Origin of the sequence: Halomonas salinarum, assembly GCF_012062845.1 — a bacterium.
Classification (GTDB): domain Bacteria; phylum Pseudomonadota; class Gammaproteobacteria; order Pseudomonadales; family Halomonadaceae; genus Onishia; species Onishia salinarum.
This window is the reverse complement of record NZ_WWNB01000012.1, coordinates 1-112,080: the sequence shown is the minus strand read 5'-3', so window position 1 is coordinate 112,080 and position 112,080 is coordinate 1. Positions and strand designations below refer to the sequence as shown.

Genomic DNA, 112,080 nt, shown 5'->3' with positions numbered 1-112,080 from the left:
CGGTCCTCCCCTGGGTCTCGCCGGGGCGTGTGCCCGGTGTGATTCAGTCGATGCTGGAGATGGCGCCTGCCTTCGTCCTGCCTGAGCGACGCGAGCGATCTTACCCCCGATCAGTCAGGCGCCGACCACAGAAGTACCCGACCAAGAGAAATGCCAGTCAGCGTTAACTGACTGGCATTAGCCCAAAGGGGCCGGCTCTTGTTTACGCATCACGGGTCGCGATGATCAGGCCTCGCGGGTGCGCGGCTGATCAATCAGCCCCTGCTCGCGCGCCATCGCGTAGGCGGCCTTGGGGCCGGTCCACAGCGAGGGCAGCAGTACCAGCGACACCGGAATGGCGGTGATGACGATGAACTGCTGCAGGGCGCTGATCTGGCCGGCGCCCATGTACAAAAGGATCGCCGCCATGATCGCCATGGCAACGCCCCAGAAGGCGCGGATCAGCGGATTCGGCGCATCATGGCCGGCACCCACCACGGAAATGGCGTAGCTCATCGAGTCACCGGTGGTGGCGACGAAGATGGTGGTCAGCAGAAGGATCGCCAGCGCCATCAGGGTGCCGCCCGGTAGCGCCTGCGCCACAGTCAGGGTCGCCACGTCGAACTGGAAGCTGTTGAGCGCTTCGGTCAGGTCGATCACTCCGGTCAGCTGGTAGAAGATGCCCGAGCCACCCAACAGCGTGAACCAGACAGTAGTCGCCAACGGCGCCATCACCGCCACGGCCAGGATCATCTGGCGAATGGTGCGGCCCCGCGAGATACGCGCGACGAAGATCGCCATCAGCGGGCCATAGCCGATGAACCAGGCGAAGAAGAACACCGTCCACCACTTCATCCACCAGTCAGGTGCGGTCTCGGCGGTCATGGTGGCCATCGAGAAGAAGGAGGTCAGGTAGGTACCAAAGCCCTGTGTAAACGCATCGGTCAGGAACAGGGTCGGGCCGAAGACGAAGATCACCGCGGCAATTCCCAGCGCCAGGAAGACGTTGAAGCGGCTGAGCAACTGAATGCCGCGATGAATCCCCGTCACCGCCGAGGTAACGTAGATGGCACCAAGTACGGCCAGCACCGCTAGCTGGGTGCCGTAGCCTCGCGCCATGCCGAACAGCTCATGCAGACCGAAGCTGACCTGGGTGGCCAGGAAGCCGATCGGTCCCACGGTACCAGCGACCACGGCGATCACGCAGAGGGCATCGACCAGACCACCCAGCGGGCCGCTCATCAGGCGCTCGCCGAGTACCGGCATGAGCAGGGTGCGTGGCTGCATCGGCTGGCCCTTCACGTAGTGGGCATGCGCCAGCACCACCGCGGTCAGGGTGCCAAGCACCGCCCAGGCCAGAAAGCCCCAGTGCATGAAGGACTGCGCCAGGGCGCCGGCAACCGCCTCGGCGGTGCCCGCTTCTGTGTCGAAGGCCGGCGGTGTGACCACGAAGTGATAGACCGGCTCGCCGGCGGCGAAGAATACGCCACCACCCGCCAGCAGGGTGCACATGATCATCGACAGCCACTTGAAGGTGCTGATCTCCGGGGTATTGAGGTTACCCACCTTGGCGGCACCGGCCGGCGACATGGCCACACCGATACCGATGAAGAAGGTCAGCAGCAGCAAGAGCTGGAAGTAGGAGCCCAGCGTACGAGCGGTCCAGGCGAAGCCGGCGCTGATGCCGTTGGCGACCATGTCGATGTCATACAGCGAGAGGGCAATGAAGGCGACGATAAAGCCGATGCTCAGGACGAGCACCACCGGATCGCCGAGACGCGAGCCATTCGTCTCGGGTTCTGATGGTTTGGAACTAGCGGATTGGGTCATGAAAAACCTTTGATTGGGATGTCATTACATCAACGCCTGCAAGCGGTGAGCCGCCAGCATGGCATTCGGGATGAGCGAGTATGGCGACGCCCTGGGCGTCAGAAGTGCGATCACTGAAGGCGGTCTGGGATGACGAGCGCCGGGATCAGTGGCGAGCGTTCGCAAGCGCGTTCCAAAAGAGAGGGGCCATGCGCTCACGGCGCTTCCTGACGTTGGCGAGAGAGCAGATGCAGTGGCCTGAACGAGGCCAGCGGGAATCGGCAAGCCGATGGAAAGCCGCGCAGTATAACGACGCCTTGGTTGGCCTTCAAACGTCCTTGAACGCCCGCTCAATGTCGAAGCGACGCCGAATCGGCTAGAATCCCCTGCCTCGCTCTCCCTTCCCCCACCGACGGAGCCAAGGCCGCCATGACCGCCGATCTCGACCCGGATGCCTTGCAGGCACTGCTCGACCGCCTCAGCCAGGATGCCCCCCGCTTTTTCAACGAGGGCAAGGTCGCCGACTATATTCCCGCCCTCGGTGAGGTCGATCCGGATCGCTTTGGTATCGCCGTCTGCCATGTCGACGGTCGGGTGCAGTATGCCGGCGACGCTCAGACACGCTTCTCGATCCAGTCCATCGCCAAGGTGCATTCGCTGGTGCTGGCCATGCAGCGCCTGGACTCGGATGAGATCTGGTCGCGGGTCGGCCGCGAGCCCTCGGGCCAGGCCTTCAATTCCATGGTGCAGCTCGAGGTCGAGCACGGCGTGCCGCGCAACCCTTTCATCAATGCCGGCGCCCTCCTGGTGACGGACCTGCTGGTCTCGCGCATCGTGTCCACCCAGTACACCCTGCGCGAGCATCTGCGGCGGCTGTCGGGCAGTGACGATGTCGGCTTCGATGAGCGGGTGGCCCGCTCGGAGATGGACCACAAGGCCCGCAATGCGGCGCTGGCCTACCTGATGCAGGCCTACGGCAACCTGCACGCCGACGTCGAGACGGTGCTCGATACCTACTTTCATGGCTGCTCGACGGCGATGAACTGCGTGGAGCTGGCCCGCAGCATGTCCTTCCTGGCCAACCGCGGCGTCAACCCGCTGAATGGCAGCCAGGTGACAAGCCCGGTCCAGACGCGCCAGCTCAATGCCCTGCTGCTGACCTGCGGCCTCTATGATGCCGCCGGCGACTTCGCCTGGCGGGTCGGCCTGCCCGGCAAGAGCGGCGTCGGCGGCGGCATCATCGCCATCCTGCCGGGGCGCATGAGCATCTGCGTGTGGTCACCACGCCTGGACGGCTACGGCAACTCGGTGGCCGGTTGTCATGCACTTGAAGGCCTGGTCGAAGGTATCGGCTTCTCGCCGCTAGGCTGAGGACCGGCGTTTCCAGGGCCAGGCCGAGTGGCATCGCTTCCCGCCACCACACGATAAAGCGCGACAATGAGAAAGGCCCGCTCCAAAGAGCGGGCCTTTCTCGTCTCGGCCCTTGAGCCTTGGTGTGTCGTTGCGATCAAGCCTCAAGCGTGCTGTCTCGCCTCAGCTAACCTTGTGCCACTTAAAGGCCTTGAACGGCTCATCGATGGGCGTCTCGGCCAGGTGGTTGGCGTAGTTGCTCATCACCTTCTGGGCGATGCCCAGCACCACTTCCAGCACCTGGCGCTGGGTATAACCGGCGGCCAGGAAGTCGTTGACCGCGGAGGTATCGACGTTACCGCGATTTCTCACCATGGCGAGGGTGAAGGTGCGCAGCGCTTCAAGCTTGTCGCTGGGCAGCGGCGTCTCATTGCGCAGCGCCTCGGTAATCGCATCGTCGACCTTCATCGACTTGGCAATGGCGGTATGCGCCGGCACGCAGTAATGGCACTCGTGCTCGACGTTGATGGTCTGCCAGACCACGGTCAGCTCGTCGGCATCGAAGCTCGAGTCGATGAATAGCTGGTGCAGCTGCTGATAGCCTTCGAGCAGGCCCGGTGCCTCGGCGATCACCGCGTGCAGATTGGGGATCATGCCGAAGGCGTTGACGGAGTTTTCGAGCAGCGGCTGGCTCTTTTCCGGGGCCGTGGACGTATCGTGCAGGGTATAGGCGCTCATGCAATCACCTCGTCGGTTCGGGTCACAAATCATGTGAGTCACGGGGAATGCTGCACCTTTCTTGAAAGCACATTTTGAGTGATTGCTCAAAAAAGGGCGCATTATTTCCCGCAGCTGATAGGTTCAGGCTAACTGGATTTGAGTGATCACTCAAGATAAAATTTGAGCGCTCACTCAAGATTCATCCGGTCGCCCGTGACCGACAGGACGCCCCATGCCACGCCAGACTCGCCACGACCGCCAGCAATCACTGGACCAGGCCCTCGCCCTGTTCTGGCGCAAGGGCTACCACGCCACCTCGCTCAAGGACATCGAAGGCGCGCTCGATATGCGCCCGGGCAGCATCTACGCGAGTTTCGGCAGCAAGGAACGGCTGTTTGGCGAGGTGCTCACGCGCTACGGCCGCCAGGGGCTGGTCGAGCTAGAACGCACGCTGGCCGCCAACCCCTCACCGCTGGGTGGGCTTGCCGACTACCTGCGCGCCCTCGGTGGTCTCAGCGATACACCGCGGCCCTGCCATGCCTGCCTGCTGGTGAAGACCCTGCTGGAGCTCGGTGCGGAAGATACCAATGCGCGCCAGGCTCAGGCGCTGCTGGACGGTATGCAAGCGCGATTCACAAAGGCCTTCGAAGCCGCCCGTGATGCCGGCGAACTGGCCGATGACATGGAGGGCGACGTGCCATCCCAGAAGCCCGCCCGGCTGGCGAGGCGCTACCAGACGATGGTCATGGGCCTGCGCGCCCATGCCGAGCAAGCCATCAGCGCCACCGAGCTCCATGAACTGGCCGATGATCTTGCCAATGACCTGCTGGCTCTAAGTGCCCGCCGTCACTGAGGTCGGCGGTACTCGCGCCAAACAACCAACCGACCAGACACGGCCCGCGATGCCAGGCATCGCGGGCCGTGTCAGATCAACCGCTACAACGGATCAGTATTCCTTGAGCAGCACCTCGAGCTCGAAGGCCTCGCTGGACAGCTCGCCGACGCTCACCGCCGGGGTGTCGGGCACTGCAGCACTCGGCCACGCCACCAGCATGTCGTCATACGCGTCGACGACCTCCTGGTAGGCCGGGCCCTCTGCACCACTCAGGGTCGCTTCCTGGGCAGAAAGCAGATCGCGACCGACCTGCATGAAGCCGCGACCGTCCTGATACTCAGGTCCGTTGACGAACTGCCCATCATCGATGGACTCGATGTATTCGTCCAACGCGGTATTGGTCAGCGCCAGCAGTACTCGGCTCTGGAAGGTGGCATCCTGCTTGAGAGGTGGCTCGATCTCTGCCTGCGCCGCGTGGATCGCCGCGCGAGCTGCTTCGTAGTCATCCTCCAGGTCAGCCCAGTCGCCACCCTGCTCGGCTTTCTTGGCGACATCCAGAAGAACCGGCTTGAGGCCCTCGACACCGCGGGCGTCCAGCCCCGCCTCAAGCGCGGTGTAGTATTCGGCGACGGGGTGATGGAAGTGAGCCACGGCGTTTTCCTTGGCACCCTCGCGATAGAGTTCGCTGGCCACACGCAGGTGGCCTTCCATCAGTGCCAGGGTGGTGGCATAAACGCCGGGGTTGGTGGACGAATAGCTGCTGCCGCCTTCGCCACCTTCACCGCCTTCACCGCCTTCACCGCCTTCACCGCCTTCACCGCCTTCACCGCCTTCACCGCCAGCATCGGCGCTCAGGTAATCGAAGACCGCAAAGGCTGCGTTACCGCCACCTTCACCGCCGTGATGGCCTTCGCCACCTTCACCGGCCTCACCGCCGTGATGACCTTCGCCGGCCTCACCGCCATGGTGACCTTCACCTGCTTCGCCGCCGTGGTGGCCTTCACCACCCTCGCCGCCATGGTGACCTTCACCGCCTTCACCGCCGTGATGACCTTCGCCACCCTCGCCACCGTGATAGCCTTCGCCACCCTCACCGGCACTGGCCGTCTGCTCGGTGCCGCTGGCAGACGATGCGTTCACCATCTCGTCGTCACTGCTGGCCCAAGAGGCGCTGCTGGCGCCCAAGAAGACACTGGCTCCGATCCCCACCCAAATCTTCGTACGCGTGCTAGACATGCTCGTCTCCGTATTGTTGCGCTATCGTCTTGTGCAGAGAGTAACAGCCGCCCTCAGAACAGACTGACGTGCGAAGGCGCTACCGTTGCTGGTAGGATGCCGGGATTAGCATCGAAATACAAACGATTAACATTTAACGCTTCGTGCCGACCCTCAGGAGCCGCCTGTGATTCTTTGCATCGCCGACATCATTCCCCCGGAACTGCTCCAGCGAGCCCGCGCCACCCTGGCCAAGGTGCCGTTCAAGGACGGTCGCGAGACGGCAGGCTGGCATGCCCGCACCGTCAAGAACAACCAGCAGGCCGATGGGCGGGACCCCGAGGTCTCGGCGTTGCGCGAAGAGCTGACCCAAGCACTGAATCGCCACCCCCTGTTTCAGATGGCGGTGCGCCCGGCACGCATGAAGCCGCTGATGTTCAGCCGCTATGACGTGGGCATGTCCTACGGCAACCACGTCGATGACGCCGTGATGGGAAGCCCCGGTGGCGCTCTGCGCACCGATGTTTCCTACACTTTGTTCCTCGGTGACCCCGAAAGTTATGACGGCGGTGAACTGCTGATCGAGTCCACCGCTGGCGAGCAGACCTTCAAGTTGCCGGCGGGTTCGCTGGTGCTCTACCCGTCCTCGACCCTGCACCGGGTCGAGGAAGTGACCCGCGGCGAGCGACTCGCCGCGGTGGGCTGGGCGCAGAGTCAGGTGCGCAACCCCGGCCAGCGCGAGGTGCTGTTCGACCTGGACACCACACGCCGCCAGCTCTTCGAAGCAAACGGCAACACCGACGCCTTCAAGACGCTCTCCAAGAGCTATGCCAACCTGTTGAGGATGTGGGTGGAGGTATAAGGCCAGGATGACGTTTCGGCCCCCAATGCCGTAGGGTCGCAGGCAAACGTCTTTCGCCAACACACTCCACGCTAAAGAGGACACCCCATGACCGAGCAAAGCACCCTTCAGCGTCCGCGCAATGTGCTGGGTGAGCCCCTGGCCCCCTGCTGCCACGGTAATTCCACCGGCTTTTACCGTGACGGCTTCTGTCGAGTCGGGCCGGAGGACATCGGCGTACACGCTGTCTGCGCCGAAGTCACCGAGGATTTTCTGGCCTTTAGCCGCGCACGGGGCAATGACCTGGCGACGCCTCGCCCCAACTTCGGCTTCCCGGGGCTTGCGCCCGGCGATCGCTGGTGTCTCTGTGCCGGTCGCTGGAAAGAAGCACTTGCGGTCGGCATGGCACCCCCGGTCGTTCTCGAATCGACCCATCTAGGAGCGCTGGACGTGGTGACGATAGAGGAGTTGCGTCTTCACACGCGGGGTGGCGGCCAGTAACGCCAAGGAGACGCCCAAACTCACCTGAATGACACGCAAAAAAAGATCCCGCGATTGCTCGCGGGCTCTTTTTCAATGTCTTTGGCGCGCCCAGAAGGATTCGAACCTTCGACCCCTGCCTTCGGAGGGCAGTACTCTATCCAGCTGAGCTATAGGCGCGCAACTGCCATGGCGGCAGTGCCCGATCGGGCGGCCACAATCCTACCCGCCCACTGCACGGCTGTCCAGCCTCGGGCATGGAGCTAACTCATCAGTAGCATTTCCCGCTCAAGCGCTTACCGTTATACTGATTCCACATGCGCCGATGCGGGCGTTCAGCAGAGTCCCGATGACGAGACCTTGAAGAGGTGGTGAGAGTGAAAGTCAGCAATCTGATCCTGGGTGGCTTGACCGCCCTGAGTCTGGCGGCGACCAGCGCCGCGTCGGCCCAGAACGATATGACCCACGATGCCATCGCCGAGCGTCTCGAGCCGGTGGGCGAATTATGCATGGTGGGCGACGACTGTGGCACCGCGGCGGTCGCCGCCTCGAGCGGCGGCGACCAGGCCGCCTCGGGTGGTGACATCGACGGCGAGGCCATCTACGGCCAGGTCTGCATGGCCTGCCATGATACCGGCGCTGCCGGTGCGCCGATGAAGGCCGATACCGATGCCTGGGCGAGTCGTCTGGAGAAGGGCACCGAGACCCTTTATGACCACGCCATCAACGGCTTCAATGCGATGCCGGCCAAAGGCGGCAACCCGTCGCTGTCCGACGATGAAGTCAAAGCGGCAGTCGACCATCTGCTCGCCACCGTGCAGTAACAAACTGTTCAGTAATAACGAGTGCCGGCCTGATGTCTGTGCGACGATGAACCCCGCGTTTCTCGTCTCACTGAATCGCACGAGCTTGTACGACCCAAAAGGGGCGCCGATGGCGCCCCTTTTGCATTACCGCTTTACGCATGACGAACCCGTAAGAAGCCCTCAGCCTAGTAATGAGCGCAATCCGGCGATGGCGTCCTTGCCGCGTGCCTGTTTCTTCTCGGGGTCTTCCTTGTCGGCACGCCCTTCCCAATCGAGATCGTCCGGCGGCAGCTCATCGAGGAAACGGCTCGGCGTGCAGTCGAGCAGCTCGCCATAGGCCTTGCGCTGGCGGGCCAGCGTAAGCGTCAGGGTCCGCCGCGCGCGGGTGATGCCCACATAGGCAAGCCGGCGTTCCTCCTCGACGGTGCCGGCCTCGACGGCGTTGCGATGGGGCAGCAGGTCTTCCTCCAGCCCCATCAGGTAGACGTGGGGAAACTCCAGGCCCTTGGAAGCGTGCATGGTCAAGAGCTGCACCCGATCGGAGTCGTCTTCCTCGGCCTGCTGCTCGAGGATATCGCGCAGCACCAGCCGCGAGATGGCGGCCTCGACACCATCAGTCTCGGTCTCGAGGCTATCGGTATTGTCGTCGGCCCGCTCGTCCGGGGCATGCTCCATCGACTTCTCGAGCTGGTCGATCAGCGTCCAGACGTTGGCCATGCGCCGCTCGGCGACAGTCGGTGCGCTGGCGTTCTGGTGCAACCAGGCCTCGTAATCCATCTCGCGCATCATCTCGCGAATCGCGGCGATGGCATCACCGGAATCCATGCGCCGGCGCACGCCGTCGATGAAGTGGGTGAAGCGCCCCAGGCGATCGACGGCCCGAGCCGGCAGCACTTGCTCGAGGCCCATTTCATGGCAGGCGGCGAACAGCGAGATGCCCCGCCCGGTGGCCTGGTCGTTGGCGTAGTTGGCGAGTTTCTCGAGAGTTCCGGGACCGATCTCACGGCGCGGCACGTTGACGATGCGCAGGAAGGCGTTGTCGTCGGCGGGATTGATCAGCAGTCGCAGGTAGGCCATGGCGTCCTTGATCTCATTGCGCGAGAAGAAGGAGGTGCCACCGGAGAGCTTGTAGGGAATCTGGTAGTGCTGCAGCTTGAGCTCCAGCAGCCGCGCCTGGAAGTTGCCGCGGTAGAGCACCGCGAAGTCGCGCCATTCGGCGCGTTCCTTGATGCGCCGGGTCAGGATCTCGCTGGCCACCCGATCCGCCTCGGCCTCCTCGTGGCGGTTGACCACCACCCGAATCGCATCACCCGGGCCGAGCTCCGACCACAGCGCCTTCTCGTAGACGTGAGGGTTATTGGCGATCAGGGTGTTGGCGGCGCGCAGGATGGTGCCGGTGGAGCGATAGTTCTGCTCGAGCTTGATGACATTGAGGCGCGGGAAGTCCTCACCCAGGGTCACCAGGTTCTCCGGGCGGGCACCGCGCCAGGCGTAGATCGACTGATCATCGTCGCCGACCACGGTGAAGGTGGCCCGCTCGGCCATCAGCAGCTTGACCAGCAGGTACTGGGAGACGTTGGTGTCCTGGTACTCATCGACCAGCATGTAGTGAATCTTGCGCCGCCAGCGCGCCAATACCGCCGGATCGTCGCGCAAGAGCACCACCGGCAGCAGGATCAGGTCGTCGAAGTCGACCGCGTTATAGGCCTTGAGGTGGCGGTTGTAGGCCTCGTAGACCCGGGCGGCGAACTGCTCGTCATCATCGGCGGCATGCGACAGGGCATCCCCCGGCAGTATCAGGTCGTTCTTCCAGGTCGATATCTGCCCCTGCACCCGGTTGATCTGATCGGCGTCGATCTGGGCATCCTTCTGCATCAGGTCGCGCAGCAGCGCCTTGGCATCTTCCGGGTCGAACAGCGAAAAGCCCGGCTTGTAACCCAGGGTCTTGAGTTCGCCGCGAATGATATTGAGGCCCAGGGTGTGGAAGGTCGAGACGGTCAGGCCGTGGCCCTCGCGCCCCTTGAGTAGCTGCCCGACCCGCTCCTTCATCTCGCGAGCGGCCTTGTTGGTGAAGGTCACCGCGGCGATCTTGCGCGCGCTCATGCCGCATTCCTGGACCAGATAGGCAATCTTGGAGGTGATCACGCTGGTCTTGCCCGAGCCGGCACCGGCAAGCACCAGACAGGGGCCGTCGATGAAGCGCACCGCTTCCTGCTGGCGTGGGTTCAATTTGGCGAGGCGTTGCTGGATCGACATGGCTTACTCCTGATCGGCGGACGGCGCGGCGAAGGCATCACTGCCGGGCTGGCCTGCGTCTGGCAGGCTAGCACCAACAAAATCAAGCTGGCGCCAGGCCTCGAAGACCAGCACGGCGCCGGCATTCGACAGATTCAGGCTTCGGCTCTCGGGCAGCATGGGAATACGCAGGCGCTGTTCGGGGGGCAAGTCATCGAGCAGCGCCTGGGGCAGACCGCGGGTCTCGGGGCCGAACACCAAGGCGTCGCCTTCACGGTAGGCGGGCTCGTGATAGCCGGTGCGTCCGCGGGTCGAGACGGCGAACACCCGGGCCGGGCAGCAGGCCTTGAGATAGGCCTCAAAGCTTTGGTGCACACGGACGCGCGCCCACTCATGGTAGTCGAGCCCGGCGCGGCGCAGGCGCTTGTCATCGAGCACGAAGCCCAGCGGCTCGACCAGGTGCAACCGGAAGCCGGTGTTGGCGCACAGCCGGATCAGGTTGCCGGTATTGGGCGGGATCTCGGGTTCGAAAAGCACCACGTCGAGCATGCGGACATCCTGATCGAATAAGGGGCATAACGCAGTCGGGCCCCAAGCGGGGCCCGACGACGCAAACGGTTCGGGGCCGTTTTAGAAGCTCAGCTGAACACCGACATTGGCGCCGCTATCCAGGGTGCGTGCACCGCCAGTGCCCTCGAAGTCACCGCGCAGGCGGCGATAGCCGACATAGCCGTCGACATTCGGCGCGAAGGCATAGCGTGCGCGTACGCCATACTCGGCGCTGTCTTCAAGATCGCCGGCAGTGACCACATCCGGGGTATAGAAGGCGTAGCCGCCCACTGACATGGCAGGCAGGCTCGGGACATAGACATAGCCGTAGCCCCCAAGACCCAAGCCGCCACCATCACCAAAATCGGTGTCGAGCTGGGTCCAGCGGGCGCCGACGCCCATGTCATAGCGATTATTGCGATCCACACCCAGTACCTGAAGATGGCCTTCGGTGGTGTCTCCACGGTCATCGCTGTCCAGAATACCGCCACCCAAGGCAATGCCTGGGGCGAGTTCGCCGGAGGCGTCGAACTGCACGGCCTCATCGCTCAGGTTGAGATCAAGGCTACCGGCCTGGCAGGTCAGGGTAGCCGTCAGCAGTGCAGCGGTGCTTAAGAGCAGGGAGGTCAGTTTCATGGCAAATTCCCGTTATTTAAATCGTATGTCCAGCTCGTATAACAAAGGCAAGGCGTCATTCAGAGATGGCATTGCCTGTGCTCACACCGTATCGCGCGCGGTAGTCGCGGATGGCCTGAGCATGGCCCTGCATGGCGTCAGAGGCGTACTCTTCCAGGTAAGCCAGCACCAGGTCCAGAGTAACGATGCTGACCACCGGCATGCCATAGCGGGCCTCGACTTCCTGGATGGCGCTGCGCCGTTCAGCGCCCTCTTCGACGCTGCCGCACTCCTGGCGATCCAATGCGATGACCACGCCAGCGGCCTTTGCACCTGCGTCATCAATCAGGGTCATTACCTCGCGGATCGCGGTGCCGGCGGTGATCACGTCGTCGATGATCAGCACCTGGCCTTCCAGCGGGGCGCCGACGATATTGCCGCCCTCGCCATGCGCCTTGGCTTCCTTGCGATTGAAGGAAAACGGCAGATCGCGCTGGTGATGATCGGCAAGTGCCACGGCAGTGCTTGCCGCAAGCGGGATACCCTTGTAGGCCGGGCCGAACAGCACATCGATTTCAAGACCGCTGTCGGCAATCGCCTGAGCGTAGAAACGCCCCAAACGGGCCAATGCAGAGCCGCTCTTGAAGAGACCGGCATTGAAGAAGTAAGGACTGACGCGGCCGGACTTGAGGGTAAATTCGCCGAACTTGAGCACTCCCTGATCGATGGCGAATTCGATAAACTCGCGTTGATAGTCCTGCATGGTTACCGTGCCGCTCGTTGCCATCCTCGAATCTCCTGACTGCTCTGGCCGCAAGGCCATTTACCCAAACGTCGAAACGTCGGGTATCATACACGCGCGACGGAAAAGGGACCACGTAATGAAAATCGCCAGCATCAATGTCAACGGTATACGCGAAGCGGTCGAGCGAGGTTTCCTCGACTGGCTGGCCGGCCAGGATGCCGATGTCGTCTGCGTCCAGAACCTGAAAGCCAAGAGCTTCGAGTTGGACGACAGCATTCTTTATCCAGAAGGCTACGAGGGCTATTTCCTCGACGCCGAGGAAGAGGGTTTTTCCGGCGTGGGGCTTTATTGCCGCAAGATTCCCAAGGCCATCATGTACGGGCTGGGCTTTGCCCAGTGCGACAATGAAGGGCGCTTCCTGCAGGCCGACTACGACCGCTTCAGCATCGCCAGCTTCCTGATGCCGGACGGTAGCGACCCGGCCGCCAAGCAGGACTTCATGACCCAGTACCAGGATTATCTCGGCAAGATGGCGCGTAAGCGCCGCGAGTACATCATCTGCGGCACCTGGCACGTGGCACACAAGACCATCGACCTCGCCAACTGGGCCGATAACCAGACCACGCCGGGCTTCAAGCCAGAGGAGCGGGCCTGGATGGATCAGGTGTTCGGGCCGATCGGCTTCATCGACACCTTCCGCGAGATCAATCGCGACACCGGTGAGTACACCTGGTGGCCAGCACTTGACCAGCATCAGCCGCGGACTCGCCAGGAAGGCTGGCGAGTCGACTACCAGATGGTGGGCCCGAACCTGCGCCGCCATGTGGTGGATGCCTGGATCGATTACGACGCGACCTTCTCGGAGTTTGCGCCGCTGATCGTCGAGTACGACCTAGAGGTCTGAGCCCCTTTTCCGTCGCACGCCCGTCGCCCGTGCTTTTGCAAGTGCTCGTCCCCCACATGACGCCGGCCCAGTGCCGGCGTCATGCGTTATGAGAGCGCCTTGGTCGACGTCGCGTTACTGACGAAAGCCCAGCGCCTGGCGCTGATGGTCGAACAGCTTCGCTCCAGCCCCTTCTGCCAGATCGAGCATGGCGTTGAGTTCGGCGCGGGAGAAGGCGCCTGCCTCGGCGGTGCCCTGCACCTCGATCAGCCCACCCTGCTCTGTCATCACCACGTTCATGTCCGTATCGGCGCGACTGTCTTCCGGGTAGTCGAGATCGACCACCGGCGTTCCCTTGTAGAGCCCTACCGACACCGAGCTGACCAATTGCTTGAGCGGGTCTTTCTTGAGTTTCTTCTCACGCTGCAGATAGCGGATGGCATCGACCAGCGCCACGCAGCCGCCGGTAATCGAGGCGGTACGGGTGCCGCCGTCGGCCTGGATGACATCGCAGTCGACGGTGATGGTGAACTCACCGAGCTGCTTGAGATCCACCGCCGCGCGAAGCGAGCGGCCGATCAGGCGCTGAATCTCCAGGGTCCGACCACCCTGCTTGCCGCGGGTCGCCTCACGACCGCTGCGGGAATGGGTAGCCCGCGGCAGCATGCCGTACTCGGCGGTCACCCAGCCCTGGTTCTTGCCGCGCAGCCAGCGCGGCACACCGGCCTCGACGCTTGCGTTGCACAGCACCTTGGTGTCACCGAATTCGACCAGCACCGACCCTTCGGCGTGGCGAGTGTAATCGCGAGTCAGGCGAATATCGCGGGACTGGTCGGGCTGGCGACCGCTGGGGCGCAGGGGTGTGGTGGACATGACATCTCTCGTTGCGGGAATTCAAAAACAAAGGCCGGCGAGTGCCGGCATGTGGCGCCATTCTACACGCTCATTCAAGGGAATCGGTTACACTGTCGTCGCCTTCTTTTCCCTCCGGTTCTTCCACCGGAGCATCGCCAGGAGCCGACATGGTGCACAGCATGACCGCCTTCGCGCGGGCCAGCCAGGAAGCCGACTGGGGCAGCCTCGAGCTCGAGTTACGTTCGGTCAACCAGCGCTATCTCGATCTGCATTTTCGCCTGCCCGACGCCCTGCGCGGCCTGGAACCCGGCTACCGCGACGCCCTGCGCCAGCGACTGAACCGTGGCAAGGTGGAATGCACCCTGCGTTTCACACCGGCGAGCGCCGAGACCCTGAGCGTCAATGCCGAACGCTTGGCAGGGCTGAGCGACGCCTTGAACGAGGTGCGCCGCACGCTGCCCGAGGCCGCCATGCCGGACGCCCTTACGCTGCTCGACCATCCCGGTGTGCTCGCAGCGACCGGCCCGGATCTTGAGGTCGTGACGGCGAGCGCCCAGGCGCTTTTCAGTGAAGCCCTGGACGCCCTGCTCGAGGCCCGTGCGCGTGAGGGCGCCGAGCTCGCCGCCCTGATCCGAAGCCGCCTGACCGCCGTGCGCGAACAGGTCGATAAGGTGCAGGTGCAGTTGCCTGAGATCCTCAAGCGCCAACGCAGCCAGCTACTCGATCGCCTGGAGGCGGTGCGTGCCGAGCTCGACCCGCAGCGCCTGGAGGCCGAGCTGACCTTGATGGCACAGAAAGCCGACGTCGATGAAGAGCTCGACCGCCTGACGACTCACGTCGGCGAAGTCGAGCGCCAGTTGACGGAAAAGGGGCCTGTAGGCCGGCGCCTGGATTTTTTGATGCAGGAGCTTAATCGCGAGGCCAACACCTTATCGTCCAAGTCGGTGGTCGCCGAGACGACCCGCAGCGCCGTGGAGCTCAAGGTGCTGATTGAGCAGATGAGAGAGCAGATCCAGAACATCGAGTGAGGCTTGGCTACCCGCCGGCCAACGGCCGGCGGTAAATGAAACAAGCCACTGTGAATGCGCAGGCATCAAGATCACAAGTTGTCGATCGCCCTGAATCCGTCCCTCGTTATACCCAAGCGCTAACTCAGCTTCCCCTTGAGCGCTGCTGCTTCGCAACGGGCTAGACAAGTGCGTATAGTGTTGTGAGTGAGAACCGCTTTCATCATCAATATCGAGTATGATGCTGTTTATACAGAGTTAGATGATGTCCTTTTTCTCTTCAATAGAGTTCACCGGCACTCATCATGATATGTCGCTTACTAATAAATCGCACGCTATTTAAGTTGAGCTATAGACATGACGGATCACGCCGACGACAGCCTACTGACACTCGATAACCAGCTTTGCTTTGCGCTGTATTCCACTCAGCTAGCCATGAACAAGCTCTACCGTCGCCTGCTCAGTGAGCTTGACCTGACCTACCCGCAGTACCTGGTCATGCTGGTGCTTTGGCAGCATGGTCAATCGTCGGTGTCAAAGATTGGCGAGCACCTGGGGCTCGACTCCGCCACATTGACGCCGTTGCTCAAGCGCCTCGAAAGCCACGGCTTGGTCAAACGTCAGCGTTCAAGTGAAGATGAGCGTCGCGTCGACGTGAGCCTTACTGAGGCCGGTGTAAAACTCAAGGAACGTGCCCGAGACGTCCCCAAGGCCGCGATCTGTGCCACTCACTGCGAACCGCAGGAGCTTGGACAGCTACGTGATGACCTCAATGCTCTCCGCCAGAAGCTAAACACTGTGGAATGAGTTTTTTTCTTCATTAAAGTAGTGTGCTATCAAATAGCGAATTAATATTTTCGCTCGCCATCGAGGTCGCTCTCCATGTTTCACTGCCAGGCAGGGACAAGGAAGATGCAGCGGCACTGGTCGATTCGGCAGCCCCTACTCCAACACCACGCAACGAGAAACGCCGGGCTTTTAGCCCGGCGCTTTCGTTCAGGAAGACAGCTCTCTCAGGCCTTTGCCGTGCGCTGCCTTAGCCATAAAAGACTCAGAAGTGAGCTTCCCGCCAGCAACGCGACGCCACCGGCGAAGGCCATGCCGGCAGGTGCCAGGCCGAAGGCGCGAATCGTAAGCCCGATTCCCACGACCGGAATCGACAGGGCGATGTAGGCGACAATGAAGAAGGTTGCGGCGACCCCGCCGCGCTGGTCGACGGGGCTTGCCTGAACGACAGCACCCAGGCCGGCGCGAAAGGCCATGCCCTGACCGGTACCCGCGACCAGGGCGCCGAGCAGGAAACATGCCAGTGAACCAAGCCCGATGCCGACGCCCACCAGCGAGGCACCCAGGATCACGCCGGCACAGCCCAGCGGCAGCCGCCAGGGCGCCGGGAAGCGTTCCTGCACGAGTTGGCCAAGGGTCGAGGCGAAGAACACCGACCCTGCCGCCAACCCAGACAAGGCCAGGTTGTCATGGCCGAGAACACCGATCATGAAGGCCGGCGCCGTAGCGGTGAAGAACCCCAGCAGCGCGAAGCCGGCGAAACCGGCAATCGCCGCGGGCAGGAAGATGTCGCGGACCTCCTCCGGTACCTTAAGCCGCTGAAGAGTAAGCCTTGGCCGCGCCGGGCGTGTAACGGTCTCCGGCGCCTTGAGGATCGCAAGCGCCGCCAGCACCGCCAGCCCCAGGTGGATGCCATAGGCCAGGCGCAGCGGCCAGGGCAGATACTCGACCAGCAGGCCGGCCACGATCGGCCCCAGTCCCAGGCCGCCCATGTTGACCGCGGTGGCCAGGAAGGCCGCCCGCCGTGACCAGGCCGCAGGTGCCAGCTCCATCACCGCCACCGTGGCGGTTGCCGTGAAGATGCCGGCAGAAATCCCGGAGACGAAGCGGCCGACCAGCAGGCTTGAAAGGCCATCGCTCGACAGGAAGATCACATCGCTGATCGCCGCCGCCGCCAATCCCGCCCCTAGCATCGGTCGCCGTCCAAGCTGATCCGACCAGCGTCCGGTGGCCACCAGGGCGCCCATCACCCCCAACGCATAGACGGCGAAGATCACCGTGATGGTCAGCTGCGAGAAATCGAAGCGGGCCTGATAGACCGGGTACAGAGGCGTAGGCAGGGTGGTGCCCAGCATGGTGATCAGAAACGCCAGCGCCACCCCCAGGAAGGGCAGCGCCGAAGCTGGGCTATCGCGATCGCCAGGGGTCGTCATGGTCTCTCCTGTTATGAACAAGACCGGCGCGGCATCCGGTCCTGCTTGGATCAGGCGCTGGCTTGGACCTGGGTCGCGCGCTCCCGCGCCAGTGCGACCAGGAAGATCGAAAGGCCGCCAAGCGCCATGGCCATGCCCACCAGGCCCGTGGCCGACCAGCCCATCCCCACCGTCACCGCCATGCCACCCAGCCAGGCGCCGAGGCCATTGGCGATGTTGAAGGCGGCGTGATTGAGGGTCGCGGCCATGGTCTGGGCCTCGCCGGCGACATCCATCAGCCGGGTCTGCAGCGGCGGCACCAGGGCGCCGCAGGTGCCCACCAGGCCGACGAACAGCAGACCACTCCATATCTGGTCGGCGGCCAGGAAGAAGCCCAGTTGGCAGAGCGCGGCCCATATCAGGGCCCCGCCGATGGCACGACTCTGGTCAATGTCGGCCAGCCGCCCGCCGACCAGGTTGCCGATCACCGAGCCCACCCCGAAGGTCGCCAGCACCAGCGGGCCCAGCGCCTCGGGCATGCCGGCCTGGTGGGTCAGGGTCGGCATCGCATAGCTGAACACGCTGAACATGCCGGCGAAGCCGATGCAGGCGACGGCCAGAGTATAGAGCACCCTGGGCTTGGTGATCGCCGACAGCTCTGAACGCAGGGACCCCCCTTGATTGGCCGGCTGCACCGGTACCCACAAGCGCACCAGCAGCGCAGTGAAAAGCCCCAGCGCGCCTACCATCACGAAGGCCGCCTTCCAGCCCGCGAGGCCGCCGACCCAGGTGGCCAGCGGCGCCCCGGCGAGAATCGCCAGGGTCAGGCCCACCAGCACCCGGCCTACGGCACGGCCCCGCTCGTGGGGTTCGGCGACATTGGCAGCCACCAAGGCCGCCACCCCCAGGTAGACCCCGTGAGGCAGGCCAGCAAAGAAGCGCAGAGCGACGAACCCATAGAAGGAAGGCGCCAGCAGGGTCAGCAGATTACTGGCGGCGAACAGCACCATCAGGCCGATCAGCAGCCCTCGACGGGGAATACGCGCGCTGATAGCCGAGATCAGCGGCGCCCCGACCACTACTCCCAGTGCATAGGCACTGATTGCAAGGCCCACCTCCTGAACCGCGATGCCGTAATCGGTCGCGATGCGCTGCATCAGGCCCATGATCACGAATTCGGTGGTGCCGATGGCGAAACCGCCCAGTGCCAGGGCCTTCTCGGCCAGGCGGGGGTTCGGGGACGGGTGAATCGTGTCCGTTGGCATGTCACGCTCCTTGCGACAGTGGCGACGCCACTGCCAGGTGGCGCGAAATTAGCGGGCTATTATCCCAGAGGCCGACACTGTATGCGATAATCGTGTCTTTATTGCGACGGGTTGCGGGCGCTCCCCCGTCCGTCATTGGCGCGGCAAAGGTTTCTCATGTCCCAAGGCACCCTCTATATCATTTCCGCCCCCTCCGGGGCCGGCAAGACCAGCTTGGTCAAGGCTTTGCTCGAGCACCTCGATGGTATCGGCGTCTCGGTCTCGCATACCACCCGTGAACAGCGTCCGGGCGAGGTGAACGACGTCAACTACCACTTCATCGATCATGAACGATTCAAGGAGATGATCGAGCGTGGCGAGTTCTTCGAATACGCACGGGTCTTCGACAATTACTACGGCACCTCGCGTCCGGCGGTGGAAGCCCGCCTGGCAGCCGGCGAGGATGTGATACTCGAGATTGACTGGCAGGGCGCCCGCCAGGTGCGTGCTCAGATGCCCGAGGCCGAGTCGGTCTTTATTCTGCCGCCGTCCCGGGCTGCATTGCGCCAGCGCCTGGCCGGCCGCGGCACCGACGATGAGGCCATCATCGAGCGGCGCATGCGCGATGCCATCAGCGAGATGTCACATTACGACGAGTACGCCCATGTGATCGTCAATGATGACTTCGCAACCGCCCTGGCCGAACTCGTGGCACTGGTCCGCGGCCAGCGCACTCGGCTTGCCCGGGTACGCGAGCGCCAGGGTCCGCTGCTAGCATCGCTCTTGTCACAACAGGAAGGGCTACAGTAGACTGGCCGGTCCCCAAGCGTGCCCCTCGACAGGGCTTTCGAACGCAGCATCTTTCTCATCCCTCGAACTCAGGTACCTGATCATGGCGCGAGTCACCGTCGAAGATTGTCTGGAACACGTTGAAAACCGCTTCACGTTGGTGATGATTTCCACCCAACGCGCACGTCAACTGGCCCGCGGTTCCCGCGATGCCCTGCTGCCCTGGGAGAACGACAAGCCCACCGTCATGGCGCTGCGAGAAATCGCCGCCCAGAAGATCGACGAAAACGTGCTCAACGAACCGATCGAGGCGCCGGTGCGTCCCCGCCGCGAACCTGAGATGGGCGAGGAATGAGGCAACCTCACTGAATTCTGGTATCGTCAATCATTCCTTTAAGTTTCGGGTATAGGCGTGCTGCATGTTCACCATCGATGACCTGGCCGACCGCCTGGGCGGTTATCTTCCCTCGGAGGAAATCCGCCAGGTCAAGCGCGCCTTCTACTATGCCGAACAGGCCCATGACGGCCAGCGTCGCCGCTCCGGCGAGCCCTATGTGACCCACCCGTTGGCGGTGGCCAACATCCTCGCCAACATGCACATGGATCATCAGGCCCTGATGGCCGCGATGCTACATGATGTGATCGAGGATACCGGCGTCTCCAAGAAGTCACTCGCCGAGCAGTTCGGCGAACCCGTGGCGGAGTTGGTCGATGGCGTCTCGAAGCTGACCCAGATCACCTTCGAAGACAAGGCTGTCGCCCAGGCCGAGAACTTCCAGAAGATGGTACTGGCGATGTCCCGGGATATCCGGGTGATCATCGTCAAACTCGCCGACCGCCTGCATAACATGCGCACGCTGGGCGCCCTGCGCCCGGACAAGAAGCGTCGCATCGCCCGCGAGACCCTTGAGATCTATGCCCGCATCGCCGGGCGGCTGGGCATCAACACCATTCGGGTCGAGCTCGAGGACCTGTCCTTCCAGGCGCTGCACCCGATGCGCTCCGAGCGCATCAAGCGCGCGGTCGGCAAGGCCCGCGGTCATCGCCGCACCACCATTCGCCAGGTCCAGTCGAGCCTGCAGAAATGCCTCGACGATGATGGCCTGCCGGGCACCGTGGTCGGCCGCCAGAAGCACCTGCTGTCGATCTATCGCAAGATGCGCGACCAGCGCAAGCCATTCGCCGAGATCATGGATGTGTTCGGTTTCCGCATCATCACCGACGACGTCGATAGCTGCTATCGCATTCTGGGCGCGGTGCACAATCTCTATAAGCCGGTACCGGGGCGCTTCAAGGACTACATCGCCATCCCCAAGGCCAACGGCTACCAGAGCCTGCATACCACCCTGTTCGGCACCGGTGGCATGCCCATCGAGGTGCAGATTCGCACCCGCGAGATGGAGGCCATGGCCAACAACGGCATCGCCGCTCATTGGCTCTACAAGGCCGGCCAGACCGAGCGACCGATCGCCGCTGGCAGCCATGCCCGGGCGCGGGAATGGGTACGGGGTCTGCTCGAGATGCAGCGCCAGGCGGGCAATTCGCTGGAGTTCATCGAGCACGTCAAGAATGACCTCTTCCCCGATGATATCTATGTGTTCACGCCCAAGGGCGACATCATGGAGCTGCCCCAGGGCGCCACGGTGATCGACTTCGCCTACAGCGTGCACACCGACATCGGCAACAGCTGCATCGCCTGTCGCATCGATCGTCACCTGGCGCCGCTCTCAAGCCGCCTGGAAAGCGGCCAGACACTCGAGATCATCACGGCGCCGGGGGCCAGGCCCAACACCGCCTGGCTATCGTTCGTGATAACCGCCAAGGCTCGCTCGGCGATCCGCCATGCGCTCAAGCATCAGCAGCACACCGAGTCCGTACAGCTGGGTCATCGCCTGCTCAACAAGGCACTGGCCGATTACGAGCTAAGCCTTGAGGAACTGCCGCAGAGTGCCCTGCCGGCGCTTCTCAAAGAGCTATCGCTCAAGCGCAGCGATGAGCTGCTGGAATCGATTGGCCTTGGCAACCGTATGGCACATGCCATTGCTCACCGGCTCGCCAGCAGCGTACCAAGCGATCAACCGACAGCGGATAGCACGACCTCGGATAATGCCGAGCGCTCGATTCTCATCAGTGGCGCCGATGGCATGGTGATCAACTTCGCGCGCTGTTGCCATCCGCTACCCGGCGATCCGGTGGTAGGCCACCTGTCAGTCGGCAAGGGTATCGTCGTTCACCGCACCGAGTGCCGAAACCTGGCCGAACTGAAGAACGACCCGGACAAGCTCTTCGCCCTGGACTGGTCTGAGAACATTCAGGAAGATTTCCCGGTGGCGCTGCGCATCCATATGGAAAGCCGCCGCGGCCTGGTAGCCGAGCTGGCAAGCCTGGTCACCGATGCTGATGCGAATATTGAACGCATCGGCATAGAGGAATGCGACGCCCGGTTGTCGATCGTCAATCTGACCCTTTCGGTTCACGATCGCGTTCATCTGGCACGCATCATGAAACGGATCCGCAACCTTCCCCGCGTCGACAAGATCACTCGCGTTCGCAACTAGCGTCTCGTTTTCTGCCCGCTCGATTCGCTCGGACGGGAATATTCTTCGTATTATTTCCCCACCACAATCACAACAGGAGCATCACCATGAGCAATAAAGCCGTCATCAACACCGACAAGGCACCGGCCGCCATCGGCCCCTATTCCCAGGCCATCAAGGCCGGTAATACTCTCTACATTTCCGGCCAGATCCCCCTGGACCCGGCCACCATGGAGATCGTCTCCGACGATTTCGAAGCCCAGGCGCGTCAGGTCTTCAAGAACCTGTCCGCGGTTTGCGAAGAAGCCGACGGTTCCCTGCAGGACATCGTCAAGATCAACCTCTACCTGGTCGATCTGGACAACTTCGCGATCGTGAACCGCGTGATGGAAGAGGTCTTCACTACCCCCTACCCGGCACGCGCCGCCGTCGGCATCAAGGCATTGCCCAAGGGTAGCCTGTTCGAAGCCGAGGCGGTCATGGTCATCGGCGACTAAGCCGATGGCGAACCAGCGCCGGCTGTTCCTCGCGCTATGGCCGGACCCGGCCCTGCGCGAGGAGCTGTCTCGAACGACAGACCAGGCCCACCGCGCTTGTGGTGGGCACCCGGTAGCGCCCGAAAACCTTCACCTGACCCTGGCCTTCCTGGGGCAGGTACCTGACGAGCGCCTTCCCACCCTGCTGGCTTTGACTGACGCTTTTTCCTGTCCTTCCGGTACCATCACTCTCGATCGCGTCGGCTATTTTCAGCGCACCGCTATGCTGTGGCTGGGTAGCCAGGCCCCGACGCCTGACCTTCTTGGCCTCTATCAACGCCTGTGGCGAGCTCTTGCCGATGAAGGCCTATCAGCGCCTGAGCGAGACTTCCTGCCCCACGTCACCCTGTTGCGACATGCAGCGCCCCCTTCTCCCGGCATGCTGCCAAGTGTCTCCCTCAACTGGCACTATAATACGCTACAGCTCATCGAGTCCGTGACCACCGCCGAAGGCCCACGCTACACCAGCCTGGCGAGCTCATCTGGCGAATAGCCAGCGGCAGTCTCACCTGGAGAGGTGCATGCCACCCGGTAGCACAGGAACATGCGGCCATGAGGAGGAGTGAACATCGCACACATAAGCTCAGCGCTTTGGCAGAAAACCACCGGCCTTAAGCACCTGGGCATAGCCCTCGCGATAGCTCGGGTAGCGGAAGACATAGCCGGAGGCGAGCAGGCGGGCATTGTTGCAGCGCTTGCTGGCCCGGCGGCGCAGCGGTGACTGGATGACCTCGGTGGACTCGACCTTGAGCTTGGCGGCGAGCCAGGTCATCACCTCGTGCAGCGGTGCGGGTTCGCAGTCGCTTGCGAGATAAAGTGGCTCCACCGGCGTCTTGTCCAGCGCGAGATGGATCAGGTGCTCGAGCACACCGGCACAGTCATCGCGATGAATGCGGTTGGAATACATGGGGGGATTGGCGGCGGCAATGCGCCCCTCGTGGGCCTGGCGAATCAAGCGGTCGCGGCCCGGGCCGTAGATACCCGAGAAGCGCACCACCGTTCCCGGCAACTCATGCGCAATCAACGCCTCTTCGGCCTCTTGCATCAATTGCCCGGAGAAGCCACTGGGCGCGATGGGGCTGTCCTCGTCGACCTCCTCTCCCTCGCGTTGAGCATAAACGCTGGTGGACGACACGAAAAACACATGACGCGGCGGGGCCTTGCGGCCGGCAAACTCGGCGAGCACCGCCTTGAGGCCAGCCGGGTAAGCAGCGCGATAGGCATCTTCCTCGAAGCGGTCGGCGCTCAGCACATAGACCAGAACGTCGGCATCGGGCAGCTCGGCCACGGCGCCCTCGGCGTTGATGTCGAGGGACAGCGGCTCGATGCCGCTTGACTCGATCCTTGTGGCTTGACGGCGAACGCCCACCACCCGTTGGCCGGCCTCCAGGAGACGCTCGCCAAGGGCTGTGCCGATATCGCCACAGCCAATAATCAGTGTCGTTTTCTTCACCTTTTCCCCGCTCCTTGATAAAAAGTATCTATCAGAACCATCCTGTTCATTAACCGCGAGAGCGCCACCAGGCATCACCATGACTCTAACAGAACTCCGCTATATCGTAACCTTGGCGCAGGAGCGCCATTTCGGGCGCGCCGCCGAGCACTGCTTCGTGTCCCAGCCGACACTATCGGTGGCGGTCAAGAAGCTTGAGGAAGAGCTTGGGGTGGCCCTGTTCGAGCGCTCCAAGTCGACGGTGCAGGTCACACCTCTGGGCGAGCAGATCGTCGAGCAGGCCCAGCGCGTGCTCGAGCAGTCGAGCGTCATTCGCGAGCTGGCCAACGCCGGCAAGGACCAGCTGGCAAGCCCGCTGCGCATTGGCGCCATCTACACCATTGGCCCTTATCTGTTTCCCTACCTGATCCCGGAGCTGACCCGCAGCGCACCACAGATGTCGCTGTACATCGAAGAAGGCTTCACCGCGGACCTGCGACGCAAGCTGAGAAGCGGCGAACTCGACGCCATCATCGTCGCACTGCCCTTCACCGATACCGACGTACTGACCAAGCCGGTGTACGACGAGGAATTCGAGGTGCTGATGCCCGCCGATCACCCCTGGACCTCACGGGACAGCATCGCCAAGGAAGACCTGCTCCAGGAGCGGCTGCTGCTGCTTGGCGAAGGGCACTGCTTCCGCGACCAGATTCTCGAGGCCTGCCCGGCCATCAGCGCCAAGCTCAACAGCCCCAGCAATACCCTGACCGCCGAGGGCGGATCACTCGAGACCATCCGCCACATGGTGGCCTCGAAGCTTGGCATCACGGTGCTGCCTTCTTCGGCCATCGGCACCGGACACTATGAGGCCGGGGTACTCACCTCTCGCCCCTTTGCCAATGATGTGCCCTCGCGCACGGTGGCGATTGCCTGGCGCGCGAGCTTCCCGCGTCCCAAGGCCATCGATACCCTCACCGAGGCTATCCGGCGCTGCCGGACCCGTCAGCCCGCGACGATATGAGTGAGCTGACCCAGAACGTCAGTGCGCTCAAGGGCGTTGGCGAGGCCCTCGCGGGTAAGCTTGAGCGGCTAGGGATAGCGAGCATCGCCGACCTGCTCTTCCATCTGCCCCTGCGCTATCAGGACCGTACCCGGGTAACGCCGATCGGCACGCTGCGCGCCGGCCACGAGGCAGTGGTCCAGGGCGAGGTCGCGGCCTGTGACGTGGTCAAGGGCCGGCGACGCAGCCTGCTGGTGCGCCTCACTGACGGCTCCGGCATCTTGAGTCTGCGTTTTTTCCACTTCTCGCCGGCACAGCAGCAGCAATTCCAGCCCGGCACACGGGTGCACGCCTTCGGCGAGGCGCGCGCCGGTGCCACGGGCCTTGAGATCTATCACCCGGAATATCGCCTGATCAAGGCCGGCGAGGCGGTCGTCGACGAGCACCTGACGCCTCTATATCCCGCCACCGAGGGCCTCAACCAGGCGCGCCTGCGTGGCCTGATTGACCAGGCCATGAACCTGCTCAACGAGGCCCCCGAGGCACTACCCGACTGGATTCCTGCCAGTCTGCGAGAGCGCTTTCAGTTACCCGAGCTGCATCATGCCCTCCATTATCTGCACCATCCGCCTGCCGAGGCCGATCTGGATCAGCTGCGGGAGGGCACTCACCCCACCCAACGCCGCCTGGCGATGGAGGAGTTACTGGCCCATCAGCTCAGCCTGCGGGTAGTGCGCCAACGCATTCAGGCGGACAGTGCCCCCTCACTGCCCTCTGGCCGCAGCCTGCAGGCCCGCTTCGTCTCGAAGCTGCCGTTCTCGCTGACCGGCGCCCAGCGCCGAGTGCTTGATGAAATCGGCGCAGATCTCGAGCGCGCGGTGCCGATGCTGCGCCTGGTGCAGGGCGACGTGGGCTCCGGCAAGACGGTGGTGGCGGCGATGGCGGCACTCACCGCCATCGCCGGCGGCTGCCAGGTGGCCATGATGGCGCCCACCGAGCTGCTCGCCGAACAGCACTACCGCACCTTCCGTGACTGGCTGGAGCCGCTTGGCATCGAGGTGGCCTGGCTTGCCGGCAAGCTCAAGGGCAAGGCGCGGCTTGATACCAAGGCGGCACTGGCCGATGGGCGCGTGCAGCTGGTGGTCGGCACGCATGCACTCTTCCAGGCCGATGTGCACTTCAAGTGCCTGGGGCTTGCGATCATCGACGAGCAGCACCGCTTCGGGGTTCACCAGCGCCTGGCGCTGCGCGAGAAAGGCGAAGCCGCCGGCCTGACGCCCCATCAGCTGGTGATGACGGCGACCCCGATTCCCCGCACCCTGGCGATGAGTGCCTATGCCGATCTGGATGTCTCGGTGATCGACGAGCTACCGCCGGGACGTACGCCGGTGCAGACCGTCGCCGTCCCCGACGAGCGGCGCCCGGAAGTGGTCACACGCATCGAGCGCGCCTGTGCCGAGGGCCGCCAGGCCTATTGGGTCTGTACCCTGATCGAGGAATCCGAGGCACTGCAGTGCCAGGCCGCCGAAGCCACTCACGAGAGCCTGACCGAGGCATTGCCGGGTCTCGCCATCGGGCTGGTGCATGGGCGCATGAAGGCCGGCGAGAAGGCCGAGGTCATGGCGGCCTTCAAGTCCGGTGAGCTGGATCTCTTGATCGCCACCACGGTGATCGAGGTCGGGGTCGATGTGCCCAACGCCAGCCTGATGATCATCGAGAACCCGGAACGGCTCGGGCTCTCGCAGTTGCACCAGTTGCGCGGTCGGGTCGGGCGTGGCGCCACCGAAAGCTTCTGTGTGCTGCTGTATCACCCGCCCTTGTCGGCGCACTCACGGGAACGGCTGGGGGTGATGCGCGAGACCACCGACGGTTTTCGGATCGCCGAGAAGGATCTGGAACTGCGTGGTCCGGGCGAAGTGCTGGGCACCCGCCAGACGGGGCTTGCGGCAATGAAGATTGCCGATCTGGAACGCGACCGCGACCTGCTCGAACGGGTCGGGCCACTGGCGCGGGCGCTACTCGAGGAGTCTCCCGCCTCAAGCGCGCCCTTGATCCGGCGCTGGCTGGGGGAGGAAGCCGGGCGCTACGGCCAGGTCTAGGCGACAGCTGTCATCGCGTTGGGCTGATGGCCCAGCCAAGCGTTGACCGCTCAGATCTGGGGGCAAGGGTACGCAGGGTCGCCTGATTCCTACAGCCGAGAAAGTAAGCGCTGCAGCTTGGCCAGATCGCCACTGTCGCCGACCAGGCGCAGCTTGCCGTCTATCAGGCCCTCGCGGAAGGCACGAGACGTGGGCTTACGCAGTACCTTGACGGCAGTGGCTTTATCTTCGAAGCGAAGCTCGAGATCGAGATCCACCGGCAAGCCAGGCCCTGAGGTGATACGGGCAGGCGTCATCCGATAATGGCGGGCAATCGAGAGATCTTCGGTGCCGATCCCCCAATCCAGATGGCCAAGCTCGGCCAGGGCCTCGCGGAACGGCGCCTTGCGACGCCGGGCGCGCTTGAGCATCACGCTCAGAAGCCAGAGCATCAATCGAAGCGTCATGGGCATATCCCGGAAAGGAAATCATTCCACCGACCTTGGCACGGCCGGTGGAGCGCGTTATTCATCACGCGCCATTCGCGGTCACGCTGTTACTTGGTGACGGCGTCTTTCAGCGCCTTGCCGGGCTTGAAGGCCACGGTCTTGCTGGCGGGAATGGTCAGCGGCTGACCGGTCTGTGGGTTCTTGCCGGTGCGGGCGGCACGCTCACGAACGGTGAAGGAGCCAAAGCCGATCAAGGACACATCCTGTCCCTTGGCGACACTGCCGGTGATCTCGTCGAGAATCACGTTAAGCACCTGGCTTGCCTTGTCCTTGGACAGGTCGGCACGATCGGCGATCGCCGAGGCGAGTTCTGGTTTGCGCATGTATCCCTCCTGGTAGTGCGGTTCAAGGCGGCATCTGCCGCCTCTGACAATATGAGGCCGTCTCCTGGTGGAGTCGGTAATGGTCGAGCCCAAGCCGTTGGCTGGCAAGATGCCGAGGTGACATGAATCGCCATGGCGGCAACAACGACCTTAGATTAGCAATGCAGGGGCGGCTCGTGCCAGTTCGACTTTCCGACGCACGCAGGCGCCTGTCAACGCAAATCCAATCATACGTCCGTTTTCATCCTCCGCCAGGGCGCTCCAGTCGCGCCCCTCACCTTCGATACGCCAACGAGAGGGGCTCTGTCCAGGCGGCAGCGCGACCACCGGCAGCAACGGCGTCTTGACCAGGATCGGCCAGGGGCCATAGGTGACCGGCGTCGGGGTACCGGTAAGTGTGGCCGCCAGCGCCTTGGCACCGACCTGCAGGGGCTGCACGTACATGGCATTGACGCCATCGACGCAGGCCACATCGCCCAGCGCATGGATGCTCGGGGACGAGGTGGCCAGATAGCGGTCGGTAAGCACGCCCTCGGGCCCCACGGCCAGGCCGGCGGCCTCGGCGAGGCCCGTGCGCGGTATCAAGCCCGTCGCCACCAGCACCAGGTCGGCCTCGAGCGTCCGCTCATCGTCGAGGGTCAGCATCACCTGATCACCGGCGTCGCCAAGCGCCGCCAGCGTGTGGCCGGTCTCGAGCACGATGCCGGCCTCATGAAAGGCATCGCTCAAGGCATCGCCCAGAGTGTCGGGCAACAGCCGCGCAAGCGGGGTGGGCTCCGGGGCGATCAAGGTCACGCCATGGCCGCCGGCGACCAGATCATTGGCGTACTCACAGCCCACCAGGCCGCTGCCGATGATCCCTACACGCGCCGGACGGGCGAGCCGCTCGAGGGCAGCATGAAAGGCGCGGTAGTCATCGAGGTCATTGATCGAAAAGACGCGCCTGTCGAGTCCCGGCGGGATTGTGAAGGGCGCCACCGGGGCCGCTCCGGTGGCCAGCACCAGCTCGCTATAGGGCAGTGTCTCGGGACCCAGCGCCAGACGGCGCGCGATCGGGTCAATCGCCGTGACCCGCGTATGGGTGCGCACCACGGCATCGAGGCTATCGGCCAGCGCCAGCGCATCGCGGCTGGCCAGCCGCGCCGGCGGCAGCCCCTTGGCGAAGCCGGTGGACAGCATCGGCTTGGAATAGTCGTCGCCGCTGTCGGCGGTGATCAGCGTGATCGGCCGCGCGGCATCTCGGGCACGCACCTGACGAGCCAGCTGAATGCCAGCCATGCCGGTACCGAGAATGGTCAAGGGTGCAGTCATGGCGCTCCCGACAAGCAATAACGTGGACGCTGCATGATACACTATGCGCCCCGATATTGGCCTGGAGGCGCCCGGTGCGCGATCACCCGACATCTCCCCCTATGAGCACTAAATGGCGCCGTTGGCAGCCTGCTGCCGTGGCCAGGCCGGCCATGAGCCCCGGCTGGTGGCGCTGGGTCGCCAGCCGTGATTCGCTGACAACGCGGCTGATCGGTGCCGCCGATGGCCGTCCCTTTCGCGTGCAGTTGCTTGGCCAGCGCATCGGCTACCCCACACATGATGAAGCGCAGGCATTGGGGCTCAGGCCCCGACAGCTTGCCTGGCTGCGTGAGGTGGCACTGTGTATCGATGAGCGCCCCTGGGTGGTGGCGCGCTCGGTGGTGCCGCTTGCGAGTCTACCCGGCCAGCGCCTGGACCGGCTCGGCGAGCGCTCGCTTGGCCACTGGCTGTTCCGCCAGCCGAATCTCGAACGCGGCCCCATTGACGTCACCCGAGCCGCACCCGGCTTCCATGACGGCCGGAGCCCCTGGGGCCGGCGCTCGGTATTTCGCCACGGTCGCTTCACGATACTGGTACAGGAATTCTTCCTCGACACCATGGCCGATGACCTGGGCTTGGCACCGCGCTAGGATAAGACCCTCTCGCTCTGGAGGCTTTGATGGATCACGCAACCCGTCCCCGCGGCCTGGCCCGCCTGCCCGACTTCCTGGCACTGATGCGCCTCGATCGCCCGATCGGCACCTGGCTGCTGATGTGGCCGACCCTGTGGGCACTGTGGCTCGCCGCCGAGGGGGTGCCTTCGCGCCCCCTGCTGCTGATCTTCGTTACCGGGGTCTACCTGATGCGCGCCGCGGGCTGCGTGGTCAATGATTTCGCCGATCGTCATCTGGATGGTTACGTCAAACGCACCAAGACCCGTCCGCTGGCCACCGGGCGCATTGATGAACGCGAGGCCAAGGTACTGTTCGCACTTCTGGTCGCTGCCTCCTTCGTGCTGGTGTGCTTAACCAATGGCCTGACCGTGCTGCTGTCGGTGGCGGCGGTGGCCCTGGCCGCGGTCTATCCCTTCATGAAGCGCTATACGCACCTGCCTCAGGTCGTGCTGGGGGCGGCCTTCTCGATGGCCATTCCCATGGCCTTCTCGGCGGTGACCGGTGAGGTACCCCTGGAGGCCTGGCTGCTGTTTGCGGCCAACCTCTGCTGGACGGTGGCCTACGATACCGAATACGCCATGGTCGACCGGGATGACGACCTTGAGATCGGCATCAAGTCGACGGCCGTGCTCTTCGGCCGAGCCGACATCCTGATGATCGTGCTGCTACAGCTGGCGACACTCACGCTATTGGGCCTGGTCGGTGCCCGTCTCGCGTTGGGTGGCTTCTTCTGGCTGGGGCTTGTCGCCATGGCAGCGATCTTCGTCTATCAGTTCACCTTGATTCGTGACCGCGAACGCGAGCGCTGCTTCAAGGCCTTTCTCAACAACCACTGGGCGGGTCTTGTGATGTTTGCTGGCCTGGCGCTGTCACTGTGGCCGTCGCACTGACGCACTGGCGGAGCGCAGGTGTGGCTCGTCATGCCGGGCGCTCTGTCATGGCAATGTCATGTTAGCGTGGTGGAATCGTCATCATCTTGTCATTGTCATTGTTCCTGTGAGGCCAGCCAGATGAGCACCAAGACCGTTCTGATTGTCGATGACGAAGCGTCTATCCGTGAGATGATCGCCATTGCCCTGGAAATGGCCAACTATCAGGTCCTCGAGGCCGACAACGCCCAGACCGCCCATGCCATGGTGGTCGACCACAAGCCCGACCTGCTAGTGCTGGACTGGATGATGCCCGGCACCAGCGGCATCGAGCTGGCCCGGCGCCTGAAGCGCGAGGAGGCCACCGCCGAGCTGCCGATCATCCTGCTCACCGCCAAGGGCGAGGAAGACAACAAGATCCAGGGACTCGAGGCCGGGGCGGATGACTACATCACCAAGCCCTTCTCGCCCCGTGAGCTGGTGGCTCGCCTCAAGGCGGTGTTGCGCCGCGCTACCCCCCAGGGGGTCGAGCAGGCGATCGAGGTCGAGGGGTTGCTACTCGACCCGACCAGCCATCGCGTCAGCACCCACGGCGATCCGTTGGAGATTGGCCCCACCGAGTATCGTCTGCTGCAATTCTTCATGACGCATCAGGAGCGCGCCTACACCCGCAGCCAACTGCTCGATCAGGTATGGGGCGGCAACGTCTACGTCGAGGAACGCACCGTCGATGTGCACATCCGGCGCCTGCGCAAGGTCCTCGGCGAGGCGCACCAGCACCTCATCCAGACCGTGCGCGGCACGGGCTATCGCTTCTCTGCCAAGGGCTGAGCCAATGCAACTCTGGTCACTGGAACTCTGGCGCCTGAGCTGGCTGGCCGGCGTTCTGAGCCTCGCGGGCCTGGTTTTCGGTGCCCCCGGCGTGGGCCTGGCAGCAGGCCTCGGGGTCTACCTGGCGTTCCACCTTCGACAGCTGCACGCCCTGCATCGTTGGCTCGCCCAGTCGCGACAGAGCGAGCCGCCCGAGGCCAGCGGTATCTGGGGCGACATATTCGACCGCCTGCATAACCATCAGAAGGCTCAGGCCAAGACCCAGCAGCGCCTGCGCAACACCATCCAGCGCATCAAGGACTCCTCGGAGGCGATGAGCGACAGTGTGGTGATGCTGGATCGCCGCGGCGACCTGGAATGGTGGAACAGCGCCGCCGAATCCATGCTGGGCCTGAGAACCCGGCAAGACCGCGGCCAGCACATCACCAACCTGATCCGTGACCCACTGTTCGTTGAGTACTTCGACAAACGGGATTACCGGGAGCCGCTGACGCTTAACTCCCCGATCAATGATCGCCGCATGCTGCAATGTCAGTTGACACTCTATGGCGACGACGAACGCCTGCTAATGGTGCGTGATATCACCCGCCTGCACCGCCTGGAGCAGATGCGTCGCGACTTCGTGGCAAACGTCTCCCACGAGCTTCGTACGCCGCTGACGGTACTCAACGGCTACCTGGAGACCTATGCCGACCATGTCGAGTTGATGCCGCCTCGCCTGGCCAGAAGCCTTGGCCAGATGCAGGATCAGACCACCCGCATGCAGAATCTGGTCGATGACCTGCTGATGCTCTCGCGCCTGGAGATCGACCAGCCAAGCGCGCACAACGAGCCGGTGTCGTTGCCGCCAATGCTTGATGACATCCTGCGCGACACCGAGTCACTGTCCGCTGGCCGTCACCAGGTCCGTGTGGAGATCGAATCCAGCCAGTCGCTGCGCGGTGACCCCAAGGAGCTACGCAGCGCCATCTCCAACCTGGCCTTCAATGCCGTACGCTACAGTGGCGAGGGCTGTCATATCGTGCTGCGCTGGCGCGACCACCCTGCCGGTGCGGCCCTTGAAATCGAGGACGACGGTGAAGGCATCGACCCGGTACATATTCCGCGTCTCACCGAGCGCTTCTACCGGGTCGACAAGGGCCGCAGCACGGCCACCGGCGGCACCGGCCTGGGACTTGCCATCGTCAAGCATGTGCTACTGCGCCACGATGCTCGCCTGGAAATCTCGTCTTACCCCGAAAAAGGGGCGGTGTTTCGCTGCGTCTTTCCAAGCAAGCGCTTGATCAAGGATGACGGACTTTCGACATGACGCCGACACGCCGATCGGCGTGACCTAGGTGCGCCAGAAAGGGCCATTGCACTCCGGGACTAAACACCTAGGGGTAGGCAGGCTAATGGAGACTCAGCGGCGGGTCGCGACGGCCTCACCTGGCGCGCCCAGCTCGCGATAGTGGCGGTCCCACATCAATACCGAGCCTGCTACCGCACCGGGCAGCAGAAAGAGGTTGGCCAGCGGAATCCAGGTCAGTAGCGTGACCCAGCCGCCGAAGGTCAGGGTCGGCCACCAGCGTCGGCGTAGCCGACGGCGCATGTCGGCGAAGCTGACGGCGTTGTTGTCCATCGGGTAATCCAGATAGGTGATGGCCATCACCCAAGCCGAGAACGCCAGCCATAGCGGCGGCGCCAAAAGATTCACCACCGGCACCCAGCCCAGCACGAACAACAGCGCCATGCGCGGCAGGATATACCCCAGCTTGACAAGCTCGCGCCCCAACGCATCGATACCTGTACGCAAGAGACCGCGCTCGTCCTGCGGAGGCCGGCCTGTCTCGTGCGCCTCGACCTTGGCCGCCAGAAAGCCATAGAAGGGAGCGGCAATCAGGTGCGTGACCAGGGTGAAACTGAAGAATACCACCAGCACCAGTGTCACCACGAAGAGCGGCCATATCAGCCATTCGAGCCAAGCAAGCCAGCTCGGAACCATCGCCATCCAGCCATCAAGCCATCCACCGAAATGGCCGAGCACGAACCAAAGTCCGGCGACATAGACCACCAGATTGACCAGCATCGGCAGGAACACATAGCGTCTCAACCCCGGGCTAAATACTAGCCGGGTGCCTCGGGTCAGCGCCGTCAGGGCGTTGAGCATCCTCTCGCGACTCCTTTACTGAATGTTTCTCAACACAAATGACACCGCCGCACGAAGCGGCGGCGATGCGATGGCCTGAAACCGCCTTGGCGCCCTTATCAGCGAGGTGCCTTCAGCGCCTCTTCGTCCAGATCGTCCGGATTGACATGGCGGATATCCAGCCCCTTGACCAGATAAATGACGTACTCGGCCAGGTTGTTGGCATGGTCACCGATGCGCTCCAGGGCACGCAGCACCCACATCACGCTCAACACCGAGGTGATGGAGCGAGGATCTTCCATCATGAAGGTCATCAGTGAGCGCATCGCAGTGGTGTATTCGCTGTCGACGGCTGCGTCCTCGTGGACCACCTTGAGGGCCAGCTCGACGTCGAAGCGCGCGAAACTGGTCAGCGAATCACGCACCATATGACGCACTCGCTCACTGATATGGCGCACCTCGACGAATCCTTTCTTGCCATTACCGGATTCACTGAGCGACATTGCATTGCGAGCGATCTTGGTGGCCTCGTCGCCAATCCGCTCAAGATCGGACACCGCCCGCGTCACCGCCAGTACCAGGCGCAGGTCGGAGGCCGCCGGCTGGCGATGCGCCAGCACTCGCGTGCACTCCTCATCGATCTTGATCTGCATGTCGTTGACGGTACGATCCTGCTCGTTGACCTTCTGAGCCAGGGCCGAGTCGCCTTCGAGCAGGGCGTTGACGGCGTCCTGAACCTGCTTCTCGACCAGACCACCCATGGCCATCAAGTGATTCTTGAGGTCCTCCAGCTCATGATTGAACTGGCGGGAAATATGCTGGCTGTGGGTATCGCTGGTGATATCCATGAAGACACTCCTCTAGGGCGCGCGACATACCCTGCGCCCGGTTCATATGCTTGGGTCCGCGCGAACCGCGGTGGTGCTGTGTGCCCTGCCACTGGCGAATACGTCAGGGTCAAAGCGTGCCTTGGGATGGTGCAGCAAGCAGGTTGCAATCCGATGACGGCAGACACCTTCTCCGCGGCTGGTGAGGTCCAGGACCGACGGTTATGATGAGAGCATTAACCGCGCCCCGCGTGGACCACCTCTTGGCTTTATATTACTACACCTTCGACAACAACAAGCCCACTGGAAACGCCGCCATGACCGATCTCGATGACGTTCCCACGCCCCAGGGGCAGCTGACGCTGAAACTGCTCGCCACCCGCCAGGACACCAACCTCTATGGCGACATCCCCGGCGGCTGGCTGGTCGGCCACATGGACCAGGCCGCCGAACTGGCGGCGGGTCGCATCGCTCACGGACGCACCGCCACGGTGGCCATCGAGGCCATGGATTTCCTGTGTCCGGTGCGCGAGGGCTCGACGGTCAATATCTTCACCGGGCTCCGCGAGATCGGCCGCAGTTCAATCAAGATAGATGTCGAGGTCTGGATCCGTCCCCCTCACGAACGCAACCCCGATGAGCTGCAGAAGGTCACCGAAGCGCGCTTCGTGATGGTGGCGATGGACGATAACGGCCGCATCCGCGCCGTACCCGACGGCCACTGATCAGCCGCTCACCAGCTCGCGTGTCTTCAGGTAGGCGAACTCGCCGACGTCAGTGAACTGACGCACCAGCGCCTGGAAGGCACGATAGGACTCCAGGATCTGCCGGGAGTCTTCATCGGCCTCGGTCTGTTTCGCCAACACCTCCTGCGAGGAGTCATAGAGCGCCTGGATCACCTCGTCGGGGAACTGACGCAGCTTGACCCCATGTTCTTCGACCAGCGTCTTCAGGGCCTCGGCATTGCGCAGCGTGAACTCGTTGGTCATCGCCAGGTTGGCGGAGCGCGCCGCTTCCTCGACCACGACCTTGAGATCATCCGGCAGCGCCTGCCAGGCATCCAGGTTGACGGTGCCTTCAAGGATAGCGCTAGGCTCGTTCCAGGCCGAGGTGTAGTAGTAATCGGCGACCTGATGCAGGCCGAAGGCCAGGTCGTTGTAAGGCCCCACCCAGTCCGCGGCGTCCAGCACCCCGGTCTGCATCGAGGTGAAGATCTCGCTGCCCGGCATGTTGAGCGTGGTCACGCCGATGCCGTTCATGGCTTCACCGGCGAGCCCCGGCAGCCGCAGTTTCAGCCCCTGCATGTCCTCGAGCGAGTTGATCTCGCGCTTGAACCAGCCCGCCATCTGGGTGCCGGTGTTGCCCACCGCGAAGGGCTTGAGGTTGTGCTTGGCGTAAAGCGCATCCCACAGCGCCTGTCCATCGCCCTGGTACAACCAGGCATTGGTCTCTTGCGTGGTCATGCCGAAGGGCACGGCGGTGAACATCTGCGCCGCCGGCACCTTGCCACGCCAGTAGTAGGACGCCGAATGCCCCATCTGGGCGGTGCCCGACGAGACCGCATCGAAGACTTCCAGTGCCGGGACCAGTTCGCCAGCGCCATAGACCTCCACCCGCATGCGCCCGCCGGACAACTGCTCGATGCGTTTGGCAAAGTCGTTGGCACCGGTCCCCAGGGCAGGGAAATTCTTCGGCCATGAGGTGACCATCTTCCAGGTGATGGTTTCTTCGGCACGGGCGGTGGAAACGAAGGGCGCCGCGGCAATGCCGGCGGCGCCGGCGCCCAGGGCAGTAAGGAAATGACGGCGGTGAAGGGGGCGTGACATGAGGGGTCGGCTCCGGTTGGCGGATTATCGGTATCGTCGTGCTAGTGTCCGACCCAAAGTATGCTTGAGGCTTGATTTGGCGGGCAAGCTCGACGCTCGTCTACCCGGCATGGCAAGAACCAGGCACCATCACGGCGCCCTCGCTGTCAGTCCTGAATGACCACGCTGGCTCGAGAACCTATTTGCCCCATCAACGCATCACGATCGTCTTTAGCCAACAGACCGGTATAAAGCGTGGCCCGCTTAGACGTTCCCTCTTGATCATGATGGATAACGACCTTGCTTTCCCCTTTCTTCTTCACACTCTGAATCGACGAGTAAGAAATTTTCGTAGTCGGGGAAATGGGCGTTTTCCTTGCCTCCAGATACTCCTCGAAGACCCTGAATGGATGATGAAAATGGCTGAGCAAACCGAAACCAATGCCTGCCAATCCTAATACAGCGAAAAGAATACGTATCTCGTGAGAGAGACCCGACATCACCATTGAAAATACGATGAGTACACAGCCTCCGAAAAGCTGTGCATATCTCTCGACGGGCTTTGCTTTAAAAGCACATATCAGTGACATAGTATTGCTATCCTTAGCCATTTTCAGCATTAAAAGTACTTGGACGGCATCGACAACATCGAGTCGAAACAATCAAGCGAAGCTAGTACTTACTTTTTGCGCCATCACAGATAGAGCGCGTTGATCTTGCCCTGCTGGGCTTCGACATAACGCTCATAGGTGGCGTCGTCCATATCACGCCAGAAGCGCGGATCGCGACCGCTGTGTTCGTCATGCTCGCGGGTGGTGGGGTCGGCCGGCCGGTCCTGCTCCAGCATGGGGAAGTCCGGCAGCGGCTGGGAAACGTCCATATAGCGCTGCAGCATGTCCCAGTTGGCACGCTGCTCGAGATGGCTCTGGGTAGCACCGAACATCCCCACCAGGCGCACCTGCACTTCGTCGAGATGGTGCACCAGGCTCAGAGAGTACTGGGGCGAGCCCTGAGGGTCCGGGGTACTCAGCAGGTAGCAATCGAACTCGTAAAAGGGCCGCACATCCGCGACCTGCCAAGCAGTGCGCTTCTTGCTGGGATCGGTGAAGACGGTCACTAGGCCAGTTCGGCGATTTAGCTCCCACATGGGGCCTGGCTGCATACCGGCGGCGAAGTTGGGGGCAAGGCGCTGAACTAGCGAAGCCCCCCCACAAAACAAAAAAAACTAAAAAAAACAGGATGGGGAAAAACAAATCAAAAAATTTGAAAAAATTACTTACCCAACTCCCATATCTAGCATTGTTAGCATCGATGGAAGCGAAAACAATAGAACCAACAAAGAACAATGGCACAACCCAAAAAATCCCCACTATCCCAAAGGCTCTGGCCATACCAAAGATAAAAGCCCGCTTGGTATGACTGGTAAAGCGGATGCATTCCTCGTCCCAGCGCAGTGGCTGATCAACCCGATATTCAGGATCCTTGAGTTTGGCTACGGTCGGATCAGCCTCGTATTCACGCAGCTTTTGCGGGCTATTGTGCTGCCACTCGTGCATCGGGCTGATATCGATGCTGGGATTGCGATGCGCTAGGCGCTCGCCGCCGGCGGCGAAGGTGCGAAACTTGCGGGAGTGCTGGCACTCGCCTTCGAGGCGCCGCCGAAGGCGATCCGGGATATAGGCGTCTTCGGCATAGGCCTCCTCTGGCACCGCTATCGCTTCCTTAAGCACCATCACAGATAGAGGGCATTGATCTTGCCCTGCTGGGCCTCGACGTAACGCTCATAGGTGGCGTCGTCCATGTCACGCCAGAAGCGCGGGTCGCGACCAGCTTCACGGTCATGCTCGCGGGTGGTGGGGTCGGCCGGCCGGTCCTGCTCCAACATGGGGAAATCCGGCAGCGGCTGGGATACGTCCATATAGCGCTGAAGCATGTCCCAGTTGGCACGCTGCTCGAGGTGGCTCTGGGTGGCACCGAACATCCCCACCAAGCGCACCTGCACCTCGTCGAGATGGTGCACCAGACTCAGAGAGTACTGGGGCGAGCCCTGCGGGTCCGGGGTGCTAAGCAGGTGGCAATCGAACTCGTAAAAGGGCCGCACATCCGCGACCTGCCAGGCAGTGCGCTTCTTGCTCGGATCGGTGAAAACGGTCACCAGGCCGGTGCGGCGATTCAGTTCCCACATGGGACCAGGCTGCATACCAGCGGCAAAGTTGGGAAAAAAGCGCTGCATACCTTCCCCCGCCCCCCAAATGCAAGCACTAACTGATAACAAAACAAAAGGAACTATCCAGCCGGGAAAATCCAAGAAATTCGAGAAAAAACTTCCATACCTAGCTTCATTTGCATACATGACCGACATGGCGATAGTGGCAATGAACGCAACTAATGTACACGCGCCTCCCCCCACCAACCCTAAAACTCTCATCATCCCAAATATAAAGGCTCGCTTGTTATGACTAGTAAAGCGAATACACTCATCGTCCCAACGCAACGGCTGATCGACCCGGTATTCAGGATCCTTGAGTTTGGCTACGGTCGGGTCGGCCTCGTATTCACGCAGCTTTTGCGGGCTATTGTGCTGCCACTCGTGCATCGGACTGATATCGATGCTGGGGTCGCGATGCGCCAGGCGCTCGCCTCCAGCAGCGAAAGCGCGAAACTTGCGCGAGTGTCGGCATTCGCCTTCGGGACGCCGCCGAAGCCGATCCGGGGTATAGGCGTCTTCGGCATAGTACTGGGGCGTTTCAGCCATCTTCAGCTTGGTCCTTGTCGTTCGTCTCATCAGCCCAGTAAGGCAGGCCGACCTCGGTAAAGTCAGGCATGTTACGTGCTCCGGCCGGGATATCGCTTGGGTCAGTCAACGGCGACGGCGCCGGCAATACCCTTGGCAGATAAGGCACGCCACGCGACCACTGCACTCTGACTGCCCAAGCATGGCGGGTTCGCGTCTTGTCTCGTCCGGTGCCGCGGACCTCGTCGGCCGGGGTGTGCACGTAATACTCGACGCCATGGGCGGTGTCCCGCTGAAACAGGGGCTCGCTACCCCGGGCGGCGGGCCGCATGTCGCCCGACAACCAGCCAAGCTGCACCCCCTTCGAAATCAGAGGCTCATCAACCGCCTGTTGTGTGCGGAGGTGCGCCTGGATCTCCCAGCCGGCCGCGAGGCCTGGCAGGTTACTCTCGATCTTGATACGGGTATTGGCCGAGGGAGATCGCGCGTCACTCAAAGTGGCAAGGCCGGAAGGACCTTCGCCGAGAAGACGATCAATGGTCGAAGCTGGCCCCGGCGTCGCTTCGGGCACCAGGCCGATACCTGGCGGAGTGCGCTCGACCAGGGGCTCGACGGACATGGGCGCAATCCGCTCAATGCGTATACGGATACCGGCGAACAGGCTGACCAGCCGATCGTAGGCCTCGACTGGCTCCTGCAGCCAGGGAGCACGATGCCCATGGGTACCGAAGGGCCCCATGCGCAGCCACTCCTCAATCTCGGCGTCCGATAGCCACATGGCGACCAATGCCCCGGCGATCGACAGGCCGAGGGCGATCCAGCCTACCGGCCCAAGACCTAGCCATAGTGCGCTGGTACTGACCAGGCCGGACCCTGCCACCACGAGGGTACCAGCGGCCGCCACTCCCAAAGCGGCGCCCGCCCCCCAGTTACCGTTACGTATGCTGGTTATGGCATCCCATGCAAACAGCGCGGCGGTCAAGGCACCGGCCGCCGCACCGAAGATTGTGATCGCGGTGGCATAGGCTGGCAGACGTGCCGCCAGACTGGGGAACACCTTCCCGATCACTTCTCCCCAAGGGACTTTGCGACTAATGGCCTTGGCGCGAAGCCGAGTCAACTGACGATGACGCTCTCCAAAGAACTCCAAAGCCTTTGTGGAAGCAACAGCTAGGTCAATAGAAGCGCTGACCACTCCTGCTCCAGCTCTTGCTGACCAGTTGCCTTGTACTCCTGCCCACTCCTGTCTGAGATTAAAGAACTCAATCACAGTAATGATATAGGGCAGGCGCACCGCATCCGCGCTGCGCGACAGGCTATATTGGCGTCGAGCACGCCTGCTTACCGCTGCGGCCTTGGAGTCGGGATCCACCACCAGCACCTCGAGAGCCTGATCGCCTGCGGCATGGGTCAGGTTGTCGGCGACCTCATGGGTGAGTTTTCGGCCCGTTGCATCGCGCACCGCGCTCCTCATACGGTCCGAGGCTCGGCTCAAGTCGCTCTGCAGGTTCTGACGGTCAGCTGGCGTCAGACCATTGACCAGCCCGTCTGTGGGGTCGGCCACGCCAAGCACGACTTTGCCGATCGCCTGGCTGGGCGGCATGCTCTGCAGGCCACTCAGCATATCCGGCAAGCCGGCCCGCGCGAGTCTCGCCACGGAGGGGAAAATCGTGGCGACCGTTACCTCCGAGGCGGCATCCTTTAGCATCAGCATGGCGTGCTCGGCCATCTTGCCGAGCACGTGGCTGACCGCATTCGACCAGCGTTTCAGCTCGGGCACCAGGGACACCCCGCCCCCCTCGACCAGGCCGGCCAGAAGCGCCGTATCCAGGAGTTGGATATCGTCTTCTTCCGGTGGCTGCAGGTCACCCAGGGCCGCCAACGCCCTGAGACGCACACTCCCATCGCCAGGGTTGATCTCTTCCTCGGGCAGCTCGAGCGGGCCATCCAGCGGTGAGTCCTCATCGCTCGGAAACAGCATGGCATGCAGGGTATAGCCGCTGCCGTCCTCGAGCACATTGACGAGATAGCGCTGCGGTCGGTTCAACGACTGTGGTGGCTCGTCGTAAAGGCCATCGGCGTGCGCCGACGACTCGCGCAGCCCTTGGAGTAAGTCTACCGCCAGGGCATAGGCCCCCAGATAGTCATGGCCTTCCAGGCTCAGCAGGTCGGCCAGAACCGCATGGCCCTCCTGACTGAGCAGGTGGCCATAGAGGGCGCTTTGGTAGGTGTCAAACTGGTGGCGAGCGAGTTCGCGCTGTGCGTTACGCAGGATTCGGCTGAGCTCGCCGGTGTCGCTCAGATCGGCTTCATCAACGAAGCGACGCAGCTCGTTCTCCTTCCCCTCGGCATCGTGGCGGCGCAGGATCGTGCGATTGACCAAGGCGGCGCATTCATAGAACTTGTCTTTCGCGGCCAGCGTGGGCAACTGCTGCAGGTAGGCCAGGCTGGCCTGGCAGCCATTCGAGACATGGCGCATGGCGAATAGCGTATCCTCGACGGCCAGGCCCGGTATATGGCGCTGGCGGGCATCAGCCAGGCAATCGTCGGCCTGCCCCAGGTCTTGCTGCCAAAGCGTGTCGGGCGGCTCAGCAGAGTCTTCCGCACCGGATGCCATGCGCTCCGTCAGCACCTGGAGCCGTGGGATAGCCTGAAGATAGGCCGGCGAGCGCGTCTCGCCTTGTTTCTTACCACCCTGTTGGCCCGCCTCGGCGGCTTCTCTTGCCTGAACACCACCGGCATCGAAGGCTTCCAGCTCTTGGGTGAACGTGTCATGCAAGCCGCTAAGTGCATCACCTGCCAGGTCCTGCGTTACCGCCTTCGGCTCGGCCAACTGGAGCTCGACCAGCGGGTCGCGCAAACGCTGAGGTGGGGCTTCCTCGAGCTCATAGAGCCGCCCCGACAGGGCATAGTCCTCGGCATTGCCAAGTTTGATCGAATGAGCGCGACGCCCCTGCTCCATGGAATCTGCTTCTAGGAAACCAAGCCGCGCGGCTGACCACTGCACCTCCGAAAAAGCGATCCTCAGCTCGCTATCGACATAGCGGTCATCCTGCTTCCAAGGCAGCCAGATCTCCTCGAGCATGACGCCAACGGCAGAGCGACGGCCAGCCCGGTAGCTACCCTCCTCGTCTCGATGAGCGGCAAGATCGATATCCCGAAACTCCAGTCGCCCCGACTCCTGATTAGCCGTCACTTCGATCTCGCGCCAGAGCGTGTCCCTATAAAAGACATACAGGTAACCGGCACGCAGTGGCAGTGCTTCGCGCTCGCGCGAATCGAGAGACTCCCACAGCGCCATCGGCAGCACAGGCTGAATGATATTGTGCTGGAGACGCTCCTGTCGCGGCGTCTTATACAACCATTCGAGGAGTGGCAAGCGAATCGGCTCGCCACTCTCGCTGGCTATATGTAGCTGGGTGTCGACCCGAGCATATCCCTGCCAGTTCCACTGGTGCAGTACGCTCACGGGATCCTGGAGCTTTTCGGTATCGGCGCTACCGAAGGCCTCAAGCGGCTCGCCATCGTGCTGATCCACGATCACGATCTCGTGCCCATCCGGGTGATCCTTGCCCATCACCTGTATGAACAGCTTTTCGTCCTCGCAGGCCGGATTACCAAGCTTGCCTTTGCTCATGCCAACACCTTCCCTGTGTTAGTGTCATGCGCTGCGTGATAGATGTGATGGCGAAGCGCAGAAAGCCGCTCCTCCACCGGAAGCGTCATCATGTTGTCGGGCAAGCCAATGCGATGGTGGACGAAGCGCAGCGCCAGAAAACTCGGCCACTCTGATGCGGGAATCGATAGCTGCTCGGCTTCCTCAAACGCCGCGATGAAACGCGCGGCGTGTTCCGCCGACCTGGCATCGAGCCCTGCTTTAGCTTCCAGCTCCGCCCAAAGCGGGTAGCCGGCTACGAAGGTTTCCAGCGCGTTCTCTTCCTCACGCGTCAACGTGAGGGGCTCTTGGGCGACGGCATTCGCAGTATCTTCATCGGGCTGCAAGCAGGCATGCCACACCGCACCCGTCTCAGCTCGCTGCGCGAAGGTGCCTCCATGCCAGCAGATTCCCCTCAAGGGACCGAGCCAGCGCGACGAATAGGCTCCGGCATTCATCAAAACGGCCATGATCCAGGGATCATAGAATCTCAGCAGTGCCCGCCTCTTCCCGTAGAAGGTGACCTCCAGCAGCTTGCGCAGATGCGCCATCACTGCCTCTAGCGGGGATTCAGTCACGGCCAGAATCCCTCGTAACGGCGGCTCACCTTGTCCATCGACAAAGGCTTGCCAGAGGGGACCCGACGGCGAGACGCGAACTACCAGCGGACTTTTTTCCTGCCACTCGGCATAGCGAGTACCGTGAAAGAGATAGTGAAAGTCAGGAGCTTCCTCGCGCTCGTAGAGCCGACGCAGGGTTCGCGCCTCCTGCTCGATGATCAACCAAGTGGTCACCCGCTCCTCGCTAGGCAGCAGATCCACGAGACTGTCGGCATTGCCAAGTTCGATCATCCGACCTTGCCCCTCGCTTCGCAGGGACACTCGTCACCCAGAGGGCAAGGACCTCCGCTAGCCGGCTTCTGACATGGCTCCACCAGCGGCGCGTGGGCCACCATGGCCTGATCGAGCCGATGTCCAAAGATGGGCCCCAGCGTCACATCCTCACTCACTTCAGGCTCGGCATGCCCCGGCCGCAGCGGTGCCTGGGCGGTCTGCCCGGTGCCGCTGCCTGGGCTGCCGCCGGCGTTCACCTTGACGCTGGGGCCGCTGATGGTGATGCCGCTGCCGTCGACCTTGAGGAAGCTGCCGCCGGCCTTGAGGGTCAGCTCGCTGCCGGCTTCCATGACTACCTTCTGGCCGGCCTTGATATGCAACTCGCGGCCGCTCTCGGTGAGCCAGGCCTGGCCGGCGCTCAAGTGCAGGCTGCCATCGATGGTCAGGTGCTGGGCGCCGTCGCTCTTCTCGCGGCGCTCGCCGTGGATGCTGTGATGGTCGTCGCGGTCGATCTCGGCGATGCGGTCGCGCTTGATCTTGAGGTCGCTGTCGCGGCGGATCTCCTCGGTGCGGTCGTTCTCGGTGAGCAGTTCCAGGTCCTTCTGGGCATGCAGCCAGATCTGCTCCTGGTCGTGCTGGTCCTCGAAGCGCAGCTCGTTGAAGCCCTCGCCCTGGTGGGTCTGGGTGCGCAGCACGGTGCGGGTCTTGTGCTCCGGTAGCGGGTACGGCGGGGTGTTCACCGCGTGGTAGGTGCGCCCGGTAATCAGCGGCTGGTCGGGGTCACCTTCCAGGAAGGAGACGATCACCTCGTGGCCGATCCTCGGGATCGCCATCATGCCGTAGCCGCCGCCGGCCCAGTCCTGGCTGACCCGTAGCCAGGCGCTGGCGGTTTCATTAGGTTCGGCGTAGCGGTCCCAGGGAAACTGGCAGCGCACGCGGCCATGCTCGTCGCAGTGGATCTCTTCGCCCTCGGGGCCGACCACGAAGGCCACCTGGGGGCCGTCGACCCGCTGCTTGGGCTGGGGCGGGGGGCGCCAGGCGGCGTCGTCCGGGGTCAGCGTCAGGGTGTTGTGATAGCGGGTCATGGCTTCCGAGCCTGCCCGATCCCGCAGGCCATCACGATCACTGGCCGTAATGCCCACCGCATCTTCTTCCAGCGCCTGGGGCTGCTCGCCCTGGTGGATCACCTTGATGACCTGCCAGCCGCGATTGAACTCGCCGACATCGTGGTCGGCCAGGGTAAAGCGCGCGCCCGGGGAAAGTTCCGGCAGGTCGCTCTCGCCCTCGAGGGTCAGGGCGTCGTGGCGCAGGTGCTCGAGGCGGTGGCGGGTGAAGGCCTGGCCCGAGGCGTCAGCCTTGTAGCGGCCCGGGTAATCGTAGTGCTCGTAGTCCGCTCGTTGCGAGTGGGCTTCCAGCCCCGGTGCCTCTCGCTCGTGTAACTGACCGTAGGCAGGCTGTTTAAAGCTGTAGTCCTTGAGCTGGGCGCGGGCCGGGCGTACCCGGGCGGTCTGGGTCAGCCGTCGCAGATGGCGCCTAGGCGCGCTGCCACCGGCGCGGTGATGATAGCTGCGCTCGCCGAGCCCGGTGAGCACCTGAGGATCGTCGGCAAACACCAGGCGGTGGGCGCCGAGGTCGTCATCCTCGCCACTCGGTTCCAGATGCTGATGGAAATAGAAGAGCCCTTCCTCGGCGGCCAGGCGCTCGATGAACTCGAGATCGGTCTCGCGGTACTGCACGCAGTACTCGCGCTCTTCGGGCTCGCGGGTCACCGCGAAGGCCACATCGGTGAGGCCGCGTTCCTCGCACAGGGTGTTGATGATGGTCAGCGGCGAGACGCGCTGAAAGATGCGCGAATTCTGGCGCAAAGAGAGCCGCCACAGCGAGGGGCGGATGATCACCTCGTAGTGGCTGCGACGATGGCCGCGGTCGCCGCGCCCGAACTCACTGATGATGCCGTGAACGCGGCGCTGGGCCACGCCTTCCTGCCACACGGTGAGACTCGCCGGGCGGTCGAGCAGCGTCTCCGGCGAGAGATCGGCGGCGCGACTGGCGAAGCGCACGCGCAGATGGAAGGGGGCCGAGAGCGCCTCTTCATGGCTGAAGTCGATCACCGAAAGCTCGGCCTGGCCTGGGCCACGAGGGAGACCGGCAAGGCTCAGGGTGAACTGGAGTCCCTTGGGCTGACGCATGGCATCCCTCCTGGAGGCCGTGTCCGTTACGCGAACCGCCAGCGCGAGTGGCTGGCGGCAGCAGTAGGTTACGCGTGTAATTCACCATGACAAGGCATTGGCGGCATGTGTAAGTGATCGCTGACAACATCTATTGGCAAGCGCTTACACATGACGCCGCCAGGGCACAGGCCCTGGCGGCGAAAGACGGTGCCCGCCGGGCGCGAGCATTGGATGGCACCGTCGGTGCGCGAAGCCTTAGGCAATGCCTGAAAAGTACTGCGCTCGTCCATACGGCGTTAAAAATCGGCTCGGGCGCGAGTCCGATCAAGATGCTCATTTACACCCCGTAAACTGGTACGCCAGCCCGGTCCGCTCTTTCGCCGATTTTTGCCTTGTCTGGCCTTCGCTCGTCGACTTTTCAGACAAAGCCTTTAGGCCTCGACCGGGGCGCGCCAGTCGTCAGAACCGGAGGTACCGGCCACGGTGTGCTCCCAATCGATCTTGCGGTACGCCAGGGAGACATCCATCAGCTGAGTGAACTCGGACTTGTTGATGTCCTGGGCGTGGGGCATGCGCAGGTTGATATCGACGATGGTGGCGTCGGTCAGGGTGGTGGTGAAGAAGTGCTCCTGCTTGCCCTCGACGGAGGTGCGGTACCACTTCAGCTCGACGTTGGGCAGCATCTCGCCGGACGCCAGGGCGTTGTACATCAGCGGCACGGCCTTGTTCAGGGCCACGGTGAAGATGAACGGCTTGTGGGCACGCTGGCCGGAGGGCTGGCCGGACTGCGGGTCAGTCGGCACCGTCACAATGTGCTTGAATTCCTGTACCAGCATCTGGTCTTCGTGGCCTTCGACATAGATGTTGCCGACGGACTCGGGGGTGAAGGCACCCGCGGTGATGTTGCCCTGGGTCTGGCCTTCGATGCTGATATAACACGGTGTAGGCATGTGTCTGCTCCTTGACGTTGAGTGGCGATGTCCGGTGGACACCCACCCTTGTAGCAAGCCAAATGCCAAGCGCGGTAAATATATTAAAAATCAGACAGTTAGCTAAACTCGCCCTCTCTACTCTATTGCCTGTGTGAGCAAGATCTTGCCTGAATCGAGCAAGAAGTTGCCCAGCGGGCAAGATCTTGCCCGCTGGGGCGATGACGAATCGGTCGTTACAGCGGCGTGAGCTTGGCGAAGCCCAGCACCAGCCACTTGTCGCCCTCGCCCTCGAAGCTGACCTGCACTCGGGCCCGCTCGCCCGTGCCCTCGGCGTTGAGGATCACCCCTTCGCCGAACACCGGATGGCTGACCCGCTGCCCAAGCGACAGCGAAGGCAGGTCATCGCCGCCGTTGACCGAGGTCTGGGCCGGGGCGTGGCCGGCGGTGACCGGACGCGAGATCTGGCCGCGCAGGCGTACCTCTTCGAGATACTCCGCCGGAATCTCGCGCAGGAAGCGTGAGGGCCGCTGGAAGGTCTCCTTGCCATGCAGGCGACGAAGCTCGGCGTGGGTCAGGTAGAGCTTCTGCATCGCCCGCGTCAGGCCCACATAGCACAGCCGACGTTCCTCCTCGAGGCGACCAGGCTCCTCCATCGACATCTTGTGCGGGAACAGGCCCTCCTCGACGCCGGCGATAAACACCACCGGGAACTCCAGACCCTTGGCCGAGTGCAGGGTCATCAACTGCACGCAATCCTCGAAGTCGTCGGCCTCGTGATCACCGGCATTGAGTGCGGCCTCGGCCAGGAACGGCTCCATGGCCGCGGCTCCCTCGCCGACCTCCTGGCCGTTCAGCGTCTCTCCCTGGGTGAAGGCACGGGCGGCGTTGACCAGCTCGTCGAGGTTCTCGACCCGGGCCTGGCCCTTCTCGCCCTTCTCGCTGCGGTGATGCTCGACCAGACCCGACGCTTGAGTCACATGGGTGATGATCTCGTGCAGCGCCATGCCGGCGGTGTCGTTGTCGAAGCGCTCGATCAACTCCGCGAAGGTGCGCACCGCATTGCCCGCACGGCCCTTGAGGGTGGCATCGGCGAGACAGTCATGCAGTGCCTGCCACAACGAGACATCGCTGATCCGCGCCCGCTCGCGCAGAATTTCCACGGTGCGGGTACCAATGCCCCGGGCCGGCACATTGATCACCCGCTCGAGCGACGCATCGTCCTCCCGGTTCAGCAGCAGGCGCAGGTAGGCCAGGGCGTTCTTGATCTCCAGGCGCTCATAGAAGCGCTGACCGCCGTAGATACGGTACGGCATGCCCTGACGGATCAGGGTCTCCTCGAGCACCCGCGACTGCGCATTGGAGCGATAGAGAATGGCGACCTCGCGTCGCGCGAAACCTTCCTTTACCTGTGAGGCGATGGTATCGACGATATAGCGCGCCTCATCCAGGTCGTTGAAGCCTGCATAGAGCGAGATCGGTGCGCCGCGCTCGCCGTCGGTCCACAGCTCCTTGCCCATGCGCCCGGTATTCTGGCTGATCAGGGCGTTGGCGGCCTCCAGGATGGCGCTGGTCGAGCGATAGTTCTGTTCCAGACGCACCGTCTTGGTGTCCGTGAACTCCTGCTCGAAGCGGCGGATGTTCTCGACCCGGGCACCGCGCCAGCCATAGATCGACTGATCATCGTCGCCGACCACGGTGATGCCGGCCTGCTCACCGGTCAGCAGCTTCAACCAGGCGTACTGCAGGGTGTTGGTGTCCTGGAACTCGTCGACCAGCACATGAGCGAAGCGCTCCCGGTAGTGGGCGAGCAGCGCCGGGTTGTCGCGCAAGAGCTCAAGGCTTCGCAGCAACAACTCGCCGAAATCGACCAGGCCGCCGCGCTCGCAGGTCAGCTGATAGCGCTCATAGAGATCGACCATCTGGCCGAGATAGGCATCGCCGTGGGTCTGCACCTGATGCGGACGCAGGCCCTCTTCCTTGCAGCCAGAGATGAAGTACTGCACCTGACGCGGCGGAAAGCGCTCGTCGTCGATGTGGTGATCCTTGAGCAGGCGCTTGACCAGACGCAGCTGATCGTCGCTATCGAGGATCTGGAAGTGTTGCGGCAGCCGTGCGTCCTGCCAGTGGGTGCGCAGCAGGCGATGAGCGATGGAGTGGAAGGTGCCGACCCAGACATTGCGCAGCGACTGACCAAGCAGCGCCTCGAGGCGCGTGCGCATCTCGCGCGCCGCCTTGTTGGTGAAGGTCACGGCGAGGATGGCATAGGGCGACAGGCCCTCGGTGCGCATCAGCCAGGCGATGCGATGCACCAGCACCCGGGTCTTGCCCGAGCCAGCGCCCGCCAGCACCAGCATGTTGCCCTGGGGCGCGCTGACGGCCTCGCGCTGGGCCGCGTTGAGGTGATCGAGAATCGCCGTGACGTCATCCATAGCGGGGCACTTCGGGTCGAAAAATGGACGCCTAGTCTAGCATAGACAGGTCCAACGGCGGACTCGGTAGCGCCGCCGCCAAGCCGTCACCAGACGACATCCTCGGTCCGGCTCCTGGCACGACCTGAAAGGCGCTATTCACGGGACTGATCGAATGCGCCACCCAGGGCTAGGGCGTCAACCCATCGTCCGTGTCCTGGTCGGGGTGATCGTCGGGGAAACGCAACGGATTGAGGCTCTTCTTCACCGCCTTGAGCTTCTCGGCAAGCTTGGGTCCGCGAGTCTTGGCCACACCGACCGCCAACACGTCGATCAACACCAGGTGGGCAATGCGCGAGCTCATCGGTGTATAGATCTCGGTGTCCTCCTGGACATCGATGTAAAGCGGCAGGCTGACCTCATCAGCCAGCGGTGAATGGCTGGGACACAGGCCGATCACGGTAGCGCCCGCCTCACGAGCCCGCCTGACGCTTGCGACCAGCGCCCGGGTGCGCCCGGTCTGAGAGATCGCCACCACCACATCGCCCTTGTTGAGGGTCGCCGCGGACATATTCTGCATATGCGGGTCGGTATACGCCGCGGTGGAGATCTGCAGGCGGAAGAACTTGTGCTGGGCATCCGCGGCCACCGCGCCGGAGGCACCGAAGCCGTAAAACTCGACGCGGTTGGCCATGGCTAGTGCATTGATCGCCTGATTCAGCCCCTCGTTATCCAGCCGGTCGCGTACCGACAGCAGGGTGCCGACAGTGGAGTCGAAGATACTGTGGGAAAACTCGGCGACGGTATCGCTATCATTCATCGAGAACTGGGCGAACTGGCTGCCCGAGGCCAGCATCTGCGCCAGCTTGAGCTTGAAATCCTGGAAGCCGTTGCAGCCCAGTGCCCGGCAGAAGCGCACTACCGTCGGCTCGCTGACCTTGGCCTCGGTCGCCAGGTCGACGATGCGCATGTGGATGACTTCTTCTGGATTGCGCAGCACGAAGCGCGCCACCTTCTGCTCGGAGCGGCGAAAGTGCTCCATGCGATTTCTCAATTCATCGAACAGGGCACGGCTCACGGAAAGCTCCTTGGCAGAGGACATTCGGGGTCTGGATAAAGGAAGCGGCATAACCCGCTGTGGATATATCAGCGATTCTCAGCGATTACGCCAGTAAGGCAACGTTCATAGTATGCCCCAGCCTGGGGGGAGGATGTCACGCCAGCCTGCGCGTCGCTTTAGCGTTGAACGTCATCATCCTGTCACGTGGGTTATAGTAAACAAGGAGGTGCCGGTCGTAAGGCAGCACTCAAGGGCGGCCGGCACAGTCATCGCCCGTCAGGAGAGTCGATCATGCGTAATGTCGAACAGGTATCCTCCGTCAAAAGCGAACTCCTCGATATTTTCATGAGCATGGAAGTCGCCGAGCATCAGCAGCGTCAAAAATCCGCTGCTATCCGCAACCTGCGTGCCCGTCGAGGTATCGAGTTGCACAACGAATTCAAGCAATTGGAGCAGGAGCTTGCTGAGCTGGATGCCGACGACGACCTGATCCAGTAGCCCCTTGACACACCCTCCTCCCTAACGCCACGAGCCCCGGCAATACCGGGGCTCGCAGGATGACTAGAGGAGACGAAAGGACCGGCAATCCATGCCGATCCCGGCCGCCATGGCCCTCACTCTTCGCCTGATAGCATCCAGGCGCCGCATCATCTCACCTATCTGACAGTTCATCACGCCAGGAATAAGCGGGGGCGAAACCGACCAGGCGGCGGGCCTTTGCGATGCTGTAGAAGGTCTCGAATTCGCCCATCTCGCGCCTGACTGGCACGTCTTCATAGAAACGTTCGCGCACCTGAGCGTTGGTCAGCCCCACCGAGAGATCATCGTTGGCAACGTTGAACACCTCGTACCCCAGGCCATCCGTTTTCAAACAGCAATTGATCATCTGCCCCAGATCACGCGCATCGATGTAGGCAAAGATGTTGCGCCGACGCAGTGCGGGGTTCTCCAGGTAGGCAGGAAAATGCTGGCGGTACTCGTGCGGCTCTATGACGTTATTGATACGCAGCCCATAGATGTCGATGCCCGAACGCTCATGGAAAGAGCGCGCCGTGACTTCGTTGACCACCTTGCTCATGGCGTAGCTGTCCTGAGGCACCGTGGGATGATCTTCATCGATGGGCAGGTAGTCGGGCGTCTTCTCACCATCGGCAAAGCAAATGCCATAGGTCGTTTCGCTTGAGGCGAAGATGACCTTGGGAATGCCCAGCCGGGTGGCCGCATCCAGGATGTTGTAGGTGCTCAGGGTATTGATGCGGTAGGTCTCATTATCCGGCCGGTGCAGGATAGCCGGTATGGCCGCGAAATGGACAATCGCATCATAGCGCGGCACACCGGTACCCGGTTCCAGCTCATCGATCCTGGCGTAGGCCTGACAGGCATTAAACACCTGACCGGCATCGGTAAGATCGACCTTCAGGGTCGTGATACCGGGTACATCGGATGCAACCCAGTCCAGGTTGGTCACTCTATGGCCCTGATCACGCAGATAAGCCGTGGCATGACGACCAGCCTTGCCACTACCGCCAGTGAAAAGAAGACGCATGAACACTCCTCGATTAACCTAACGAACAAGACGGCCGACAACGGTTTACGGCTTTCCCTGGGCGATCATACCTGCTGTACCCGCTACCCCTTCTCGTCATCATCTCGACGAGGTCGCGAGCGTTACCCGCGAACAACGCCGAGATTCATCACCTTAAAGACTGCTGACGAAGACCACCAGCACACCGAGCGGCGCTACATAGCGCGTGACCACGTTCCACAGGCTGGCACTGAAACCCTCAAGCCCCAGTTCCCGGCGAACGCCTTCCTTGTCGAGCCTCCAGGCCACGAACAGGATGGCACCGAGCCCGGTCAACGGCAGCAGGAACTTGCTGGTCAGCTTGTCGAGCAGGTCAAAAACGTTCAGGCCGAAGAACAGCACGTCACCCCAGACGTTGAACGACAGCAACGCGGCGATACCCAGCGCCCAGGTGGCGATGCCAGCCACTACCGTTGCACTCACCCGCGAGAGCGGCGTGCGTTCCTCGACGAACTCCACTACCGGCTCCAGCAGCGAGATCGCCGAGGTCAGGGCGGCGAAGGTCAGCAGCAGGAAGAACATCAGGCCCAGCAGCATACCGCCGGTCATGTTGCCGAAAGCGAGCGGCAGGGTGACGAAGATCAGCCCCGGGCCCGAATTCAGATCCAGGCCATTGGCGAAGACGATCGGGAAGATCGCCAGGCCAGCGCCCAGGGCAATGACGGTGTCCATGATCACCACGGTGCGGGCCGTCTTGAGCAGGTTGACCTCCTCACCCAGGTAGGAGCCATAGGCCATCATGATGCCCATGCCCAGCGACAGGGTGAAGAAGGCATGGCCCAGCGCTGACAGCACTACTTCCCCGGTGAGCTTTGTCCAGTCGGGATTGAACAGGTAGCTGAGCGCCTCACCGAAATGGCCTGTGGTCATGCCGTAACCCACCAGCACCAACAGCAGCACGCCGAGCGCCGGCATCAGGGTGCGCACCGCGCCCTCGAGCCCCTTGGTCACGCCGCGGGCGACGATGCCGATGACCAACAGCATGAAGACCGAGTGCCAGAGCAGCAGTTGCCCGGGGCTTCCCAGCATGCCGTTGAAGAGACCACCGATGGCGTCGGCGTCCTGGCCGGTGAAGCCGCCGGTCACTGAACTCAAGGTGTAGGACAGCGACCAGCCGCCTATCACGCTATAGAAGGACAGGATCAGGAAAGCACCCAACACGCCGCTGATCCCGACCATGACCCAGCCTTTGCTGCGTCCCGAGCTCCTGGCCAGTTCAGCCATCGAGTTGATCGGATTTTCCTGACCGCGACGCCCGACCAGCCACTCGGCGACCAAAATGGGCAGCCCGATCAGGGCAATACATAGCAGATACACCAGCACGAAGGCGGCACCACCGCTCTCGCCCACCATGTAGGGGAATTTCCAGATATTACCAAGGCCGACCGCGGAGCCGGTGGCCGCGAGAATGAAGGTCAGCTTTGATGACCAATGTGCGTGGGATAGTTTGGGCATGATTCACCTTGAGGTTGCGTGTCGACATCGATCGGTCGGATGCGATGACGGCTTGTGCTTGTTATTGCCACGTCCGCGGCATCATGGATCACACGATGCAATCAAGGGCATGACAGGATCCGGGCAGGATCTCCGCCGCTAGCCGCCACGTCTTCTTCCCTGATCGGGATACAAGACGCGGCCGACATGCCGTGATATTGCGAAGATAGGTGCGGGTTTTACACGAAACCCCCGCAATATCGAATGGTGAACGGCATGAGGGCCACAAAACTATCCGATCATGATCGTGATAGCCAGAACGGATTGCCTCTCGCGAATGACCGATACGTAAAGGCAGATCGCTAGAAAAGACGCACTTGTCGCTCGCCGGAAAAAGCCGCCAAAGGTGGCAGCAAAAGTCGCGCGGCGAGGCGTTCATGGAAGGCTCTCGCCAAGACCGGTGCCTGTCGGTTGTCAGGGGTGTGCACAAAGAGAAAAGGGGTTTTCCCCTGTTTTATCCACAGGCATAGCCTGTCAATCCAGGGCGTAAAACGCGCGTGATTGATATCGTCATCGAAATGGCCAATGAAGCGAATCACCGGTTGCTGAGCCGTGGAGATCACGTGTAGCGGGCGTTTGGGCTTTTCACTCTGCGCCTGAGCCAGGCGGGTATCACTCCCGGCAGGCGTAGCAAAAAGAGCACGCACGTCAAGCATCACCCGATCTATCCCAAAAGTTATTAACAATCGGTTGAGGGCCGCTTCGGCGTCCCCTTTGTGGAAAAACTCGGGGTGACGGACCTCGACGCTGGCCGGTATTGCCTTGGGCCAGCGTTCAAGCAATGCCTCAAGCTTTGGCAACTCATCAAGGCCGAAGTCTCGGGGTAACTGAATCATCACCGGCCCGAGACGACCGCGTAACGGCGACAGCGCGTCGAGGAACTCATCGACCTGAGTGTCGACGTCAACTAGGCGCCGCTCATGGGTCAAGGCCCCTGGCAGCTTGAAGCAGAAGCGAAAGCTCATCGGCGCCTGGCGTGCCCAGGCAGCCACGGTATCCGGACGCGGCGTACCACTATAGAAGGTGGTGTTACCCTCCACGGTGGAAAATACCCGCGCATAGTCCATAAGGCGCTCGCCGGCGACACCATGGGGCGGATAGAGCCCACCGCGCCAGTCCTCGTTGGCCCACATGGCAAGTCCCAGGTGCAGACCGCCAGCATTAGAGGGAGAAGAGGAGTCGGTCACCGGTGCAGGTCTCTCGTAGACGCAAGGAGGCAAGGATAGGGAGCTGAATTATCCCGGCCTTCTCCGCCCTTGGCCAGCCCCATGCTTTGCGCTGCAGCGCAGATAACTAAGCGTGTCGGGCACAGTCCAGGATATGCGAGACGAAGTAGCGAACCTTGGCGAGTTCGCCAAGCGGTTCGGGATAGACCAGATAGTAGGCATCCGGCCCCTTTAGAACATGCGGCCAGGCACAGCACAGACGTCCCGCGGCGAGTTCGTCTTCAACGAGAAAACGCGGCACCAGCGCCAGCCCGCCCCCCGCCATCACGGTTCTTATCAGCATCTGAAAGGTCTCGAAACGTGTGCCATGATAGCTGCGGTGTGTGGTGATGCCCTGCTCGGCAAACCAGCGGTGCCAAGCGTCGGGGCGAGTAGACAGATGCAGCAGGCGTGCCTCGATCAGATCCGCGGCCGAATCCAAACGCAATCGGTCAAGATAGTCAGGCGCCCCTATGGCCACTACCTGCTCGTCGAATAGCTTGTGGCACTCAAGGTTGGGCCAGTGGCCATGACCATGAAAGAAGGCGACATCGATGTCTTCCTGCTCGAGATCGAAGGTCTGAACCCGGTCGGTCACGTTCAGGCTGATACCTGGATGCGCCTCGAAGAAAGCCGGCAAGTGCGCGGTCAGCCAGGAGGTGCCGAAGGTCGGCAGGGTCGCCACCCTAAGCACCTCGCTATGGCCGCTGTAGGTCATGATGGTATTCGCCGACATTTCGATCTGCGCCAGTATCTTGCGCACATCGGTGAGGTACAGAGAACCCTCGGGCGTTAGCACCAGCGTACGCCGCACGCGACGAAACAGCTTGTGCTGCAGGTAGTCTTCAAGCTGTGCAACCTGTTTGCTGACCGCACTCTGGGTCAGGCTCAATTCCTCGGCGGCACGCGTAAAGCTCATATGGCGAGCCGTCGCCTCGAAGCATTGCAGAGTCGTCGTCGATGGAAGGTGACGCGCCGTCATGGCGATACAGCTCCTGAACGAAAATGGCCATTCTAGCCCCTCGTGGCGCCCAGACCAGTCATTCTGCCAAGGCATGAGCACTCCCTTATTCCCGTAAAGCAACTGCCAAAAAGCGCTCTCTTACTGGAGGACGTATTCTTTCTCCTGCCTTTCATGAACAAATGGAATGGATAGCGCGTTTTTTTTCGTTTGCCGTTTCGCACGGCGGCTGGTTTGATCAAGGCATCTTTTTACCATTCAGAGCAACCGCGACGCCCGCTTGACCCGGCATCGGTGATATTGGCCAAGCCCGGTACTGCCGGCCGCCCACAACGCTCAGGAGCCACGGCCATGTCGAACACTTCCTTCGTTTCTTCCGATGAGATCCGCGACCGTTTCTCGACGGCCATGTCGGCCATGTACCAGGCCGAGGTGCCTCAGTACGAGACGCTGCTTGCGCTGGTCGAAGAGGTGAATCGCGAAACCCTCGAACGCGACACGGCGCTCGCCGAGCGACTAGCGGCTCATAACGAGCTGGATCGCCTCAATGTGGAGCGCCACGGTGCCATTCGTGTCGGCACCGCCGCGGAGCTCGCCATGCTGCGCCGGCTCTTTGCAGTGATGGGTATGCATCCGGTGGGCTACTACGATCTCTCCGAGGCCGGGGTGCCGGTGCATTCCACTGCCTTCCGCCCTGTCGATGACGCCGCGCTTTCCCGCAACCCCTTTCGTGTCTTCACCTCATTGCTGCGTTTGGAACTGATCGAGAACCCGACGCTTCGTGAGCGTGCCGCGGCGATCCTTGCTGAGCGCGATATCTTTACCACCGGCGCACGGGAGTTGATCGCGCTCAGCGAATCTCAGGGCGGGCTCAATGACGAACAGGCCGAACAGTTCGTGGCCGAGGCACTGGAGACATTTCGCTGGCATCAGGATGCCACCGTGGATATGGACACCTACGAGGCCCTGCACGCCGAACATCGGCTGATCGCCGACGTGGTCTGCTTCCATGGCCCGCACATCAACCACCTGACGCCGCGCACCCTGGATATCGACGAGGTCCAGAGGCGCATGCCCGCTGCCGGCATGAGCCCCAAGGAGGTCATCGAGGGGCCGCCACGCCGTCAATGTCCGATCCTGCTGCGCCAGACCAGCTTCAAGGCGCTGGAGGAAGCGACCCGTTTCAAGGGCGGCCGCCAGGGCAGCCACACCGCACGCTTCGGCGAGATCGAGCAGCGCGGTGTGGCCCTGACCGGCAAGGGACGTGCCCTCTATGATCACCTACTCGATGCTTCCCGGGAGAAAACCCGCGGGCTCGCAAGCGAAGCGCATCAGCAGGCACTGGCCAAGGTCTTCGCCGAGTTTCCTGATGACGAGGCGGCACTGCGCCGGGAAGCGTTGGCCTTCTTCGAGTACCGACTCACCGATGCCGGCCACGCCGCCGATGCGGTCGATGAGACGGATCTGGAGGCGCTGATCGAACAGGGGCTGGTGACGGCTCGGCCGATCACGTACGAGGATTTCCTGCCGGTCAGTGCGGCGGGTATCTTTCAGTCGAATCTCGGCGAGTCACAGAACGACGCCTATGCCGGCCAGGGCAAACGTGAGGCCTTTGAGTCCGCGTTGGGTAGCGCCGTTACCGATGAGCTCGAGCTCTACGCCAAGCGTGAAGCTGCTTCGAAGGCCAGGGTACTCAGGGCACTGGGTCATACCATCGCGGTTAATCGCTGAGCCTTGGAGCAAAGTAGCGCTCCACCTCACCGCCCCATGTCGCGCCAGGAGCGCTTCTAACGCTTATCTTCCTGGGGCTTACCATGACCTTGCGGTCATCAAGTGCTCGCTAGACGTTCGCTTGACAGCTAGCCGCCAGATAGCCATCCAATTCGCGAATGACAAGGCGATACTCCACCAGTTGCCGAGGAAAATGGCCGTCATCGGAGCATTGGAAAACGGCTCAAGAGATAACTACGCTCAATAGTGTAATCACGCTATTCACATCAGCGTTGCAATGTTCTAAAGGGCTTAGATTTTCTACTACGCGATTGCCCTGCTAAACCCGCTTGTACAAAGAAAAATACATGCCATTTATGTGGATAAATGGTCATCATTCTTGCCTTAGCAGGTATTTCTCATGAGCATCCTAGCCCCGAATGAGAACCCTTCCGCGACGATTATTCGCTCACTGCTGCAACACAGCTATGAGCTCTCCTTGTATGCCACGGACATGCCCTATGCCCTGACGGCAGGCGTAGTAGAGCTCGACCGAAACACCGGCCGTCTGGTATTGGAAGTGGAATATGCGGGATCGGATTTGGAGCACTATCTGGCCGGAGGACTAAGTTTCGACCTGGAGGGGCTAAAGGGACCTCTAGGCGCTGAGCGCGACACCTACAGCCTGAATCATGTCACCGCCAAACTGCTCAAGACCGACAGTACGCTTTATCGACTGGAGTGCCAGCTTCCAGAGTCGATCTTCTTCAAGGAAAATCGAGGAAGGGTTCGTATCCCCTTCATTCTCGGCATGCAGGCCCGGGTCAGTCTGGAAGTGTATCTGCATGAGCTCAACGTGCCAGGTCGGTTACGCAACCTTTCCGTTGGTGGCTGCATGGTCGATATCGATCTCGCGGAAAGCATTGCGATTAACGTAGGACAAGACATCCCGGGGATAACGCTTGAATTTCCCAATGGCGAAAGCTTCTTTGCCGAAGGCAACATCCGTCATATTCGTCCCTTCGGTAACCATGGCCATGCCGTCGCCGGCATTCAGTTCATCAATTTGTCGATGGCTCAGACGGAAGCACTGTTCAGGTATGTGAATGAAGCTGAGCGAGAGGCTGCCTACCGTTCAGGCTCCTCCAATGACAAGCAAAATGATCATTCACCTCTGTTCATTCCGGGTGCCAAGGAAAAGACATTGCTGCAAAGGGAGGCCCAGAATCGCGAGAAACACGCTCAACAAACCCCCATGGAGCGTGGGGTGATACATATCGCTCATCAGCTTCAAGTGGGGCTGATGTACATTAAGTCGCGCAACCGGTTCCCCGACGAGATCTTCTACGACTGCGCCGACACGCTGCGCTACCTGCTGGAAAAAGATCGCAAGACCTTCCTGTATGCGCTGACGCTTCTTCGAAAAGAACCTGACTGGGTCCGACATGCCATCCAGGTTGCCGGTCAGTTGGCCGACCTGCTGATGACGCGCGACCCTCACGACCCACAGGTTCGCGAAGCCGTGCTCGGCACCTTGCTGCATACCATGGGTAAACCACTGCTGATCAGTGCACAGTTACCATCACTCAAGATGAGCATGAACCCGGCACAGAGAGCGATCCTCATTGGCCATGTGGCGGCTCTTCGCGAGAAGTTGAGTGAACTTGATTGGCAGCCAAGCCCGACGTGTCGCGATGTCATCGACAACGCCAACGAGCATATGGACGGCTCGGGTTATCCGGCCGGTAAGCGAGGTGAAGCGCTCTCGGAGCTCATTCGGCTTATCTCGGTGATCAAGGCAATCAACAAGATGATGCACGCGCGCAATGGTCTGCCGCCCTACTCGCCGCTGGAGGCCTACCGCAGCATCCATGATTCAGACACGGCCTATGATAAGACGGTGTTAGTGGAATACATTCAGATGCACGGTCTATATCCGATCGGCAGTCTGGCGAAATTCTCGAGCGGCTTCCTTGCCTGGGTCATGGATATCGACGGCAAGGGGATGCCCAACCAGGTTCACGTTGTTAAGAACCTGCGCTTTCCCGATACCAATATCAGCAGCATCCTCACCAAGGGCGACTTCTCACAAATTGGCAAACTGGAAGGCATCGTCAACCCCTCAGATTATGGGGTCAGAGCCGGCGGTATGCAGTGGCAAACCCAAGGGTAACGGCGACACGAGAAAGCCAGCGCCTAAAGCCGATATGATCGACATAGTGAACGCTGGCTCAGGGTGAAAGGCTATTTTCTTCAAACCACCGCTATTCGACGGTCACCGATTTAGCGAGGTTGCGTGGCTGATCGACGTCGGTGCCCTTGAGCACGGCCACATGGTATGACAAAAGCTGCAATGGCAGGGTATAGAGAATCGGTGCCAAGGCTTCGTCGACATGCGGCAGGCGAAGCACATGCAGGCCGTCAGCTTCCTCCAGGCCCACGCTCTCGTCGGCAAACACATAAAGCTCACCGCCCCGCGCACGAACCTCCTGCAGGTTCGACTTGAGCTTGTCGAGCAGGGCGTCGTTGGGTGCCACCGAGATCACCGGCATTTCACTATCGACCAGCGCCAACGGGCCGTGCTTGAGTTCCCCGGCCGGGTAGGCTTCGGCGTGGATATAGGAGATTTCCTTGAGCTTGAGCGCGCCTTCCAGCGCGATCGGGAATTGAGCGCCGCGCCCCAGGAAAAGCGCATGGTGCTTGTCGGCGAAGGCCGCGGACAACGCCTCGATCTCGCCGTCCAGCTCCAGCACATGACCCATGAGTGAAGGCAGACCACGCAGGGCATGGACGATCTCTTCCTGGCGAGTCTCGTCCATACCGTGCACCTTGCCAAGTCCAAGCGTCAGCAGCATCAGGGCTGCCAACTGGGTGGTGAAGGCCTTGGTCGAAGCCACACCGATTTCGGGGCCGGCCTGGGTCATCAGCGTCAGGTCCGACTCCCGCACCAGAGAGCTGCCGGGCACGTTGCAGATCGCCAAACTTCCCATATAGCCGAGATGCTTGGCGAAACGCAGCGCGGCCAGCGTATCGGCAGTCTCGCCGGACTGGGACAGCGTCACGAACAGCGTGTCCTTGGGCACCACCACGCGGCGATAGCGGAATTCCGAGGCCACCTCGACCTGGGTGGGAATGCCGGCATACTGCTCAAGCCAGTAGCGAGCCACCAGCCCTGCATGATAGCTGGTGCCGCAGGCAACGATATGCACTTGCTTGGCCTTCGACAGCAGTGCCTCGGCCTCGATGCCGAAGCTTTCGATCAGCGCACTGCGATCACCCAGGCGACCCTCGAGAGTTGCCGCCAGTACCTGCGGCTGCTCATAGATTTCCTTGAGCATGAAATGACGATACTCGCCCTTGCTGGCGGCGCCGTCACCATGCTCGAAGACCTGGATGGGCCGTTCCACGACCTCGCCCGCGGCATCGAAGATTTCGATACTGCCGCCACGGCGCAGACGCACCACATCGCCTTCCTGCAGGTAGATGAAGCGGTCGGTGACCTGCAGAAGCGCCAGCGGATCGGAGGCCAGGAAGGCCTCTTCGATACCCACACCCACCACCAGCGGGCTGCCCTTGCGGGCGCCGACCAGGGTGTCGGGCTCGCCACGATGAATCACGCCCAAGGCATAGGCGCCGTCCAGCATCGCCAGCACCCGCTGAACCGCCGCCATCAGGTCCTGGCCGAGGGTGAACTCCCGGCCGACCAGGTGGGCGATGACTTCGGTATCGGTCTGTGAGGTGAAGGCGTAGCCCTGCCCTTCGAGTTCGGCCTTTAGTGCCTCGAAGTTCTCGATGATGCCGTTATGGACCACCGCCAGGCTGTCGCCGGATTGGTGGGGATGAGCATTCTGCTCACTGGGCTTGCCGTGGGTAGCCCAGCGCGTGTGGGCGATACCCACGCGGCCGGCGAGCGGCGATGCCTCCAGGCAGGCCTCGAGGGCCGCCACCTTACCGGCAGCACGCTGGCGTTCGAGCCGGCCATCCGCTGTCAGCACGGCCATCCCGGCCGAGTCATAGCCCCGATACTCGAGTCGCTTCAAGCCTTCAAGCAAGATGCCCTGGACGTTGCGCTCGGCGACCGCTGCGACGATTCCACACATGCCGTTCTCCTTATGTACGTGCCGACGGCCGGACCGTCATGTCGAGCCGTCGTAGCGACCCGGGCATGCTGAGCGATATCTCATGCCCCGGATCGGATACATTCATGTTAGTTGATGAGCCGTCAGTCCCTGACGATCTTGGTCGGGCGTGGCCAGTCGGCCTTACTGATCTGACGCGCCCGAGACACGGCCAGCGCATTGTCGTTAACGTCCTTGCTGATGGTCGAGCCGGCCCCAATGATGGCACCTGCACCGACACTGACGGGTGCCACCAGGGCGGTGTTGGAGCCGATGAAGGCCCCATCGCCGATCTCGGTACGATGCTTGTTCACCCCATCGTAGTTGCAGGTGATGGTGCCGGCACCCACGTTGACCTCCTGACCCAGCCGCGCATCGCCGACATAGCTCAGGTGGTTGATCTTGCTGCCCTCGCCGACCCGGGCATTCTTGGTCTCGACGAAGTTGCCGACCTTGGCGCGGATGGCCAGCTGGGTACCGGGCCGCAGCCGGGCGAAGGGGCCGATCCGGTTATGGCCCGCAGCCACCGCCTGATCGATCACACTATGCGAGTCGACCACCGTCTCGGCGCCGAGATGACTGTCACGGATCACGCAATAGGGGCCAATACGCACGCCCTCGCCGAGTTCCACATCGCCCTCAAAGACGCAGCCTACATCGATCTCGACATCACGGCCGCAGGTCAGCGTACCGCGCACATCGATCCGTGCCGGGTCGGCAAGGGCCACGCCCTCGGCCATCAGACGCTCGGCAACGCGCTGCTGATAAGCTCGCTCGAGGCGCGCCAGCTGCAGGCGGTTGTTGACCCCTTCGACCTCGACCGGTTCAGCGGGCTGAGCGGTGACAATCCCTACACCCTCTGCAGCCGCCATGGCAATCACGTCGGTCAGGTAGTATTCACCTTGCTGATTATCGTCCGACAACTGTGGCAACCAACGTTTCAGCTGGGCAGCGGTCATGGCCATGATGCCGGTGTTGCATTCCTTGACCGCACGCTCAGCCTCACTCGCATCCTTATGCTCGACGATGGCTGTCACCTGGCCGTCTGGGTTACGCAGAATGCGACCATAGCCCTTGGGGTCCTCGAGAGTCACACTGAGAAGCCCCATGTGCTCTTCATCGACCTGCTCGAGCAAAGATCTCAGTGTCTCGCGACGAATCAACGGCACATCGCCATAAAGCACCAGGACCTTGTCGTGGCCAAGCTGATCGAGTGTCTGAGCGACGGCATGACCGGTACCCAGCTGCTCTTCCTGCACCGCGAAATGCACGCCGGTATCACCCAGTGTCTGGCGCATGGCATCGCCACCGTGGCCGATCACCAGGTGCAGCTTGTCGGCGCCAAGGCCCGAGGCGGTGTCGATCACATGACGCACCATCGGCTTGCCTGCCAGCGTATGCAGGACCTTGGGCTTGCGGGAACGCATCCGCGTTCCCTGACCAGCGGCGAGAATCACCACATCGAGTGTCATCATGTCTCCTTGTTGTCTTGAACCGCGTCTTGAACAGCGTCTTGGACCGGGGCCTTGCCCGGTCGCGGAATACCCAGCTTATCGAGGGCGGCATCACCGACCCGCTCGGCGAAGGCCGGGCTCACCCGACTCACCCAGCCCTCGCCGTCACGCTCAAGCGTCAGCACCGCGAGGCCTTCACGGCGCGCGGTGTTCAGTGCCGCTTGGGGGCCAAGCACGCTAAGCGCAGTGGCCCAGGCATCGGCAGCGGCGGCGGAGTCGCTCAGTAACGTCACCGAGGCCAGCGCATGCTCGACCGGTCGACCGCTGCGCGGATCGATCGTATGCGAATAGCGTTGCCCGTTCTCTTCAAAGTAGTTGCGATAATCGCCGGAGGTGGCAACAGCGAGATTGGTCAGGGCCAGCACGTACTGCGCTACCTGACGGCGTTCGTTCGGCGCCTCGACGCCCACCCGCCACGGCTCCGCCTCGGCGTCACGATGGCCACGCAGCACCAGTTCTCCCCCGATATCAACCAGGAAATTCTCGATGCCCTGCGCCTCGAGGTAGTCCGCGACCTGGTCGACGCCAAACCCCTTGGCCACCGCCGAGAGGTCCACATAGACATCGCTCAGGCGTCGGGCCCGTCCGGCCTGCGTATCAAGCTCGACCTTGTCGGGGCCGATCTGGGCCAGGCGTTCCTCGAGCTGATCCTTGGGAGGTACCGATTCGGGACGCGCCTCGGGGCCAAAACTCCACAGATTCACGAGCCCGCCCACGGTGATATCAAAGGCGCCGTTGCTCGCCCGCGACACCTGCTGGCTAAGCTGTAGCACCTGCATCAGATCGGGCGAAAGACGCTGCCACTCACCAACCGGGGAACGATTGAACGCCGAGAGTTCTGACGCTTCGCGATAGGTCGACATCGAGGCATCGACCGCCTCGAGTTCATCGAGTATACCGGCTTCGATGTCTGCGACTTCGTCGCGCCTCATCGGCTCGGCCATAATCACCTGGTAGTAGGTGCCAAATATGGGCCCCTTGAGGGTAATGGGGGCCTCTCGGAGCGGCTCGCGACAGCCACTCAATAGTGTCGCGAGAAGCAGCACGCAAACCGCGAACAGGGGAAGGCGTCGAGACATGATCGCTGTCCTACCAGAAGAACCATAAGAGCCACAGCCCCAGGACCACGCGATAGATCACGAAGGGCTGCATGCCGATACGATGGATGAAGATCAGGAAGTAATGGATGCACAGGTAGGCACTGATCCCGGAGAGCAAGGTGCCACCGGCCAACGCCGCCCAGTCCACGGGCATCGGGGATTCGAGAAGGTCCAGCGTCTTGAGACCACCAGCCAGAATGATGACAGGAATAGACGTCAGGAAGGAAAAGCGCGCCGATGCCTCGCGGCTCAGACCGAGCATCAATGCCGCGGTCATGGTAATGCCCGAGCGAGAGGTACCCGGAATCAGCGCCAGGGCCTGGGCGAGGCCAATCAGCAGGGCATCCTTCCAGGTAAGCTCGAATTCGCTGAGACTGCCCCGATGGCGGAAATCCGCCCAGCCCAGCAGCAGCCCGAAAGCGGCCAGGCTGGCGCCGATCAGCACTGCCGAGCGTAGGTTTTCCTCGATCAGATCCTTGCAGGCGAGCCCCACCAGACCGACCGGAATAGTGGCAAGAATCACCCACCAGGCGAGCCGCGAGTTCTTGTCCTGGCCGCGTCCCACCAATGAGCCACTGAAGCTCGTCACCATCTTCACCAGATCGCGGCGGAAATAGAGCACCACCGCCGAGAGACTGCCGACATGCAGGGCCACGTCGAAGGCCAGGCCCTGATCGGGCCAGTCGGTGAGTACCGGTACCAGCACCAGATGGGCCGAACTCGACACCGGCAAGAATTCGGAGATGCCCTGCACCAGGGCCAGAACGATGACCTGTAGCCAATCCATGCTGTTCACTGTCGCCAAGAAAGTAATCGAGCCAGGCGCCCCCTGCGCCTGACAACAAGTGGGACCTGAGGATACACGTCACGGTCGCGCTTGTCCTCGGCCCTTACACTGATACCGCCAGGTTCCTAGCCGAGCGCTAGCAGATGACGGGCGATGCCGAAGTAAATCACCACGCCACAGGCATCGATCACCGTGGTCACCAGCGGCGCCGAGGCGGTAGCCGGGTCCCAGCCGAGGCGGTCGAGCAGGAAGGGCAGGCACATGCCAAGCAGGCTGCCGAACAGCACGATGGTGATCATGCTCACCGCTACCACGATGGCCACCGTGTCGCCACCGCGAGCCAGGCCGATCGGCGCCACGGCAAGCGCCATGGTCAGGCCCAGGGCCCCTGCCACCAAGAGCTCGCGCCCCATCAGCTTGCCCCAGTCGCGCACCCCGACATCACCGGTGGCCATGCCGCGCACGGTCAGGGTAGCGGCCTGGGCACCGGCATTGCCGCCGCTGCCGATCAACAACGGCAGGAAGAACACCAGCGCCACCTGAGCGGCGATGGTGTCCTCGAAGAAAGCGATACCGGCCCCCGAAAAGAGGTTGCCGAACACCAGCAGCACCAGCCAGACGATGCGCTTGCGATACAGGCTCCAGAGCGGCACCCGGCTGACACCGGTCTCGAGCTGGCCGATCGACATCCCCTTGTGGATATCTTCAGTAGCCTCGGCCTCGACCACGTCCAGGGCATCATCATGGGTGACGATGCCCACCAGACGCTCGGCATCATCGACCACCGGCACCGCCAGGAGATCATAACGGGCCACCAGCTTGGCTACATCTTCCTGCTCGGCATCCACCCGGGTGTGGATAACATTCTGAATCATCAGCTCGGCCACCGCCGCCCCAGGACGTGCCACGATCAACTGACGCAGCGACAACGTGCCTTTGAGCCGGCCGACACCATCAATGATATAGACCTGGTAGACGGTCTCGGCATCCGGGGCCGTCTGGCGTACCCGCATCATTGCCTGGGAAACACTCAGGCCCACCGGAATCGCCACATAGTCGGCGGTCATCAATGCCCCGGCAGACCCTTTCTCGTAGCTCGCCAGCAGCAGGACCTCTTCGCGCTCGTGTCGGGCCATACGACGCAGCAGGTCCTCTCGACGGTCCTCGCTGACCAGGTTGAAGAAGTCGGCACGCTCGTCCGAGCCCATCTCTTCAAGCAGCGTTACAAGGGGCTGGTCGGCCATGCCGACGGCGAGCCGCTGCTGTGTCTCGTCTCGCAGGTAGCTAAAGACATTACCACTCCGCTCAGGCGACAGTGATTCAAGCAGTGCAATTGCCGCTGCCTCGTCATCGTCCTCCTCGACGAACTCCTCAAGCAGCTCGGCGACATCGGCGGAACGCCGCTTGCCAAGCAGGCCCTCAATGCCGGCCCGGTCGTTCTGCGCCAAGGCAGCCTCGAGCAGCGACTTGTCAGACTGCAGGCTGTCTGTCATTGCCATGGCATTCTCCTGACTCCGATTCAATCTCTTCTGGCCCGCTGCTCGACGATACCGCGAAGGCTGTGACAAAACGGCCGGTATCGACACAAAAACGCCCCTTGAACCTTGGGTTCAAGGGGCGTCGCGGACGGCCAAGGGTAAGGCTTACCCCCTGCCGGCCTTCTTGCGCAATTGCTGAATGGTCCGCAACTGGGCAACGGCCTCGGCGAGCTCTGATGAAGCGCGCGTGTAATCAAGGTCAGCGTTGCTGTCGTTGAGTTCCCTCAGTGCATGCTGGCGGGCCTCTTCGGCAGCCGCCTCATCCAGATCGTCGGCGCGCACGGCGGTGTCAGCAAGAATGGTCACGATTTCTGGCTGGACTTCGAGGAAGCCGCCCGTGACGTAGTAATGTTCTTCCTTACCACCGTCGTGAATGACCCGCACCGGGCCCGGCGAGAGCTCGGTAAGCAGCTGAGTGTGCCCCGGGAGAATTCCCAGGTCACCCATCACGCCCGCCGCAATCACCTGCTCGACGACTCCGGAAAAGATCGAAGCCTCGGCGCTGACGATCTCGCACTTGAAGCTTTTCGCCATAGCTATGTCCCCTCTGGGGCTCCCGTAGGGTGGACGACCTTACTTCATGGAGTTGGCTTTCTCGACGGCTTCGTCGATGGTACCAACCATGTAGAAGGCCTGCTCCGGCAGCTCGTCGTAATCGCCATTGAGGATACCCTGGAAGCCACGGATGGTTTCCTTGAGGGACACGTATTTACCCGGCGAACCGGTAAACACCTCGGCCACGAAGAACGGCTGCGACAGGAAGCGCTGGATCTTACGCGCCCGGTTCACGGCCAGCTTGTCTTCGTCAGACAGCTCATCCATGCCCAGGATCGCGATGATGTCCTTGAGCTCCTTGTAGCGCTGCAGCACACCCTGCACACGGCGAGCCGTGTCGTAGTGCTCATCACCCACCACCAGCGGATCAAGCTGACGCGAGGTGGAATCGAGCGGATCGATGGCCGGGTAGATACCCAGCTCGGCGATCGAGCGTGCCAGTACCACGGTCGCATCAAGGTGCGAGAAAGTGGTGGCCGGCGACGGGTCGGTCAAGTCATCCGCGGGCACGTAGACGGCCTGAACGGACGTGATAGAGCCATCCTTGGTGGAGGTGATGCGCTCCTGCAGAACACCCATCTCCTCGGCCAGGGTCGGCTGATAGCCTACTGCCGACGGCATACGACCCAGCAGTGCAGACACCTCGGTGCCGGCCAGGGTGTAACGGTAGATGTTGTCGACGAACAACAGCACGTCACGCCCTTCATCGCGGAACTTCTCGGCGATGGTCAGGCCGGTCAGGGCCACACGCAGGCGGTTTCCGGGCGGCTCGTTCATCTGACCGTAGACCAGCGATACCTTGTCGATAACGTTGGATTCGGTCATCTCATGATAGAAGTCGTTACCCTCACGGGTACGCTCGCCCACGCCGGCGAACACGGAGTAACCGCTGTGCTCGGTGGCGATGTTGCGAATCAGCTCCATCATGTTGACGGTCTTGCCGACGCCGGCGCCACCGAACAGGCCAACCTTGCCGCCCTTGGCGAACGGGCAGACCAGGTCGATGACCTTGATGCCGGTCTCGAGCAGTTCACTGGTCGCTGCCTGATCCGCATAGCCCGGGGCCTTGCGGTGGATCGGCATGCGTTCCTGCTCGCCGATGTCACCGGCTTCGTCGATCGGCTGACCGAGCACGTTCATGATACGGCCCAGCGTTTCCTTGCCGACCGGCACGGAGATGGCTGCACCGGTGTTCTCGACCTCGGTGCCCCGCTTGAGGCCTTCGGTGGAGCCCATGGCGATGGTGCGAACCACGCCGTCGCCCAGCTGCTGCTGGACCTCGAGTACGGTCTCGCTCTGCGAGACATTCAGCGCGTCGTAGACCTTGGGAACTGCGTCCCGCGGAAACTCTACGTCAATCACCGCGCCGATGATCTGTACGATACGTCCGCTCATCTTGGTTCCTCTTAGATACCTGCAAATGAAACCTGTGTGCCTGGGCGGCCAGTCGCCGTGCGACGGCCCGGCCCAGTGGCGCTATACGGCTGCCGCGCCGCCAACGATCTCGGAGATTTCCTGGGTAATCGCGGCCTGACGGGCCTTGTTGTACACCAGTTGAAGCTCGTCGATCAGGTCGCCGGCATTGTCGGTGGCACTCTTCATCGCGATCATCCGCGCGGCCTGTTCACAGGCCGCGTTCTCGACCACGCCCTGATAGACCTGGGACTCGATAAAGCGCACCAGCAGCCGGTCCAGCAACACCTTGGCATCCGGCTCATACAGGTAGTCCCAGTTTGCGGGACGGCTGTGTTCTTCGTCTTGTGAGTTGTCGGCACCCATATCGGGAGACAACGGCAGCAGCTGCCGCACGGCCGGCTTTTGGGTCATGGTGTTGACAAACTGATTGTTCACCACATATAGCCGGTCGAGCTGGCCCGCATCGTAGGCTTCCAGCATCACCTTGACGCTGCCGATCAGATCTTCAATCTCGGGGGCTTCGCCCATACCACTCGATGCTGACACCAGGCGTCCACCGTATTTACGGAAGAAGCCGCTGGCCTTGGCGCCCAGCGCACAGAAGTCGAGCTCAACGCCCTTGTCCTGCCACGCCTTGGCATCCTTGAGCACGGCCTTGAACAGGTTAGCGTTCAGGCCACCGCACAGGCCGCGGTCAGTGGAGACCACGATGTAACCAACCCGCTTGACCTCGCGCTCGACCATGTAGTCATGGCGATACTCGGGGTTGGCGTTGGCGATATGGCCAACGACATTGCGGATCTGGCGCGCATACGGCTGACTGGCCGACATGCGCTCCTGAGCTTTACGCATCTTCGACGCAGCGACCATTTCCATGGCGCTGGTGATCTTCTGCGTATTCTTGATGCTCCCGATCTGGGTGCGTATCTCTTTTCCAGCTGCCATAGCGATCTACCTTTCGTTCGTGGCCCTCAGAAACATCCGTGGCCCGGCCGGGACACGCCCTGACCGGGCCGGGAAATCACCAGCTCTGAGTCGCCTTGAACTTCTCGAGACCAGCCTTGAGGCCTGACTTGATCTCGTCGTTGTAGTCGCCGCTGGCATTGATCTTGTCGAGCAGATCGCCGTGCTCATCCTTCATGTAGGCATGCAGCGCATGCTCGAAGTCGAGCACCTTGTTGACGTCGACATCGTCAAGGAAACCTTCGTTGGCGGCATACAAGGTAAGCGCCATCTCGGCAACTGACATCGGCGAGTACTGTTTCTGCTTCATCAGCTCGGTCACACGCTGACCGTGCTCGAGCTGCTTGCGGGTCGCTTCGTCGAGATCGGAGGCGAACTGCGAGAACGCCGCCAGCTCACGGTACTGAGCCAGTGCCAGACGCACGCTACCGCCAAGCTTCTTGACGATCTTGGTCTGGGCCGAGCCACCGACACGCGATACCGACAGGCCCGCGTTGATCGCCGGACGAATACCGGAGTTGAACAGGTTGGTCTCGAGGAAGATCTGACCATCGGTGATGGAGATCACGTTGGTCGGAACGAACGCCGAGACGTCGCCGCCCTGGGTCTCGATGATCGGCAGCGCGGTCAGCGAGCCGGTCTTGCCCTTGACTTCACCGTTGGTGAACTTCTCCACGTAGTCGGCATTGACGCGCGCGGCGCGCTCGAGCAGACGGGAGTGGAGATAGAAGACGTCACCCGGGAAGGCTTCACGGCCCGGCGGACGACGCAGCAGCAGCGACGTCTGGCGGTAGGCCACGGCCTGCTTGGACAGATCGTCGTAGACGATCATTGCGTCTTCGCCACGGTCGCGGAAGTATTCGCCCATGGTGCAACCAGAGTAGGCGGCGAGGAACTGCATCGGGGCTGGATCGGCGGCGCCGGCAGCTACCACGATGGTATGTTCCATGGCACCGTGCTCTTCGAGCTTGCGTACCACGTTGGCAATGGTCGACTGCTTCTGACCGATGGCCACGTAGACGCAGGTGATGCCCTTGCCTTTCTGGTTGATGATCGCGTCGATGGCGATCGCCGACTTACCGATCTGACGGTCGCCGATGATCAACTCACGCTGACCACGACCGATCGGCACCATGGCGTCAATCGACTTGAGACCGGTCTGGATCGGCTCGTCGACGGACTGACGGGTGATAACGCCCGGCGCGACCTTTTCTACCGCATCGGTCATCTCGGCGTTGATGTCGCCCTTGCCGTCGATGGGGTTACCCAGCGCATCGACCACGCGGCCGATCAGTTCCCGGCCTACCGGCACTTCGAGAACGCGACCGGTACATTGAGCGGTCATGCCCTCTTCGAGGTGCTGATAGTCGCCAAGCACGACGGCGCCGACGCTATCGCGCTCAAGGTTCAGCGTCATGCCGTAGATGCCGCCGGGGAATTCGATCATCTCGCCGAACATCGCGTCGGCAAGACCGTGGATCTTCACGATACCGTCAGACACGCTGACGATGGTGCCCTCGTTACGGGCTTCAGATGCGACATCCAGCTTTTCGATACGCTGCTTGATGATGTCGCTGATCTCGGAAGGATTCAGTTGCTGCATGCCGTGTCCCTCAGACTCAGGCGGAAAGGGCCTCATGGAGGCGATTCAGTCGACCGCGCACCGACCCGTCGATGACGGTGTCGCCGGCGCGCAGGATGACGCCTCCAATAAGAGTGGAATCCACCTGAGTGGTAATGGAGATTTCGCGGTTCAGACGCTTGGCCAGTGCACTCGCGAGCTTTTCCTGCTGGGCGTCGTCCAGCGCAAACGCAGAGACGATATTCACGTCCATGCGTTTTTCTTGCTGGGCCTTGAGCAGTTCGAACTTCTCGGCGATAGCCGGCAGAGCCGCCAAGCGCCCCTTGGAGCCAACTTGGCGCAGAAAATTGCCGACCTCGTCATTCACGGCGTCACCGCAGAGATCAATGAGCAGATCCGCTTTCTGGGCGCTGGTCAGCTGAGGATTGCTCAGTACGCGCTCACGCACGTCAGCGTCTTGGGCGATCTGCGCTAGCGTTGCCAGCATCCCGGACCAGTCTTCGAGCGCCGATTTGCCAAGCGCGTATTCGAAGGCCGCTTTAGCGTAAGGACGTGCGACGGTAGACGTTCCCGTCATGGATCACCTCCTTAAAGCTCTTTGGCGAGTTTGTCGACAAGTTCACGGTGCTTCTTCTCGTCGATCGAAGATTCCAGGATGCGCTCTGCACCGACAACGGCCAGGTGCGACACCTGAGAGCGCAGTTCTTCCCGTGCGCGGTTCACTTCCTGATCGATCTCGGACTTGGCAGTGGTGATCATGCGCTCGCCTTCTTGGCGTGCCTGCTCACGTGCTTCCTCGATCATCTGGCTGGACCGCTTATGGGACTGCTCCAGGATTTCTGCTGCCTGTTCCTTGCTCTCACGCAGCGTCTTGTTGGCCTCTTCTTGGGCCACCTCGAGATCGCGTGTTGCGCGACTGGCAGCGTCCAGGCCATCGGCGATCTTCTTCTGACGCTCATGGAGCGCAGTGCTGATCGGCGGCCACACATACTTTGTGCAAAACCAGACAAAGATCGCGAAAGCAATCATTTGCCCGATAAGCGTCATGTTGATATTCACAGGGGCGTACCTCTGACAGATTCGTGGCAACCGGAAACGAGCCAACCGAGCGCAATGCGCTCGGTATGCCAATTGTTAGCCGGCGACGACGAAAATCAGGTACATCGCGATACCCACGCCGATCATCGGAACGGCGTCCAGCAGACCTGCCATCAGGAAGGTCTTGGTCTGCAGGTGATCACCCATTTCTGGTTGACGAGCGGTGGTTTCGAGCAGCTTGCCACCCAGCAGGGCGAAGCCGATAGCGGTGCCGAGGGCGCCAAGGCCAATCATGAGAGCGGCAGCAATGTAGACGAGTTCCATGGTGATACTCCTATCGAGTTGAGATAAAGGTTAAGGGTTTATCGGATGATACGTGATTCAGTGATGCTCGTGGGCAGAGTTCAGGTAGACCACCGTCAGCACGGTAAAGATGAACGCCTGCAGCGTGATAACGAGAATGTGAAATATGGCCCAGGGTACGTTCAGCGTCCAAGAGACCCAGAACGGCAACAAGGCAATCAGGATGAAGATCACCTCGCCAGCGAACATGTTGCCGAAGAGACGAAGGCCGAGGCTGAGCGGCTTCACCAACAGACCAATGATTTCCATTACCAGGTTAAAGGGAATCAGCGACCAGTGATTGAACGGAGTGAATGACAGCTCTTTGACGAAGCCGCCAGCCCCTTTGACCTTGATGCTGTAATAGATGATCAGACAGAACACACCAAGCGCCATGCCCAAGGTGGCGTTGGGGTCCGTGGTGGGGACGAGCTTCATGTACTCGACGCCGAACTTGGCAAAAAGCTCAGGGGCCAGGTCCACAGGCACAAGCTTTAGCAAGTTCATCAGGAATATCCAGACAAACAGCGTCAAGGCCAACGGTGCGATCAGCGGATTTTTACCATGGAAAGCGCCCTGGACCGTGCCCTCGACGAATTCGAAGACCATCTCGATGGCACTTTGTAACTTGCCGGGGACACCGGTAGTCGCCGCTTTGCCGACTTTGCGGAACAGCCAGATAAACAGGACACCCATGGCGATCGACCAGCCCATGGTATCGACGTGAATTGCCCAGAACCCCATGTCGGCGGCTTCCTGAGCGGAATGCGCCATCGACCAACCATTTTCCGGGTGATGCCCGAAGGTCAGGTTTTGCAGGTGGTGCTGGATGTACTCCGTAGGAGTCGGGTTATTGCCTGCCATACTCTGCCTCGATTTCAGGTGTTCGACGGTTGACGCAAGAGCCAGGGGCCCAGCCAATGCACCAGCAGCGTCGCCACGTAAGCGCCAAAGAAGAAAGTGGGATTTGAGGGTGGCACTAGCACGAATACCAGCGTGAACAATGCCACCGTCAAACCAAACTTTCCGGCCGCGGCCCGATAAAACCCATTGACCATTTGCCGGGAATGAGGCGCGCGGTAATAGCGGAAGGCACGCCAGACAAAATAAGCGTTGGGTACCAGAGCCACCCCACTACCGGTCAATGCCGATAGACTGCCGCCAACCCCGGCGGCCAGCATGCCACCCATACTAACTACGACAAGCAAGAGACTCTGTGCTACCAGCAGGCGTGCAACGGGTGGTCGCTTGAGTTTGGCTGCCACCGGTTATCCCCTGCCTCGCGTCGTCTCACGCCAACGTTTACCTATTTTCATCGTGCATATACACGACAAACTCCGGCGCGATTATAGGGAAGGGCCTCGGCGGCTTCAACCAAAGCCAAGCCGATTTTGTACGATATTGCCGAATACTACGACCAATAGCCCGCTAAACGTCGGTAAACTACGTTAGCTTGCTAAAAGAAGATGAACCGAATATATGTCTATCTGGGTCTAGTGAATATGACCCAAGATACCGTCCAGCTCATCAAGGCTTGTGTAGCGGATGGTCAAGCGCCCCTTGCCGCTGCGCCCGTGCTGGATCTTTACCGGCGCACCGAGCAATTCACCCAGCTGAGTCTCGAGGCGCACCACATCCGTTGATCGAGGCTCGCTCTCGGGCTTGGCCGGCGCCCCCTCGAGGCGCTGCTTGACCAGCGCCTCGGTGGCTCGCACCGTCAGGTCCTTGTCGACCACCTCGTGGGCTGCCGAGCGCTGCGCCGCGCCGGAAAGCGCGAGCAGAGCGCGGGCATGCCCCATGTCCAGGTCGCCACGCTCGAGCAGCGTCTGAACCTCGGGGTCCAGCGACAGCAGGCGCATCAGATTGGCAACCTGAGCACGCGACCTGCCCACGGCATCGGCAACCTGCTGTTGAGTCAGTTCGAACTCGTCCTGCAGGCGCTTGAGGGCCATGGCCTCCTCGACGGGATTGAGATTCTCGCGCTGGATGTTCTCGATGACCGCCAGCGCCAGGGCCACCTGGTCGCTGACCTCACGAATCACCGCCGGTATGACATCGAGCTCGGCCAGTTGAGCGGCCCGCCAGCGCCGTTCACCGGCGATGATCTCGTAGCGATCCTCATCGATTGGGCGCACCACGATGGGCTGCATCACCCCCTGGGCACGGATCGAGTCGGCCAGTTCTTCCAGGGCCTCGGGCTGGATGTCGCGACGAGGCTGATACTTGCCGCGTACCAGCTGCCCAAGCGGCAGGCGCTCGAGGCGTTCCTGATCCTTGGGCGCGAATTCGTCCGCTGCATCGATCGGCACCAGAGCCTCGCCGTCGACAGCCTCAAGAGTCTCCTCCGGCTGGAGGGAGCGATGGCGGGAGCCGGCACCGATCAGGGCATCCAGGCCTCGTCCCAGGGCTCGCTTACGCGTCATCTGGCAATCCTCGAAATCGATCCAACATTTCAGTCCCCTGCGACCACCATGGCCACTCGGGCGTGGTTTCACATCCATGCACTAGCGCCAACTCGCTGATTGCTCAGCGATCCACTCGACAACGGGCTAGATCAGCTGACGGCGGATCAGCTCCTTGGCAAGCACCCGGTAGGCCTGGCTGCCCCGCGAGAAGCGGGCATACTTGGTCACCGGCAAGCCATGACTTGGGGCCTCGGCGACGCGCACGTTGCGGGGGATGGTGGTCTTGAGCAAGCCATCGCCGAAGTAGTCCGTCAACTGCTTGCTGACGTCGCGCGTCAGGCTGTTACGCGCATCGTACATGGTCCGCACGATGCCCAGCACCTCGAGGCTTGGATTAACGCTTGCCTGAATCTGCTCGACGGTATCGAGCAACGCCGATAGCCCTTCAAGGGCATAGAACTCGCACTGTAGTGGAATCAGTACGCCGTGAGCGGCGGTCAGCGCGTTGACGGTCAGCATATTGAGCGAAGGCGGGCTGTCGATCAGCACCACGTCGTATTCGCCCGCGACGCTCTGGATGGCGTTCTGCAGGCAACGTTCACGGCCTTCATCACGGTCGAGCAGCGCGACCTCAGCGGCGGTCAGGTCGCCGTTGCCGGGCAACAGGGCAAAGCCCGCATCGGGGCAGTCCAGGATGACCTCGGCGGCGCGCTTGTCGCCCAGCAGTACATCAAGAACGCTGCCATCAAGCTCGTGCTTATCGACACCACTGCCCATGGTGGCATGGCCCTGCGGGTCAAGGTCGACCAACAACACGCGGCGGTCGAGCGACGCCAGGCTGGCGGCGAGATTAACGGCCGTGGTGGTCTTGCCCACCCCACCCTTCTGGTTGGTCAAGGCGATGATTTTGGTCACGAGCGGCATCCTTCCTGGGTCCGGCTCCCTGAAAACCGGGGTAGCCTTGGTGGTCGCATTGCAGCACAGCTTCAGTCGGTACGACGAGCCAGCGTCAGCAGGTGTCGGGCGCCTTCCTCGCCGGGCACGGCAAGGGCCCGTCGCTCGATGAGTGCCACGTCATCAGGAAGGGCAGCGAGTTCCTCATCACCGGCCTTTCCCTTCATGGCAAGCCACTGACCGTCCGTGGCAAGCAAGGTCCCCGTCAGGCCGATGAAATCCTCAAGACTTGCAAAGGCCCGGGAAATCACCTGATCGAAGGGGGTGGCCTCGAAAGACTCGACCCGTGCCTGGCTGGGCGTGACATTGGTCAACCCCAGTTCGAATACCGCCTGGCGCTGGAAGCGGACCTTCTTGCCATTGCTGTCGAGCAGGGTGACATCAAGCTCAGGCTTGAGAATTGCCAGCACCAGTCCCGGTAGCCCCGGTCCTGCACCGACGTCGAGCAGGCGTGGGCCACGCACATGCTCAAGCACCGAGGCACTATCCAGCAGGTGTTTGGTCACCATGTCATCGAGCGAGCGTACCGCGGTGAGGTTATAGGCGCGATTCCACTTGTGCAACAGCGCCAGCAGGCCCAGAAGGCGTGCGCGTTGGTCGACCTCTGGCGCGATATTGAGCGCGGCAAGTCCCGTATCAAGCCTTGCGGCCACGGTGTCGGGAATCGCGTTAGCGAGGGCTTGATTCATGCGCTCTGCGCCTGACTGTCGTCGAGCAGGCGACGCTTCTTCAGATGGATCAGCAGAATCGACACCGCCGCCGGCGTCACGCCTGAGATGCGCCCGGCATGCGCCAGGGTCTCGGGGCGAGCGGCTTCAAGCTTCTGGCGAATCTCGTGGGAAAGCCCTTCGACGCGCTGGTAATCCAGATCCGCCGGCAATGGCGTCGCCTCGTGACGCTTGAGCTTGTCGATCTCTTCCTGCTGACGATCGATATAGCCCTGATACTTGACCTGAATCTGTACCTGTTCGGCGACCGTGGGATCCTCGACCGGCTCGCCGGTGAGACGAGCCACATCGGCGTATTCGAGTTCCGGCCGACGCAGCAGTTCGGTAAGGCTGTACTCGCGCGTCAGTGGCTTCTCGGTCTTCGCCTCAAGCGTTGTTGCAGCGGTGCTGCCCGGCTGCACGAAGCCGACCCTGAGACGCTCGAGCTCTTGCTCGATAGCATCACGCTTGGCGGAGAAGGCGGCCCAGCGGGTGTCATCGACCAGCCCCAGCTCCCGGCCGATTTCGGTCAGGCGCAGGTCCGCGTTGTCCTCGCGCAGCAGCAGGCGATACTCGGCCCGCGAGGTGAACATCCGGTAGGGCTCCTGGGTGCCCAGGGTGATCAGGTCGTCGACCAGCACGCCGAGGTAGGCCTGATCGCGCCGCGGTGACCACCCCTCAAGCCCCTTGGCGCGCCGAGCGGCGTTAAGCCCCGCCAGCAACCCTTGAGCGCCGGCTTCCTCGTAACCCGTGGTGCCGTTGATCTGGCCGGCGAAGTACAGGTTGTGGACAAACTTGGTTTCCAGCGTGTGCTTGAGGTCTCGTGGATCGAAGAAATCGTACTCGATGGCGTACCCGGGGCGGGTGATATGCGCGTTCTCCATCCCCTCGATCGAGCGCACTACCTCAAGCTGGACGTCGAAAGGCAGAGAGGTGGAAATCCCGTTGGGGTAGAGCTCGTGGGTGTTAAGCCCCTCGGGTTCGACAAAGATCTGGTGGCTCGCCTTGTCGGCGAAGCGATGCACCTTGTCTTCGATGGACGGGCAATAGCGCGGGCCGACGCTATCGATGGAGCCGGAATACATCGGCGACCGATCAAGATTGGCGAAGATAATCTCGTGAGTGCGCTCATTGGTATGCGCGATATGACAGCTGACTTGCTCAGGGTGCATGTCACGGCTGCCAAGATACGACATCACGGGCGTCGGGCTGTCGCCGGGCTGCTCCTCGAGGCCGCTGAAATCGACACTGCGGGCATCGATGCGTGGCGGTGTACCGGTCTTCAACCTTGCCACATTGAACGGCAGTGCCCGCAGGCGTTTTGCCAGGGCGTTGGACGGTGCGTCACCGGCACGGCCACCGAGACTCTGGTCGAGACCGATATGGATCACGCCGCCGAGGAAGGTACCGGTGCAGAGCACCACGCTTTCGCCGAGAAAGCGGATACCAGTCTCGGTTACCGCACCACGCACGGTGTCGCCATCGACGATCAAGTCGCCTGCCGACTGCTGGAAAATCGTCAGGTTGGGCTGATTCTCCAGCATGCCGCGAATCGCCGCTTTGTAGCGGACTCGGTCGGCCTGAGCGCGAGTGGCGCGAACTGCCGGTCCCTTGCGGGCATTGAGTCGACGGAACTGGATGCCCGCCAGGTCGGTGGCCAGCGCCATGGCGCCGCCGAGTGCATCGATTTCCTTGACCAGATGACTCTTGCCGATCCCGCCGATGGCGGGATTGCAGGACATCTGGCCCAGCGTCTCGATGTTGTGGGTCAGCAGCAGGGTCTTGGCACCCATGCGAGCAGAGGCCAGGGCGGCTTCGGTTCCCGCATGGCCTCCGCCGATGACGATGACGTCAAAACGGTCGGGGTAATCCACGTTGCACCTCGAATGGCGCCGATGGCGCCGTGTCCATAGCCGTCGTCAAACGACGGGGTGAGAAATCAGCCGCAGAGTATAAACCTCCTGTGGGTAACCGTCAGGGGTTTTCCACACCCGGATTCGCATTCCAGCGTCTGTGACCCGGGCTTAATATAAAATACAGATTAAATAGAAGAGAAGTTCTGTTGTTGTTGCTACTACTGGTGTGGACACTTTCTGTGGAAAACCTCGTTATTTATATAGTTATCAACTCACTGGAATGTTGACCAATCGTGTGAAAAACAGCGCAGGAGATGCGTACAGCATGTCATGAGCCTGTGGATGAAAGAGGGCTTTGTCCACAGTCTCAAATAACCCAAGGTTATCCACCGAGCCCAGGCCGGGTTGTTACCGTGGCGATTAACATCCGAAGGCAATCAGCGTGAAGTCGCTGATGCTGCCGGTCATGGGACGATTTGGAGCCATTCTGAAAAAACTTGTCCACAGCCCAAAAAAAGGGCCTGTCGAGAAGTCGACAGGCCCTTTTAGGTGCCATTATCTGCATGCGTGATGGCCTAGCGAAGCCATATAGAAGCCATCCAGGTCACGATCAGCGAACATTCATGATCGCTTCATCAGTGCTTGAGGACACGTCCCAGGAAGCTCTTGGTGCGTTCATTCTGGGGGTTGTCGAACACGGCTTCCGGCTTGCCCTGCTCGACGATCTGCCCTTGGTGAATATAGATCACGCGATCCGCCACCTCTCGAGCAAAGCCCATTTCATGCGTGACGATCATCATCGTCATGCCAGCGTCGGCCAGCTCTCGCATGGCATCCAGCACCTCACCGATCATTTCCGGGTCAAGAGCCGATGTGGGCTCATCGAAGAGCATCAGCCGGGGTTCCATGGCCAGTGCCCTGGCGAGCGCCACACGCTGCTGTTGGCCGCCTGAGAGCTGGCCTGGCAGCTTGTCAGCCTGGTCAGCGATATTGACCTGGTCCAGCAGTCGGTTGGCGCTGTCGATCGCTTGTTTTTCACTGAGGCCACGGACCTTGATGGGCGCCAGGGTGACGTTGTCGCGTACGCTGAGATGGGGGAAGAGATTGAACTGCTGGAAGACCATGCCGACCTCGGTACGAATGGTCTGCAGCGACTTGCTGCTCTTGCCATTTGGCAGCAGTTCATTGCCATCGACATCGATATGGCCGTGCTGGAATTCCTCGAGCCCATTGATACAGCGGATCAGCGTTGACTTGCCTGAGCCGCTGGCCCCGATGACCACCACGACCTCGCCATGGCTGACCGAAAGCTCGATGTCCTGCAGCACGTGAAGGCTGCCGAAGAACTTGTTGACCTTTTCCATGCGCACGATCGGCTCGGCGCCGGCCTCTGTCTTGATATCTGTCATGATCGGTTCCCTCGTTGTACCGATGTTCGTTGTGCCGGCGTTATTGACCTACCAGCCCCTTGCGCTCGAGCTGGCGCAGGGCCAGCGAGAGGCTGAGGGTGATGGCGAGATACAGCATGGCGACCATCAGATAGACCTCCAGTGCGCTAAAGGTCGTGGCGATGTAGACCTGACCCTGACGGACCAGCTCGCCCACACCGATCACCGAGAACAGCGAGGTATCCTTGATGCTGATGATGCCTTGATTGCCAAGCGAGGGAATCATGCGGCGAAACGCCTGGGGCCAGATCACGTAGCGGAACGATTGCGTGCGCGACAGGCCAAGCGACAGGCTAGCTTCACGCTGACCGCGTTCGATCGACTGTACTCCGCCGCGCACGATTTCGGAGATATAGGCGCCGGAGTTGACGGCGATGGCGGCGATGCCGGCCACCAGCGCATTGACCGGCCCCCCGATGATCTGTGGTAGGCCATAGAAGATGAAGAGCACCTGCACCAGCACTGGGGTACCGCGAAATATCTCGATGTAGGTGATGGCCGGGATGCGTAGCCAGGCAATCGGGCTGATGCGCAGAAGACCAAACAGGATGCCGATCAGAAAGCCGATGGCGAGACCACCGAAGGAGATCAGCAAGGTATAGGGTATCCCCGTCAGCAGGTAGGGAATCGAGGATAGGGCGGCCTGCCAGTCGAATTGAAAGGTGACGTCCACGAGGGATCTCCCGTCCAGAAGCTTCGTCAGATAGAAGGGTGCAAAGGGCACCACGCAAAGGGGCCGAGCCTAGCGACCCGACCCCGTGCGACCAGCTATGTCTGAGAGTGCGATAAGCCATCAGACACCGTCATGGCTTGTCGCGTCATTCAGCGCTGCCAAACCATTTTTCGTGGATCTCATCGTAGGTGCCATCTTCACGCATGGACGCGAGGGCCTCGTTGACGGGTTCGACCCAGTCGCTGCCTTTGACCAGCGCGATGCCGTACTGCTGACCTTCGTAGAGGGGGCCCACGACCTTGGCACGGCCTTCACCGCGGGTTTGGGCGAAATAGCCAACGTTGGGGGCGTCATAGAAGACTGCATCGACGCTGCCGCCGAGCAGGGCCATGTACATGTCGGAGCTGCCCGGATAGGGCGTGATGGTCGCGTCGTCACCGAGATTTTCGGTCAGGTAGTCATAGCTGGTTGAGCCGATCTTGGTGCCGACGGTCATTCCCGTCAGATCATCGATGGTTTCGACGCTATCGTTGTTCGCGGCGACCATGATGCGCAGACCGCTATCATAGTAGGGGTCGGAGAAGTCGACGATCTCGCTGCGCTCTTCGGTAATGGTAATGCCGGCGATGGCGATATCAACGTTACCGGTCTGGATGGCCGGGATGATGCCGTTGAAGTCCATGGTATTCAGATTGATATCGAAGCCGGCGCGATCGGCGACCTCGTTGATGATGTCCATGTCGAAGCCGACCATTTCTCCGGACTCGGTATCCATCATCTCGAAGGGCACGAAGCTTGGGTCGGTGACCACGTCGAGCGTTGGCTGGTCGGCGGCACTGGCAAGCGTGGACATGCCAAGGCCGAGCGCCAGGGAGGAAAGCAGTGACGCTTTTTTATATGCAGTTGTCATGAAGTTCCCCGTTTGGAAATTTTGTTTGTGGAACACGCCTTTAACAATGGCGAGTTCCCGGGGAAGCGTCAAGTTGAAGAAAAAAGTGCCAATTTGACGGTGATTTACACCATGAAGGAGGCACCACAGCCACAGGTGCTGGTGGCGTTGGGGTTCTGGATCACGAAACGCGCACCGGCAAGGCCTTCCTCAAAGTCGACCGTCGAGCCGACCAGATACTGATACGACAGAGGGTCGACGATCATCGAGACGTCGTCGAAGGCAATCAGGGTATCGTCGTCGCTGGCATCGTCGGCGAAATCGAAGCCGTACTGGAAGCCCGAACAACCACCGCCGGTGACGTAGACGCGCAGTTTGAGAGCCGAGTTGCCCTCTTCCGTGATCAGCCCGCGCAGGCGCCGCTGGGCGCTAGGCGATAGCTGCATCGGCTTCAGGGAGTCAGGATCGAAAGATTCAGCACCGCTCATGGAGATTCTCCCGCGGTTGATGGAATGGGGTACATGACATGATTATCCACAATCCCCAGCAAAAGGGTCAACTTTTGAGGGGCGAAGCCGTAGGTAGGCCACGTGCGAAGGCGCTGTAAACCCATCCCTGGGTGCTACCTCTGCCATCCATGGCAGAGGACCTTCGCTGTGACCTACCTCCGGCGCCGGTGAACGATAGTCCAAGAAGGGAATCAGGGCATTATCGCCGGGGCGCTAAGGCCTGCCATCTCGTCGAAGCCGAACATCAGGTTGAGGTTCTGGATGGCCTGGCCGGAAGCGCCCTTGACCAGGTTGTCGATCACAGAAAGCACCACCACGGTGTCGCCATCGCCGGGGCGATGGACGGCCAGCCGACAGATGTCGCTGCCCTTGACGCTGCGGGTCTCGGGGTGACTCCCTGCGGGCATGACGTCAACAGCCGGTTCGTCCTTGAAGCGCGTCTCGAACAGCGCCTGCAGGTCACCGGGCTCCTCGGTCAGTCGCCCGTAGAGGGTGGCGTGAATGCCACGAATCATCGGTGTCAGATGAGGAACGAAGGTCAGGCCTACCGGTGCCTTGGCCGCGCGGCCGAGGCCCTGGCGAATCTCGGGCAGATGACGGTGCCCGCTGGCGCCATAGGCCTTCATGGATTCGCTGGCTTCAGCCAGCAGTGAGCCGACCTTGGCACCGCGACCGGCGCCGGTGACGCCTGACTTGCAGTCGGCAATCACATGCTCGATATCAATGAGGCCCCCTTCGAGCAGCGGCAAGAGGCCCAGTTGCACGGCGGTGGGGTAGCAGCCTGGAACCGCAATCAGGCGTGCCTCTTGTATGGCCTCGCGATTGACTTCCGGTAAGCCATAGACGGCTTCTTCAAGCAGCTCAGGAGCGCCGTGGGGCTGACCGTACCACTGTGCCCATTCCTCGGCATCTTCCAGACGGAAGTCGGCGGAGAGATCGATGACCCGGGTACCGCGCTCTAGCAGGTCGCCGGCCAGCGCATGAGCGACACCATGCGGAGTGGCGAAGAAGACGGCATCGCAGCGGCCGAGCACATCTGCATCCGGGGCAGTGAAGTAAAGTTCCGGATAGTGGCCGCGCAGGTTGGGATAGAGTTCATCGACAGCGAGGCCCGCTTCGGAACGCGAGGTAATGGCCGCTATTTCGACCTGGGGATGCTGGGCAAGCAGCCTCAGCAATTCGACGCCGGTATAGCCGGTGCCCCCGACAATGCCCACCTTGATCACGATGTCCCTCCTTAGGTAGCTGGCCGACCCTTCGGGGTCGAGTCTGAAGAGATGGTCCCGGTATGATACACCTGTCAGTCAACGACAGGTGAAATCACCCTCCCATCATGAGCCCCATGGTCAAGGAAGCGCCACCGTGCCACGCCCACATTTTCCCGACCTGAGCCTTGCGACCTTTCGTCGTAAACTGGCCAATGTCGAATCTCTTCCCCAGCTCTGCGTGCTGGGGACGATCGCCGGGATTGTCACCGGCAGCCTGATGGTGGGCTTCCAACTGCTGCTGGATCTGGGGGCGCTGGCCTTCATGCCCGGTGCGGATTCTGAGGCTTTCGAGGGATTGCCGGCCTGGTTCCGGGCGTTGCTGCCGTTGGCGGCGGTCGCCCTGATCGGGGTAGGGCTATGGCGTCAGCCACCGGCGGCTCGCAAGCTCGGTGTCGGTCACGTGATTGAGCGACTGACGTATCATCAGGGGCGATTCCCGCTGCGAAACTGGCTCAACCAATGGTGGGTCGGGGTGGTATCGGTGCTTGGTGGCCTTTCGGCGGGCCGGGAAGGCCCGGCGATACATCTCGGCGCGGCGGCGGTCAGCGGCATCGGTGAGCACCTTCGCCTGCCTCACAATAGCCTGCGTGTATTGGTGGCCTCTGGGACGGCGGCCGGCATATCGGCTTCCTTTAATACGCCGATCGCCGGGGTCATCTTTGCCATGGAAGTGGTGATGATGGAGTACACCATTGCTGGCTTCATGCCGGTGATCCTGGCTTCCAGTATGGGGGCCGTCGTCGCCCAACTGGTCTATGACACTCAGCCGGCCTTTCATACCTCGAGCGTAGCGCTGGATTCCTGGCTGAACCTGTCCTGGATTCTCTTCAGTGCACTGGTGATTGGCCTCCTGTCTGGCGGGTTCATTCGCCTGTCGAAGTTAAAGACCGGTTTTGCCGCCTGGCCGATCAAGGCCCGTCTGACCTTGGTGGGGCTCGCCGTGGGCGGGGTAGCCTGGTGGTATCCAGAGGTACAGGGCATCGGCTACGACAGTTTGGCCTCCACCCTGGATGGCGAGGTGGCAGTGAATGTGCTGGTGGCGCTGGCGCTCGCCAAGCTGGGGCTAACTGCGCTCACCGTGGCGAGCGGTCTTCCTATCGGCATCATTGGCCCTGTGCTGGTTTCAGGCGCCGCTGCCGGCGCGCTGACTGGTCTGCTCGGCCAGTGGCTATGGCCCGAAGCGGCGGCAGACCCGTCACTGTTTGCCATGCTGGGCATGGCGGCGATGATGGGGGCAGTATTGCAGGCACCGCTGGCGGCACTGATGGCCCTTCTCGAACTGACGCACAATCCCAATATCATTCTGCCCGGCATGCTGGCGGTGGTGATTGCAGGGCTCACGGCAAGGCGGTTGTGTCGCTGCGAGGGCTTCTTCATCAACCTGACGCGTCATGGCCTGCATCCACTGCAGCAGCCGCTGTCACAGGCGTTGTCGCGAGTATCGGTGCCAGCGGTAATGGAGCGCAGCCTGGTGCGAAGCCAGCGCCGGGTCGGTCGCGAGGAAGCCGAGGCGATGTTGCATGCCAAGCCTGTCTGGGTGGTGATCGTGCGCTCCCGGGACGACAAGCCGACCCTGGCACTCAAGGCGGCGGATCTGGCGCGTGTGTTGCTCGATGAAGACGCCTGGGCCAAGGAGGAGCAGATCGACCTGCTCGAAGTGCCCGGCCAGCGTCTGGACATGGCGCCCATTCACCTTGAGGCGACTCTCAGCGAGGCGCTGGACCGGCTCAACGAGGCACGAGTGGATGCACTTTATGTCGAAACCTCGATGGGGCCGATCAAGCGGCGTATTTCCGGTATCATCACCCGTGAAAGCATTGAAAACTACTATCGCTACATGCCGTGAGCGAGCGAGCTCTGCCGGGCCGCTGTCGCAGGGAACGACTCTTGAGGAGTGATTATGTATTTATGGATTCAGGCCTTTCACCTGATCGCCGTGGTGACCTGGTTTGCCGCGCTTTTCTACCTGCCGCGGCTGTTCGTCTATCACGCCACGGCGCGTGATGCCGGTGATGATCAGGCCATCAGCTACTTCACGACCATGGAGCGCAAGTTGTATCGCGGCATCATGATGCCGTCGATGATCGCGGTGATCGTGCTTGGCGCAGGTATGCTGGCCCTGGTGCCGGGGCTGATGAGTCAGGGCTGGATGCATGCCAAGCTGACACTGGTGGTGTTGCTGATCGGCTATCACCACGTATGCCTGGCCTACATGAAGAAATTGGCCGCCGGCACCTGTCAGAAATCGCACGTGTTCTTCCGCTGGTTCAATGAGGCGCCGGTCGTTGTGCTGGTGCTGGTCGTCATCCTGGCGGTGGTCAAGCCGTTCTGATGCCAGATGCCGACAAGTATGGAATGCATGACATTCGCCAACTGCCGGTGGTGCTGGTGCTGGCAGGCCACGATCCGAGCGGCGGCGCTGGGCTGACCGCTGATGTCGAGGCCATTGCCGCTTGTGGTGCTTGGCCGCTGACCATCCCCACCGCCCTGACCGTGCAGAATAGCCGTGATGTCATCACTGTCATGCCCTGTCGCGGTGATGACATGCGCGCCATGGCCGCGGCGCTGGGTGAGTTCACGGTCTCGGCGATCAAGGTTGGGCTGGTGGCAGACCTTGAAAGTCTCGATGCGGTGGTTGATATCGTGCGCCGCTATCCCGGCGTCCCGGTGGTCGTCGATCCGGTGCTTCGCGCCGGAGGTGGGTACGATCTGAGCTCGGCCGAGCTGATCGATGCCTTCCATGAGCGGCTTCTGCCACTGGTGGATATCCTGACGCCAAACCGGGCGGAACTGGCAAAACTCACCGACCCGGGCTGGGACAATGATACCGATCGCGCCATTGCGCTGATGGCGGAGGGATGCCAGTCGGTCCTAGTCACCGGCACTGATTCGCCGGCGACGGGCAGCGCTGCGGACAAGGTTGTCCACACCCTGCATACGCCGGACAATGGCCGCCAATGGTGGTGGCCTCGCCTGGCCGGCAGTTTTCATGGGTCGGGCTGTACGCTGGCGGCCTCACTGGCCGCCTATCTGGCTGCAGGCGAAAGCCTGATTCAGGCCTGTGAGATGGCCCAGGAATATACCTGGCAGACATTACGCCACGGCTGGCGCCCATCCGATGGTCAGGCCTTGCCACGCCGCCTTTGGCGCCATCCGAGCACTGCGCATACTTCGGAGTGACGATGTTCGAGCCTGCCTGGACACGCGGTGTCTACGCCATCACCGATGAGACCCTATTGCCCGATGATGAGCGCCTGCTGAGCGCCTGCGAGGCGGCGTTACGCGGTGGTCTGGCGTTGCTGCAGTACCGCGACAAGTCCGACGACGCTGACAAGCGTTGGCGTCAGGCAAACGAACTCGCCGCGCGCTGCTCGGCGTATGAGGTACCTTTGATCATCAACGATGACGTGGCGCTGGCCGCACGCCTGCGCCGGGCCGGCCACTGGAGAGTCGGGGTGCATCTTGGTCAGCAGGATGGTCTTGTGAACGATGCTCGCTACCAGCTGGGGCCCACCGCCATCATCGGCGTTACCTGCCATGACCGGCTGGAGCTTGCCGAAAAGGCGGCGGCCGAAGGGGCATCCTACCTGGCCTTCGGCCGTTTCTTTGCCTCGCGTACCAAACCCTCCGCGCCGCCGGCTCCACTGTCACTGCTTGAGCAGGCCGGACGTTTTGGCTTGCCGCGGGGCGCGATCGGCGGCATTACGGTGGATAACATCACCACAGTGCGTGAGGCTGGCGCGGAGCTTGCCGCCGCCGTCGAGGCGGTATTTGCGGTGCAGGATCCCGAGGCGCGCGTCATTGAGCTTAACCGACGTTTGAGCATGGCAGCGCATCATCCATAGCTTATCCACAGGGTGCTCACCGAGAGTTATCCGCATTATTCAGAGATTTATCCACAACTTCGCACTATCAGACCCGAGAGGCTTTCATGACCACCTCAGTAGAGCTCTTCGCACAGGCCTGTCGCCATATCCCGGGCGGCGTCAATTCGCCGGTTCGTGCCTTCAAGGGCATGGATCGTCCGCCGGTGTTCATCGAGCGTGCCCAGGGCGCCTACCTGCATGATGTCGAGGGCAAAGCCTATATCGACTACGTGGGGTCCTGGGGACCAATGATCACTGGCCACGCCGACCCGGACGTGCTGGGTGCAGTGCGCGAGCGTCTCGATATGGGACTGTCCTTCGGTACCCCGACCGCCATCGAAACCCGCATGGCCGAGCTTATCTGCGAGATCATGCCGTCCATCGAGATGGTACGCATGACCAACTCGGGCACCGAGGCCACCATGTCGGCGATCCGCCTGGCGCGAGGCTATACGGGGCGCGACAAGATCGTGAAGTTCGAGGGCAACTACCACGGCCATTCCGACTCCTTGCTGGTCAAGGCTGGTTCCGGGGCCCTGACCCATGGCGAGCCGAGTTCGCCGGGCGTGCCGGCCTCGCTTGCCGAACATACGGTGACCCTGCCCTTCAATGACCTCGACGCAGTGGAAGCCTGCTTCGAGGAGATCGGTGATCAGGTGGCCTGCATTATCGTCGAGCCGGTGGCCGGCAACATGAACTGCATTCCGCCACGAGAAGGCTTCCTCGAGACGCTGCGTGAGGTCTGTGATCGCCATTCAAGTCTATTGGTCTTCGATGAGGTGATGACGGGCTTTCGTGTTGCCAAGGGCGGGGCCCAGGCACACTTCGGGGTGACGCCGGACCTGACCTGCCTTGGCAAGATCGTCGGCGGTGGCATGCCGGTCGGGGCCTTTGGCGGCAGGTGTGAGGTGATGGAGCAGATATCGCCACTGGGCCCGGTCTATCAGGCTGGCACACTGGCCGGCAATCCGCTGGCCATGGCCGCCGGTATTGCCCTTTTGACCAAGATTCAGGAACCCGGCTTCCATGAGGCCCTGACCCAGCGTGTCGAGACGCTATGCGATGGTCTCAAGGCGCGGGCCGAGGCCGCCGGCATCGATATGATCACTCAGCGGGCCGGTGGCATGTTCGGGCTCTTCTTCACCGCCCAATCGCAGGTCGACAACTTCGCTCAGGCCACGGCCTGTGATGCCGATGCGTTTCGTCGCTTCTTCTCGCTGATGCTCGATGAGGGCGTTTATCTGGCGCCTTCGGCCTATGAGGCCGGTTTCATGTCCAATGCTCATACCCCGGAAGATATCCAGGCGACCCTGGACGGTGCCGAGCGGGCTTTTGCTGCCATGAACAAGGCCTAACCAAGGAGGCATCACCGTGAGCGATGTCCTTATTCAGGCGCTTAGCCATCCGGCCTGCTTTGATCATCCAGTGGATAAGATCGAGGTCCATGAAACACACATTTCATGGATCCTGTTGACCGGCGACTACGCCTACAAGATCAAGAAGCCGGTCGATCTCGGCAGCTTTCTGGATTTTTCGAGCCTCGAGAAACGTCACACCTTGTGCGAGCAGGAAGTACGTCTCAACCAGCGCCTGGCACCGAGCCTGTACCTGGATGTGGTGCCCATCTCAGGCTCACCGGAGGCGCCGAAGCTCAACGGTGAAGGCGCGCCTTTCGAGTATGCGGTGAAGATGCGCCAGTTCAGCCATCGCCATCTGTTCAGCATCTTGCAGCAGGATGGCGAGTTATCGATGGAACTGCTCGATGACCTGATCGACCAGCTGGTGGATTTTCACGAGCAGGCGCAGCGAATCGAGACGTCGAGCGAACATGGCAGTGCCGACTCGACGCGAGAGATCGTGGCCAGAGAGTTCTCATTGATCGGCGATCGTCTGCCCAATCCGCAAGATCGCCAACGCCTGGATACCCTCAGGGAACGGGTCAATGAGATGGAAGCCCGGCTGATGCCGGTGTTTGCCGAGCGCCATCGCGAGGGTTTCGTTCGCGAGACCCACGGCGATATCCACTTGGGTAACGCCGTGCGTCATCAGGGCCGAGCGCTGTTGTTCGATGGCATCGAGTTCAATGATGCCCTGCGCTGGAACGATGTCGGCTGTGATCTGGCCTTCCTGCTGATGGATCTCGAGGCTCGCGGTGAGCTGATGCTAGCGCGTCATGCGCTGAACCGTTACCTGGAGCTTTCGGGTGACTACGCCCTGGTAGGGGTGCTCGACTACTACAAGATCTATCGTGCCCTGGTACGTGCCAAGGTCGCGATGCTGCGTTACGCCGAGCCCACGCTACCGGCTGACGAACGCGCGTCTATCTGGTCCGAGTATCAACGCTATCTGGCATTGGCGGAAGGCTACAGCGAGTTCCGCTTCCCCTATCTGCTGATTGGCGTTGGCGTATCGGGCAGTGGCAAGAGCCGTTTCACCGGGGAAGTGGTCAGACGCCTTGGCGGCGTGCGGTTGCGTTCTGATGTGGAGCGTAAGCGTCTATATGGATTCGCTCCACAGGCGGATAGTCACCAGCAGGGTGTGGATATCTATACCCCGGAGGCGACCGAGCGTACCTACCATCATCTGGCACAACTCAGTGGCCTGCTTTTCGAGGCAGGTCTTTCGGTGTGTATCGATGCGACCTGTCTTAAGAGGTCGCAACGCGACTTGCTGGCTGACCAGGCCGAGGCCCGAGGCCTAGCGGTGATGACCATCAGCTTCGAGGCCGATGAAGCCACTCTGCGGGCGCGTATCGAGAAGCGGGCGCGTCTGGGGGGCGACCCCTCCGAGGCGAGCCTTTCCGTACTCGAACGACAGCTAGAACACTTCGAGCCCTTCAGCGATGAAGAGCGACGACACTTGGTTCATCTGGATACAACGGCAACGGATGCTACTGAGACTCTGGTTGAGTTGATCCAGCAGCACATGAATCAAGCCTGACCCTTGCCTCGTCAGTTACCGTATGCCTGTACATCGGGCTTACAGTGTTCTGCAATATATTGAAATGCTGTGATTTTTTAACTTCTCTTCGGCCACCTGGCGTTCCTTGAATGTCAGGTGGCCGTTTTTTGTATCGCTGATGCATCATCGGCCTTGAAAGGCTAATTATCTGAATTATGAGAAGAAAAAATTTCCCAACCCTATTAGGCCATTAATCGAGTTACATAAATGTAACGCTTTTCATCGCCATGGCCGCCTACCTCTTCAAGCATCGACCAGTCTCTGGCCCTCCTCCCGCCGCCCCGTTTTTTATTTCCTGATACTTACAGTGGCTTACAAAAAGTTTCACAGAACCTGGCACGCATTGTGCGTTGTAAATCTCGACTGCGAATGGATGACGCCAGCTATCAACCGCAACCGGTTCACTGACGAGTCACGTTTCGCAGGGAATGACAAGGGATCATATCCAGACTGGAGAAACGGTCATGAAAAATTATGTAATTGCGGGTACCTCAATGCTGGCCCTGGTAATGGCAATTTCAGCTGCACATGCCAACCCGAGCGTCGGTGTCGCCAAGGGAGAAACCACTCAGGCGGTCATCTCAGGCGCTACTGCCACCGGAGGCAACAGCGGGAATGCCAACGGCGGTGACGGCTATGGCGAAGGCTATGGCGGCTCCGGCTGGGGCGGTGATGCCAACGGCGGTGATGTCGAAGCTGGTAGTGGCAAGGGTTATCAGAGCAAGGGTCGCGGCTGGGGCGGCGGTGACGACGATGGCAGCTATGGCGGTACTGGCGGTACCGGTGGCAACGGTAATGGCGCTGCTGGTGCAGGTTCTGGTGCAGGTGCTGCGGGCGGCTCGACCGGTCGTGGCGGGGATGCCTGGGCCTATAGCGAATCCTTCAACACTTCTACCAGCGTGATCTCCATGCAGGAGATGAGCTCCAATGTCACTGGTGCCCAGATTAATATCACGGGCGGAGCTGGCTCGCACGGTGGCAATGGCGGCAACAGCGGGAATGCCATGGCCATGGGCATGGCCAAGGCCGGTAATGGCGGCTACGGGGACGGTGGTAAATCCGGTGAAACCAAGGCTATCGGTGGTGATGGTGCCGAAGGTGGTGCTGGGCTTGGCGTAGGCCTTGGTGTGGGCTATGGCGAAGGTGGCGACAGTGATGCCGATGCCGGTTCCGGCGCACTTGGTGCCGCCGGATCTCTGGCTGGCAATAACAATGAAGCCGCTGACGGCAATGGCGGAACACCGCAACTCCTTGGCTTTGAACGTCGTCGTCGCGGTGGCTCTGATGGTGATGTTGACCAGTTCGCCGAAGCCAACTCTGAAGCGAACGCCACGTCTGACGCAACTGCCGGAACATCAACCGGTGGTGCTGGAACCGGAGCGGGTACCGGTGAAGGTAATGGTACCGGTGGAGCAGGCGGTAATGGCGATTATGCCGAGGCTGATAGCGGTAACGGCGGTGCTGGCAATGGTGGTGGTGGTGGCGGTGCCACCAGTGGCGCTGTAGCCGCTTCCAGCGGAGCTGGCGGTGCTGGTGGCGCTGGCGGAGCTGGCGGAGCTGCAGTGTTGAGCACCGGTAATGCCAATGTCAGTGTGGCAGCCGGCAACTTTGGCGGCATTGCCAACATGAACGTCTCGACTGGCATCTACAACTCCCAGGTGGCTGGGACCAATGTGGCTGCTCACAGCAACGTCAACATCGGCAACTAACGGATGCGATCAAACGACGTAATGTCGCAGTGATCTTATCCTGAGATGTGACTGTAAGGGCTGGCGGGGTTGCCCCGCCAGCTTGTTATTCATCACGAGCGTTCTCAATGGAAGGAGTGCCAGGCCATGTGTGCTATGAATATTTGCTTGCCTCGGTACAGGACCCTCTTCGTCGGTGTAGGCATGATGATTGCCGCTGGATTAAGTCAGCCCGGTCATGCCGATTCACGAGTGGCAACTCAGGGGTTTGATAACAACAACCCTCTTGAGGTCGAGGAACTGCAAGAAGCACGCGGTAGAGAAGGTATTAATTTAACTAACGTTCAGAGTATTCAGAACGTCGATACGTCGGTCGAAACCACGCAGTTCAATGTCGGTGGAGATGTTGTGAGTGGCAACGTGAATATTGAAGCAAACTCGATGAATAGTTTCAGCGGAGTCGGGGTTTTCAATATCACCACGGGTAATGCCAATGCGGTAAGCGGTTCTGTTGGCATAAGTGTCTACATCGCCAATCCCCAGTAAGGCTGAAAAGAATATTAGCGATGATAAGATAAGGGGCGAGTGCGATGTTGATTTTTTTACGCTCAGTGATGATAGCGGCTACTTTGATTCTGACGGCTCAGCATGCCGTGGCGGGACCTGTGACAATTGCCAACCCATTCGGCTCTTTCCAGGTCAAGGCTGAGAGTCTCAATGAACTTCGCTGGGAAAACGTGGTGCGCCAGCAGTATGATTTTAGCTGTGGCTCCGCTGCCGTCGCGACACTGCTTACCTATCATTATGAGCGCCCTACTTCAGAAGTCGCTGTTTTCGAATCAATGATCCAGCGTGGCAATGTAGAAAAAATCCGTACCTATGGATTTTCCATGCTCGACATGAAGCAGTACCTCGATTCTCAGGGGCTTAACTCGGACGGGTTTCGTGTGGAGCTTGACGACTTCATCGGCATTGGGCTGCCTGCGATAACCTTAATCAATACAGGTGGCTATAAGCACTTCGTGGTGATCAAGGGCATGGATGATGGCAACGTTTTGATTGGAGATCCTGCGGTAGGCACCGTGGTAGTACCCAAAGAGCATTTTGAAACATTGTGGACGGGAACCGTACTAGGAGCCCGTGAGGACATGTTGTTAGCGAAACAGTATTTCAATAGCGATCGTGATTGGCAGGTTCGACCAGAATCTCCCCTCCAACAAGGCATACAACGCTCGACGATCGGTTCGGCCATGTTATCACTGCCTGGCCGCAATGAACTGGGGCGCTAAATTAACTGAATCATCAGTATTCTACTTTTCCGGGGTTTATCACTACAGGAGTGGCAAACCATGAAAGCGTCAAGGAGCACCACAAGGAATGGCTATAATAAGGTTCACGTAGCCAGCCTAACCGCATTGATTCTGGCAGGTATCATATCAGTGCCTACTATAAAAGCTGAGAGTTTTATTATTAGCGAAGCGGCCATGTCGCCGCTTGATGAAGATATCTATACGCACTCTCATGCATCCATCATCCCGTTGGACGCTATGGATGAGCTACGAGGAGGTTTCTCTATTGGTGGTGTCGATGTGGACTTTGGCGCTACACTGCAAACAAAGATTGATGGCATGGTAAGAATGCAGACGCAATTGGCTTTCAGTCAGGCTGGTATCAACGTTGTTTCTGAAGACGTTTATGATGCGTCACCCAATACCACCAGCATTGGCCCTAAAGGCACTTCTATTACCCAGGTTGCTCCGAAAACTTTTAATCTGGCAGGGCTTGCTGATTTTTCGGGTGTTGCTTTCTCTGATGCAGGGAGTTTTACGGCAGCACTGCATAATATTACCCGTAATGCCATCATGAGTGCGGTCGTCAGCAACGGGTCTGGGCAGAATATCTCGCAGAGTATTGATGTCAGTGTGTCGCTTAAAAATGTTGAAGCACTTCAGTCCGCAAAGACTCATTCGGCCATCATGAGGTCAATTGCTAACTTCTAGGTGGTAAGTTGTATTATATTTTGGGTTTATAATCATGCATATAAAATAGAGGCCTTCATTTAATGAAGGCCTCTTAATGTGCTGTCTGCTAAAAGATATTGAATCCTATAGGAGTACGAAGCGTAAGAGTTGTATCAGGAGCATCTTCGGTAATGCCAAATTCGAGGTTCAAGTTGATCGCCACATCGGGGTCCAGCTGATAAGACCAACCGAGAAGCATCGATCCGATATTCAGAGACTCACCTGTACGTGTAATTTTTACCCCAGTGTCAGGGTTGGTAAATTCGGTCTCAGTTTGACCGATGAAGTCATTTTTGTAGCCTAGAGTAAATGATGATTTCGGGTTGATGGAGTAGGCCATACCGAAACTGACGCGAACGGCATCACCTGGGTCCACTTCGCCAATAACAGAGTCGCCAATCCTTTCATTGACATCATCTTTCAAGTTGAATAGATAACCAATGTTGGCAAAATAAATGGCAGGATCTGAGGGGAAAAGAATAGTCAAGCTAGGTTCGATGGAATGAAAACCTGAGCCTGTTGCCAGTTCTTGTTCTACCCCATCATCGGTTCGGTCGATCTCGAAGGGACTCTTACCCGTCGTTGACTTGTAACGCAGGTTACCCACGTAGAAGGGGCCACCATTGAGGTTTCTGTTGAGCTGATAATGAGCGGCAACTTCAATATCACCCAAGCCGTCACCTGAGCGAGAGTTTGTTTGATTAAAAGAAGCGGGTTGAGCTTCTGCGATGGTGTTTGTGACCGTATCCTCGCGATACACATAGGGTAACTTGAGCTCTAGCTCCAGGCGGTTGGTAACGCCCAACCTTCCGGTTAATGATGTTGTCCAAGTATCCCTGTCAACGTCTTCTGCGTTCAGAGCTCCTACTAAAAGGGTGCTGAGTATCTCGACACCGCGAAACGTAAGTCGATTGACGCTTGAGTGAGAATATTGGAACTCGGGCTCCAGGACCAACCGGCCTTGAGGTGTCAGAACCCCGCCAATGTCAGGGATCGCCTGAATCTGTGGTTGCATATCCTGTTCAGGAGGTGGCTGGCCAACAGTTTCCATACTTTCATCATTGGATGTCTGAGCATAGATGTTTCCAGCCGCCATCATTGTTAGCAGGCCCGGTAGTACGATTACGCTTTTGGCTATTTTTTTCATTATCTTTCCCTTCCCCTTTATTTTCCTTGAACCTGATGATTATTGATCACGTTCGTATATCGCATCAGCTAATGATGAGTGCTTGTTTTAACATTTATAGTTGTGATCTATCTTGTATATAGCTCCTTTTAATTGCTTTTCATGTATGCCGAGTTATTGGCAGAAATTAACCTGAGGAAAGCTTTGCCACACTACCCTGCTCAGGCTCAAAATTTCTGGAAACATTTTCTTCACAACAATGACGAGAAATGTGATGTTTCTCCATCATCCGGTAAAGGGTGACCCGGGAAATCCCAAGTTCCTTCGCCGCCTTTTGCACTTTGTATTTATTTCTTACCAATGCTGCATTAACCACTTCATGCTCGGCAATATCCCTCGCCTTTTCCAAGGTAAGGGGCTCTCGCCAGTCATGGCTGCGTCGCTCCAGTCCCAGGTCTTCTGGTGAAATTAGACGATGCTCACACATTACGGTGGCTCGTCTGACGCGATTGATGAGCTCTCTGACATTACCGGGCCATCGATACTGCTGCATTACAACTCGGCTATCCTGACTGAAGCCTCGAGCCCTGGCAGAACCTTCACGTGAAAAGTGGTCAAAAAAATAATTGGCGATTATCTCAATATCCTGGCTCCTTTCTCTTAAAGACGGCACCGAGATATGAAGCACATTTAAACGATGATAGAGATCCTCTCTAAACCGCCCTTCTTCGATGGCTTTTTTTAGATCGACATGTGTGGCTGCTAGTACTCTAACATTGACGGCGATCTCTGATGTATCACCAATGCGCTGTACTTTATGATCTTCCAGAAATCGTAGTAAATTAACCTGCATTTCTAGTGGAAGATCGCCTATTTCATCGAGGAAAAGCGTTCCACCTTGCGTTGCCTCGATGCGTCCGATCTTGCGTTTAACAGCTCCTGTGAATGCCCCCTGTTCATGCCCAAAAAGTTCTGACTGAATCAGGTGAGTAGGCAAGGCTCCACAATTGACTGCATTGAATGGTCCATCACGGCGCGAAGATAATTCGTGGATGCTGCGTGCCGTGAGTTCTTTCCCTGTTCCTGACTCGCCATTAATAAAAACGGGAGCATCGACGGCTGCTACTTTTTTTATAGTACAAAAAAGCGATTGCATGGACGCCGCATTGCCCAGCATCTTCTCCATGCTAGAATTTCGTGTAAGCTCTTGATTTTTAATAGTTTCTCTTTTGTTTTTCAGAGCTGATATGGCTTTACAGCTATTCAATGAAACGACAATGTCATCAATAGGATCATCTTTCTGGTGGAAGCTGTGAAGATTACGTAATATAAAGTCATCGACATCAACGCTATTTTCTATTGATGAACCATCCAATAACCAACCCACCCACTCAGCTTCAGGGTGATTGGTGATAAATTTTTCAATAGTATCTAGCACCTCTCGATCTGAGCTAAAAATGGGCACTAACCCTACTTTTGTTGTAGAAGTTACCCATTTTCCCTTTAAGGGAAGTTCATCGGAGGAAATACCTGTCCACCCTTTTTCTTTAAGGGTATTAAGTTTCCCTTGGATATGCACATAGCAATCTTGAGGAAAAATGAAGAACTCAGGTGAGTTCATTCGCTACACCTTTATAGGATAGAGAAGAAATAGACGGTTCTACTTATTTTTCAAGAGCCCGTGAGAATTTTTTTTAACGGCACCGGGCTCGTCGCTATATTCTGTCGCGCCCAGTTCATCGCCTGGATACGGTTGTGGACCTTGATTTTTTTGAAAATATTATAGAGATGCGATTTTACCGTATGCTCGCTGACAAAGAGCTTGTCGGCGATGTCGGTATTGGATGCGCCAGAGCTCAGAAGGCTGATGATCTCCATTTCACGATGTGTTAGCCCGCATACAGGCCGATAGGCATTGCGCTGCTGCTGTCGATAGAAGTTGATCAGGCGAGCCATCAGCGTTCGCGACATCCATAGGTCCCCTTCGATCAGCCGACTGATCCCCTTGCATGTGAGCAACAGGCTATCGTTACGATAGAACACTCCCTGCAGATGATAGGCAGCCAGCAAATCCGCTGCATTATCCTCATCTTTAAGGTTCAAAGCTGCTAATGTAATGGTCTCATCTTCCAGTGACAGGTTGTGCCAGAGCTGAATGGCCTCTTCGGTCACGTGGTTGGTGTCCAGTAAAACGATGTTTTTCGTATTGCCCTCGGGGATGGCCTGTGCATCGGGGGCCAAAGAGGTAACCGTTTCTTCCAACTGCTCATGAATATAGTTGATGAAGAGTTGTGACTGCGGGCTGCAGTCGGTTACGAGCAGTATTGAGGTGCCTGGGTGACTCATGACCTTATTCTCCGATGAAGGTTTCGTCATGCGGCGCTATCAAGCCGTATCGGACGTATTCGTGGTAATCTCAGCTAAGCGTTGACCTTTCTGCTCACTTTGTAAAGTTCCGTTACATTCTTGAGTTTTAGGTTTCAGTGCAGGTGTTGAGAAGAAGCCCTTTTCCCCCAAACAAACTCCTTTATGATCAAGTGGTTATAGATAGCTCTATTTTTTTCCTGATACCTCTAGATATCATTATTGAGTGAATTTTCAGCTATCGCCACCATCAAACGCCTAATTCGTTAATTCTTTTTAATGATTCTGCTCATGCTTTCTTTCAGCCGCGACCGCTTCCCTGTGTGTTTCTGCCTCACGTTGAGGGGTAACATGGACCGGATTTTCTAGATGGAGTCGGATCAATGAGGACTACGCAACGTCTGGTGCTGGCCAGTGGGAATAGTGGCAAGCTGCAGGAGTTCCACCGCCTTCTGTCTCCCCTGGGGTATGCCGTTCATCCACAGAGTGAGTACGAGGTGTCTGAGGTAGAGGAAACCGGACTCACTTTCGTTGAGAATGCACTGCTAAAGGCTCGCGAAGCATGTCGTATCAGTGGGTTGCCCGCCCTCGCCGATGATTCTGGCCTGGCGGTGGATGCCTTGAACGGTGCTCCCGGTATCTATTCCGCCCGATATGCGGGTGAACCAAAGAGTGATGACGCCAATAATCACAAGCTGATCGATGCCTTGACAGAAGTGCCTGTAAACCAGCGCACAGCACGTTATTGGTGCGTGCTGGTCTATCTGCGTCATGCTGAAGACCCCGTTCCCTTGATCGTTCAACGTAGTTGGGAAGGCGAGATTCTGACATCACTACGTGGAGAAGGAGGGTTCGGTTATGATCCCCTCTTCTGGCTGCCAGAATGGGGATGCTCAGCTGCTGAGCTCGATGGTGATGAGAAAAATCGGCTTAGCCACCGTGGCCTCGCGATGCAGGCACTGCTGGAGCAGCTGGCGACATGAATCTGCTCCCTCCCCTCGCGCTGTATGTCCACGTGCCCTGGTGTGTTCGTAAGTGCCCGTATTGCGACTTCAACTCGCATGGCGTGGGCTATGGAGCCGAGCTTCCAGAAGCCGACTACCTGGCGGCGTTGTTAGCGGATCTTGACGCTGACTTGCCTCTGGCCGCGGGCCGTGAACTGGTCAGCATTTTCATAGGGGGCGGGACGCCGAGCCTGATGTCGGCTGATTTCTATCGGCGTTTCATTGACGAGCTTCGTCTCAGGCTGCCGTTTGCAGAAGACATCGAGATCACCCTCGAAGCGAATCCCGGGACCGTCGAGCATGACCGCTTTGAGGGGTATCGGGACGCGGGTATCAATCGACTGTCGCTGGGCATACAGAGCTTCCAGTCATCCCAGCTGGCCGCATTAGGGCGCATCCACAGCGGCGGCGATGCCAAGCATGCCTTTGAACAGGCCCGCGCCGCGGGATTTGATAATATCAACCTCGATCTCATGCATGGCCTGCCAGGGCAAGATCCCCTGTTAGCTCAGGATGATCTTCACCAGGCGCTTTCCTTGGGTCCCGAACATTTATCCTGGTATCAGCTGACGCTTGAGCCTAATACCGAATTTCATTCTCATCCTCCTACCCTGCCCGAGGAAGAAACGCTCTGGAACATCCAGGATGAGGGGCATGCAAAGCTTGAGTCAGCCGGTTATGTTCGTTATGAAATTTCGGCCTATAGCCGTCCAGGATGCGAAGCCCGCCATAATCTCAACTACTGGACCTTCGGCGATTACTTGGGCATTGGTGCCGGCGCTCACGGCAAGCTAAGTCGTCAAGGAGCACAAGGACTTGAAATCGAGCGCCGCTGGAAGAGCCGACAGCCCGAGGCTTACCTGCGTCGCCTGAATGATCCACGCGGCTTCGTGGCCGGTCACCAGCGTATCCCCGAAGAGGATCTAGTACTCGAGTTCGCCATGAATGCCCTTCGTCTGATTGATGGCGTTCCTATCGATACCTGGACACGACACACCGGGCGTTCGCTCCCCATCCTTCAGCAGCAGCTGGCCGAAGCGCGAAATAAAGGATTACTTGTGGAAGATCCCGCGCATCTGCGCGCTTCTCCGCAGGGCTTGTTGTTTCTTAATGATCTCTTGGCTATGGTCGGAGACGACTAATTCGGAATGATGAGGTCGCGACCTAAAGGAGTGTGAACCGCATGAAAAAATCTATTCGCTTCGCTGTACCGCTAGCGGCTGCCCTGATGGTGACGGGCTGTACCACCACTAATCCCAATACCGGTGAGACCCAGAGCAACAGGACAGGCACGGGCGCCGCCATTGGCGCCGCCGTGGGCGCCTTGGCCGGCATGGCAAGTGGCGATGGTGGCTCCAGCAGCCGTGACCGGGCGCTGATTGGTGCGGCGGCCGGCGCTGCCGCTGGTGGCGGTATCGGCGCCTACATGGATCGTCAGGAGGCCGAGCTGCGCGAGAGCATGCAGGGGACCGGGATCGGTGTCGATCGCCAGGGCGATAACATCATCCTCAACATGCCGAGCAGCGTGACCTTTGCCTTTGACTCCAGTGATTTGACGCCTGCGGCACAGACGGCACTGAATGATGTCTCCAATGTACTCCAGCAGTATCCGGAGACTCGCGTGAACATCGCCGGCCATACCGACAGCACGGGTGCGGCGGACTACAACCAGCAACTCTCCGAGCGCCGTGCCTCTGCAGTGGGTAACTACCTGGCACAAACCGGTGTTCCGGGCGCTCGCCTGTCGATGACCGGCTATGGTGAAAACCAGCCGGTGGCCAGTAACGATACCGAGCAGGGCCGAGCCCAGAACCGTCGGGTCGAAATCACGCTGACCCCGATGCAACAGCAATGATGCCCACCTGACGCCTGCTCCGGCAGGCGCCACACTGACCCGCGCGCTTGCCACTAAGCTCGCGGGTCTTTTTCATGGATTCCTCTATGCTTGCCTATCAGCATGCCTACCATGCCGGCAATTTTGCCGACGTTCATAAGCACCTGACGCTTTTTGCCGTAACACGTCATTTATTACGTAAGAAATCTTCCGTTACGTATGTCGATACCCATGCCGGTCGCGGACGTTATCCCCTGAACGCCGAGGAAACCCGCAAGCTAGAAGAGTATCGTCGGGGGGCAGCACCGCTCTGGGAAGCGCGTGAAGTACTGCGCAAGAGTGATGCGTTGCTTGGGGAATGGCTCGATGGACTTGATTTGGCTCAGCGCGAGGTAAGCCCCGACAGTGAGCCGCGGCTCTCGGTCTATCCAGGCTCACCCTGGTGGCTCACGCAGGCATTGCGCTCGCAGGATCGGCTTAGCCTCTTCGAGCTCCATCCAAAAGAGCATGATCATCTCAGGGGACAGGCGTTGCCTGACAACGCACGACGCATCCACGGCGATGGTCTGGACGGGCTCAGAAAGCGGCTACCGGTTTCTACGCCACGCCTGTGCGTGCTCATCGACCCAAGTTACGAGCGCAAGGAGGAATATGCCGAGGTGGCCGCCACGCTTGCCGAGGTGAGCCGCAAGGCCCGTCATGCGGTGGTGATGATCTGGTATCCACTGCTACCGGCGGGGCGTCATCATGGCTTGCTCGATGAAGTGAAGCGGGCCGGAATTCGCAAGTTATGGCGCAGCGAGTTCATTCTCCAGGATCCTGGTGCGGCATCCCATGGCATGTATGGAAGCGGCATGCTGGTGATGAATCCCCCCTGGGGCCTCGATGAAATAGTGAATCAGACAATGTCACTGATTCGTTCCCGTCTCGCTCCAAAGGGGCGTCATGAGAGCGACTGGTGGGTAGGTGAGTAAGGGCTCACGCACGGTATGAGGTTCGAAAAGGTTAACGGTTCACTCGCGGTGAAGGGAGGTGCCCCCCCCCGGCCCTGACATCATCGCAGAGATGGCGCTACCGGGGTAACTAGACGGGTAGCAGGTCATCCCAAGCCGTTATTTACCGATGCAGAAACTGCCAAAAATTTCGCCAAGCAAGTCGTCGGCAGTGAATTCGCCGGTAATCTCGCCCAATGACTGCTGAGCGTCACGAAGGTCTTCGGCCAATAGTTCTCCTGCCCCGAAGCCCGCCAGCTGAGCCTCGCCATTCTCAAGCGCCGAGGTCGCGCGATCCAGAGCATCCAGATGGCGGCGACGGGCTGAAAAGCGGCCTTCAGTGGTGGCAGAAAACCCCATTATCGTCTTCAAGTGCTCTTTCAGGTTATCCACACCCTCTCCGGTCTTGGCCGAGAGGCGTACTACCGGCGTGGCTGTGGATAAGTCGATCCCGGGTGTTTCCTGGCTGGTATCAACCTTGTTGCGCACCAGCGTCAGTCGAGAGGGGTCGGCGAGACGGGCGACGAATTCCGGCCAGATAGCCATCGGGTCAGTGGCGTCGCTCGCGCCCGCATCGACCATCAACAGCACCCGGTCGGCCTTCTCGATCTCCGCCCAGGCACGGGCAACACCAATCTGCTCAACGGCATCCGGCGTGTCGCGAAGACCCGCGGTATCAATCACGTGCAGCGGCATACCATCCAGATGGATATGCTCGCGCAGCACGTCTCGGGTCGTGCCCTCGATATCGGTGACGATTGCCGTGTCCTGCTCGGTCAGGGCGTTTAGCAGGCTCGACTTGCCGGCGTTGGGTCGACCGGCGATCACCACGCTCATGCCCTCGCGCATCAGCGCACCCTGGCCGGCACTGGCCCTCACTCTGGCAAGCTCTTCCTTGACAGAGGTAAGCATCGCCGCGACCTTGCCATCGGCCAGGAAATCGATTTCCTCTTCAGGGAAGTCGATAGCGGCCTCAACGTATATTCGCAGCTCAATCAGCCGTTGAACGAGCGCATCGACGCGGGTCGAGAATTCGCCCTGCAGCGAGCGCAGAGCGTTCTCGGCGGCGCTGCGTGAGCTGGCATCGATCAGGTCAGCGATGGCCTCGGCCTGCGCCAGGTCCAGTTTATCGTTCAGGAAGGCGCGCTCCGAGAATTCGCCGGGACGGGCTAATCGAGCGCCTTGCTGGACGCAGCACTCCAGAAGCAGGTCCATGATCACCGGCCCCCCATGACCCTGCAGTTCCAGCACATCCTCGCCGGTAAAAGAATGTGGGTCTTTGAAATACAGCGCCACCCCTTCGTCTATCACCCCATCTTGGCCTCTGAACGGCCCGTAGTGCGCCTGGCGCGGATGGGGCAGGGTATTGAGCATGTATTGGGCTATCGAGGCACACAGCGGACCAGAGACGCGAACAATGCCCACACCCCCACGCCCCGGCGGAGTGGCGAGAGCGACGATGGTGTCTTGGGTATAGAGACGAGGGCTGGCCATGGTGACTCCGGTAAAAGAATCGGGAAATTGTCCCGTGACAGGGGCAGAAACGCCAGACCCCCGCCGAGGCGGGGGTCTGGGAGCGTGGCGATGACCAGGATCAGCTCTTGGTCTTCATGCCTTTGCCAACGCTTGGGTCGTTCTCGATGTTCCGCGTGATGAACCACTGCTGCAGGATCGAGATGGTGTTGTTGACCACCCAGTAGATCACCAGGCCGGCAGGGAACCACAGGAAGAAGAAGGTGAAGATTACCGGCAGCATCTTCATGATCTTGGCCTGTGTCGGATCCGGCGGCGTCGGGTTGAGCAGCTGCTGCACGAACATGGAGGCGCCCATCAGGATTGGCAGGATGAAGTAAGGATCCTTCACCGACAGATCCTGTATCCAGAGCATGAAGGGCGCATGGCGAAGCTCGACAGACTCCATCAGCATCCAGTAAAGCGCGATGAAGACCGGCATCTGGATCAGGATCGGCAGGCAGCCTCCCAGAGGATTGATCTTCTCCTTCTGGTAGAACTTCATCATCTCCTGGGACATCTTCTGGCGATCATCGCCGAACTGTTCCTTGAGACGCTGCATCTCTGGACCCAGCTTGCGCATGCGTGCCATCGACTTGTAGGCCTTGGCAGACAGCGGGAACAGCACCAGCTTGACCACGATGGTCAGCACCACGATCGACCAGCCCCAGTTACCGAGCAGGTCATGGATGTGGTCGAGCAACCAGAACAGTGGATTGGCCAGGAACCACAGCCAGCCGAAGTCCACCGTCAGCTCGAGGTGCGGGGCCACAGCCTCAAGCCGCTCCTGCACCTTGGGGCCCATGTAGACAGTCGCGCCGAGGGCGGCTTCACCGCCCGGTGCCAGCGTCTGCAGTGGGCTCGCGAAGGCGGCGACGTTGCGTCCACGAGAGTCGGTGGCAGCGTAGTAGAGGTTCTGCTGGTTCTGCTCGGGGGCCCAGGCCGTGGTGAAGTAGTGCTGGATCATGGCAACCCAGCCGCCCTCGACATCACGGTTGTTGAAGCTGCCTTCCTGAATCTCCTCGAAGTCCACCTTCTGGTAGTGATTCTCCGGCGAGGAATAGGCCGCTCCCATGTAGGACTGCATACCGAGCCCGGAGCCGGTGCTCGGGTCGGCGCTGTTGTCACGGGCTAACTGACCAATGAAGCGAGCGCTGACCGGCTCGCCACGATCATTGTTGAGGAAGTAGTTGACCTTGACAGCGTAAGTATCGCGCTCGAAGGTCAGTCGTTTCGTAACGTCCACGCCATTGACCACAGCATCCAGCTCGACAGCAATGCTGTCTTCGCCTTCGCTCAATTGATACTCGGTCTGGCTTGGCGTGAAGGCAATCCTGCCTTCGTGACCTTCGAGCTGCAGGCCCGACTTGGCGACGAAGCTGCGATTTCCATTATCGGAAAGCAGTACGAAGGGCTGGTCAGAGTTGTTGGTCAGCTTGTGATCGAGCAGGGCCGCATAGACGATATCACCGCCTTGCGGGTCGATGCGTACGTCAAGCACGTCAGTGGTGACAGCGACCAGGGCGCGGCTGTTGCTTTGCGCGGCTGGGGTGCCCATGTCACCACCGAGATCCGATGCCGCATTCTGGCTGGATGTGGTCGGTGCCGAAAGGCCCGACGTTTCATCACGGGGAGCCTGCTCGGTGGGCTGACCACTGTTGGCGACCGAAGGCGCCTGGGTTTCGGTGGTGACCTGACCATAGTCTTGGTTCCACTGTACGACCAGCAGATAGGCCAGGACGGCGAGGGGGATCAGCAATAGGAGTCGTTTTACGTCCATGAGGGTCCTGCCCGATGGAAAATGAACATTCTGCAGTGCAGCGATTGTTGCCCCGTGAATACACACAAAAGCCTGCCGGGGGCAGGCTTTGAGGATCGCCGGTGCGCCCGATCAGGACGACGAGGTCGACTGCTTGCGAACGTCTTTTTCCAGACGCCGCCACATGCCATGGAGCTGGCGATGCAGAGTGTCATTATCCAGCTCATGAACGCCACGCCGAGCCAGGACAATGATATCCACGGCAGGTAGGCGATGCTGCTGGTGACGAATGGATTCACGCACGAGGCGCTTAAGACGGTTGCGGTCGACGGCTCGACGCACGGTCTTCTTGCTGAACACCATGCCAACTCTTGGGTGGCCCAGCGGATTGGTGCAGGCGAGAGCCAGCATTCCCTTACCGTGAACCTTGAGTGATGCATGGTCGAAGACATGTCGATAATCCCCGGCGTTCAGCAGGCGCAGCGACCGGGGAAAATCCTGATGGGGCAAGTGCAATCTGAGATCACGCGCTCAGACGCTTGCGACCCTTGGCACGGCGGCGTGCGATGACGGCGCGGCCATTCTTGGTGGCCATGCGTGCACGAAAGCCATGGTTACGCTTGCGCTTGAGAACGCTCGGCTGAAAAGTGCGTTTCATAACTATTGATTCCCACGTGGTTAATTGGACATGACGTCAAATTGGCGAAGCCCTGGCTCCGACGGGGAACCCGGGTAGATTCGGCTCAAGACCGGGAATTCTAGTGAATTCGCCGCCGGGGTGCAATTTTTCCGGCGATCTCGAGCGGTTTTTTCGTGTCGCCGTCGAAGGTGAGGCCAAGCATGGTGTGCCAGTCCTCCCTTGGTCATCAACCGCAGCCCCCTTTAATAACTATTATTAGATCTTCTTACTAATGCTGTTATTAATGGTGGGGACAATATTTGTGGATAAGTCATTATAAGCTATCTATTACAACTCTTTATCGTGACGACAAGCTTGTGGGAAAGCGGTCAACCTCATGCGTGCATTCGGGGGATAAGCTGCTGACAGAAGTGGCACCTGTCCACAGCACCATGGAACTCCCCGTTTTGCACAGCGTTTCTCAAGGGGACAACCGCAAGGTTGTCCACAGGGCGAAATCGATGCTGCGTCATGTGGATAACCTAGGCCTCGGACGCTACAATGCGTGTCTTTCGTCAACCGGTTGGTGAGGTCGCGTGTCTGTCGCTCTTTGGCAACAATGTCTGGATTACCTGCAGGACGAACTGAGCTCCCAGCAGTTCAATACCTGGATCCGTCCCTTGCAGGCGGAAGATGGAGAGTCCAACGAGCTTTGCCTGTTGGCACCCAATCGCTTCGTGCGTGACTGGGTCAGTGACAAATACGCCAAGCGTATTAATGAACTCATGCGTGAGTTGTCACCGGCGAAGCCACCCAAGGTGTCGCTGACGGTCGGTAGCCGACGGGCGGCGCCGGCCCCCCAGCCGCGCGACCTGGGTACGCCGGTCTCCGCTGGCTCGCGTCAGGAGCCGGCCTCGCCTGCGGTGCATACACCGCCGCGGGGCGATTTCGCCGATGAGCGTGAGATCGACCGCATGCGAGACGAGGGGCCGAAGCGGCCTGCCGGCAATTCGCGTCAGGTGCAGGTCGAGGGCGGCCTCAAGCACCAGACTGGCTTGAATCCCAACTTCACCTTCGAGACCTTTGTCGAGGGCAAATCCAACCAGCTGGCCAGAGCCGCTTCTCGCCAGGTATCGGAAAATCCGGGTGGCGCCTATAACCCACTGTTCCTGTATGGCGGCGTAGGTCTGGGTAAGACTCACTTGATGCACGCGGTGGGCAACCAGCTGGCCGGGCGGAGTGAGAATGCCAAGGTGGTTTATCTGCACTCCGAGCGCTTCGTGGCCGACATGGTCAAGGCACTGCAGCTTAATGCCATCAATGATTTCAAGCGCTTCTATCGCAGCGTGGATGCCCTGCTGATCGATGATATTCAGTTCTTCGCGGGTAAGGAGCGCTCTCAGGAAGAGTTCTTCCATACCTTCAATGCGCTGCTCGAAGGCGGTCAGCAGATGATCCTGACGTCGGATCGTTATCCCAAGGAAATCAGTGGGGTAGAGGAACGACTGAAGTCACGTTTTGGCTGGGGATTGACGGTTGCCATCGAACCGCCGGAGCTTGAGACGCGGGTCGCGATCCTGATGAAGAAGGCTGACCAGGCGAAGGTCGACCTGCCTCATGATGCGGCCTTCTTCATTGCCCAGAAGATTCGCTCCAATGTTCGCGAGCTCGAAGGGGCGCTCAAGAAGGTCATCGCTGACTCCCACTTCATGGGCAAGACGATCACTCAGGATTTCATCCGTGAGTCCTTGAAGGATCTGTTGGCCCTGCAGGACAAGCAGGTGGGGGTGGATAACATTCAGCGCACCGTGGCCGAGTACTACAAGATCAAACTGTCTGATCTGCTCTCCAAGCGGCGCTCGCGGTCGGTGGCGCGTCCCCGTCAGGTGGCGATGGCACTGGCCAAGGAGCTCACCAATCACAGCCTGCCGGAAATTGGTGATGCCTTTGGCGGGCGTGATCATACGACGGTGCTGCATGCTTGCCGCAAGGTGCAGGCGTTGCAGGAAGAGAACGCGGATATCCGCGAAGATTACAAGAACCTGTTGCGTCTGCTGACCAGCTGATGGCCGCCGACCGGTTAGCCTTGCATCACGTCATCGAATTCAGGACAAGAGTGGAGCACACATGAAATTTTCCATCTCCCGGGAAGCCCTGCTGCGGCCTCTGGCATTGGTCGCCGGTGTGGTCGAGCGTCGCCAGACCTTGCCAGTACTCTCCAATGTGCTGATCCAGGTCCAGGATAACCAGGTGGCTTTGACGGGTACCGACCTCGAAGTCGAGCTGATTGGACGGACGGCGCCGACTCAGGTCGATGAGCCTGGTTCGGCCACGGTACCGGCGCGTAAGTTGATGGATATCTGCAAGTCGCTACCCGAGCAGTCAGAGATCCAGTTCGTTCTGGAAGACGGGCGCGCCGTGCTGCGAAGCGGTCGTTCGCGTTTCACGCTGTCGACATTGCCGGTGGCGGAGTTCCCCAATATCGAGGACGGCCAGGGCAGTGCTGAACTTAGCCTGCCGCGAGGCACCCTCAAGCATCTTATTGACTCGACGTCCTTTGCCATGGCGCAACAGGACGTACGTTATTATCTGAATGGCATGCTGCTGGAGCTGCGTTCCAACCTGGTGCGCACTGTCTCGACTGACGGCCACCGTCTCGCCGTCTGCTCGCGCTCGGCGGATATCGAGGTCGAGCCGGCACAGAAACTGATTGTGCCGCGCAAGGGCGTGCTCGAGATGTCGCGCCTGCTCGATGACAGTGACGAGCCGGTCAGTCTGACGCTTGGCTCAACCCACGTGCGCGCTCACACCGGTGAGTTTACCTTCACCTCCAAGTTGGTTGACGGCAAGTTCCCGGACTACGAGCGTGTGGTCCCGCGCAACGGCGACAAGGTGTTCATTGCAGACCGTGCCGAGCTGCGTCAGGTCCTGTCGCGCACCTCAATTCTCTCCAACGAGAAATATCGTGGTGTTCGGCTGCACCTCGAAGAAGGCAATCTGCGCGTCATGGCCAATAATCCCGAGCAGGAAGAGGCCGAAGAAAACGTCGCTATCGAGTATAGCGGCCCGGCCCTGGAGATCGGCTTTAACGTCGGCTATCTTATTGATGTGCTTGGAGTTATCGACGAAGATCGCATCCAGATGACCTTGGCTGACCCCAATAGCAGTGCCCTCATGGAAGAGCCGGGTGGCGGCGATGCCATGTACGTGGTCATGCCGATGCGCCTCTGATTTCTTCTTGTTCTGCGCCACGGTTAATGCCCGTCACATCGGGCATTAACCCGGAAAGCATGTCATGACCCTCGACCGTCTCGCCTTTAGGGGCCTTCGCAACCTGGTCAATCTGGAAATGGCACCCCGGCCAGGGATCAACATCATTATCGGGGCCAATGGTAGCGGCAAGACCAGTATCCTCGAGGGTATCCACATCCTCGGTATGGGACGCTCCTTCCGGACCCAGCAACTCAAGCATGCCATCGACCATGACGATCAGGCGATGATGCTGCATGGTCGCCTGGCGGGCGATCCGCCGCTACCGTTAGGGATACGCCGTCGCCGTGATCAGTCCGAGCTTGAGATGAAAATGGCCGGTGAAAGGGTGGCGCGAGTCGCTCAGCTGGTCGAAGCCCTTCCGCTGCAACTCATTAATCCCGATGCTTTCCGCTTGCTGGAAGGTTCCCCTTCCTCACGTCGTGAGTTTCTCGACTGGGGTGTGTTTCACGTGGAACATGACTTCCTCGACGCTTGGCGCCGTGTGCGGCGGGCGCTGAAACATCGGAATGCGTTGCTCAGGCGTGATAGAATTGACGGTCGTTCACTGGATGTCTGGGACCATGAGTTGGCGCAGTGGAGTGAGCGAATTGATGCGTTACGACATGCATACATGGATGCTTTCCTCCCGGTCTTTGAAGATACCCTAGCCGAGTTGCTATCACTGCCGGGATTGAGTCTTCGCTACTCTCGCGGCTGGGATCGCCAACGCACACTGGCTGAAGTGCTTCAGCAGGGACGTGAAAGCGACAGCCAGATGGGTTTTACCCAGCAGGGTCCGCAACGAGCGGATTTGAAACTTCGTATTCAGCGTCGGCCTGCGGCCGAGGTGCTATCGCGAGGCCAGCAGAAGTTGGTGGTGAGTGCGCTGAAACTGGCACAGGGTCGGCTCCTGGAAAAGGCAACAGGGCGGACCTGCATCTACTTGATCGATGATCTGCCAGCCGAACTCGATGCCGCACATCGCCAAGTGTTCTGCCGCTGGCTGGAGCGCATGGAGTGCCAAGTATTTATTACTACTGTCGACCCCGAGGTCCTGTCCGGGGTATGGCAGTCGACAACGCCAGTGGAAATGTTTCACGTGGAACATGGCCGGCTGGCGGCATACGGAATGAAAGACTTCACGACGGAGTAGTCAATGAGCGAACAGGCTTACGACTCATCGAGCATCAAGGTACTCAAGGGGCTGGATGCCGTGCGCAAGCGTCCCGGCATGTATATCGGTGATACCGATGACGGCACCGGCTTGCATCACATGGTGTTCGAGCTGGTAGACAACTCCATCGATGAAGCACTGGCCGGCCACTGCAGTGAAATTCGCGTTGTCATCCACCCAGACGAATCGATCACCGTCAGCGACAACGGCCGAGGCATTCCCACCGACATCCACGAAGAAGAGGGCGTGTCGGCAGCGGAAGTGATCATGACCGTGCTGCATGCCGGCGGCAAGTTTGATGATAACTCCTATAAGGTATCCGGTGGCCTGCACGGCGTTGGGGTATCAGTGGTCAATGCGCTCTCGGAAGAGCTGAAGCTGACCATCTGGCGTGCCGGTGAGGTTCATGAGCAGATTTATAACCACGGTTTTCCCGCCTCGCCACTGTCAGTGGTCGGAAAGACGGAAAAGAGCGGGTCGCGCGTCCACTTCCGTCCGTCCCCTCAGACCTTTGCCAACATCGAGTTTCACTATGACATTCTCGCCAAGCGGTTGCGCGAACTGTCCTTCCTGAACTCCGGCGTGGCGATCCGTCTGATGGACGAGCGAAGCGGCAAGGAAGAGCTCTTCCATTACGAGGGTGGCCTCAAGGCCTTCGTCGATCACCTCAATACCAATAAATCGGTGTTGAATCCGGTCTTCCACTTCAATGTCGAGCGCGAAGATGGTGTTGGCGTTGAGGTGGCGATGCAGTGGAACGATACCTTCGCCGAGAATATCTTTTGCTATACCAATAACATCCCCCAGCGCGATGGTGGCACGCACCTGGCCGGGTTCCGCGCCTCGCTGACGCGCAGCCTCAATAACTACATCGAGGCTGAAGGGCTGCTCAAGAAATCAAAGGTCAATACCTCCGGCGATGACGCCCGTGAAGGCCTGACGGCGATCGTGTCCGTCAAAGTGCCGGATCCCAAGTTTTCCTCACAGACCAAGGAAAAGCTGGTGTCTTCCGAAGTGAAGACAGCCGTTGAGCAGGAAATGGGCCGGCAGTTTTCCGACTACTTGGTTGAGCGGCCCAATGAGGCCAAGGCGATCGTCAACAAGATGCTCGATGCTGCCCGCGCCCGTGAGGCCGCTCGCAAGGCGCGTGATATGACCCGCCGCAAGGGGGCCCTGGATATCGCGGGACTGCCTGGTAAGCTCGCTGACTGCCAGGAGAAGGACCCGAGCCTCTCTGAGCTCTATCTGGTCGAGGGTGACTCGGCGGGTGGCAGCGCCAAGCAGGGCAGGGACCGTCGTACGCAGGCGATCCTGCCGCTCAAGGGTAAGATCCTTAACGTCGAGAAGGCGCGCTTCGACAAGATGCTGTCTTCAGCTGAGGTCGGCACTCTGATCACGGCGCTGGGGTGTGGTATTGGTCGGGAAGAGTTCAATCCTGACAAGCTGCGCTACCATTCGATCATCATCATGACCGACGCCGACGTGGATGGCTCGCATATCCGCACCTTGTTGCTGACCTTCTTCTTCCGTCAGATGTCGCAACTGATTGAACGTGGTCATGTTTTCATCGCTCAGCCCCCGCTTTACAAGATCAAGCGTGGCAAGCAGGAAAGCTACCTGAAGGATGAGCAGGCATTGGTCAATTACCTGACCACGACGGCGCTGGATGGTGCGGGACTTCACGTTAACGCCGATGCGCCGGGGATCAGTGGCGAGCATCTTGAGGCCCTCGTTAATCAGTATCGTGATGTCATGAACCGCATCGACCGCCTGGCTCGCGTCTATCCGAGCGAGGTGTTGAGAAAAATCGTGCATGCCGAGAGCCTGGCGGGTGAGGAAAGCCTCAAGGACCGTGCTCTGATGCAGCGCTGGATCGATCAGCTACAGGTTGAGATGGATGCGGTGATCGCTTACGAGGGTGGGCCGCGCTATACCTTCGAGCTTCAGGAAGATCCGGAGCGAGGTCTTTTCCTGCCGGGAGTGACGCTAACCGCCCACGGGGTTTCCACTGATTACGTCTGGGGCATGGATTTCTTCCGTAGCGCCGACTATCACGCGATGACCGGTCTTGGCGATACACTGGAGGGTCTGCTGGAAGAGGGCGCCTATGTATCACGCGGCGAGCGCCAGCAGCCGATTACCACCTTCTACGATGCGCTTGAGTGGTTGATGAAAGAGGCCCAGCGTGGCTTCTCCATCCAGCGCTACAAGGGTCTGGGTGAGATGAACCCCGACCAGCTCTGGGATACCACCATGAACCCTGATACGCGGCGTATGCTGCGAGTCACCATCGAAGATGCGGTGGCTTCCGACATGATGTTCAATACCCTGATGGGCGACGAAGTCGAGCCCCGTCGTGACTTCATTGAGCGCTTCGCCTTGGTGGCTAACCTGGATATATGATCTGGTTTAACGCCTAGTGCCACCTTGATATGTTCCACGTGAAACATGGTATGGCTAGCTAGCAAACGAAAGAGGCCGGCATAATATGCCGGCCTCTTTGCGTTCATGATGTGCTCATTTTTGTGGTGTAGCGTGGCTAGGAAGCTGGCGAAGACGTCCCCTCAGCTGGGTGGACGTCCACATCATCACGCTCCGGTCGAGGCGTTGTGCTGCTGATCGCGGCGTCTTCGTTCACCAGCCATGCCACGAAGGCTGCCAGATCATCGAAGATCATGGCGCTTTCCAGGCCTTGATTCTTGTCCTCGGTGTCTCTTCCCTTGCCGGTCCGCACCAGCACGCTTTCACATCCCAGCGCTTCTCCTGCCTGAAGATCACGAAGGCTATCGCCTACCATCCAACTATGCTCAAGCTTTTCAAGCTCGAGATGATCGCGGATCATTTCCAGCAGGCCGGGCTTGGGTTTTCGGCACAGGCAGTGGTCATCCGGGCCGTGTGGGCAGTAGACAATTTTGTCGATTTTCCCACCAGCAGCCTCGACTAGCGACGTGAGGCGTGTATGGATTGTATTCACCACCGATTCATCGAAGTAGCCGCGGGCGATGCCGGACTGGTTAGTGGCCACGGCCACGGTCCAGCCATTTCTCGTCAACCGAGCCATGGCATCAATGGCGCTCGGGTAGGGGATCCACTCATCGAGGGATTTTATGTGGTGTTCCGAGTCCTGATTGATAACGCCATCACGGTCGAGAATCACAAGTTTCGGTGCAATGGGCATGATGAGATGTCTCAGTGAGTAGGCTCAAGATTTTAGTGTAGGAGTGTGTTTCACATGGAACAACGTGCGGGTAGATCAATCCGCCCTTCACACTTTTAAGTGTTTCACGTGAAACCTCTCACCGCATGGCAGGCGAGACGCAAAAAAGCCCGCCGAATTGGCGTAATGCCAGTCAGTTAAGCCTACCTTCAATAAGCTAATCATGAGACCTTTCCCTGTCAGGTACACTGACACGGGAAGGTCCATGCATTTCAGCAACGCCATCGATGCCATTGCCAAGGCGGTGCCCGATGATTTCTCCAGCCTCTCCGAGGTGCTGTCGCCCG

The 112,080-nt window shown here is 60.5% G+C and carries 103 protein-coding genes, 1 tRNA gene and 1 pseudogene; 42 read left to right on the top strand and 63 right to left on the bottom strand.

The features are described from left to right. A pseudogene (locus HF027_RS15615) lies at positions 1-167 on the top strand (IS4 family transposase); the annotation flags it as partial. Positions 168-225: 58 nt separating this feature from the next. Here HF027_RS15615 and HF027_RS10240 read toward each other — a convergent pair. Continuing rightward, the gene (locus tag HF027_RS10240; protein ID WP_168015366.1) at positions 226-1,809 is read right to left on the bottom strand and encodes a BCCT family transporter; all 1,584 of its coding nucleotides are present in this window, start codon (positions 1,807-1,809) and stop codon (positions 226-228) included. A gap of 408 nt (positions 1,810-2,217) precedes the next feature. On the opposite strand from HF027_RS10240, the gene glsB reads away from it, so the two are divergent. Continuing rightward, entirely contained in the window at positions 2,218-3,159 is a 942-nt protein-coding gene (gene glsB, locus HF027_RS10235) for a glutaminase B (RefSeq protein WP_168015364.1), read from the top strand. Between the two features lie 162 nt (positions 3,160-3,321). Here glsB and HF027_RS10230 read toward each other — a convergent pair whose 3' ends face one another. Beyond that, positions 3,322-3,876, bottom strand: coding sequence for a carboxymuconolactone decarboxylase family protein (locus tag HF027_RS10230; protein ID WP_168015362.1), 555 nt, complete (start codon positions 3,874-3,876; stop codon positions 3,322-3,324). Positions 3,877-4,090: 214 nt separating this feature from the next. Here HF027_RS10230 and HF027_RS10225 point away from each other — a divergent pair, with 214 nt between their 5' ends. Continuing rightward, positions 4,091-4,711, top strand: coding sequence for a TetR/AcrR family transcriptional regulator (locus HF027_RS10225; protein ID WP_168015360.1), 621 nt, complete (start codon positions 4,091-4,093; stop codon positions 4,709-4,711). A 93-nt stretch (positions 4,712-4,804) separates the two neighbouring features. Here HF027_RS10225 and HF027_RS10220 read toward each other — a convergent pair whose 3' ends face one another. Continuing rightward, the gene (locus tag HF027_RS10220) at positions 4,805-5,929 is read right to left on the bottom strand and encodes a hypothetical protein (RefSeq protein ID WP_168015197.1); all 1,125 of its coding nucleotides are present in this window, start codon (positions 5,927-5,929) and stop codon (positions 4,805-4,807) included. Positions 5,930-6,095: 166 nt separating this feature from the next. On the opposite strand from HF027_RS10220, the gene HF027_RS10215 reads away from it, so the two are divergent. Together HF027_RS10215 and HF027_RS10210 are read left to right on the top strand one after the other, a co-directional pair. Further along, the gene (locus HF027_RS10215; protein WP_168015358.1) at positions 6,096-6,770 is read left to right on the top strand and encodes a Fe2+-dependent dioxygenase; all 675 of its coding nucleotides are present in this window, start codon (positions 6,096-6,098) and stop codon (positions 6,768-6,770) included. 87 nt (positions 6,771-6,857) lie between these two features. After that, positions 6,858-7,250 carry a DUF2237 family protein gene (locus tag HF027_RS10210; RefSeq protein ID WP_168015356.1) on the top strand — a complete coding sequence of 131 codons (393 nt, stop codon included), beginning with the start codon at positions 6,858-6,860 and terminating at the stop codon, positions 7,248-7,250. 82 nt (positions 7,251-7,332) lie between these two features. On the opposite strand, the gene HF027_RS10205 is transcribed toward HF027_RS10210, so the two are convergent. After that, a tRNA-Arg gene (locus tag HF027_RS10205) sits at positions 7,333-7,409 on the bottom strand. A 197-nt stretch (positions 7,410-7,606) separates the two neighbouring features. On the opposite strand from HF027_RS10205, the gene HF027_RS10200 reads away from it, so the two are divergent. Next, a complete protein-coding gene (locus HF027_RS10200) occupies positions 7,607-8,053 on the top strand; it encodes a c-type cytochrome (RefSeq protein WP_245184649.1) in 447 nt (148 codons plus the stop codon). Positions 8,054-8,215: 162 nt separating this feature from the next. Here HF027_RS10200 and rep read toward each other — a convergent pair whose 3' ends face one another. The 4 genes from rep to pyrE all read right to left on the bottom strand — a co-directional run bounded on the left by rep (position 8,216) and on the right by pyrE (position 12,221). Beyond that, positions 8,216-10,291 carry a DNA helicase Rep gene (gene rep, locus HF027_RS10195; RefSeq protein WP_168015354.1) on the bottom strand — a complete coding sequence of 692 codons (2,076 nt, stop codon included), beginning with the start codon at positions 10,289-10,291 and terminating at the stop codon, positions 8,216-8,218. Between the two features lie 3 nt (positions 10,292-10,294). Beyond that, positions 10,295-10,819 carry a tRNA (uridine(34)/cytosine(34)/5-carboxymethylaminomethyluridine(34)-2'-O)-methyltransferase TrmL gene (gene trmL / locus HF027_RS10190; RefSeq protein ID WP_168015352.1) on the bottom strand — a complete coding sequence of 175 codons (525 nt, stop codon included), beginning with the start codon at positions 10,817-10,819 and terminating at the stop codon, positions 10,295-10,297. Positions 10,820-10,900: 81 nt separating this feature from the next. After that, entirely contained in the window at positions 10,901-11,455 is a 555-nt protein-coding gene (locus HF027_RS10185; RefSeq protein WP_168015350.1) for a YfaZ family outer membrane protein, read from the bottom strand. Between the two features lie 55 nt (positions 11,456-11,510). Beyond that, positions 11,511-12,221: an orotate phosphoribosyltransferase gene (gene pyrE / locus HF027_RS10180; RefSeq protein ID WP_168015348.1), complete on the bottom strand. Its 711-nt coding sequence runs from the start codon at positions 12,219-12,221 to the stop codon at positions 11,511-11,513. 94 nt (positions 12,222-12,315) lie between these two features. On the opposite strand from pyrE, the gene HF027_RS10175 reads away from it, so the two are divergent. Further along, positions 12,316-13,083 carry an exodeoxyribonuclease III gene (locus HF027_RS10175; RefSeq protein ID WP_168015346.1) on the top strand — a complete coding sequence of 256 codons (768 nt, stop codon included), beginning with the start codon at positions 12,316-12,318 and terminating at the stop codon, positions 13,081-13,083. A 114-nt stretch (positions 13,084-13,197) separates the two neighbouring features. Here the strand turns inward: HF027_RS10175 and rph are convergent, their stop codons facing one another. After that, positions 13,198-13,935, bottom strand: coding sequence for a ribonuclease PH (rph, locus tag HF027_RS10170; protein ID WP_168015344.1), 738 nt, complete (start codon positions 13,933-13,935; stop codon positions 13,198-13,200). Between the two features lie 149 nt (positions 13,936-14,084). On the opposite strand from rph, the gene HF027_RS10165 reads away from it, so the two are divergent. Both HF027_RS10165 and HF027_RS10160 read left to right on the top strand, forming a co-directional pair. Further along, positions 14,085-14,945 carry a YicC/YloC family endoribonuclease gene (locus HF027_RS10165; protein ID WP_168015342.1) on the top strand — a complete coding sequence of 287 codons (861 nt, stop codon included), beginning with the start codon at positions 14,085-14,087 and terminating at the stop codon, positions 14,943-14,945. Between the two features lie 336 nt (positions 14,946-15,281). Further along, complete coding sequence (locus HF027_RS10160) at positions 15,282-15,731, top strand: MarR family winged helix-turn-helix transcriptional regulator (protein ID WP_168015340.1); 450 nt, start codon at positions 15,282-15,284, stop codon at positions 15,729-15,731. Positions 15,732-15,937: 206 nt separating this feature from the next. Here the strand turns inward: HF027_RS10160 and HF027_RS10155 are convergent, their stop codons facing one another. Beyond that, positions 15,938-17,143: an MFS transporter gene (locus HF027_RS10155; protein ID WP_168015338.1), complete on the bottom strand. Its 1,206-nt coding sequence runs from the start codon at positions 17,141-17,143 to the stop codon at positions 15,938-15,940. Between the two features lie 50 nt (positions 17,144-17,193). Further along, positions 17,194-18,387, bottom strand: a complete 1,194-nt coding sequence (locus HF027_RS10150) for an MFS transporter (protein ID WP_168015336.1) — start codon at positions 18,385-18,387, stop codon at positions 17,194-17,196. Between the two features lie 156 nt (positions 18,388-18,543). Here HF027_RS10150 and gmk point away from each other — a divergent pair, with 156 nt between their 5' ends. The 5 genes from gmk (at position 18,544) to thpR (ending at position 22,721) form a co-directional block, all read left to right on the top strand. Further along, complete coding sequence (gmk, locus tag HF027_RS10145) at positions 18,544-19,176, top strand: guanylate kinase (RefSeq protein ID WP_168015334.1); 633 nt, start codon at positions 18,544-18,546, stop codon at positions 19,174-19,176. A gap of 82 nt (positions 19,177-19,258) precedes the next feature. Next, on the top strand, positions 19,259-19,510 hold the full coding sequence (rpoZ, locus tag HF027_RS10140) for a DNA-directed RNA polymerase subunit omega (protein ID WP_168015332.1): 252 nt from the start codon (positions 19,259-19,261) through the stop codon (positions 19,508-19,510). Between the two features lie 64 nt (positions 19,511-19,574). Continuing rightward, positions 19,575-21,713, top strand: a complete 2,139-nt coding sequence (gene spoT, locus HF027_RS10135) for a bifunctional GTP diphosphokinase/guanosine-3',5'-bis pyrophosphate 3'-pyrophosphohydrolase (protein ID WP_168015330.1) — start codon at positions 19,575-19,577, stop codon at positions 21,711-21,713. An 86-nt stretch (positions 21,714-21,799) separates the two neighbouring features. Next, positions 21,800-22,189 carry a RidA family protein gene (locus HF027_RS10130; protein WP_168015328.1) on the top strand — a complete coding sequence of 130 codons (390 nt, stop codon included), beginning with the start codon at positions 21,800-21,802 and terminating at the stop codon, positions 22,187-22,189. A 4-nt stretch (positions 22,190-22,193) separates the two neighbouring features. Beyond that, positions 22,194-22,721, top strand: coding sequence for an RNA 2',3'-cyclic phosphodiesterase (gene thpR, locus HF027_RS10125; protein WP_168015326.1), 528 nt, complete (start codon positions 22,194-22,196; stop codon positions 22,719-22,721). 90 nt (positions 22,722-22,811) lie between these two features. Here thpR and HF027_RS10120 read toward each other — a convergent pair whose 3' ends face one another. After that, positions 22,812-23,681, bottom strand: a complete 870-nt coding sequence (locus tag HF027_RS10120; protein WP_168015324.1) for an SDR family oxidoreductase — start codon at positions 23,679-23,681, stop codon at positions 22,812-22,814. A gap of 79 nt (positions 23,682-23,760) precedes the next feature. Between HF027_RS10120 and HF027_RS10115 the strand changes: the two genes are divergently transcribed. After that, complete coding sequence (locus tag HF027_RS10115) at positions 23,761-24,681, top strand: LysR substrate-binding domain-containing protein (protein WP_168015322.1); 921 nt, start codon at positions 23,761-23,763, stop codon at positions 24,679-24,681. Beyond that, complete coding sequence (gene recG / locus HF027_RS10110) at positions 24,678-26,759, top strand: ATP-dependent DNA helicase RecG (protein ID WP_168015320.1); 2,082 nt, start codon at positions 24,678-24,680, stop codon at positions 26,757-26,759. The genes HF027_RS10115 and recG overlap by 4 nt, the downstream gene beginning before the upstream one ends. Positions 26,760-26,848: 89 nt before the next feature. Here recG and HF027_RS10105 read toward each other — a convergent pair whose 3' ends face one another. The 3 genes from HF027_RS10105 to HF027_RS10095 all read right to left on the bottom strand — a co-directional run bounded on the left by HF027_RS10105 (position 26,849) and on the right by HF027_RS10095 (position 28,881). Next, the gene (locus HF027_RS10105) at positions 26,849-27,205 is read right to left on the bottom strand and encodes a hypothetical protein (protein ID WP_168015318.1); all 357 of its coding nucleotides are present in this window, start codon (positions 27,203-27,205) and stop codon (positions 26,849-26,851) included. Between the two features lie 89 nt (positions 27,206-27,294). Further along, complete coding sequence (locus HF027_RS10100; RefSeq protein ID WP_136254682.1) at positions 27,295-27,570, bottom strand: HU family DNA-binding protein; 276 nt, start codon at positions 27,568-27,570, stop codon at positions 27,295-27,297. Between the two features lie 150 nt (positions 27,571-27,720). Next, positions 27,721-28,881, bottom strand: a complete 1,161-nt coding sequence (locus tag HF027_RS10095) for an FAD-dependent oxidoreductase (RefSeq protein ID WP_168015316.1) — start codon at positions 28,879-28,881, stop codon at positions 27,721-27,723. Positions 28,882-28,982: 101 nt separating this feature from the next. Here HF027_RS10095 and HF027_RS10090 point away from each other — a divergent pair, with 101 nt between their 5' ends. From HF027_RS10090 to phoR, 4 genes are all read left to right on the top strand, one after another. Beyond that, positions 28,983-29,510 carry a chorismate--pyruvate lyase family protein gene (locus tag HF027_RS10090; protein ID WP_168015314.1) on the top strand — a complete coding sequence of 176 codons (528 nt, stop codon included), beginning with the start codon at positions 28,983-28,985 and terminating at the stop codon, positions 29,508-29,510. Positions 29,511-29,539: 29 nt separating this feature from the next. After that, a complete protein-coding gene (gene ubiA / locus HF027_RS10085; protein ID WP_168015312.1) occupies positions 29,540-30,424 on the top strand; it encodes a 4-hydroxybenzoate octaprenyltransferase in 885 nt (294 codons plus the stop codon). A 120-nt stretch (positions 30,425-30,544) separates the two neighbouring features. Next, positions 30,545-31,234, top strand: coding sequence for a phosphate regulon transcriptional regulator PhoB (gene phoB, locus HF027_RS10080; protein ID WP_168015310.1), 690 nt, complete (start codon positions 30,545-30,547; stop codon positions 31,232-31,234). 4 nt (positions 31,235-31,238) lie between these two features. Continuing rightward, positions 31,239-32,543 (top strand): phosphate regulon sensor histidine kinase PhoR, encoded by a 1,305-nt coding sequence (gene phoR / locus HF027_RS10075; protein ID WP_168015308.1) that lies wholly within the window; start codon positions 31,239-31,241, stop codon positions 32,541-32,543. A 93-nt stretch (positions 32,544-32,636) separates the two neighbouring features. Here phoR and cysZ read toward each other — a convergent pair whose 3' ends face one another. Further along, on the bottom strand, positions 32,637-33,383 hold the full coding sequence (gene cysZ, locus HF027_RS10070) for a sulfate transporter CysZ (protein WP_168015306.1): 747 nt from the start codon (positions 33,381-33,383) through the stop codon (positions 32,637-32,639). A gap of 98 nt (positions 33,384-33,481) precedes the next feature. Further along, the gene (gene phoU, locus HF027_RS10065) at positions 33,482-34,210 is read right to left on the bottom strand and encodes a phosphate signaling complex protein PhoU (RefSeq protein ID WP_168015304.1); all 729 of its coding nucleotides are present in this window, start codon (positions 34,208-34,210) and stop codon (positions 33,482-33,484) included. 296 nt (positions 34,211-34,506) lie between these two features. Between phoU and HF027_RS10060 the strand changes: the two genes are divergently transcribed. Further along, positions 34,507-34,914, top strand: a complete 408-nt coding sequence (locus tag HF027_RS10060; protein WP_168015409.1) for an acyl-CoA thioesterase — start codon at positions 34,507-34,509, stop codon at positions 34,912-34,914. Here HF027_RS10060 and HF027_RS10055 read toward each other — a convergent pair whose 3' ends face one another. From HF027_RS10055 to hexR, 10 genes are all read right to left on the bottom strand, one after another. Further along, entirely contained in the window at positions 34,915-36,015 is a 1,101-nt protein-coding gene (locus HF027_RS10055) for a TRAP transporter substrate-binding protein (RefSeq protein WP_168015302.1), read from the bottom strand. A gap of 146 nt (positions 36,016-36,161) precedes the next feature. Then, on the bottom strand, positions 36,162-36,584 hold the full coding sequence (locus HF027_RS10050; protein ID WP_168015300.1) for a hypothetical protein: 423 nt from the start codon (positions 36,582-36,584) through the stop codon (positions 36,162-36,164). A 104-nt stretch (positions 36,585-36,688) separates the two neighbouring features. Next, a complete protein-coding gene (locus tag HF027_RS10045; RefSeq protein ID WP_168015298.1) occupies positions 36,689-37,141 on the bottom strand; it encodes a hypothetical protein in 453 nt (150 codons plus the stop codon). Between the two features lie 585 nt (positions 37,142-37,726). Beyond that, the gene (locus tag HF027_RS10040; RefSeq protein ID WP_168015296.1) at positions 37,727-38,179 is read right to left on the bottom strand and encodes a hypothetical protein; all 453 of its coding nucleotides are present in this window, start codon (positions 38,177-38,179) and stop codon (positions 37,727-37,729) included. Positions 38,180-38,741: 562 nt separating this feature from the next. Then, on the bottom strand, positions 38,742-42,365 hold the full coding sequence (locus HF027_RS10035; RefSeq protein WP_168015294.1) for a toxin VasX: 3,624 nt from the start codon (positions 42,363-42,365) through the stop codon (positions 38,742-38,744). Beyond that, a complete protein-coding gene (locus tag HF027_RS10030) occupies positions 42,362-43,234 on the bottom strand; it encodes a DUF4123 domain-containing protein (RefSeq protein WP_168015292.1) in 873 nt (290 codons plus the stop codon). The genes HF027_RS10035 and HF027_RS10030 overlap by 4 nt, the downstream gene beginning before the upstream one ends. After that, positions 43,231-45,405, bottom strand: a complete 2,175-nt coding sequence (locus HF027_RS10025) for a type VI secretion system Vgr family protein (protein WP_168015290.1) — start codon at positions 45,403-45,405, stop codon at positions 43,231-43,233. The genes HF027_RS10030 and HF027_RS10025 overlap by 4 nt, the downstream gene beginning before the upstream one ends. A 413-nt stretch (positions 45,406-45,818) precedes the next feature. Next, positions 45,819-46,337, bottom strand: a complete 519-nt coding sequence (locus HF027_RS10020; RefSeq protein ID WP_168015288.1) for an Hcp family type VI secretion system effector — start codon at positions 46,335-46,337, stop codon at positions 45,819-45,821. A 215-nt stretch (positions 46,338-46,552) separates the two neighbouring features. Next, positions 46,553-48,748, bottom strand: coding sequence for a DNA helicase II (uvrD, locus tag HF027_RS10015; protein WP_168015286.1), 2,196 nt, complete (start codon positions 48,746-48,748; stop codon positions 46,553-46,555). A 169-nt stretch (positions 48,749-48,917) separates the two neighbouring features. Next, positions 48,918-49,805 (bottom strand): transcriptional regulator HexR, encoded by an 888-nt coding sequence (gene hexR / locus HF027_RS10010; protein ID WP_136254693.1) that lies wholly within the window; start codon positions 49,803-49,805, stop codon positions 48,918-48,920. Positions 49,806-50,078: 273 nt separating this feature from the next. Between hexR and HF027_RS10005 the strand changes: the two genes are divergently transcribed. Beyond that, on the top strand, positions 50,079-50,285 hold the full coding sequence (locus HF027_RS10005; protein ID WP_168015284.1) for a PA3496 family putative envelope integrity protein: 207 nt from the start codon (positions 50,079-50,081) through the stop codon (positions 50,283-50,285). Between the two features lie 154 nt (positions 50,286-50,439). On the opposite strand, the gene HF027_RS10000 is transcribed toward HF027_RS10005, so the two are convergent. The 4 genes from HF027_RS10000 to HF027_RS09985 form a co-directional block, all read right to left on the bottom strand. After that, a complete protein-coding gene (locus tag HF027_RS10000) occupies positions 50,440-51,333 on the bottom strand; it encodes an NAD-dependent epimerase/dehydratase family protein (RefSeq protein ID WP_168015282.1) in 894 nt (297 codons plus the stop codon). A 153-nt stretch (positions 51,334-51,486) separates the two neighbouring features. Further along, a complete protein-coding gene (locus HF027_RS09995; RefSeq protein WP_168015280.1) occupies positions 51,487-52,827 on the bottom strand; it encodes a sodium-dependent transporter in 1,341 nt (446 codons plus the stop codon). 341 nt (positions 52,828-53,168) lie between these two features. Continuing rightward, the gene (locus tag HF027_RS09990; protein ID WP_168015374.1) at positions 53,169-53,999 is read right to left on the bottom strand and encodes a DUF72 domain-containing protein; all 831 of its coding nucleotides are present in this window, start codon (positions 53,997-53,999) and stop codon (positions 53,169-53,171) included. Positions 54,000-54,159: 160 nt separating this feature from the next. Beyond that, positions 54,160-55,053: a LysR substrate-binding domain-containing protein gene (locus HF027_RS09985; protein ID WP_168015278.1), complete on the bottom strand. Its 894-nt coding sequence runs from the start codon at positions 55,051-55,053 to the stop codon at positions 54,160-54,162. Between the two features lie 330 nt (positions 55,054-55,383). Here HF027_RS09985 and hglS point away from each other — a divergent pair, with 330 nt between their 5' ends. Beyond that, on the top strand, positions 55,384-56,763 hold the full coding sequence (hglS, locus tag HF027_RS09980) for a 2-oxoadipate dioxygenase/decarboxylase HglS (protein ID WP_168015276.1): 1,380 nt from the start codon (positions 55,384-55,386) through the stop codon (positions 56,761-56,763). Between the two features lie 400 nt (positions 56,764-57,163). After that, complete coding sequence (locus HF027_RS09975) at positions 57,164-58,915, top strand: HD domain-containing phosphohydrolase (protein ID WP_168015274.1); 1,752 nt, start codon at positions 57,164-57,166, stop codon at positions 58,913-58,915. Between the two features lie 91 nt (positions 58,916-59,006). On the opposite strand, the gene glmS is transcribed toward HF027_RS09975, so the two are convergent. From glmS to argC, 23 genes are all read right to left on the bottom strand, one after another. Then, the gene (gene glmS / locus HF027_RS09970; RefSeq protein ID WP_168015273.1) at positions 59,007-60,842 is read right to left on the bottom strand and encodes a glutamine--fructose-6-phosphate transaminase (isomerizing); all 1,836 of its coding nucleotides are present in this window, start codon (positions 60,840-60,842) and stop codon (positions 59,007-59,009) included. A gap of 122 nt (positions 60,843-60,964) precedes the next feature. After that, entirely contained in the window at positions 60,965-62,332 is a 1,368-nt protein-coding gene (glmU, locus tag HF027_RS09965) for a bifunctional UDP-N-acetylglucosamine diphosphorylase/glucosamine-1-phosphate N-acetyltransferase GlmU (protein ID WP_168015272.1), read from the bottom strand. Beyond that, positions 62,332-63,453, bottom strand: coding sequence for an FAD:protein FMN transferase (locus HF027_RS09960; protein ID WP_168015271.1), 1,122 nt, complete (start codon positions 63,451-63,453; stop codon positions 62,332-62,334). The genes glmU and HF027_RS09960 overlap by 1 nt, the downstream gene beginning before the upstream one ends. A 10-nt stretch (positions 63,454-63,463) precedes the next feature. Next, the gene (locus HF027_RS09955) at positions 63,464-64,261 is read right to left on the bottom strand and encodes an undecaprenyl-diphosphate phosphatase (RefSeq protein ID WP_168015270.1); all 798 of its coding nucleotides are present in this window, start codon (positions 64,259-64,261) and stop codon (positions 63,464-63,466) included. Positions 64,262-64,386: 125 nt separating this feature from the next. Continuing rightward, complete coding sequence (mgtE, locus tag HF027_RS09950) at positions 64,387-65,760, bottom strand: magnesium transporter (RefSeq protein WP_168015269.1); 1,374 nt, start codon at positions 65,758-65,760, stop codon at positions 64,387-64,389. 144 nt (positions 65,761-65,904) lie between these two features. Further along, a complete protein-coding gene (locus tag HF027_RS09945; RefSeq protein WP_168015268.1) occupies positions 65,905-66,333 on the bottom strand; it encodes a F0F1 ATP synthase subunit epsilon in 429 nt (142 codons plus the stop codon). Between the two features lie 39 nt (positions 66,334-66,372). Further along, on the bottom strand, positions 66,373-67,749 hold the full coding sequence (gene atpD / locus HF027_RS09940; protein ID WP_136254706.1) for a F0F1 ATP synthase subunit beta: 1,377 nt from the start codon (positions 67,747-67,749) through the stop codon (positions 66,373-66,375). 81 nt (positions 67,750-67,830) lie between these two features. Continuing rightward, a complete protein-coding gene (atpG, locus tag HF027_RS09935; protein ID WP_168015267.1) occupies positions 67,831-68,715 on the bottom strand; it encodes a F0F1 ATP synthase subunit gamma in 885 nt (294 codons plus the stop codon). Between the two features lie 76 nt (positions 68,716-68,791). Then, entirely contained in the window at positions 68,792-70,336 is a 1,545-nt protein-coding gene (gene atpA, locus HF027_RS09930; protein ID WP_168015266.1) for a F0F1 ATP synthase subunit alpha, read from the bottom strand. Positions 70,337-70,352: 16 nt separating this feature from the next. Continuing rightward, complete coding sequence (locus tag HF027_RS09925; RefSeq protein WP_168015264.1) at positions 70,353-70,892, bottom strand: F0F1 ATP synthase subunit delta; 540 nt, start codon at positions 70,890-70,892, stop codon at positions 70,353-70,355. A gap of 11 nt (positions 70,893-70,903) precedes the next feature. Further along, entirely contained in the window at positions 70,904-71,374 is a 471-nt protein-coding gene (locus HF027_RS09920) for a F0F1 ATP synthase subunit B (protein WP_168015262.1), read from the bottom strand. A gap of 75 nt (positions 71,375-71,449) precedes the next feature. After that, positions 71,450-71,677 carry a F0F1 ATP synthase subunit C gene (atpE, locus tag HF027_RS09915; RefSeq protein WP_136254711.1) on the bottom strand — a complete coding sequence of 76 codons (228 nt, stop codon included), beginning with the start codon at positions 71,675-71,677 and terminating at the stop codon, positions 71,450-71,452. A 57-nt stretch (positions 71,678-71,734) separates the two neighbouring features. Continuing rightward, positions 71,735-72,559: a F0F1 ATP synthase subunit A gene (gene atpB, locus HF027_RS09910; protein ID WP_168015260.1), complete on the bottom strand. Its 825-nt coding sequence runs from the start codon at positions 72,557-72,559 to the stop codon at positions 71,735-71,737. A gap of 14 nt (positions 72,560-72,573) precedes the next feature. After that, positions 72,574-72,960 carry an ATP synthase subunit I gene (locus HF027_RS09905; protein WP_168015258.1) on the bottom strand — a complete coding sequence of 129 codons (387 nt, stop codon included), beginning with the start codon at positions 72,958-72,960 and terminating at the stop codon, positions 72,574-72,576. A 228-nt stretch (positions 72,961-73,188) separates the two neighbouring features. Further along, positions 73,189-74,118: a ParB/RepB/Spo0J family partition protein gene (locus HF027_RS09900; RefSeq protein ID WP_168015256.1), complete on the bottom strand. Its 930-nt coding sequence runs from the start codon at positions 74,116-74,118 to the stop codon at positions 73,189-73,191. A 126-nt stretch (positions 74,119-74,244) separates the two neighbouring features. Then, positions 74,245-75,015: a ParA family protein gene (locus HF027_RS09895; RefSeq protein WP_168015254.1), complete on the bottom strand. Its 771-nt coding sequence runs from the start codon at positions 75,013-75,015 to the stop codon at positions 74,245-74,247. Positions 75,016-75,086: 71 nt separating this feature from the next. Continuing rightward, positions 75,087-75,743 carry a 16S rRNA (guanine(527)-N(7))-methyltransferase RsmG gene (gene rsmG, locus HF027_RS09890; protein WP_168015252.1) on the bottom strand — a complete coding sequence of 219 codons (657 nt, stop codon included), beginning with the start codon at positions 75,741-75,743 and terminating at the stop codon, positions 75,087-75,089. Beyond that, on the bottom strand, positions 75,740-77,635 hold the full coding sequence (gene mnmG / locus HF027_RS09885; protein ID WP_168015250.1) for a tRNA uridine-5-carboxymethylaminomethyl(34) synthesis enzyme MnmG: 1,896 nt from the start codon (positions 77,633-77,635) through the stop codon (positions 75,740-75,742). The genes rsmG and mnmG overlap by 4 nt, the downstream gene beginning before the upstream one ends. A 617-nt stretch (positions 77,636-78,252) precedes the next feature. After that, on the bottom strand, positions 78,253-79,026 hold the full coding sequence (locus HF027_RS09880; protein ID WP_168015248.1) for an amino acid ABC transporter ATP-binding protein: 774 nt from the start codon (positions 79,024-79,026) through the stop codon (positions 78,253-78,255). Positions 79,027-79,066: 40 nt separating this feature from the next. Continuing rightward, complete coding sequence (locus HF027_RS09875) at positions 79,067-79,738, bottom strand: amino acid ABC transporter permease (protein WP_168015246.1); 672 nt, start codon at positions 79,736-79,738, stop codon at positions 79,067-79,069. Between the two features lie 145 nt (positions 79,739-79,883). Beyond that, positions 79,884-80,648, bottom strand: a complete 765-nt coding sequence (locus HF027_RS09870; protein WP_168015244.1) for a transporter substrate-binding domain-containing protein — start codon at positions 80,646-80,648, stop codon at positions 79,884-79,886. A gap of 104 nt (positions 80,649-80,752) precedes the next feature. Continuing rightward, positions 80,753-81,115, bottom strand: a complete 363-nt coding sequence (erpA, locus tag HF027_RS09865) for an iron-sulfur cluster insertion protein ErpA (RefSeq protein WP_168015242.1) — start codon at positions 81,113-81,115, stop codon at positions 80,753-80,755. 212 nt (positions 81,116-81,327) lie between these two features. Beyond that, entirely contained in the window at positions 81,328-82,362 is a 1,035-nt protein-coding gene (argC, locus tag HF027_RS09860) for an N-acetyl-gamma-glutamyl-phosphate reductase (protein ID WP_168015240.1), read from the bottom strand. Positions 82,363-82,498: 136 nt separating this feature from the next. On the opposite strand from argC, the gene HF027_RS09855 reads away from it, so the two are divergent. The 10 genes from HF027_RS09855 (at position 82,499) to HF027_RS09810 (ending at position 92,919) form a co-directional block, all read left to right on the top strand. Continuing rightward, positions 82,499-84,250, top strand: coding sequence for a chloride channel protein (locus HF027_RS09855; protein ID WP_168015238.1), 1,752 nt, complete (start codon positions 82,499-82,501; stop codon positions 84,248-84,250). Between the two features lie 54 nt (positions 84,251-84,304). Continuing rightward, positions 84,305-84,736: a protoporphyrinogen oxidase HemJ gene (gene hemJ / locus HF027_RS09850; RefSeq protein WP_168015236.1), complete on the top strand. Its 432-nt coding sequence runs from the start codon at positions 84,305-84,307 to the stop codon at positions 84,734-84,736. Then, the gene (gene thiD, locus HF027_RS09845) at positions 84,736-85,584 is read left to right on the top strand and encodes a bifunctional hydroxymethylpyrimidine kinase/phosphomethylpyrimidine kinase (protein WP_245184647.1); all 849 of its coding nucleotides are present in this window, start codon (positions 84,736-84,738) and stop codon (positions 85,582-85,584) included. Before hemJ ends, thiD begins: the two co-directional genes overlap by 1 nt. Positions 85,585-85,586: 2 nt before the next feature. Continuing rightward, entirely contained in the window at positions 85,587-86,249 is a 663-nt protein-coding gene (thiE, locus tag HF027_RS09840) for a thiamine phosphate synthase (protein ID WP_168015234.1), read from the top strand. Positions 86,250-86,335: 86 nt separating this feature from the next. Further along, positions 86,336-87,625, top strand: a complete 1,290-nt coding sequence (hemL, locus tag HF027_RS09835; protein ID WP_168015233.1) for a glutamate-1-semialdehyde 2,1-aminomutase — start codon at positions 86,336-86,338, stop codon at positions 87,623-87,625. Between the two features lie 16 nt (positions 87,626-87,641). Next, the gene (locus HF027_RS09830) at positions 87,642-89,210 is read left to right on the top strand and encodes a bifunctional aminoglycoside phosphotransferase/ATP-binding protein (RefSeq protein WP_168015231.1); all 1,569 of its coding nucleotides are present in this window, start codon (positions 87,642-87,644) and stop codon (positions 89,208-89,210) included. Positions 89,211-89,695: 485 nt separating this feature from the next. Continuing rightward, positions 89,696-90,940, top strand: a complete 1,245-nt coding sequence (locus tag HF027_RS09825; protein WP_168015229.1) for a hypothetical protein — start codon at positions 89,696-89,698, stop codon at positions 90,938-90,940. Between the two features lie 183 nt (positions 90,941-91,123). Further along, on the top strand, positions 91,124-91,465 hold the full coding sequence (locus HF027_RS09820) for a hypothetical protein (protein ID WP_168015227.1): 342 nt from the start codon (positions 91,124-91,126) through the stop codon (positions 91,463-91,465). 44 nt (positions 91,466-91,509) lie between these two features. Further along, positions 91,510-92,208 carry a C39 family peptidase gene (locus HF027_RS09815; protein ID WP_245184645.1) on the top strand — a complete coding sequence of 233 codons (699 nt, stop codon included), beginning with the start codon at positions 91,510-91,512 and terminating at the stop codon, positions 92,206-92,208. Positions 92,209-92,268: 60 nt separating this feature from the next. Next, the gene (locus HF027_RS09810; protein WP_168015225.1) at positions 92,269-92,919 is read left to right on the top strand and encodes a hypothetical protein; all 651 of its coding nucleotides are present in this window, start codon (positions 92,269-92,271) and stop codon (positions 92,917-92,919) included. 88 nt (positions 92,920-93,007) lie between these two features. On the opposite strand, the gene HF027_RS09805 is transcribed toward HF027_RS09810, so the two are convergent. The 3 genes from HF027_RS09805 to HF027_RS09795 all read right to left on the bottom strand — a co-directional run bounded on the left by HF027_RS09805 (position 93,008) and on the right by HF027_RS09795 (position 96,412). After that, positions 93,008-94,087 (bottom strand): transporter, encoded by a 1,080-nt coding sequence (locus tag HF027_RS09805; RefSeq protein ID WP_168015223.1) that lies wholly within the window; start codon positions 94,085-94,087, stop codon positions 93,008-93,010. A 166-nt stretch (positions 94,088-94,253) separates the two neighbouring features. Beyond that, entirely contained in the window at positions 94,254-95,687 is a 1,434-nt protein-coding gene (locus HF027_RS09800; protein ID WP_168015221.1) for a sigma-54 interaction domain-containing protein, read from the bottom strand. 50 nt (positions 95,688-95,737) lie between these two features. Next, a complete protein-coding gene (locus tag HF027_RS09795) occupies positions 95,738-96,412 on the bottom strand; it encodes a LuxR C-terminal-related transcriptional regulator (protein WP_168015219.1) in 675 nt (224 codons plus the stop codon). Positions 96,413-96,813: 401 nt separating this feature from the next. Between HF027_RS09795 and rdgB the strand changes: the two genes are divergently transcribed. The 4 genes from rdgB to HF027_RS09775 all read left to right on the top strand — a co-directional run bounded on the left by rdgB (position 96,814) and on the right by HF027_RS09775 (position 100,242). Beyond that, positions 96,814-97,413 carry an RdgB/HAM1 family non-canonical purine NTP pyrophosphatase gene (rdgB, locus tag HF027_RS09790; RefSeq protein WP_168015217.1) on the top strand — a complete coding sequence of 200 codons (600 nt, stop codon included), beginning with the start codon at positions 96,814-96,816 and terminating at the stop codon, positions 97,411-97,413. Next, on the top strand, positions 97,410-98,576 hold the full coding sequence (hemW, locus tag HF027_RS09785) for a radical SAM family heme chaperone HemW (RefSeq protein WP_168015215.1): 1,167 nt from the start codon (positions 97,410-97,412) through the stop codon (positions 98,574-98,576). Before rdgB ends, hemW begins: the two co-directional genes overlap by 4 nt. A gap of 41 nt (positions 98,577-98,617) precedes the next feature. Further along, positions 98,618-99,289 carry a YiaD family glycine zipper/OmpA-like lipoprotein gene (locus tag HF027_RS09780; protein ID WP_168015213.1) on the top strand — a complete coding sequence of 224 codons (672 nt, stop codon included), beginning with the start codon at positions 98,618-98,620 and terminating at the stop codon, positions 99,287-99,289. Positions 99,290-99,375: 86 nt separating this feature from the next. Then, entirely contained in the window at positions 99,376-100,242 is an 867-nt protein-coding gene (locus tag HF027_RS09775) for a 23S rRNA (adenine(2030)-N(6))-methyltransferase RlmJ (protein ID WP_168015368.1), read from the top strand. 138 nt (positions 100,243-100,380) lie between these two features. On the opposite strand, the gene mnmE is transcribed toward HF027_RS09775, so the two are convergent. From mnmE to rpmH, 4 genes are all read right to left on the bottom strand, one after another. Beyond that, complete coding sequence (gene mnmE, locus HF027_RS09770) at positions 100,381-101,754, bottom strand: tRNA uridine-5-carboxymethylaminomethyl(34) synthesis GTPase MnmE (protein WP_168015211.1); 1,374 nt, start codon at positions 101,752-101,754, stop codon at positions 100,381-100,383. Positions 101,755-101,854: 100 nt separating this feature from the next. Then, on the bottom strand, positions 101,855-103,552 hold the full coding sequence (yidC, locus tag HF027_RS09765) for a membrane protein insertase YidC (protein ID WP_168015209.1): 1,698 nt from the start codon (positions 103,550-103,552) through the stop codon (positions 101,855-101,857). A gap of 111 nt (positions 103,553-103,663) precedes the next feature. Further along, entirely contained in the window at positions 103,664-104,041 is a 378-nt protein-coding gene (gene rnpA, locus HF027_RS09760; protein ID WP_168015207.1) for a ribonuclease P protein component, read from the bottom strand. Positions 104,042-104,054: 13 nt separating this feature from the next. Beyond that, positions 104,055-104,189 (bottom strand): 50S ribosomal protein L34, encoded by a 135-nt coding sequence (rpmH, locus tag HF027_RS09755; protein WP_136254740.1) that lies wholly within the window; start codon positions 104,187-104,189, stop codon positions 104,055-104,057. Positions 104,190-104,746: 557 nt separating this feature from the next. Between rpmH and dnaA the strand changes: the two genes are divergently transcribed. The 4 genes from dnaA (at position 104,747) to gyrB (ending at position 110,979) form a co-directional block, all read left to right on the top strand. Continuing rightward, positions 104,747-106,216 carry a chromosomal replication initiator protein DnaA gene (gene dnaA / locus HF027_RS09750; protein ID WP_136254741.1) on the top strand — a complete coding sequence of 490 codons (1,470 nt, stop codon included), beginning with the start codon at positions 104,747-104,749 and terminating at the stop codon, positions 106,214-106,216. A gap of 61 nt (positions 106,217-106,277) precedes the next feature. After that, entirely contained in the window at positions 106,278-107,381 is a 1,104-nt protein-coding gene (dnaN, locus tag HF027_RS09745) for a DNA polymerase III subunit beta (RefSeq protein ID WP_168015205.1), read from the top strand. A 64-nt stretch (positions 107,382-107,445) separates the two neighbouring features. Then, a complete protein-coding gene (gene recF, locus HF027_RS09740) occupies positions 107,446-108,555 on the top strand; it encodes a DNA replication/repair protein RecF (protein WP_168015203.1) in 1,110 nt (369 codons plus the stop codon). A gap of 3 nt (positions 108,556-108,558) precedes the next feature. Further along, positions 108,559-110,979, top strand: a complete 2,421-nt coding sequence (gene gyrB, locus HF027_RS09735) for a DNA topoisomerase (ATP-hydrolyzing) subunit B (protein WP_168015201.1) — start codon at positions 108,559-108,561, stop codon at positions 110,977-110,979. 136 nt (positions 110,980-111,115) lie between these two features. Here the strand turns inward: gyrB and gmhB are convergent, their stop codons facing one another. Then, positions 111,116-111,754 carry a D-glycero-beta-D-manno-heptose 1,7-bisphosphate 7-phosphatase gene (gene gmhB, locus HF027_RS09730; RefSeq protein ID WP_168015199.1) on the bottom strand — a complete coding sequence of 213 codons (639 nt, stop codon included), beginning with the start codon at positions 111,752-111,754 and terminating at the stop codon, positions 111,116-111,118. Between the two features lie 87 nt (positions 111,755-111,841). Continuing rightward, positions 111,842-112,080: hypothetical protein (locus HF027_RS15490; RefSeq protein WP_209316434.1), on the bottom strand; the 239-nt coding region annotated here is incomplete at its 5' end.

What these genes read in the sequence shown, in the direction of transcription:
- HF027_RS10175 (WP_168015346.1), top strand. Translation starts at nt 12,316, where the DNA reads ATGAAAATCGCCAGCATCAATGTCAACGGTATACGCGAAGCGGTCGAG.
- atpB (WP_168015260.1), bottom strand. Translation starts at nt 72,559, where the DNA reads ATGGCAGGCAATAACCCGACTCCTACGGAGTACATCCAGCACCACCTG.
- HF027_RS09870 (WP_168015244.1), bottom strand. Translation starts at nt 80,648, where the DNA reads ATGACAACTGCATATAAAAAAGCGTCACTGCTTTCCTCCCTGGCGCTC.
- dnaN (WP_168015205.1), top strand. Translation starts at nt 106,278, where the DNA reads ATGAAATTTTCCATCTCCCGGGAAGCCCTGCTGCGGCCTCTGGCATTG.
- HF027_RS09975 (WP_168015274.1), top strand. Translation starts at nt 57,164, where the DNA reads ATGAGCATCCTAGCCCCGAATGAGAACCCTTCCGCGACGATTATTCGC.
- HF027_RS10165 (WP_168015342.1), top strand. Translation starts at nt 14,085, where the DNA reads ATGGTGCACAGCATGACCGCCTTCGCGCGGGCCAGCCAGGAAGCCGAC.
- glmS (WP_168015273.1), bottom strand. Translation starts at nt 60,842, where the DNA reads ATGTGTGGAATCGTCGCAGCGGTCGCCGAGCGCAACGTCCAGGGCATC.
- trmL (WP_168015352.1), bottom strand. Translation starts at nt 10,819, where the DNA reads ATGCTCGACGTGGTGCTTTTCGAACCCGAGATCCCGCCCAATACCGGC.
- HF027_RS10090 (WP_168015314.1), top strand. Translation starts at nt 28,983, where the DNA reads ATGAGCACTAAATGGCGCCGTTGGCAGCCTGCTGCCGTGGCCAGGCCG.
- HF027_RS10225 (WP_168015360.1), top strand. Translation starts at nt 4,091, where the DNA reads ATGCCACGCCAGACTCGCCACGACCGCCAGCAATCACTGGACCAGGCC.
- thiE (WP_168015234.1), top strand. Translation starts at nt 85,587, where the DNA reads ATGTTCGAGCCTGCCTGGACACGCGGTGTCTACGCCATCACCGATGAG.
- HF027_RS10060 (WP_168015409.1), top strand. Translation starts at nt 34,507, where the DNA reads ATGACCGATCTCGATGACGTTCCCACGCCCCAGGGGCAGCTGACGCTG.
- spoT (WP_168015330.1), top strand. Translation starts at nt 19,575, where the DNA reads ATGTTCACCATCGATGACCTGGCCGACCGCCTGGGCGGTTATCTTCCC.
- HF027_RS10220 (WP_168015197.1), bottom strand. Translation starts at nt 5,929, where the DNA reads ATGTCTAGCACGCGTACGAAGATTTGGGTGGGGATCGGAGCCAGTGTC.
- thpR (WP_168015326.1), top strand. Translation starts at nt 22,194, where the DNA reads ATGGCGAACCAGCGCCGGCTGTTCCTCGCGCTATGGCCGGACCCGGCC.
- HF027_RS10050 (WP_168015300.1), bottom strand. Translation starts at nt 36,584, where the DNA reads ATGTCACTGATATGTGCTTTTAAAGCAAAGCCCGTCGAGAGATATGCA.
- HF027_RS10185 (WP_168015350.1), bottom strand. Translation starts at nt 11,455, where the DNA reads ATGAAACTGACCTCCCTGCTCTTAAGCACCGCTGCACTGCTGACGGCT.
- hemL (WP_168015233.1), top strand. Translation starts at nt 86,336, where the DNA reads ATGACCACCTCAGTAGAGCTCTTCGCACAGGCCTGTCGCCATATCCCG.
- HF027_RS09880 (WP_168015248.1), bottom strand. Translation starts at nt 79,026, where the DNA reads ATGACAGATATCAAGACAGAGGCCGGCGCCGAGCCGATCGTGCGCATG.
- HF027_RS10020 (WP_168015288.1), bottom strand. Translation starts at nt 46,337, where the DNA reads ATGCCTACACCGTGTTATATCAGCATCGAAGGCCAGACCCAGGGCAAC.
- HF027_RS09825 (WP_168015229.1), top strand. Translation starts at nt 89,696, where the DNA reads ATGAAAAATTATGTAATTGCGGGTACCTCAATGCTGGCCCTGGTAATG.
- rpmH (WP_136254740.1), bottom strand. Translation starts at nt 104,189, where the DNA reads ATGAAACGCACTTTTCAGCCGAGCGTTCTCAAGCGCAAGCGTAACCAT.
- HF027_RS09900 (WP_168015256.1), bottom strand. Translation starts at nt 74,118, where the DNA reads ATGACGCGTAAGCGAGCCCTGGGACGAGGCCTGGATGCCCTGATCGGT.
- HF027_RS09990 (WP_168015374.1), bottom strand. Translation starts at nt 53,999, where the DNA reads ATGTGGGCCAACGAGGACTGGCGCGGTGGGCTCTATCCGCCCCATGGT.
- recF (WP_168015203.1), top strand. Translation starts at nt 107,446, where the DNA reads ATGACCCTCGACCGTCTCGCCTTTAGGGGCCTTCGCAACCTGGTCAAT.
- HF027_RS10055 (WP_168015302.1), bottom strand. Translation starts at nt 36,015, where the DNA reads ATGTCACGCCCCCTTCACCGCCGTCATTTCCTTACTGCCCTGGGCGCC.
- HF027_RS10240 (WP_168015366.1), bottom strand. Translation starts at nt 1,809, where the DNA reads ATGACCCAATCCGCTAGTTCCAAACCATCAGAACCCGAGACGAATGGC.
- glmU (WP_168015272.1), bottom strand. Translation starts at nt 62,332, where the DNA reads ATGACACTCGATGTGGTGATTCTCGCCGCTGGTCAGGGAACGCGGATG.
- HF027_RS10045 (WP_168015298.1), bottom strand. Translation starts at nt 37,141, where the DNA reads ATGTGGGAGCTAAATCGCCGAACTGGCCTAGTGACCGTCTTCACCGAT.
- hglS (WP_168015276.1), top strand. Translation starts at nt 55,384, where the DNA reads ATGTCGAACACTTCCTTCGTTTCTTCCGATGAGATCCGCGACCGTTTC.
- rsmG (WP_168015252.1), bottom strand. Translation starts at nt 75,743, where the DNA reads ATGAATCAAGCCCTCGCTAACGCGATTCCCGACACCGTGGCCGCAAGG.
- HF027_RS09795 (WP_168015219.1), bottom strand. Translation starts at nt 96,412, where the DNA reads ATGAGTCACCCAGGCACCTCAATACTGCTCGTAACCGACTGCAGCCCG.
- HF027_RS10000 (WP_168015282.1), bottom strand. Translation starts at nt 51,333, where the DNA reads ATGCGTCTTCTTTTCACTGGCGGTAGTGGCAAGGCTGGTCGTCATGCC.
- HF027_RS10105 (WP_168015318.1), bottom strand. Translation starts at nt 27,205, where the DNA reads ATGACGCTTCGATTGATGCTCTGGCTTCTGAGCGTGATGCTCAAGCGC.
- rdgB (WP_168015217.1), top strand. Translation starts at nt 96,814, where the DNA reads ATGAGGACTACGCAACGTCTGGTGCTGGCCAGTGGGAATAGTGGCAAG.
- hemJ (WP_168015236.1), top strand. Translation starts at nt 84,305, where the DNA reads ATGTATTTATGGATTCAGGCCTTTCACCTGATCGCCGTGGTGACCTGG.
- atpE (WP_136254711.1), bottom strand. Translation starts at nt 71,677, where the DNA reads ATGGAACTCGTCTACATTGCTGCCGCTCTCATGATTGGCCTTGGCGCC.
- HF027_RS10150 (WP_168015336.1), bottom strand. Translation starts at nt 18,387, where the DNA reads ATGCCAACGGACACGATTCACCCGTCCCCGAACCCCCGCCTGGCCGAG.
- HF027_RS10025 (WP_168015290.1), bottom strand. Translation starts at nt 45,405, where the DNA reads ATGCGTCAGCCCAAGGGACTCCAGTTCACCCTGAGCCTTGCCGGTCTC.
- HF027_RS09955 (WP_168015270.1), bottom strand. Translation starts at nt 64,261, where the DNA reads ATGGATTGGCTACAGGTCATCGTTCTGGCCCTGGTGCAGGGCATCTCC.
- HF027_RS10230 (WP_168015362.1), bottom strand. Translation starts at nt 3,876, where the DNA reads ATGAGCGCCTATACCCTGCACGATACGTCCACGGCCCCGGAAAAGAGC.
- HF027_RS10035 (WP_168015294.1), bottom strand. Translation starts at nt 42,365, where the DNA reads ATGAGCAAAGGCAAGCTTGGTAATCCGGCCTGCGAGGACGAAAAGCTG.
- HF027_RS10100 (WP_136254682.1), bottom strand. Translation starts at nt 27,570, where the DNA reads ATGCGCAAACCAGAACTCGCCTCGGCGATCGCCGATCGTGCCGACCTG.
- HF027_RS09815 (WP_245184645.1), top strand. Translation starts at nt 91,510, where the DNA reads ATGTTGATTTTTTTACGCTCAGTGATGATAGCGGCTACTTTGATTCTG.
- atpA (WP_168015266.1), bottom strand. Translation starts at nt 70,336, where the DNA reads ATGCAGCAACTGAATCCTTCCGAGATCAGCGACATCATCAAGCAGCGT.
- thiD (WP_245184647.1), top strand. Translation starts at nt 84,736, where the DNA reads ATGCCAGATGCCGACAAGTATGGAATGCATGACATTCGCCAACTGCCG.
- HF027_RS10095 (WP_168015316.1), bottom strand. Translation starts at nt 28,881, where the DNA reads ATGACTGCACCCTTGACCATTCTCGGTACCGGCATGGCTGGCATTCAG.
- yidC (WP_168015209.1), bottom strand. Translation starts at nt 103,552, where the DNA reads ATGGACGTAAAACGACTCCTATTGCTGATCCCCCTCGCCGTCCTGGCC.
- gyrB (WP_168015201.1), top strand. Translation starts at nt 108,559, where the DNA reads ATGAGCGAACAGGCTTACGACTCATCGAGCATCAAGGTACTCAAGGGG.
- recG (WP_168015320.1), top strand. Translation starts at nt 24,678, where the DNA reads ATGAGTGAGCTGACCCAGAACGTCAGTGCGCTCAAGGGCGTTGGCGAG.
- HF027_RS09985 (WP_168015278.1), bottom strand. Translation starts at nt 55,053, where the DNA reads ATGACGGCGCGTCACCTTCCATCGACGACGACTCTGCAATGCTTCGAG.
- HF027_RS10005 (WP_168015284.1), top strand. Translation starts at nt 50,079, where the DNA reads ATGCGTAATGTCGAACAGGTATCCTCCGTCAAAAGCGAACTCCTCGAT.
- atpG (WP_168015267.1), bottom strand. Translation starts at nt 68,715, where the DNA reads ATGGCAGCTGGAAAAGAGATACGCACCCAGATCGGGAGCATCAAGAAT.
- HF027_RS10115 (WP_168015322.1), top strand. Translation starts at nt 23,761, where the DNA reads ATGACTCTAACAGAACTCCGCTATATCGTAACCTTGGCGCAGGAGCGC.
- cysZ (WP_168015306.1), bottom strand. Translation starts at nt 33,383, where the DNA reads ATGCTCAACGCCCTGACGGCGCTGACCCGAGGCACCCGGCTAGTATTT.
- HF027_RS09775 (WP_168015368.1), top strand. Translation starts at nt 99,376, where the DNA reads ATGCTTGCCTATCAGCATGCCTACCATGCCGGCAATTTTGCCGACGTT.
- HF027_RS09780 (WP_168015213.1), top strand. Translation starts at nt 98,618, where the DNA reads ATGAAAAAATCTATTCGCTTCGCTGTACCGCTAGCGGCTGCCCTGATG.
- HF027_RS09960 (WP_168015271.1), bottom strand. Translation starts at nt 63,453, where the DNA reads ATGTCTCGACGCCTTCCCCTGTTCGCGGTTTGCGTGCTGCTTCTCGCG.
- HF027_RS10040 (WP_168015296.1), bottom strand. Translation starts at nt 38,179, where the DNA reads ATGTGGGAACTGAATCGCCGCACCGGCCTGGTGACCGTTTTCACCGAT.
- gmk (WP_168015334.1), top strand. Translation starts at nt 18,544, where the DNA reads ATGTCCCAAGGCACCCTCTATATCATTTCCGCCCCCTCCGGGGCCGGC.
- HF027_RS09810 (WP_168015225.1), top strand. Translation starts at nt 92,269, where the DNA reads ATGAAAGCGTCAAGGAGCACCACAAGGAATGGCTATAATAAGGTTCAC.
- HF027_RS10130 (WP_168015328.1), top strand. Translation starts at nt 21,800, where the DNA reads ATGAGCAATAAAGCCGTCATCAACACCGACAAGGCACCGGCCGCCATC.
- HF027_RS09925 (WP_168015264.1), bottom strand. Translation starts at nt 70,892, where the DNA reads ATGACGGGAACGTCTACCGTCGCACGTCCTTACGCTAAAGCGGCCTTC.
- HF027_RS09805 (WP_168015223.1), bottom strand. Translation starts at nt 94,087, where the DNA reads ATGAAAAAAATAGCCAAAAGCGTAATCGTACTACCGGGCCTGCTAACA.
- rph (WP_168015344.1), bottom strand. Translation starts at nt 13,935, where the DNA reads ATGTCCACCACACCCCTGCGCCCCAGCGGTCGCCAGCCCGACCAGTCC.
- HF027_RS09995 (WP_168015280.1), bottom strand. Translation starts at nt 52,827, where the DNA reads ATGCCCAAACTATCCCACGCACATTGGTCATCAAAGCTGACCTTCATT.
- HF027_RS10030 (WP_168015292.1), bottom strand. Translation starts at nt 43,234, where the DNA reads ATGATCGAACTTGGCAATGCCGACAGTCTCGTGGATCTGCTGCCTAGC.
- gmhB (WP_168015199.1), bottom strand. Translation starts at nt 111,754, where the DNA reads ATGCCCATTGCACCGAAACTTGTGATTCTCGACCGTGATGGCGTTATC.
- HF027_RS09945 (WP_168015268.1), bottom strand. Translation starts at nt 66,333, where the DNA reads ATGGCGAAAAGCTTCAAGTGCGAGATCGTCAGCGCCGAGGCTTCGATC.
- ubiA (WP_168015312.1), top strand. Translation starts at nt 29,540, where the DNA reads ATGGATCACGCAACCCGTCCCCGCGGCCTGGCCCGCCTGCCCGACTTC.
- rep (WP_168015354.1), bottom strand. Translation starts at nt 10,291, where the DNA reads ATGTCGATCCAGCAACGCCTCGCCAAATTGAACCCACGCCAGCAGGAA.
- uvrD (WP_168015286.1), bottom strand. Translation starts at nt 48,748, where the DNA reads ATGGATGACGTCACGGCGATTCTCGATCACCTCAACGCGGCCCAGCGC.
- atpD (WP_136254706.1), bottom strand. Translation starts at nt 67,749, where the DNA reads ATGAGCGGACGTATCGTACAGATCATCGGCGCGGTGATTGACGTAGAG.
- HF027_RS10210 (WP_168015356.1), top strand. Translation starts at nt 6,858, where the DNA reads ATGACCGAGCAAAGCACCCTTCAGCGTCCGCGCAATGTGCTGGGTGAG.
- mgtE (WP_168015269.1), bottom strand. Translation starts at nt 65,760, where the DNA reads ATGGCAATGACAGACAGCCTGCAGTCTGACAAGTCGCTGCTCGAGGCT.
- phoB (WP_168015310.1), top strand. Translation starts at nt 30,545, where the DNA reads ATGAGCACCAAGACCGTTCTGATTGTCGATGACGAAGCGTCTATCCGT.
- rpoZ (WP_168015332.1), top strand. Translation starts at nt 19,259, where the DNA reads ATGGCGCGAGTCACCGTCGAAGATTGTCTGGAACACGTTGAAAACCGC.
- pyrE (WP_168015348.1), bottom strand. Translation starts at nt 12,221, where the DNA reads ATGGCAACGAGCGGCACGGTAACCATGCAGGACTATCAACGCGAGTTT.
- HF027_RS10155 (WP_168015338.1), bottom strand. Translation starts at nt 17,143, where the DNA reads ATGACGACCCCTGGCGATCGCGATAGCCCAGCTTCGGCGCTGCCCTTC.
- HF027_RS09820 (WP_168015227.1), top strand. Translation starts at nt 91,124, where the DNA reads ATGATGATTGCCGCTGGATTAAGTCAGCCCGGTCATGCCGATTCACGA.
- phoR (WP_168015308.1), top strand. Translation starts at nt 31,239, where the DNA reads ATGCAACTCTGGTCACTGGAACTCTGGCGCCTGAGCTGGCTGGCCGGC.
- HF027_RS09800 (WP_168015221.1), bottom strand. Translation starts at nt 95,687, where the DNA reads ATGAACTCACCTGAGTTCTTCATTTTTCCTCAAGATTGCTATGTGCAT.
- mnmE (WP_168015211.1), bottom strand. Translation starts at nt 101,754, where the DNA reads ATGGCCAGCCCTCGTCTCTATACCCAAGACACCATCGTCGCTCTCGCC.
- glsB (WP_168015364.1), top strand. Translation starts at nt 2,218, where the DNA reads ATGACCGCCGATCTCGACCCGGATGCCTTGCAGGCACTGCTCGACCGC.
- phoU (WP_168015304.1), bottom strand. Translation starts at nt 34,210, where the DNA reads ATGGATATCACCAGCGATACCCACAGCCAGCATATTTCCCGCCAGTTC.
- erpA (WP_168015242.1), bottom strand. Translation starts at nt 81,115, where the DNA reads ATGAGCGGTGCTGAATCTTTCGATCCTGACTCCCTGAAGCCGATGCAG.
- hemW (WP_168015215.1), top strand. Translation starts at nt 97,410, where the DNA reads ATGAATCTGCTCCCTCCCCTCGCGCTGTATGTCCACGTGCCCTGGTGT.
- HF027_RS10160 (WP_168015340.1), top strand. Translation starts at nt 15,282, where the DNA reads ATGACGGATCACGCCGACGACAGCCTACTGACACTCGATAACCAGCTT.